The sequence below is a fragment of the Marinobacter arenosus genome (assembly GCF_019264345.1).
Classification (GTDB): domain Bacteria; phylum Pseudomonadota; class Gammaproteobacteria; order Pseudomonadales; family Oleiphilaceae; genus Marinobacter; species Marinobacter arenosus.
The window spans coordinates 57,672-173,014 of the sequence record NZ_JAHVAO010000003.1; the positions used below are offsets into that span (position 1 = coordinate 57,672).

The following is a 115,343-nucleotide window of genomic DNA, read 5'->3' on the forward strand; positions in this document are numbered from 1 at the left end:
GGGCGATCTCTGCTTTGTCCGTTACAGACTTGGCGTTCCTCAGAAGGCCGTCCTTTCCTACCAGAGCAAGCTGGTTCCGTAGTTGTTCCAGGTTACGATCGTAAGGCGTGGCGGAGAGCAGCAAGGCATTGCGTACGCGACGCTGAAAAGGTCTGACCTTAGCGTTTTGGTTTTGATAGAAACCCAAGACCTGAGAAAGTACTCGGTTTCGGTCGCTACTATCCGCGTCATGCTTAAAGTTATGCGCTTCATCGATCACTACGAGGTCAAACGTGGGCAATAGGTAGTTCAATGCTCTTGCGAACTCATCTTTTACCCCTTGATGCGTCGGGGGTCCACCAGGTACTGCAAACGCGGGAACCAATCCTTTAAGCTTTTCACGCTGTTTCTTCCAGCTTTCGATCGCTCTCTGCCCGTCATCTCCATCTGCTTTTTGAAGCCCAAAACTGAAACTCCCATTGCGAACGAAAAAGTCAGCATAGAAGCCCGAGGCTGCTGTGCGGATGAGATCTTCCAGGCTACCGCATTTGGCCACAGGGGCAGCCGGCTTGCCCTCCGGAGTACGCACTCGGTAGCTAGCAGTACATACGTTTCTGTCGATAAAGCTGGCTTGTTCCCGCAGCCATTTGTCCTGAACATTGGCACTTGGGCAGATATAGAGAACCCGCAGAGCCGGGTTGAAATACCGCATCAGCGAAACAACTCCGAGCGCTATGTAGGTTTTTCCCATTCCGACTTCATCGGCGAGATAACCTAACCCGATATTCTCGGTGTTGATCATGTTGTAGAGAGCAACCGCGCCACGGAGCTGGACCTCGCCGAGCGATTTGAGCTCATCCCTACCACCACTGAAATCAAGAATATGGCGTGCAGAGTCCAGGTCGAGGATAGGGTAAGGTTTCATGCGCTGGCCTCCGTTCCTTCGACCCGGTACTGCTCCAGGAATTGCGCCTCAAACCAATCGAAGAACCGGTCTCTATCAGCCTCACGCTCACTGGACAGTTTGATCAATTTGCTCTCGCGTATCTGTTGAAGAAGCGTTTCGATAAACTCCAACTGCTCTGTGACATAGGGGCGACCTGCAAATTCGGCTGATCGATAGATTTCCTTGGCACTGAGTAATAAAAGATACGCACTGACCGGATGGAGCGGCTGATCACTCTCCTCAGCGGGTTCGAGTACAGCCGCAGCTCGGCCTACTAATGTTGGTAGGCTATCCACGCCAGTGCCGGTGAGGTAGTAATCCTGCTTCTTAGTTGTGGATTGCTCATTGCTGAGGTCACGTCGCAACATGCGAAATGCGTGGAACAATTCGGCATACTCGGAGAAGAATTCATTCTCCAGAGGTGCCTCCTCGATCAGGCTGGTTTCCCCTCGCTCGCCGAGTTCAAAAAGCCGTTTGACCCTTGCGTCGGTCAGCAGCAGCTGACGGCGCTCCGGAGACATCCCGGCATAAATCGCCAGGATCTGTTGAGGAGACAGTGTGGCAAGCTCAGGTTGCGGTTTGTGCGACCAGTGCGTTTGCTGAAGTAAAACACGGTGCGGGGCGATTAATTCATCGGAATCACAAACTCGTCCAGACACGAGGATCAGCGAGCCGTTGGCTAGCGCCTTCTCCAAAGCTTGAGTATCGCCAGTGTAGTCGCTCAAACAGTTGCCAAGAGGCCAGCCCTTCACTGCCGTGCCATCTACCCCGTCAGGGCCGATTAAATCAATTTCGATCGGGCTTTCAGAGTCCACTCGTCCGCTCAGGGTTTTGGTCAGCCAATCAAACGTGAGGGAGATCTGAGGCATGCTGCCCCGAGCTTCGTGGTCCAATTCGCCAGGTGCCAAGTCAAGCGATCTTTGGCTAACTTCCGGCAGGTCTTCGGAGATAGTTTTCAACAACGACTCCGGATCTGTAGCTACTAGAAAACCGGCTTCGACATTCTCATTGAGCGCTTTGTACGTGAAATTCACTGACCCAACAAAGGTAAGAGCCCGATTAGCGCCAATGAAATTGAAAATCTTAGCGTGCAGTTCTCGATGAGGCTCTTTTCCTACTCCCAATGGGTCCGATGTTGTTTTCACCCAATCAGCCCAGGAGACGTTCTCCAAACTATCAATGTGAGTTAAATAATCGAGGTTACAGAGCGCTTCTTGCTTATCATCGCGCGGCAACAATAGGCGCATATTACCGACGCCCAGATTCTGAAATGCCTCATGCAGATTACTCTTAGAGTCGTCGGCGAAAAATGGCGAGATAATCTCCAGTTCAACGGGCTTTTTAAGCTGGCTGGTCTCTGCCGATAGAAAATCCAGAAACCGCGTTGTACTGGACAATCCGAAGTAGTGGACTGGTGCTGCTGCAGGATCTGCTACGCACTTACCCAAAAATCTCTGAATTTCAAAAACAGCGCCGTTCTTCGACTGGACTATCCGCTTCTTTTGCAGGTAGTCCAGATCCCGTTTCAGTACCCGCAGAAACTCCCCGTCACCACCGCGTAGGCCAATTTCCTCCCAGTGCTGGCATTCAATGTTATCCCACCAACCAGCCTTCGTGAGGTTATTGGAGCCGGCGGATATCAGTAAGGAGTCACTTTCCCCAACGCCGTTACCTACAAGCAGAAACGATAGCTTCGGGTGGAAAGCACGATTTCCTTCAGAAACACCGTGACAGCCGTATTCCATTCCAGGTGAGCTTTCACCCTGAATACGGAAAATGTTCTGATCGTAAAAGACATCAATCGGCAGTTCGGCTTCCCTAAGGGATTCTCGCACCTGGAACTGCTTCACCCGCTCATCAATCGAGAACGAGCTGTTTTCTGGTAATAGAAGAGGAACAACTTCCAGCTCAAAAAATGCGGGATCGAAGGTGTAGGTGGTAAAGACAGCGGCTTTAACCGGGCGCCCTCCCAGACGTTCTTCAAGGTATTGGGATATCTGCGCATTATCCATTACGCTCCTCCAGATTCGCTTTGGCAATGCGAAAATAGGAGCCCAGAAAGTAATCGTAATCCCAGTCATCCAGGAGAGCTTCCCTGGACCGAAGAACCGCCGTTTCAGACTTTACTTTCACATTTAGCGTGTCGCCGTCACAGGTTACCCATGGAGCACCACCCCTCGCTTTCATCACGTCCGCATTTAACTTGGCGACGGCCTTCACCGCTCCCCAATGGTTGCCAGTTCTAAGATTATCGTTAATTTCGCAAAGCGCATCCCTGCGTGTCATCCCTTGGGGCAGTGTCTCTGGCAGGTGATCATACTGATACGCTTGTCTGTCGAGCTGTTCTACGACTGAAGAAACCGGTCGATGGTCCTGTGTGAGCAGGTAATAGAACACGTTGTTGGCAGCGACCAGTACACGCTCTACTCGCTGGATTTCATCAAGAGCCTTCTGCAGCTCAGGTGACGCAACGCTTTGGACCTCATTTATCTTCCCGGCAAACTCACCGGTTAGCCTGCCAGCCCTCACAAGTTTCTCGGTCGCGGATAAAAGGTCTACTTGAACCGAGGCATTCTGATTCTGGCGACCGCGAAGCAGTATATGAGTGAGCCTTTGTCGGACAACGTCCTTATGAGTGGCCTGCCAAAATTCGGGAGCCAAGCGCTCACATTCATCTCTTGAGAGATGTCCATCGACTTTGAACAGCTGAAAGAATTCATTGGCGTTCAGATCCCTCGCGATTGTTTCAGCAAGCGTCTTCCCTTCAGCTGTAAGCTTCCGATCGCTCCCTTCTGCAAGCCCTGAATCTTTCAAGGCCGAACTGTACAGGCCCCACAATCCATAGCTTGCCTGATTGCTCAGAATCTGCGCTTTCAAGCTAATAGCTAACGACTCCGCCTGAGCAGTCATATTTTTGTGGACGCGGGTAATACCCATGATTTCTTTGCTACCGGCCTGGTGCCGGAGGTAGGCGGCAAGCTGCTCGTAGCGGAGGAACGTCTCCCTAATGAGCCGCTCGCGACTGTCTTTGTCGGCATTCCCATGGATCTGGTGTGCCCAATAAAAGCCGAGCAGCGCAACGGTGAAGTTTTCGACGGAACTGGTGATGGTGGTCAGGTTGCCAACCACCTTTCGGCCGAAATGGGTCCATACCAGCTCGAAACCCAGTGGGTCACGTGAACCTTTGGGTTTGGCCCGGTCATCAAGGAGTGAAAGAAAAGGCATAACGTTTCAGATCCATCTGCTTATTATTCTGGGACCCCGTTTTTCATCAGAGGGTCGCGACTACTTTCTTCTCCACGTCGAAGGGGGCTACGCCCTTTTCGAACGTTTTCTGCAGACCATACGCCATCCCCTCAAGCGGTGCCTGGTCGCCGTAGCCAAACCTTTGTATTTCTTCCATATAGCGCTGAATAAAGTTTCGCGCGCCGAGCGTTCGCCATTGATTGGATGACGTACACAAGTTCATGAAAGTGGATGCCTACATCTCTGGCTGCATCCGGAACAAGGTAGTAAGTGTCTTTGTAGGTGATACCACCGAGCTGGTCCTGAATATCAATAAAGTCACCCAGCCCTGCTTCTCTGAGCTCCGGCATTTTCGGCATGGGGAGAGCCTTTACGATCACGAAATAGGATGAGCGGAGAAGCTCCGGGCTATAGAAACCGTCAAACTGATGCTGCAAAACTGTGCAGGATTGGCGATACGGCTTGTGCGCTTCGTTTACCTCATCAATCCATGATTTCACGAGCTCAATCATGTGCCCTCCTTAAGCGCTGAACCATTCATTTCATTCAGAAACTGCACCAAAATCTGCCGAAAAATAGTTAGCCTGCAAACGCTGGTCGACCCTTCAATACTGCTTGAACTAATGAAGTTTTCCAATAGACCCAGATAATCCCTTTGCCGGTGCGAACCAGGAGAGTCAGGTTTGATGCGTGTTCCTGACGGCCGTGCTTTACTATCTCGTGTTGACTGACAAAAAAGACGGCAGGCACTTTAGTCAGGTGGAAAATTCCGATGACAAACCAGAAGACTGAGATTGAAAATTTGCTTGGCCAAGTGAAATCCGCTGCGCTGGAGCTTTTTGAGGGAGACCAGCAGATGGCTGAGAGTTGGCTTTCGAGTCCACTGCCGATTATCGGTAACGAAACTCCTTACCACTACATGGACTCTCCTGAACGGGCGAGGCAACTACTCGCCATCATCAATCGATTCGAGCACGGTGTTTGGACGTAGAGATTTTCGTTCACCTGCTTCCCTGCATGCACCAAGCTGATCGCTGTCAAACTCTCCCCAGTTGCACCGTAGTGTCCTCCAAGTCGCCCTGCAGTGGACTTAACTGGCAGATGTACTCGCTGCTACACACGGGTAGCGCCCCAAAAGTCCACTTAGAGTCCACTTAGAGGCCATTAACCAATTCAAGAGTCTATCCGCAAACCACTTAATGCCGCGTGGTGGCGAAGATCGTGTTCGTCTTATTGCCAGAATTCCGCGTTTACCCGAGTAGACAAGCCCATTTTCGCTTCTGATAATGAAGGCTCAATCCGGGTGGAGACACTCGGCGAGGTAGCTGGCCTCGTTAAATCTCAAACAGCACACGCCTTACCGTCGATTCTCGACTGGTATCCTTCAATACTCAAAATGCTCAAATGCAGCACCCTAGCGAACTCAGGGTTCGCTCATCCAACAGCCCCTTTTTGGGCCCCTCATCTCTGCAAGCGAATTCCGAACGTTAGAGAGATGCACTGACCTGGAACTGGGAACCGAGTATTTCCAATGCCTCCAAGCCGATCCTCGGACTAGAACTGGTCGAAAACCCTGACTAAAACCAGATTCGTGCGGATTCGCTCCCCCGGTGCGTCACCACCGGTATGCTCGATTCGATCTGTTCAAGCTCAAGCCTAATTCATGTTTAGGCACCCATCTTTTGCAACGTCTCGCTGACTGCCTGACGACTCCGGTACCCCAACGAACGGCATTCGCTGATTCGTCCACCACGGTTCGCAATTGACATAACTGTGCCTGCAGCGGCACGAACAACACCCCACGATCAGAGGAGAATTCCAATGGTTTTGTATCTGACTGCGGCAATGGGGCAGAGGTGTTAGCGAGGTGGCCAGGCTCTGGAAGTCGCAGGGTTGGCCTCGCATTAGCTGCATTCGATTTCAACTCTTCAGCCACAGGGAATTTGCATATGAAACGAAGACAGAGGGCCCAGCGCGGCAAACAGCGCAATTTTGGCTATGGCAAGCAAATGCTATATGCCTTCAGCATGGCTTTAAACGCACTCTTTGGGCAGCGCGATCATTACGGGACCCGCAGAACCCATAAGATTCGAGTCAGGATCTTCTCCGAATTCTGCCGGGAGCATGGTGTTCGGGATGCTCGAAACATCGATCTGGAGCTCATTGAGGCATATGGCAGTTATCTGCGTCACCGCCTGTATGCCCCCTATGAGTGGCCTGACGGCAGACGCGACAACATGATTTCTGTGTCGTATGGGCATAATCTAATTTCCACGGTCAACACCTGCCTTTATGCGATGCGTAGGGACGAGAAGCTGCACCTTTCTGCTCGCAAAGCATTGGGCGTCGCCAGATCCAACGTACGAAAAACCCAGATTAAGGCGGACATAGCGGACACGAAAACCGCTGCAGATCGCATGATCGCATCTGGGAATGAGCGAGGAGCTGCAGTGGTATTTCTAGCGCGGGCCTGGGGCATGCGACCGGAAGAAGCCTATCTGCAGGACCTCGATCGTATGATGCGAGAGGTATCTGCCACAGGATCCGCCGCAATTCTGGAGGGCACGAAAGGCGGCCGGAAGTGCCGGAGCCGGACAATAAGCGCTAGTGAGTTTCAACGCGAGGCACTTAAATTCGCTCTCTGCGTTCGCCCAGCTGGTTCCCGGTGCCTGCTGTCGGAAACAGACAACGCGATCACCTTCTACCGTCGGGAGCTCGGACGCTGCAGGAGAATCCTGAAAAAATGCGGGATTCCGTCCTTCCGCGAATTGCGCAGCGGGTTCGCGCAGGACGTTTATGAGGAAATCGTGCGTGGACCCAGCCCACTCCGCGGCCCTATTGGGGATCGGGTACTGGATCGCGTTGCCCGTCAGACCGTTGCGCGCTTGCTGGGGCATGGCCGTCCCCAGGTGGCCTCGTCTTACATCGGAGGCTACTGATGGATATCCGGGACATCACGCAGCGCATTAGGTGGAGAGACGGGACTCCCGAATCACCTAAGGGCACTTCTGACGCGACCAAAAATCGTACGATAAAGCGCATTCAATCGATGGCAGATGCTATTGAGGCCCAGTTTCCAAACATTCGATACTGCAACCAGATAAAGCTCAAACACATGAAGTACCTCCTGGAAGCTTGGTTCGACAATGAAGGATTCGCCCCCACAACGATGGGCGATTACACCCGTGCTATGCGACTTATGATTAAGGCGCTGGACAAAGATCGGCATTGGTTCGGTCACCTGGGTCTGATCCAGGACCGCACACGCGGGGGCCGTCGAGTGGTTTCAAGGGTGACGAGAACGAAGTCGCGAAATCGTCGATGAACGATCGCCCGACTGCCGGAGTGGCGGGTTTTGGAAAATTTCACATGCCAAGCCCCCTCCCGGCACCAGTTCAGATTCCAGATGATCGCAGTCAGGTGATGAGGGAACTCATTGCCGTAAAGACTCGAATTCACAATCTGAACCGGAGCACCCGATGAAACTGACATTCGATAGCTGCATCAGCAAAAAAACTGGGCAGCCCCTAGCTGCTTACGAATATGAATTTGAGGCCGAAAGCGCTGCAGAGAACGCGAGCTTATTCAGTCAAACACCGCTTACCTATTACGAATGTTCGCGGTGCGACCATTGGCACTTGACCCCCAAGGACCGATATACCCCAAGCCATCCCTGCGATTTTTGTGTCGACAGTTCGGGAGAAACCAAGGAGTCTTACCAGACCAGGACTGGAGCTGAGAAAAGGGCAGCGATCCTTCGACGAGAGATCGGCATACATTTGCGGCTGTATGAATGCCCGCACCAAACAGGCTGGCATCTAACCAAGCGGTAGTGCCTACTGCTCAAAATTCACACGATTCCTCAAGAACTGTAGGAGATTGCAATGTCAAAAGGTAAAGGTAGCTCTCGGCCCGCCAACGGCCATCCTGGTGGCAACTGGCCGAGCACAACTGGCCGGCCATCTGGAGGAGGCCGAGGGAACGCCCCTTCCAAGGGTAAATAACTATGCAAGATCAGGCCGCTGAAATGTCGGCGGCCTGTTTCTGATAACGGTTCCAGTATGTGCTGTAAGACCCGATTGCGTTGAAACGTTGAAGATCTGGATGCGCAGTGAAAATTACGGCAAGAGTCTCTTCCTCCTCATCGATCAATCGCCCCCAAGCCAGCGCAGCCTGGGCTTTCATCCACGCCAGATAATGGTCTGAGTCATGGCCCTGACAGAGTCTGGCAATAAAGATCTCCAAGGCGGATTGATCTGGAATCTGACCCTTGCGCCATTTCTTGAACCGGCGATATTTGTGGTCTCCCGGTGATTCCGAGGAATAGGAGAGGAACTCATCTTCCGTGCAATCTTTTGGCAAAGGCAGGTAACCGGCCATCTTTCGCACGGTCACCTCTTCACCCGCCAGTGCTGACAGTCGACGCCTCCACACCTCGAATAAAAGAACTAACGGCCGGTCTCTCCTAATACGCATAGAAGACGATTTGGGTGCAATATCTCCTACGAATCCCCAATCTACCAACTGCTGTCTGTGTGCCTCACACACTCCATGGGTTGCCAGATAGTCAGCCACATCGAGCGCTAACTCACAGAGCAGCGTGTAGTAGAAATCGATTCTCAGCTGGTGATTAACCACGCGCAGTATGCTCTTTCCCCGAAGCCACTCAATGCTCTCTGGATCTACAGCGGAGTGATCGATTTCGGCGATCAACGAGAGGAGCTCCGAGTCCACCAGCGTGTTGTCCTCCAGGAACTCTCGCGCTTGTCGAATCCAGACCGCAGGCTGCGGCCGTTTATTAGGCTGCCGGCTAGTCTCTTGTTTGATCCAGTCGAGAAAAGACTTCTCTTGGGCAATTCGCTTCTCTACGAAGCTGGCAACTCTGGAATCCTTCAGCGCCGACCCAATTTTCGATCTCTCAGTACCCGCCAGATAAGCTATCCAGGACGAGCCATTGTTTTTTAATTGCAGGTCCTCCCATGGCTGCGTAGCGATTTCGAGATCTTTTAGGAAGTCTTTATTCTGAAGACTTGAGTGCCAGACACGTTGGATTTTCATCGCGGCACCGCGTGTAACAGGTTGATGCTCAGCCTTCTTTAAAGTGGTTCGATGCGGTGCTTTGATCCCTGCAGCTTCTGCCATTCCCTCAATCAATCGGGGAAAAGAGCCCGAATCGCCGAGAGTGATTCTCAGAAAATCAGAGACGTGTGGCAGGAAAAATACATCCAGAGGCGGAAGCGTAACCTTGATTCCCTTCGCCATACGTTCCTCCATGAGACAGCAACATTTAAATCCCTATATTTCTGGACGTTGCCACAATTGATCACATTTCGGAAGGCTCATCGCCACCATTACTTAATAAGCTTTGGAGTGTCGATGGAGCGACGCTACCGATAATGATCAACAAAAAGTTTAGGGGGCAATTTTATGAATACCAGGACTCAAAATGTTGACAGTTCCTCTTATCTTCTTGCGCTTGCAAGAGGGGTGAGGGATGGTAGAGCCGAGTGCGCAAAAATTCTTGCCAAGCGACTACAAAAATCGCAAAACCAAAGAGCGATTATCAAACAGCTGGCCACCAGGCTCTTAAGTGAAGAGGCGCGCCGACAGCGTGAATCTCAGAGGCGCAAAAGCCGCAAAGACCATAAAGAAAGGTTACAATTTTCAGCGAATCATCCACTATTCCGGAAAAGACGGAACCGAACAGGTCGAGAACAGACAGACGCTATGCACCGTGCAATTTTATGCGGCGGCTTTGAGATGAATCGGAGTCGTCACTGAATGGAAGCAGTTGATCGCCTGGAATTTGAGATTAAGAGGCAGATCGATGCCTCCAAGCGTTGCGTTTTTAAGGTCGAGGAATTCCAGCGAGCTCAAGACGATGAACTGTTACTACTGGCTATTCAGAATCTTGTACATCGACAGCAATTGGCTCACATTGGCGAAGGGCTGTACGCGAAGGCTAGAGAGAATCTGATTACTGGAAACGTAATGCTCGATGCCGAAGGTGGTTTTGCCCAAGTCTGTGCGGAAGCTCTGACATTGCTTAATATCAAATGGCAGCCGAGCAAAGCTCAGAGGGATTATGACAGCAACCTTTCGAATCAAATTCCAACCCGGGCTGTCTTCGCAGTCCAGGGCAAAAGATATCCGGCGATAAGATTCGGCAAGCTCCGGATCCAGTATGAAGAATCCTTATAATTATGGATCCTAGGGAATCGATTTCCTTAAGAGCATGTCTTACGAGTAATACAAGGAATCGAGAATCGTGGTGGCATCTAGCGGGTCCCAACCCAACAGAACCCGCTACTAGCCACTTCGTCTGTCAAACCAGATTTCCGGCCTACGACTATCCAAGGCCCTCCTCATAGGCTCGCAAGTCGGCCTCCCGCCACCGAGCAGTTTTAGGCGCAAGCTTGACGGGTTTCGGAAAGCGCCCTTCCCGAATCCAACGCCAAATGCTCTTAGGAGAAACTCCGTAACGTTTGCTGATGTCTTTGATGCTGTAAAACACGTCATGTACCTCTTTCCGATTAATTGGTACTCAATAAGTTAATCGGTAAAAAGGGCCAGTTGGCGCGTGTAATTGCCAGAAAACTGCAGAAACTCAGAATCTATGGTTAATAATCCTTGCGCTGGCTGTTTCGTGGCAGTTTTCCGGTATATGCGTAGTTGGAGTAGGTGCTGAGCAACATTAGGCGGCGATCCAGAATCTGGTCACTGAGATAAGCTGCACGAGTCTCGTCATTGTCCAGGTGGGCCAGACTGAGCTCGGATACCACATCATCATAATCGGTCTTTGATGCTGCAAAATTCTTGAAACAGCTTCTCATCCCATGGGCACACGCTACCTTGTGATACCGAGGGTCCATAAATCCTTTCCCACCAGACTTCAGAGACTCTTTATGGATTGCTTTCACCGTGTTGTTCAATGCATTTTCGCTAATTTGCTCGTTTCCCCTATAGCCGGGAAATACGTAACGGCCTGACTGAGGCATGCCCCGTAGGATTTCTATTGCCCGCGGCACCAAAGGCACAACGTGGGCCTCGTTAGGGTTCCGGTTTTTCATTTTTGAGCCAGGAACGGTCCAGGTTCCTTCCTCCAGGTTTATTTCCGACCACTCAGCAAACTGAACCTCGGTTGGCCGAGCAACGGTCAATACTTGAAACTCTAACGCGCGCGCAGGTGTGGTGTCCCGCAACGTCAAGAGCTTCATAAAATCAGGCAGGTCTTGATGACGCATAGCTGGCTTATGTTTTGCGTGATGGATACGCTTCGCCGGCGGCAGCCAGCCATCCAGGTTTCTATCCCAATCTGCCGGGTTCTTCCCCGAGACTAGTTTCCGAGATTCCGCCAGATCCCAAATTTGGGCAATAGTTTGGCGGACTCTCGTGGCGGTTGGTGTCTGAGTGGTCCATATGGGACTGAGCACGCGCACGACATCTTCAACGGTCAGGTCGCCGATTTGGATATCGCCAATCTCGGCTATGCATCGGTCAATAGATTTCCTTAGTCTGTTTCGCTGCCGCTTCGGATTCTTGCCACGGAAGGTCACTTCTTTAATCTTGTAATATTCTTCGGCAAGCTCACCAAAGGTGATTTTTTTGCGCTGGAGCTCGCGGTCTCGGGCTTTTCGCTCTTGATTCTGCTCCACAGGATCTATGCCATTGCGGATGTCGGCTTTTTTTTGGCGCGCCAGCTCTCGCGCCTCTCCAAGGCTCACATCCGGGTATCCTCCCAGTCCGATTTCACGACGACGGACGCCCACAGTGGTAATCAGCACCCAAGAGCGGGAGCCGATTTCCTGCCCAGCCGTGGGCGGCCGACACTGCAATGCAAGACCATCAATCCCACCTACCCTGTGATAGGCGACACAGGGCTCTCCTGCTTTTCGTTTCTGACCGCCCTCTTTCACTACCCCATGGCGTAAGTTGCGAACTTGGGCGAGCCCCATTTCGGGCATTTTTTTTGGCATCGTATAACTCCATCATTTAATACCCATCATCTTACCCCTCTAAAAACCTGTCGTAAGATGGGTTCATCTGTCGTTAAACGATACCAATACAAATTAGCTTAGCAATACTTTTTCTTTATTTACAAATATTTAGTTACCACTTAAGACATTCTGACACTAAATTAGATATTAGTATGGAACCTGCCGGGGGTACCACATCCCATTCCAGCCGAAGCTGTTACGACCCAGAGTATCTTCAACCCCATTCCCTCAGAGCCCCAATGGCGCCTAACGCCCCCCAAGCTGGGAGATATTTTGGGTTTTGAGCGCAGCGCACACAATATTTCCCACCGCCATGGATTGTTAGATTCATCTATCTGATCTTTCGGTACACAAAGCTATTCAGCTCAGAGACCGAATTAACTATGTACAATGACTTTCTATCTGAAAATTCTTCTAATCTGGCAATGAAATCATCATTCCAGAATTTGGGGCATAGCCGCAAAACTTTATAGCTTTCAAGAGAGCCTTTTAGTACCGAACTGCCATCAGGCCAACCTTCAGGTTTTACGACCAGCCCTTTTAGAAGTCTCTTAGTCACAAACCAGTAGCTTGTTAAGTATGGCAGATCAACGTAAACCAACGTATCAGCTGCTTCCAAACGCTGGTAAAACGAGCTTACTGGTCCAAACCCATCAATTATCCAACGTTCAGACGATAAGATACGCTCATGTTCTTCATCGAATAAACGGCGATCTACCAGCTCCCCATTCTTTTTGTACACTATCGAATCTAGCTGGTGTAACTGTATACCAGTTGCCAACGCTAGCGCTTTGCTTAAAGTAGATTTACCGCTTCCGGGCTTACCGAAAACTGCTATTTTTTTCATACTGCCGCCTTTAAAGGATTTATTCCCATGAGGCAGAAACAGAAAACCCACCTCTCTGGGGTGGGTTTGATAAATTACAGACGCATCAAAACTCCCACCATTCCTAGGGAATGATGATAATTCGAGACATTTTGTGCGTAAGATTTAGGTTCATGCGACTTAGCCTGCTAAAGGAGCACCATCATGTCAACTGAAAGTCGGATGAAGCTTTTCTCGTAAGCATATAACGCGAAGCTTTGCGGCAATTTTGGAGCCGCGAAGCGGTGGAAAAATTGTCCGGCAACAGCCGCTGGTTATCCATTATTCGAAGTGGCTCCAGAGTCTGAGGATTATCACCACTTGCTCGTCCTCTAGACCTTGGTAGACCGGGCGATGCAGAATATCAATGCGGCGTGAATAGGCCCCCGCAAGATCACCAATGAGCTTCTCAAGCGGAGGTGGTTTGCGGTATCGATCTTCCGCTATCAGCACTAACAGTTCCTGAGCTTTTGGTTTGAGGCCGCTGGAGGCCCGTTTCTTTGCATCTTTCTGGGCTTGCTTGGTGTAAACCAACTTCCATGTCACCAGCCCAGCTCCTCATCGCATTCATCCATGGGGGCATCCATCCCCTCACGAATAGACTCCCGCATACCTGGTACGGAGAGCAGGTAAAGTGTTTCCTGAATTACAGACCAGTCTTCCTCGGAAACCTGAACGGCTTTGACTCGATGATTGCACCAATTTGACTGCGTCGTGATTACTTTCCAACGGCCCTGGAAGGACCCGCTGGAAAGTAATCACGCCAAACGAAACTCAGTCCGCCGACAACTCAATCACATCAATCCCGTACAGGGTGGTCGTGCCACTCACTTCATTACCCACCGCCAGCATGGGCATGCTGTTAGGACTGTCTCCGGCAGGAATGAAGGCCAGTCCTTCGGGCCCCAGGTCACCGGCCAGGCCATTTTCCAGGTCGGTCTGTGACACCGAGAAGTCGCGATTATTGAGGTACTGAACAAACTCCGGGTTCTGTGGATTCGTCACGTTGTACACCATGATGCCGCCGGCGCGCTCAAGCCCGATAAAAGCGAACGTCTGGCCGTTAATCTCCCCGACCGTGATGGCCTCCGGCTCAGGGCCTTTGTCGTCCGAGCGGTTGTCGAACGAGTTCTCGTCGTTGTTGCCGTTGAAGTTGTCCGGAATCAGGCGCGCGGTGATGCGCTCAAACTCGCTGCCGCTGTCGAATACCTGCGTTCCATCGGCTGACCAGATCGAGAAGGACCGGGCGCCGTAGGCATAGAGTTCCTCATACACGCAGGTGGTTTCCACATAGGTGGTGTCGTACTCGCCGGCGGTCAGGGTGACATTGGCGGGATCGCTCGGATCGCAGGAGGCACCATAGCCCAGCGTGGAGGTCACGTTCAGGCGTCCAAGGCTCTCGGCTTCCTGAAGCTCGGCCGCATCCGGAAACGCCGCGGCATCCAGAGTCAGGTCAGCAACGCGGAATTCCTCGCTGAAGCCGGGGTAGTCCCGGGAGTCCCCCTCGTTGGCGGTGAGGTAGTAGGTCTTGCCGTTATAGCCGTAGCTGGCGATAGCGTCCGGGTTGTACATGCCCTTTACCGGCCAGTTGCGGAGGTTAATGCCGTTGTCTTCGTTACTGGCATCCAGCTCGTTGCCCAACAGGCTGTGATTCTTGAATCCCAGTGGCAGGATGGCGGTGATTTCGCCTGCGGCAATATCCAGCTCGGCAACCGCGTTGTTTTCCTGCAAGGCAATCCAGGCGGTCTCGTTATCCAGGGAGACGGCGATGTATTCCGGCTCCAGGTCCTGTGCCAGCGTAGCGCCCGGCCCGAACACCCGCACACCCTGTGACACAAGGTCGGTCTGCTGGGCGTTAAACGCCGTAAAGTCCGCCGTGGTGACCGTGGCCGCGCCAACACCATTGGAGAGGTCAATGATGCTGACGGAACCTTCCGGATCGTTAGTGTAATCGTCGCTCGGCTCGCCTTCGTTCGCGACCAGCACAGCCTGGCCATCCCGAGTGAAGGTGACCATGTCGGGCAACGCGCCAACGGTCACTTCCCCGACCTTGTTCAGGTCGGTGGTGTTGTAGAACACCACTTTGCCGTTGTCCTGCTTCACCGGTGCCTCGATGGCGACGGCTACGAGATCCCCGTAAACCGCGACGCTGTTGGCTGAGGCGCCTTCGGTGGTGGCGTCGATGGTACTGAGTTTGGTGGGCGTTTCCGGATCGTTGATGTCCAACACATCAACGGTGGAGTCATTGGCGTTGATCACGAACAGGCGTTGGTTGACCGAGTCGTGAGCGACGATTTCGGCAGCGCCCTCGTCAAACGCCCCGCTGGCGTAGGTGCCCAGCTTGCTCAATTCGATCAGGGTCTGACTGGTGCCAGATGCGCCGTCGGTGCCGTCATCACCGTCGTCTACACAACCTGTAAGTGCGAGAAATGAGCCCGTGATGGCTAGAGTCAGGAGAGATTTGCGAAATTCCATGGTCGCCTCAGTGTGTCCAATGTGTTGGTATTTCGGACACACCCTAAAGAGGCTTTATGACAGTTCCCGGTCAGTTATACGACAGTTTCAGGTCAGGCGGGATCGGGTCCCGCCTGACTCTGGTTTACAGCGGCAGCGCCGCGCCGCAGGTGTTCTGATAGGAAACCTCACTGCCATTGACCAGCACTTCCAGCCCGAAGCCCCGGCCGGTGCTCTGGCCATAGCGCGCTTCAACGGTACCATCCCCTTCCAGAAGAATGTGCCCCCGGATGGGGCAATCTTCCGTCAACATCACCTCTAAGGGGATCGGTGTGGAGTACGAGACATAGCCCGCAAGAGCAGAGCTCACCAGATCGGCTGTCATGGAAAGTGTGATGACGTCACCAGACTGGGAGACCTTGAATTCGGAATCCCGCGTTGCGACGTAGTCACTGCCCAGCCGGTATTCCATCGATGGCGATTTCGTGGTTACAGTGAAATCAGACTCATTGGTGACGCTGATTGTCGACGTCTGGCTGCCAAGGATCGCAAGCGCTTCACCGGTATCCAGTTTCTGTCCCGAAATATTGATCCGATCCACGACGGTTGCCGAGGAACCGCCGCTGGAAGCCGTTAGATCCGATCGGTATTCGCCATTCAGTTGAAGCAAGCCATGGCTGAACGTCTGCACCTGGCACTTACTGAACGTAAACACGTAGCTCTCGCTGGTGGCACCCACGGACTGTTGAACATTCACCACGCCATCCGCATTTGCGCAGCTGTACTCCGGCTCAGCCGCCGCCGCCGTGGCCACCGCCGTGCCGCCAGACGGTGCCAGGAGGGAGGTCTCAACGTCCTCGACAAGCGAAACCACGTCATTGATGTCCGAGTAGGCCGCCGTGGCGTCCTCAAAATCACTCTGAACCCGCAACGAAGCCTTTTTATCGCCAAAACCCTGAGTGTCGAGAGACAGCTGGGTTGGCGAACTCGCCGATCCACCACCTCCACCGCCTCCGCCACAGCCCGTGATCAGAACGGTTGCCACTGCCATTGAGAAGTACTTCACGCCTGCCATGTCCATTTTTTACTGCTCCTTTTCGGGATACACCTTGATCGCATCCGGACCATGCGACCACCCGGCATTACCGCCCCAGAAGAGATTCCCGGGGCGAATGATTTATGTACCTATAAGCTACCGTCTAATCGGACAATTGCCAGTCCAGTCCCTCACTATCTAACGGTGATGGCGTTAAAATTGAGGGCTGTGTCACATCCTGTTTGTGCCTCGGGTAGCGATCATCCGGGTTTCAGCCATCGCGAATTGTCGTAGACTACGTCGCCAACTTGATCTGACAGAGGTAACGCCTGCCATGAAATACCGCATCATCCCGGTAACTCCGTTTCAGCAGAACTGCTCGCTGATCTGGTGTGAAACAACCCGGAAAGCCGCGGTGGTCGATCCTGGCGGCGATCTGGACCGGATTCGCGCTGCCGTGAGCGAGGAAGCCGTTACCGTCGAAAAGATCCTGCTCACCCATGCCCACATTGACCACGCCGGAGGCACGGCGGAGCTGGCGCGGGAGCTGGCTGTTCCGATCGAGGGTCCTCACCGGGAGGACCAGTTCTGGATTACGGGTCTACCCCAGCAGGCTCAGATGTTCGGTTTCCCGACCCCAGAGACGTTCACCCCGGACCGCTGGCTGAACGATGGCGACGAGGTGACCGTCGGCGACCAGACCCTGGCGGTGCTGCATTGCCCGGGCCACACACCGGGGCACGTGGTGTTTTTCAATCAGGCGTCCAGACTGGCCCTGGTTGGCGATGTCATCTTTCACGGTTCCATCGGCCGAACCGATTTCCCGAAAGGCGACCATGCCACGCTGATCCGGTCGATCCGGGAAAAACTGTTTCCGCTGGGGGACGACGTCGCCTTTGTCCCGGGGCACGGCCCCATGTCCACGTTTGGACAGGAGCGGGCCACCAACCCGTTTGTCTCGGACCACCGAGGCTAACCTTGCGATAACCGGAACTGCGCGATGGTCGCCCGGAGGGTCTCCGCCATAGCCAGCAGATCCCCGGCGATGCGAGTGGTTTCCTGGGCATCCTGTGAGGTTTGCTCGGCGGAGCGACTGATCTCAATCACGTTGTGATTGATCGATTCCGACACCGCGCTCTGCTCGTCAGCGGCACTCTCCATTTCCTGGTTAAGATCAGTGATCCGGCGCACCGCCAGGGCAATGGTCTGAAACTCGGACTCGACCCTGAGAATGGCCTGGACCTGATGCTCCGCCATTTCCGAGGCGTGACTCATGGTGGCCACACAATCCACCACCTCATTTTTCAGCCCGGTGATGGTGTTGCGAATCTCCTCGGTGGAATCCTGGGTACGGGATGCCAATGCCCGAACTTCATCCGCCACCACCGAGAAGCCACGCCCCTGCTCGCCCGCCCGCGCGGCCTCAATGGCGGCGTTCAGGGCAAGCAGGTTGGTCTGGTCGGCAATGTTGGAGATCACCTCCAGCATGTCCGACATCTGGCTGGTGCGCTGATCCAGTTGTTCAATTCGCCGGGCCCCTGCCTGAACCTCGTTGTTCAGTGCCTCAATGCCCTCAACCGCATTGCGCGCCAGTTGTTCGCCGGCGCTGGCCGAGGCGGCGGTATCGGCTGATTGGCGGGTGGTGTGAATGGCATTTTCACGGACCTGAACCGCCGATGCAGCCATTTCGGTGGTGGCACTGGCCACCTGATCGGTGTTATCCCGCTGTGCGAGCACTTCCCGTTCCGTGGTTTCGGACTTTTCCGCAATGCCCCGCGCCGCCCGCTCGACCTGTTCGGCATTGTCCATCACCGTGTTCATGCTCTCGCGGATCTTCGCCATCATCCGGTTAAAGGCGCGAGACACCGATCCGATCTCATCGTTCCGGCCAACCTCAAGCTCAATGGTCAGGTCAGAATTGCGGGATATCTCGTCCATCCGGTCATGAAGCCGGCGCAGACGTGCAAACACCAGTCGGGCAAGAACGAGTGCGGTCAACAAGAATACCGCGGTAAAAATCACCGCCTGGATACTGCCGCTGGCCAGGAGCTGTTGATGCAGGCGGGCATCGGTTGCGGCCAGGGAATAGTCCACACGAATGGCCCCAAGCACCTGCCCTTCCTCAGCCTGATGACATCCGAGGCAATTCACGCCCTGGTAGTTTTCACTGGCAATGACGGGTTCAACCAGCGTGTAGACACGACCACGGTCATTGCTGGAATAGGACTCCACGCGCTCACCGGCCAGCGCCTGCCGGTCCAGAGCATCGCGCTTCTGCTCGGCGGCGGTTCCTTTGCCAAACATCCGGTTTAAATGGTCACTGCGAACAACCCGGATATCCAGGACTTCGTCGGGCGCCATCACCTTCTCGCGCAACACATCCCGGTTGGCGATCGTGCCCGTTACCATCATGGTATTGAGGCCATCGAAATAGGATTTGGCCAGGCCATCCACGTACTGGTGGCTGAATGCCTCCATGTGCTCGCGTTGGGCCTGGGCGTTGTAGAGAACCGTCAGCACCAGAACCAGGGAGAAAGCCGCCGCCAGCGCAGCGAGTAACAGGAAATGGATGGAGTGTTGTCTTTTCATGGCAGTCCGGCAGATAGGGCCTACAACAGAGATTGAGAGAACTGTCGTGCTCGACGTCGGTCGACGACAATGAATCGACACCGGACTTTATAGAATCGCGCCATTTTTTTACTGACGCAGATCAGGTCTGAGTCAACTCCCAGAATGGCCCGAAACCTGCATAACCCACCCCAGACGACGATTTTCCGGCAAACGTTTGCGTTGCCAAGAGAGGACACCCGCCATGTCACTACTGACATCCCTGATTCGGGCAAGCACCCAGTTCCAGCAGGCCATGGAAAAACGCCCATCTCCGGATAGCGCGGCGCAGGGCGCGCCCGCCAAGGCCGACAGCCCTTCCCCACAATCAGCCGGAGCACCCGGTGATGACCGTTTCACGCCCTCCGGCGAAGACAGCACAGACCTGGCCAGGCTCAAGTCCCGGAAGCTGGCGATGGCGGATTACAAACAGTCGGTTGGGCAGGATCTTGCCTTCGTACGGGAGACGCTGCGGCACAAGCTTGCCGAGTACAACCTCGCGCCCAACACCGCGTTGAACGTGAACCGGGATGAGAGTGGGAAGATTCAGGTCACCGGCAAGATCACCGAGGAGTCGAGGGCACTCATCGAAAATGACCTGAACATCAACAAGAACTTCAAGGACGCCTTCAGCCGGTTGAGCCTCAATGAGCCGACGCTGCATTTCATGGATAACGCCTTGAAGCTGAACCAGGCCTACGGGGTAAACAACCCGCTGCTGGACACGCTCATCAGCGAGAACCAACAGTTCAACGGCCTTCCGGACCTGGTGCACCGGTACGACACCCTGCGCCGCTCCGCCAGTGCCGAGCACCTGGAAGCGGCAGGCAATAGCCGGGGCTACGCGTTCAACCTCAACGCCCGGGCCTAGACCTCACACCGTGAAGGGTTCGGGGTCGCCCTTGCCGACCCGTGTGACCACGGGGGCTTCGCCGGTGAAATCCACAACTGTCGTTGCCTCCATGCCGCAGAAACCACCGTCAATGATCAGATCCAGCTCATGCTCCAGGGTCTCCCGGATGTCATAGGGATCGGTCATCGGATCGGTTTCACCGGGCAGGATCAGGGTACTGCTCATGATCGGTTCGCCAAGCTCGCCCAGCAATTCCTGAACAATGGCGTTGTCCGGAACCCGAACCCCGACGGAACGCCGCTTGGGGTGGAGCAGCCGGCGTGGCACTTCACTGGTGGCGTCCAGAATGAACGTGTAGGGTCCGGGGGTGAAATTCTTCAGTAACCGGTACTGGGTGTTATCCACCTTTGCGTACACGCCAATGTCGGAGAGATCCCGGCAGACAAGGGTAAAGTTGTGCTTGTCGTCCAGCCGACGAATCCGTTTGATCCGGTCCGCCGCCTGCTTGTCCCCCAGATGGCAGCCAATGGCATACGCCGAATCCGTGGGGTACACGATCACGCCGCCGCGCCGGAGAATATCCACCGCCTGGTTGATCAATCTCTTTTGTGGAGTTTCCGGATGAATCTGGAAGAACTGGCTCATGAGCCTTTTCCCCCACCCACAGACGCTGCCATGGCCGGGTCGTTCTTGGAGCCACCCATGCAATTGGGCGATTCGGGCGACGAATTCCCCGCCGCCTCCCATTCGTCCGGCGAGTAGAGGTGCAGGGCCAGGGCATGGACCTCACCCGCCAGCTCTTCGGACAGGACACTGTAGAGGGTCTGATGGCGCCGGACTTTCATCTGGCCCTCAAAATCCGGGGACACCAGGGTGACCTTGAAGTGCGTCTCCGAATTCGGCGGCACACTGTGTTTGTGGCTCTCGTTCTCGACCTGCAGAAAACGGACGTCAAAAGCCCCGTTGAGCTTCGTCTCGATGGTGTTCTGGATCTTCATTACTCAATCCTTTTGCAACTGCGTTCTTTCCTCCAGTCTACTACACAAACCCCCAGCCGCCCGAACCTTGACAGCAAAGAACCAAACAGCCACATTCCCATCCCGACCCAATCGCGCTCAGAACCATGCACCTCTATATTGCCGAAAAACCAAGCCTCGGCCGCGCCATTGCCGCCGCCCTTCCCGGCCCTTATCAGAAAGGCCAGGGCTGGATCCGTTGCGGCGAAGGCGACGACGCTGCCACCGTCAGTTGGTGTATTGGCCATTTGCTGGAGCCCGCTGAACCGGCTCGTTACAATCCCGCGTGGAAGAAATGGCGCCAGGAACATTTGCCCATGTTCCCGGAGCAATGGCAGGTCATGCCCAAGGACAGCGTACTCCAGCAACTGAAGGTGCTTGAGTCCCTGATCCGTCAGGCCAAAACCATTGTCCACGCGGGGGATCCCGACCGCGAGGGCCAATTGCTGGTGGACGAGGTTCTCAGGTACTTTGGCGCAAAAGCGCCGGTTCAGCGCATACTGATCAACGATCTGACACCTGCCGCAGTGGTGAAGGCCGTTCAGAACCCGAAGGACAACCGTGAATTCCGCCGGCTGTCCCACTCCGCGCTCGCTCGCCAACGCGCCGACTGGCTGTACGGCATTAACCTGACACGCTTCTATACCCTGACCTACCAGCAGCAGGGCGAACAGGGCGTCTATTCCGTCGGCCGGGTGCAGACGCCGGTTCTGGGTCTTGTGGTGGAGCGCGACAACACCATCGAGAACTTTGACCCCAGGCCCTTTTTTCGCATTGAGGCGCGGTTCACAGCGCAGGAAGAGGAAGCGGACCAAACCCCGTTCACCGCACGCTGGCTACCCGACGAACAGTTCCGCGATCACCTGGATGAGGAAAACCGCTTGCTCGACAGGGCAACGGCAGACCAGATCGCCGCCGACACCAACGGACGCCCCGGAACGATCGTCGAGTCCCGGTTTCGCGACCGCCCGGAACCGCCGCCTTTACCTTTGTCACTCTCGGTACTTCAGATTGAGGCCGGGCGGCTATTCCGCATGGGCGCCAAAGAGGTTCTGGATACGGCGCAGAATCTGTACGAACGGCACCAGCTGATCACCTACCCGCGTTCTGACTGCCGGTACCTTCCGGAAGGCCACTACGGCCAGCGGGAACAGGTGGTACGGGCGATTGGCCGGGTTGCGCCAAACCTCGCTGACGCCTGCAGCTCGGCAGATCTTGAGCGCCGAACCGCCGCCTGGAACGACAAACAGGTAGACGCCCACCACGCCATCATTCCAACCAGCCGGCCGACCCCGAATGGCAAGCTGACACCGGCCGAAGAGAAAATCTACGACCTGATCAGCCGTTACTACCTGATGCAGTTCGCGGCCGATGCCGTGCACCGGGAAGGCCGCCTGACGGTGCGAGTGGCGGAACACAAGTTCCGGGCCACCGAGACCGCCATCCTGACGCCTGGCTGGAAGGCCCTGGAACTGAAGCTGCGGGAAGGCCGAAGCGATCCCCAGAAAGCGCCGCTCCCACGACTGGAACGGGGCGAACCGGTACTGTGCGACGACTGCGCTATCACTGAACGGAAAACCCAGCCGCCGCAGCACTTCACCGACGCCACCCTGCTCTCGGCGATGACCAACATTGCCCGCTTTGTCAGCGATCCCGAGCTGCGTAAAACGCTTCGGGAGACCGATGGGCTCGGCACCGAAGCCACCCGCGCCGCGATTATCGACACGCTGTTCAAGCGGGAGTACCTGTACCGGGACAGCCGGCACATCCGGGCCACTGACAAGGGAAAGGCGCTGATCGGCGCCCTGCCCGAATCCGTCAGCAAACCGGACCGTACCGCGGTATGGGAGGCAACACTGGAAAGCATCCGGCGCGGCGAGGGCGACCCCCGCGCCTTCCTCGACACCTTGAAACAGGAAGTCCGGGATTTCATTAACCGCCCGCAGGGCGACCGTGTCGCCGATGAACCGGCGGACGCTGAGCCGGGGCAGGTGCACTGCCCGAAATGCCGGGCGCCCATGACCGAAAGGGACGGCAAGTTCGGGCGCTTCCACGCCTGCACCCGGTACCCGGATTGCACAGGCACGAGACCCATCGAGGATACGGCTCCGGCGGATGGCACCGGCCAGAAGCCGATCCCCTGCCCCCACTGTTTTTCGCCGTTGGTCCGAAGAAAAGGTAAAAAAGGCTGGTTCTGGGGCTGCAGTAATTTCCCAGCCTGCCGACAAACCCTTAATGACGAGGATGGAAAACCTGCCATCCGTTTACGCAAGTCTACATAACGATACTGAATACACTTTCACATTTTGTGATAATCCGGCGGTATGGCTGATCAGTCCGTCTGTCACCAGCCTATCGGCACGATCAAAACAGCGAGCAACCCCGGGAGAGGCTTCATGCGAATCGCTCTGCTTGAAGACGAATATGAACAGGCACAGCATGTACAGTCGATGCTGTCCGAGCGCGGACACCACTGCGACAGCTTCCCGACAGGTCAATCGTTTCTGAGTGCGGTTCTGCATCGCAGCTACGACCTCCTGATCCTGGACTGGCAGATTCCCGACATGACCGGCATCGACGTGCTGGAAAGCGTTCGGGCGCAGCTCAACTGGTCCATTCCGGTCGTCTTCCTTACCCAGCGTGACAGCGAAGCGGATGTTGTCCGGGCCCTGGACGCCGGCGCCGACGACTACCTGGCTAAGCCCGCCCGGGAAGCCGAACTTGTGGCACGCATTAACGCACTCGCTCGCCGGATCAATCCGGACAGCGACAAGGAACTGCTCAAGTACGGTCCGTTTGAAGTGAACACCCAGCGCCGAATCATCACACTGCATGGGGAAGAACTGACCCTTACGGACAAAGACTTCGACCTGACCCTGTTCCTGTTTCAGAATCAGGGCCGACTGCTCACCCGGGAGATGCTCCTTGAGCGGGTTTGGGGCCTGACAAGAGACATCAATACCCGCACGGTGGACACTCACATGAGCCGCCTTCGCCGCCGCCTTGGCCTGAATCCCGAGAACGGCTTCCGGATCAAGACCATTTACCAGCGCGGTTACCGGCTCGAGTCCATGCAGGTGCCCGACGCGGAGACCACTGACATCGTCGAGACTGACCGGGCCGCGAATGAGTAAAACGGGAGTACAGCGCATTCTCCGGGTGCTGTGGGCGCCGGCTATCCTGTTGACGGCTTTCAGCGCCCAGGCTGAACTGTCCATCACCCAGGGTTCGGCATCGTCCGTCGAGGATTCACAGAGCGCGGCGACGCCCGAGTGGATATACACGTTGCGACCCGGCGAGAGTTATCGTCAGGTGGCGAGTGAACTTCTCGCGCCCGGCTACACGGCCGCACGCCTGCTGCAGTACAACAACGTCGAAAAGGGTTCAGCGATTGCCGAAGGCGACAGCATCCGTATTCCGCTGTCCTGGCTGAAACGCCAACCAGATCCGGCCCGCGTTACTACCGTGTCCGGATCGGTTCAACTGATTTCCGGCTCGGACGGCCGAAAGCTCCCATTGACCGCCCAAACCCTGATTCGCGTGGGTGATGAAATCCTGTCCGGCTCCGGCTCGGCCACCATTGCTCTGGCGGACGGCTCGGAAGTGCGGATCTCACCGGACTCTCGCCTGATCTTTAATCGCCTGACCCAATACGGCAAATCCGGAATGGTGGATACCCGCCTTCGCCTGCACACGGGTGAAGTGCATACCCGGGTAAAGCCCGTGATAGAGGGCGGCGCGCGGTTCGAAATTGAAACCCCATCGGCCGTTGCCGCGGTTCGGGGAACTGCGTTTTCCCTGCAAACGTCGGTAAATGGCACCAGCTTACAGGTGACCCACGGCGTGGTGGATTTCGGCGCTCCCGGAAAAACTCGGCGAATCCCGGCAGGATACAGTGCGGCGGTTTCGACCCAGTCCAATACCGGTCTCAGCATCCGCCGCCTGCCGCCCGCGCCTGAGGTGAATCCGCTTCCGGCCACCGTCACCAAACTTCCGACACCGATCAGCTGGGCACCGAGTCCCGCGCCGCGGCACCGTCTCGACATTTTTGAATCCGACAGCGGTCGCTGGGTGGAAAGCCGGAAACTTGAGGGCAACCAGTTCAATCTGAGCATGCTCGATAACGGCGGCTACGAGATTCACCTGGCGGCGTTGGACAGTCGCGGCACCGCGGGTATGCCGGCGGTGATCCCCTTCGAGGTGGACCTGCAGGCCCAGGCCGCGAGCCTCTTGGCGCCTGCTGAAGGTGGCGTCGCCAACGATGACATGCCGGAATTCCGCTGGACCCTGAACGGCCAGAATGAAGTCGCGAGGGTGGAAATTGCCGAGGACGACAGTTTCCGGGAACTGATCACCACCAGCGAATGGGCGCCGGAAACGTCGGCACTGCCCTTGCGCCCGCTCGGACCCGGCCAGTATTACTGGCGCGTCGTCACCGAAGCCGGTGGCAACTCGGTGGCGGTCAGTGAAACCCGGACACTGGTCGTAAATGGCAGCCTCCCGCCGGTTCGAATTATCAGCATCAACTATGTGGATAGTCAGGTCCGGGTGTTCTGGGAGAAGATCAAGACCGCCAAAGAGTATCGCCTCCAGCTTTCCGAAGAGCCTGAGTTCCAGAACATCATCAAGGAAGCGAAGCTGGCAGATACCACGGCAGCCTTGCGCCTGATTCCCGGAAGACGGTATTTTGTGCGGTTGAAAGCTCTTTCTGACGGCCCCTTGACCAGTCGCTGGGGACCCGGGAGGGAACTCTACCTGGAATAATCCATTGATCGACCGAACGACACAGCAGGGCTCATGAACCGGGAATGGCTGCCAATAAGAACGACCCCCTGGACCATGGGCCTGATACTGCTGGCACTCCTCCTCCTGATCCAGTCATCGGAACTGCCCCAACGGCTGGACTTGTGGCTATTCGATAAGGCCACCACCGCCGCACCGGCCCAACCTTCGAGTCAGGTTGTGATCGTCGCCATCGACGAGCTCAGCCTGGAACGGCTTGGCAGGTGGCCATGGCAACGCTCGGTCCATGCCGAGCTCATCGATAAACTGAACGCGGCTGGCGCAGAGGCCATCGTCTTCGACGTTCTATTTCCCGAGCCTTCGGTCGATGACACGGCGCTTGCCGGGGCAATGCTCCGCCATGGCAATGTGGTACTGCCCGTACATCTGTCTCCGCCGACCGCCAACCATCTCCTGAGGGAGGAACTGCCAGCACCTGAGCTCGCAGCCGCAGCGTCCAGTCTCGGACACGCCCACGTTGAACTCGACGAAGACGGCGTTGCCCGCGGGCTTTACCTGTTCAATGGCCTGGGCAACCAGCTTTGGCCCAGCCTCTCCGTGGCAGCCACCAGCCGGTTCGGGGACGCCTCAGCCCCCCATCCCGCGCCGCCATTCATGAATGTCCGGGATGAGTACCGGGCGGTGCCACTGGCGGGTGGGGCCGGCACACTGCCAACCTACTCCTACATCCGGGTACTCAATCAGCCACCGGCGCCTGAGGTTTTCGACGGCAAGACGGTATTTGTCGGTGCAACGGCCGCAGGATTCGGCGACATCCTGCCCACGCCTTTTTCCGGATTGAGTCGACCCATGTCGGGCGTGGAATTCCATGCCAACACGCTCTCGGCGCTCAATCAGAATCTTCTGATTCGCCGGGCTCCGGCGTGGGTTTCGCCGGTCCTTACCCTGGCGATCGTGATTGCGCTGTCTGTCACGCTCCCACGAATGCGGCCAACGCGTACCATAGCGGCCTGCGTGCTGACTGTGGCCGCACTGCTGACATCGTTTCTCTTCGGGCTGTTCGGCACCCAACTCTGGCTTCCTGTTGCGAACGCACTTCTGGTCCCCTTGCTGGCACTGCCTTTGTCCAGCGGCTTCCGCCTCGCCATGACCAACCGGTTTCTGAACCGGCAACTGGACGACCTCGCCCGCAGCCCACACATCTCGGTTCCGGAACCCTCACGCAGACACCCTGCCCAACTGCTCCAGCATTTCCAGGCATTGCTGCAGCCCGAGGGGTGGCTGCTGTGTGAGGGGCAGAATACCCTGTCGCTCCAGGGCCTTACCGTTGCCGATATTCCCGACAGCCTGGAAACCGGGCGATGGATTCACGACAGCAACCGCAGCTGGATAGGGCTGGTGCGCGGCAATACCCTGTATACCCTTGGCCTGATCCTGCCGAACGACCTGAGCCGCGAGGCCATTCAACGCTACCTGCGTCGCCTTCCCCTCGAACCCGGTGATCAGAACCCCCGGACGGAAAAACCCCGGGAAAACATCTCAGCCAGGATCGAGCGCGTGCGCGTTGCCACGGAACGGCTCAACTACATGCAGGAGTTCATCCGGCGCAGTTTCGAGCGTATGCCGGACGGCATCATTGTGACCGACGAACTGGCGGTTATCCGCTTTGCCAACGGCCATATCGAGGAATGGTTCCAGGAACCGATGCCAAGCCTTGCCGGCCTGCCGCTGGCCCGACTGCTCGAAGGCCATGACCCACGGGAAACGCCACCCTGGCATGAAACGGTTTCGGAAACCCTGACGCTGCGGCAAAGCCGCACGGTGGACCTTCGCATTCACCACAAGGACTTTCTGATCCACTTCGCGCCGTTTGCCCTGCCGGACAGCGACCAGCACGGCATCATCGCCAACATCTCCGACATTTCCGAGCTTCGGGAACAGCAGCGCCAGCACCGGGAGGCCATCGACTTCATATCCCACGATGTCCGATCACCTCTGGTGTCCCAGCTGGCGCTGATTGAGCAGTTGAAGCGGGACCCCAGCCACATAGAAAAAGAACAGCTCGACCAGCTGGGACGGCTTGCCCGGAGGAGTTATCACCTGGCGGAAGAGTTTGTGCAGCTTGCGCGCGCCGAACAGCTGACGGAAACCCGCTTCTATGAGTGCGAGTTCCTGGCCATTGTGGAGAACGCCCGTGACAGCGTGAGTGAGCAGGCAGCGGAGAAGCGCATTCAGCTGCAACTGCAGGGAACGGAAGACCTCTGGCTTAAAGGCAATGCCGAGCTGCTGGAGAGAGCCGTCATCAACCTGCTGACCAATGCGGTTCAGTACAGTCCGGAGGGGTCAGCCATTGATATCCAGGTTTTCCGGGCTGGCCACCAGGCCTGCCTGACCATTGGCGACGAAGGCAGTGGTATTGACGCGGATGAGTTACCTCACCTGTTTGATCGCTATCGACGTCAGAAGAGAAGCGAACTGGCCGGCGTGCATGGCACGGGTCTGGGCTTGTCGTTCGTAAAGATCGTGGTGGAGAAACACAGAGGGGAAATCTCGGTGGCTTCGACGCCTGGCGAAGGCTCTACCTTTACCCTGAAGCTCCCGATTGCCGACCCCCTTGCCTGAGACTGCGTTACTTCAGGCTTACAAGGGGCACTACGGATCAAGATTGAATAGACTTGCTGACTACATCGGACGGTGCGCTTATCACGCCACTGGTGTCCTGAACCTGAATTGTAAAGTACCAGGTACCATTCTCCAGGCCGTTAATGGCATACGACATCTCTGCCTCTGACTGAGCGTTGTTGATCACAACCTCTTCGCTCATGTCTTCTACATCCTTCCCATAACGAATCACATACTTCTCGAGCTCGCCCATGCTGATGCTATCGCCGTTTTCACGGGTCATGGGTGCACTCCAGCTCAGTACGGCGGTTTTCTCGTCGATGTAGCCGCCGCCACCTACTGCAGATCCTGTACCTGTACCGGAGCCGGAACCGCCTCCGCCACAGCCTGTGAGAAGAGCTCCGATTGCAAACGCGGCGATCCCTGCAGCTGACACTTTGTTGACGCGTTTCATATCTATATTCACCATTTAATCGTCGTTACAGTGGAGTTGTTCAAATCGTGAGCAAGTATGAACGACCCAAACGTCAATTTCCTAATTACAAATTGGTCAATTTTCCGTCAGCTATTGGTAATAAAATAGTCCATTGCCCTGTTTCCCGGGCAAATTTTGGCCTGAAATGGAATTAAGGTACGGGTTACTACGTATAAGAAAGCCGTAAAACAGGCGGAAAAAAGCGTCACACTTAACCGGAGTTCATAAAAACACAGCCGACCAATAGCCCGGAGGCGACACTTTTTTAACTCAGAAGAAGGGAAAACTCGTCAATTTATTAGCATGACGATCCGGCGTACACGATGAGCACAACAGATCAGCACAAAAAGGAGGGTCGCTCGCGCGGCCGGGGAGGAAGGTCAGAATGGGAGCAGAAGAAAACGATCAGGAGAAAGAGACCAAGAGAGAGAGCCTAGAGTGAGGTTCGGCGCCCCCAGTGGAACATCCCGGATTGCTTGCCCAGGATGGTTGCCGAAAGGTGAGTTTCACAGGCCCGGTCGGCCAGCCCGTAACACACATGCAACGGCAGCAGGTGCTCTTCCCGGGGATGACAGAACCGGGCGTACGGGGCCAGATCCCAGTGGGCGAGGCGCTCGGCACGCTGCGATTCCGGAAGGTCGGGGTCGGTACAAGTTTCGGTCAGCCAGTCCTCGAAGGCCTGGTTGCGGGCCTGAATCTCTGCGGTGCCGGGGGTGAAAAACGCCCGCATATTGTGGAACGAGAACCCGGATCCGATCACCAGCAGGTTGTCGTAGTCCAGGGTCTGCAGGGCCTTACCGATAGCCAGATGCACACGGGCATCCAGACTGTTCACCAGGGACAACTGAACGCAGGGAATATCCGCTGCGGGGTACATCAGCTTCAGCGGCACAAACAGGCCATGGTCAAAACCGCGCTGGCTATCAAGCCGGGCCGGAATCCCCGCTGCCTCCAACGCCCGATAGACCTCACCGGCAAGCGCGGGCTCCCCGGGACAGGGGTATTGGATGTCGTACGCTTCCGGCGGAAAACCATGGTAGTCATAAATCAGTGGCGGGGTGGTCCCGGCGGTGATCGTCGGGACCGACTCCTCCCAGTGGGCGCTGATCACCAGGATGGCCGACGGCTTCGTCAGTTTCTCGCCAAAGTCAGTGAGCTGTTCCACCAGTTCCCGGTGCCCTGGATCCCCCAGCAACGGCATCGGCCCTCCGCCATGGGAAAGAAACAACACGTCGGGTTCTGTGGTCATGGCTACGCCTCCGGCAATCACTTGTAGTATGGCACTGAAAATCCCGGTCAGAGCTCACCCGGGCCCGCCGGTACAATACCCGTCGGGTTCAGGGCCTTGATGGAATAATACCCGGCCTTGATGTGATCAAGGTTCACTGTGCTGGCAATGCCGTCCAGCTTCAGTATCCGATGCATGTAGGCATGCAGACGGGGCATCGCCTGCAACGTGTTGCGGTTGCACTTGAACAGGCCGTGGTAGGCCGCATCGAAACGCACCAGGGTTACGAACAGGCGAATATCCGTTTCCGTCAGGCGACCCCCGAACAAATAGGTGCGCCCGTCTGCCAGTCGCGCCTCCAGTTCGTCGAGCGCTGCGAAAACCCTGGTGTGGGCCTCATCGTAGGCGGCCTGACTGGACGCAAAGCCGGCCTGGTAAACACCGTTATTCAGATCCGTGTACAGATACGCATTCAGACTGTCGATGTCGGACGCCAGGTCTTCCGGATACAGGTCCGGGCCCTGATCCACGATGCCGCTGAACGCACTGTTCAGCATCCGAACCACATCCGCAGACTCGTTGTTTACGATGGTTTCGGTCTGCTTGTCCCAGAGCACAGGCACCGTGGCCCGGCCGGAGATGGTCGGATCGGCGCGGGTATAGAGCTCGTGCATGTAACGGGCACCGTTGAGGCTATCCTCGTCCGCTCCGGGGTAACCACCGAACTGCCAGCCCTGGTCGGTCAAGCGGGGATTGACCACCGTGATTCCGACCAGGTCCTTCAGCCCTTTGAGTTCGCGAACCATCAGCGCCCTTGATGCCCAGGGACAGATGTACGCAACGTAAAGATGGTAGCGCCCCTTTTCCGCCCTGAATCCGCCGGTCCCGGTTGGCCCGGCGGAGCCATCTGGCGTGATCCAGTTTCGGAACGGGGATGTCTGTCGAATAAAACGCCCCTGCTCATCCTTCGCCTGTACCGGTTGCCAGTTCTCTTTCCAAACGCCATTTACCAGCATAATCCCGCTCTCCTGTCAGCACGGCACTCCCCGCAGCGGAGGAGTGCCAGTTCAAACCTGACGTGCTTCTGTGAATTAGACTCAGATTGTTACAGGGCAGCGCGCTCGCCCTGTCTCGCATTGCCGAGTTGCTCGAGCAGCACGTTATCGATGGCGAATCGGCCGCCGCCCTGAATGGCCAGCGCCACGCTCACGACAAACAGGGTCAGCGCGAACTCATAGCCGTTGTTGGACATGAACAGGCCGTTCCCGATGTGCACCGCAAAGATCGCCACCAGCATGGCAACCGCGTTCACCAGAGCCGCCGGCCGGGTCAGCAGACCAACGGCCAGGGCCAGGCCACCAAAGAACTCGGCGCTGCCGGCCAGCAATGCCATCAGGTAACCCGGCTCCAGGCCGATGCTCGCCATCCACTGGCCGGTACCCTCAAGCCCGTAGCCGCCGAACCAGGCAAAGAGTTTCTGTGCCCCATGGGCTGCGAGAATCAGACCAACCGGAACCCGCAGTACCAGGGCAGCGAAGCCGGCATTGGATTGAAGCAGTGTCTGTACGAATTGAGTAGTCATGATGGTCCCCTCGAATCTTGCTGTCGTTAAATTGGCCCGAAGCGCTCGCCTCAGGTGATGTGGCTACTCTACTATCGCCAATTTAAAAAACTAAGACGGCCAATGTTGCTTTATTATCAACCATGCATTGATAATTGCAGACATAGAGTTAACGGGAGAGCCCCATGGACCGAATTGATGCCATGCGAGCCTTTGTCACGGTCGTGAACGAAGGGACCTTCACGCGAGCCGCAGACCGCATGGAAATGTCGCCGCAACTGGTCAGCAAGTACGTATCCCAGCTTGAACAGCACCTTGGCGTGCGCCTGCTGAACCGCACCACTCGCAAGATCCACCTGACGGAAGCGGGAGCGAGCTACCACCAGCGCGCCCAGCAAGTGCTCCACGACATCGACGACATGGAAAACCAGCTTGGCGACCTGCAAACACAGGCCCGGGGCCTTCTGCGGATAAGCGCCCCGGTTTCCTTCGCCATCCGACACATGGCTCCATTATTAGCGGCCTTCCAGAAAGCCCACCCCGCCGTAACCATTGACCTCCAACTCAATGACCGCAAGGTCGACATCGTCGAGGAAGGCTTCGATATCGCGCTGCGGATCGGCCACCTGAAAAGCTCATCACTCATCGCCAAGCGAATTGCACGGGTGCGCCTGGTGATGTGTGCCTCGCCCGACTATCTGACAACACACGGCACGCCCGAGCGGCCCGACATGCTCAGCGACCATCATTATCTGCGCTACAGCTACATGGACTTAGATAGCAATGAGGCCGTGCACCGCTGGCTGAGAAACGCCAAAGGCGACATGGTCAGCAACAATGGGGACGTGCTGGTGGAAGCGGCCATCGCCGGCGCAGGAATCGCGCTCCAGCCCACCTTTATTGCGGGCTCGGCCATTCGAGAGGGAAAACTTCGGATCGTGTTGCCGGAGTGCGAGCCAGAGCCGATGGCGCTCTATGCCGTGTACGCCCACCGGCAGCTGCTGGCCAGCAAGGTGCGCAGCTTTGTGGACTTCATGGACGGGTATTTCGGGGATCCGCCCTACTGGGACCGGTTCTCGTAATCGACCATCAGAAGTAACATGATCGCGAGACGATTTCCGGGACCCCAGACGCAAAAAAGGCAGATCAGCGACGTACTGATCTGCCTTTCTCTAATATGGTAGCGGGGGCTGGATTCGAACCAACGACCTTCGGGTTATGAGCCCGACGAGCTACCAGACTGCTCCACCCCGCATCAAAACTGGTTGTTTACCGGAGTACCCCCGATCAACGTGCGCGTATATTAAGGACTGGAGCCCAACCTGTCAATTGCTATTTTCGAACAAATCGGCTGGGAAATGGAGATCTCCGGGATCAGGGGGTTCCTCTGCCTCTGGCCGCTTCCAGAAACCCGCCTCCTCGATTGCCTCCTGAACCGGACGGAAGGATCGCCGATGCTCCGGCGTCACGCCCAGGCGGAACAGAGCTTCGAGGTGAACCGGTGTCGGGTACCCCTTGTGCTTGGCAAGCCCGTAGCCCGGATAGGTTTGCTCCAGCGCCTCCATCTCCCGGTCACGGGTCACCTTGGCCAGAATGGATGCAGCACTGATCTCCGCCACGCGGCTATCCCCCTTCACCACCGGTTCCGACGCCCAACGCCAGTTTGGACAACGATTGCCATCGACCAACACGTACTCCGGTTCAATCCCAAGCCCGGCGACGGCTCGCTCCATCGCAACCATGGTGGCCTGGTAGATGTTCAACTGATCGATCTCGTGGGCCTCGCAACGACCTACGCACCAGGCGGCGGCTTTCTCGATGATCTCGTCGTAAAGCCCGTTGCGCTTTTTTTCCGTCAGCTTTTTGGAATCTGCCAGACCCGCGATCGGGCGGGCTGGATCCAGAATGACCGCGGCAGTCACAACCGCGCCGATAAGGGGGCCTCGCCCCACTTCATCCACGCCGGCCAACAGACGGCCCTGGTAGGAGCATTCGAAGGGGGGTAGTTCAACCCGCGCCATCAGCCTTGCCTCCGTTCCAGCAAATCCGATATGGCCTGAGCAGCCTTCTCATCGGCACCCTGCTTGAGGGTCTGATGCAAGGTGGTAAAGGCATCGACGAGCCGCTGGCGCTCCTGCTGGTTCTCCAGTCGCTCCAGTACTGCGGACCCAAGCGCTTCGGCCGTGGCATCGTCCTGAAGCAGTTCGGGGACCAGGGCCTCACGGGCTAGCAGATTGGGCAGTGCCACATGGGGCACCTTGACCAGTCGCGACAAAAGCGCGTAGCTGAAATCGCTCAACCGGTACCCCACCACCATCGGCTTTTTCAGTAACATGGCTTCCAGCGTGGCGGTGCCGGAGGCCAGCAGCACGACATCCGAAGCCGCCATAACCTCTCGGGACTTGCCTCGCACGATCGTGACCGGCAGTTTAACGTCGAGGGCGTCAACCAGTTCCCGCACCTGCTTTTCCCGATCCCGATTCACGCAGGGAATAACCAGCTGCAAATCCGGTCGCTTCTCCTGAATCCAACGGGCTGCCTCCAGAAACAGGGTTCCCAGACGCTCCACTTCACCGGCCCGACTTCCCGGCAATACCGCCAGTAATGGCGCTTGGTCGTCCAGCCCCAACTCCTGACGGGCCTTCCCGGTTTCCGGAACCATAGGAATACGATCAGCCAATGGGTGCCCCACAAAGGCGACTGGCACCTGGTGCTCCTCATAAAAGCGGGCCTCGAAGGGGAACAGTGTGAGCATCAGGTTCACGGACTTGGCAATCTTGAAGATCCGCTTTTGCCGCCAGGCCCAGACGGAGGGACTGACATAATGAACCGTCGGGATTCCCGCTTCGCGACACCGACGCTCGATGGTCAGGGTGAAATCGGGGGAATCAATGCCTATGACCACATCGGGCGGAGTGGAAAAAAAGTAGTCCAGCACGCGGGCGCGGATCTGGAACAATTCGCGGATTCGACCCAGGACCTCGACCAGGCCCATCACGGAAAGCCGTTCCATGGGCACCAGGGAGTGAAAACCCTCGGCGATCATGTCGTCACCACCAATTCCGACGAACCGGGCCCTGGGGTAGCGGGCCCGGAGCGAGCGGATCAGGCCGGCACCGAGAATGTCTCCCGATGCCTCCCCGGCAATGATTCCAAAGGTGATTGGGCGGTCGCTGACAACCGCGTGCTTCGAAGGATGGTCCGTCACCAACAGGCTCCCGCCAAATTAGCGGATGATGCCGCGGTGAGCTCCTCGCAGGGAGTCAATGAGGGGACGTATTTCGGGAACGTCCTGAAAGGCGCCGGTCAACTCCTCCACCGCCTGCTCGGTGGTCAGACCCTGACGATAGATCACCTTGTAGGCCCTGCGCAGGCTGAGCAGCACTTCTTTGCTGAAACCGCGACGCTTCAGACCTTCCACGTTCATACCGTGGGGCTGGGCCGACTGGCCGCTTGCCATGACGTACGCCGGTATGTCCTTGAGCACGATACTCCCGCCGGCCGCCATGCTGTGCGGGCCGATGTTGCAGAACTGGTGAACCATGGTACCGCCACCCAGAATGGCAAAATCACCCACATTCACGTGCCCGGCCAGGGTCGCGCAGTTGGCAAGAATGGTGTTATCGCCCACGACGCAATCGTGGGCGACATGCACGTACGCCATCAGGAGGTTGCCACTGCCGATGCGGGTCTCCCCACGATCCTGGACAGTGCCTCGATGAATCGTGCAGTTCTCGCGGATAACGTTGTTGTCGCCGATGATCAATGTCGTCGGTTCACCCGCGTATTTCTTGTCCTGACATTCCTCTCCAACACTGGAGAACTGGAAAATCCGGTTGTTCCGACCGATTACCGTCGGCCCCTTAACAACCACGTGGGACAGGATCTCGGTGCCATCCCCAATCTCAACACCAGGGCCAATATAACTCCAGGGACCAACGGTTACGTTGTCACCGAGTTTGGCTGATGGGTCTACAATCGCTTGAGGATGAATACCCGACCAGTCACTTGTCGCCATCAAACTTCTCTCTCAGCGGTCAGTATCTCTGCCACGCACACGACTTCACCGTCGACCAGTGCCCGACATTCGAATTTCCAGATGCCACGTTTACCGGAAATCAGTTCCGATTCCATGCAAAGCTGATCTCCCGGCAGTACGGGACGCTTGAAGCGTACCTTACTGGAACCAGCGAGGTATTGTACCACGCCGTCTGCCGGTTTCCGTTCCACGGTCACAAAACCGAGAATGCCTGACAGCTGTGCCATGGCTTCGATGATCAGTACACCGGGCATAATCGGATTATTGGGAAAGTGGCCCTGGAAGAAAGACTCGTTGAACGAGATATTCTTGTAGCCTTTAATTGATTTTCCTTTTTCAACCTCCGTTACCCGGTCCACCAGCAGGAATGGATAACGATGCGGTAGGTACTCCAGAATTTCGTCAATTCGCATCATCTTGATCGGCCTCAGCCCTCTAATTTCTTTTCCAGTTCTTTAATGCGTCGTGCCAGGTCATCCAACTGACGGAAACGCACAGCATTCTTTCGCCACTTACGATTGGTATCCGCGCTGGTGCCGGAGGAATACACCCCCGGTTCCCGGATATCCCCTGTCACCAGGGTCATGCCGGTCAGATGTACCTGGTCTGCAATGTTGAGATGGCCCGCTACCCCAGATGCGCCGCCGAAGACGCAATGCCGGCCGATCCGGGTGCTGCCGGCAATACCCACCATGGCGGCCATGGCACTGTGGTCACCAATCTGAACGTTGTGCGCAATCTGTATCAGATTGTCGAGTTTCACGCCCTCACCGATGACCGTATCGTCCAATGCGCCCCGGTCTATGGTGGTGTTGGCCCCGACTTCGACGTCATCACCCAGAACCACCCGTCCCAGCTGGGCAATCCTCTGCCAAACGCCTTTCTCGTTGGCAAAGCCAAAGCCGTCAGAGCCGACAACTGCACCGCTCAGGATATGGCACCGTTGCCCCACGACAACATCGTGAGCAAGTGTCACCCGCGGGCGAATAATGGTTCCGGCGCCCACTCGGGTTCGGGCACCGATGACCGAGCCGGCACCTACCACCACCTTCGCACCAATATCGACATCGGCTTCGATCACGGCGTTCGGACCGATGGACGCGTCAGCCGCGACCCGGGCACTGGCGTCCACAACGGCCGACGGATGAATGCCGGGCGTCGATACGGGCTCAGGATCAAACCAGTGACTCAGGCGAGCATAGCCCAGGTAAGGATTGTCCATTAACAGGACATTGGTCGTGGCATCCCCGGCGGATGCCGGCGACATGATCACGGCCGAGGCCTGAGTGTCTACCAGGTACTTGGCATAGGAGGGGTTGGCGAGGAAACTGATCTCGCCCGGCCTTGCGGCCTGCAAGGTTGCAAGGCCCGTTACCTGAACATCGGGGTCACCCCGGAGATCGGCTCCCAGCGCTTTGGCGATGTCTTCGAGCCGAAAGGACCTCTCTGTCATTACTCGCTCCATAACGTTCCGGGGAATCCCCCACCAGGATTAACGGTTCAGCTTTTCAAGCAACTGTGGGGTGAGGTTCATCTCCGGCTTCACGTAGACAACGGCTTCGCTTGGCAGGATCAGATCAAGATCATTTTCCTTGAGCAGCTCCTCAACCGCCGCGTCCACTTCCGGACGTGCCTGCTCCAGGAATGCCTGCTTGCGCTGGGCAACGGTGCTGTCCAGGCGTTGTTTCAGGAAGTTGAACTCTTTGACCTTTTCCTGGAATTCGCCGGCCAGCTTGTTTCGCTCGCTCTCGTTCATCATGGCGCCGTCTTTTTCCAGACGCTCCTTCAGCTGCCGAGCTTCTTCCTGAACTTCCCGGACCTTGGCTTCGTCACCGGCAAAATCCTTCTGCAGGGTCTCGCTGAAACTCTTGGCATCGTTTGATGAGAACAGCGCCTGGCGCAGATCCACGACACCTATCCGGGTTTCTGCCATGGCCGGGAACGAAAGCGCCATCAGGGCAGCCGCCACCATCATTGCAATTCGAGACATCAGTATTCTCCTCGTTTCATACATTATTTTTTTCGTCATTCGTCAGAACGTCTGGCCCAGGGAGAACTGGAACACCTGGGTTTCGTCACCCGCCTTGTCATTCAGGGGTTGCGCAAGGCTAAAGGCCAGCGGACCAACTGCGGTAATCCACTGGAAACCAACACCGGCGGACAACCGGATTTCATCCAGGGCCGGGTCAAAACCGCGATCGGTATCAAAGACCTGACCGGCATCCACGAAGAACGCTGTACGCATGGAGCGGCTATCGCCGGCAAAGGGCGTCGGGAAAATCAGTTCCAGACTGCCCTCGGTGAGCAGGTTACCACCAAACGGATCCGGTTCAGACAGGTCATTCGGGCTGTTTGTCGCCCTCAAACCCAGCGAGTTCGCCTCGTAACCGCGGACGGAGCCGTACCCTCCGGCATAGAAATGCTCGTAGAACGGCATCTGGGTCCGATCCTTGTAGCCGTCACCATAGCCGATATCCGTGCGAGCCCGTAAGACCCAGCGCTCCGAATCGGTCAGGGGCTGATAGAAATCGGTCTTGTGGCTCAGTTTGTAGAAGGTCAGATCACTGCCTGGAACCGCGAGATCCAGCGACACCGAGTGGCTGTAACCATCGCTCGGCAACACACCCCGGTTCAGGGTGCTGCGCCGCCAGCTACCGAACAGGAAGTAGTTGTCAAAGGAGTCCCCTTCCTCATCGATGAAATCCAGGACTTCCTGGGACGTAAACGCCCCTTCCTTGATGTTGGAACGGGTGTAGCCGAGGCCGAAGTTCAGGCGGGTAATGTTATCCGTCGGATAACCGAAGGTCACCCGACCACCGTATTCGTCGAGCAGGTAGGACGAGATATCCTCTTCCTCGTAATCGGTCTCACGGGCAAACAGACTGAACCCGCGACTAACGCCGTCCACCGTGTAGTAAGGGTCCAGGTACGAGACGTTGGCGCTCTTCACCGAATCACTGACGTTGACCCCGAACGACACCCGCTTACCGGTGCCGAAAAAGTTATTCTCGGACACGTTGGCGCCGAGGATCACCCCGGAGTCCTGTGAGAAGCCGACCGACGCAGACAGACTGCCGGTGGGCTGCTCCTCGACGCTGTAATTCACGTCGACAAGGTCATCGGTGCCGGGCACCGGAACGGTGTCAACGTTCACTGTCTTGAAGAAACCCAGACGCTCGAGCCGGGTCTTGGAAAACTCAATGCGGTCGGAGGACGCAATACCGCCCTCCATCTGGGTCATTTCCTGACGCAGGACATCGTCGCGGGTGGATACGTTGCCATCAAAATTCACTCGGCGAACATAGGCGCGCTTGCCGGGCTCCACGAAGAACGTCACGGCCGCCGTGTTGTTCTCTCCGGGCTCGGGGACCGCATTCACATTGGCAAACGCGTAACCCTCACGCCCCAACCGGAACGCCAGCGCCTCGGAAATCGCGGTCATGCGCGCCCGGGAGAATACATCCCCCTCTTCCACCGGAATCAGTTTTCGCAGCTCCTCTTCACCAACAATCAGGTCACCGCGCAGATTGATTTCGGAGATGGTGTACTGCGGCCCCTCATTCAGGGCAATGGCAATAAAGACCTGCTGTTTGTCCGGAGAAATCGATACCTGGCTGGACTCCACGTTGAAATCCAGATAGCCGCGGTCAAGGTAGAAGGATCGCAGGGATTCAAGATCACCGCTCAGCCGTTCACGGGCGTACTTATCCGCATTGGTGATGGAATTCCACCAGCTGCTGGTCTGGAGTTCGAACAGGTCAAGCAGTTGTTCGTCCTCGAAATCCTCGTTGCCCACAATGTTGATGTGGTGAATGGCCGCAACGGTACCTTCATTGATTTCAAGACGAATCGAGACCCGGTTCCGTGGCAGTTCTTCAGCTGTTGCCTTGACCCGGGCGTTGTAACGACCCTGGGCAATGTAGGAACGAAGAATTTCCAGCTCCAGCCGCTCAAGTGTGGCGCGCCGGAATACCTGCCCTTCCTGAAGACCGGCTCCGGACAGGGCTTCCGTAAGCATTTCGGTCTCGATGTTCTTGTTACCCTCAATCTCGATAGCGCTGATGGACGGGCGCTCCCGGACCGTCAGGATCAGAACGCCGGCATCGCGGCTGGCTTCAATATCGGTAAAGAGACCAGTTCCAAACAGGGATTTGATGGCATCAGCGAGTTCGGCAGGATCAACCTGCTCGCCGATGTTGACGGGAAAGGCAGAAAAAACGGTACCTGCAGAGACCCGTTGCAGGCCTTCAACCTCAATGTCCGCAACCGTGAATTCATCTGCAAGAGCTGGCTTCATGCCGGTCGCGGCAACAGCGAGGCCAATGGCTACACCTAGAAGAGAACGTCTCATTCAAATATTTCGCCTGGTTAATGCGCGTAAGGAGCTCGCAATTCTCACAACCGCATCAGGTCGTTGTAAAGAGCAAACACCATTAATGTGAGAATCAGTGTCATACCAATTCGTAACCCCAGCGCCTGGGCCTCTTCGGAAAGAGGCTTCCCGCGAATGGCTTCGATGGTGTAGTAAACAATATGGCCACCATCGAGAACCGGAACTGGCAACAGGTTAAGGACACCCAGACTGATACTGAGATAGGCCAGGAACCGGACAAAATCCTCGAATCCGGAGCTGACACTGGCCTCGGCAACCCTGGCAATCGTGATGGGACCGCTGAGATTCGTCGGCGACAGCAGCCCTGTGACCATCTTTTTGATCGCAACCAGCGTCAAACGGGTATCGGCCCAGGTTTCGTTGATCGCATTTGGAATGGCGGCCAACGGCCCATAGCTCACATCCCGCAATACTTCATCCGGCCACGGTACCGATTGGACGCCAGCGCCGAGGAAACCGATGGTTTCACCCTTTTCCGCCACTTTTGCTTCGGGCGTCACCTCAATCGTGCGCTCAGCGCCATCCCGCTGGATTGTCAGCGCCAGCGTCTGCTGGGGGGAGCTGCGGATGAATTCTACCAGATCAAACCAGTTACCGATGGGCTCACCATCAACCGCCAGTACCCGATCACCCGGCTGAAGACCCGCCTGCTGCGCCCGTCCTCCGTCGGTGATCTGTCCAAGAACCGGGGGCACATCAGGACGCCAGGGCGTAATGCCAAACTGGCCCAGCGGGTTGGGCGACTCATCACTCAAACGCCAGCCCCCGAGCTCACCGGTAATGGTTCCCCGGGCGCCATTGTCGGTCACCTCGATCGTGATGTCGCCACGCTCACCGGCGCGCTCCAACAGGCGCATGTTGACGTCACGCCAGGAGGTAACCCGGCGCCCGTCGACTGCGTGTAGCTCCATGCCTTCCTGGAGACCCATGCGCTCTGCGACGGAATCCGGTGCGACATCACCAACGATGGGGGCAACCGTCGTAACACCGACCACACTTAGCAGCCAGTAAGCAAAAAGGGCAAAAATAAAATTGGCCACCGGACCTGCCGAGGCAATGGCAATGCGTTGGCCAGGCGATTTGGACGTGAATGCCTGGTCCTTCAATTCCTCGGGAACCGGCCCTTCCCGCGCGTCCAGCATTTTAACGTACCCGCCCAGGGGAATGGCGGCGACTGCAAATTCGGTCCCATGCCGGTCGTACCAGGAAAACAGTGGCTTGCCGAAACCCACCGAGAATCGAAGCACCTTGACGCCACAACGACGGGCAACCCAGAAATGGCCATACTCATGCAGTGTGACGAGGATGCCCAGTGTCAGCGCAAGCGCCAGAATGGTTTCGATAATCTGCATAGCATTCCCGGTTGATGGCTGGAGCAAGACAGAAACTGCGACAAATTTCAGACAGTTAACAAACCGATCTGTTCCCGCGCCCGTTGCCTGGCTTCGGAATCCTTGGCAAAAATGGTCTCAAAACTATCGGCGGGGGCCACCGCAGTTGCGGCCAACGTCCGCTCTATAATAACGGGGATATCGGCAAAACACAGGTTACCAGCAAGAAAGGCCGCAACCGCCTCTTCGTTCGCTGCATTCAGAACCGCAGGCGCGGTGCCGCCGGCATCGAACGCCTCGGCCGCGAGCCTCAGGCACGGAAACCGCACAAGGTCCGGGCGTTCAAAGTGGAACCGGCCGATGGAGAACAGGTCCAGCGGCGCCACCCCGGCGTCAATCCGCTCTGGCCAGGCCAGGCCATTGGCGATGGGCGTCCTCATATCCGGACTGCCCAACTGGGCAAGCACGGAGCCGTCCACGTACTCCACCATGGAATGGATAATACTCTCAGGGTGGACGTGCACTTCGATCCGTTCCGGGGTGGTGTTGAACAGCCAGCAGGCCTCGATCAGCTCCAGCCCCTTGTTCATGAGCGTGGCAGAATCCACGGAGATCTTCTGTCCCATCGACCAGTTGGGATGGGCACAGGCCTGCTCGGGCGAAACCGTTCGCAATGCCTCGGCGCTGTGCTCCCGGAAAGGACCACCCGATGCCGTTAACAGGATCCGGGAAATGCCCGCGCCGCCAGGGTCCCGGATCCGATCCGGAGGAATACACTGGAAGATCGCATTGTGCTCCGAGTCGATCGGCAATAATTCCGCACCGGATTCGGCCACCGCATCCATGAAAAGCTTGCCCGACATCACCAGCGCTTCCTTGTTCGCCAGCAACACCCGTTTGCCGGCGCGTGCAGCGGCCAGCGTGGGAGGCAGACCCGCCGCACCCACAATCGCTGCCATCACGGTGTCGGCTTCGGCCGCCGAAGCAACCTCGCAGAGCCCCTCGGCACCGGATAGCACCTTGATGGACGGAAGATCGGACAGCAGTTCGGCCAACTCGCGAGCCGCGCCAGGATCGGCCATCACGGCAGCCTGAGGCCGAAACTCGCGGCACAGCACAGCAAGCTCATGAGCGCGGGTGCCCGCAGTCAGTGCGTAGACGGAGAAACGGTCGGGATGGCGCCGGATCACGTCGAGCGTGCTCAGGCCAATGGAGCCGGTCGCTCCAAGAATAGTCAGGCGGCGCGCTAACATGGTTACCACTGCCCGGCAGTAAGCCAGCCAAGCTGGGTGATGATCAGGGCAAACACCGGGATCGCCACCGTAAGGCTATCAATGCGGTCCATGATACCTCCATGGCCGGGCAATAACTGGCTGCTGTCCTTGATGCCGCGGAACCGCTTCAGCATGCTCTCTAACAGGTCGCCCAGGACCGAAACCAGACCCGTCGCGAGGCTGGCAAGAACCAGAAATACCGTTTCAGAGCTGCTGGCAGAGGCCACCACACTGATGATGGTGGCAAAGACACCCACAGCAACCAGGCCTCCCCAGACACCGGCCCAGGATTTTCCGGGGCTGACCCGCGGCGCAAGCTTGGCCTTTCCGAAGGCCCGTCCGGCAAAGTAGGCGCCGATATCGGCAACCCAGACAACACAGAAAACGTAGAGAATGGCCCACAGGCTATTGGTTACCACTCCAAAATCGAGACCACCGGTTCTCAGGTGATTGAGGCCCACCCAGGCCGGGACAAGCACCAACAGCCCCATGACCGCCCGCACGGGCACACTCCCCCAGCGCGAGGCGCCTTGGGGGTAACTACGAACCATCAGGAAACAGATCGCCCACCACACCAGCGCCAGCCAGAGTACGGCAACCGCCGGCACATTGAGCAGACCAAACAGAATGACCGCCGTCACGGCAGCGTACGCCACTCGACCCGCCTGCCGTTCAATACCGGACATGTTGGCCCATTCCCAAGCGCCCAGCGTAATGATGGCCCCGGTGAACAGGGCGAAACCCAGTGGTGGCAGGAAAAAGATGCCGCCGACGGCAATTGGAGCCAGGATCAGCGCGGTTATGATTCGGGTTTTTAACACAGTGACAGTCGCTATGGTTTCATTATTGTTGTGATGCCTTGGCAGCGATCTGGTCGTCCGTCTGGCCGAAACGGCGTTGACGCCCAGCGTACGCCTGCAATGCCTTGCGCATCTCATCAGCTTTGAAGTCCGGCCAGAAAACCGGCGAGAAATACAGCTCGGTGTAGGCAAGGTGCCAAAGCATGAAATTGCTGATCCGTTGCTCTCCGGCGGTCCGGATCATCAGGTCCGGCATCGGGAGATCACCGATGCTCATGTGCTGCTGTATCAGGTCATCGGTGATATCCGACGGTTCGATCAGCCCGGCCCGCACTTTGGTCGCAACTTGCCGGGTAGCCTGGGAAATGTCCCAGTGGCCACCGTAATTCGCGGCAATCACCAGCGTCATGCGGGTGTTGTGCTGGGTAAGCTCTTCCGCCTCTTTCATATGTTGCTGCAGGACGGAACTGAACGCTGTCCGGTCACCGATAATCCGGAGCCTGATATTGTTGCGATGCAGCTTTCGGACTTCCCGCTCAAGGGCAAAGAGGAACAACTTCATCAGTGCCGATACTTCGTCCTGGGGGCGACGCCAGTTCTCACTGGAAAACGCAAACAGCGTAAGGATTTCTACACCTTCCCGCCCACAGGTTTCCACCACAGCCTTGACCGCATCCACGCCAGCTTTGTGTCCGGCCACCCCGGTCAGGCGGTGCTGCTTGGCCCACCGGTTGTTACCGTCCATGATAATCGCTACGTGCCGGGGGCGACTGTCAGCCGACACCGGAATCTCTGCGGATACCGTTCCCGTCATGAAATCCTCTGCTTGGCCGGCACCCGTGTCCCGGCCATCATTCGCTTACAGATCAGCTGTGACGGTCATCAGACCGCCATCAGGTCCTCTTCTTTTGCCTTCAGAGCCTTCTCAACTTCTGCGATGTAACGGTCGGTCAGCTTCTGGATTTCGTCCTCACCCTTACGCTCGTCGTCTTCGGTGATTTCCTTTTCCTTCAGCAGTTCCTTGATCATGCTGTTGGCGTCCCGACGGGCATTACGGATGGAAACACGACCATGCTCGGCATCGGCTTTCGCCTGCTTCACCATTTCCTTACGGGTCTCTTCAGTCAGCATCGGCATTGGAACACGGATCAGGTCACCGCTGGTGGCCGGATTCAGCCCCAGGTCTGAACTCATGATCGCTTTCTCAATGGTCGGAACCAGGTTCTTTTCCCACGGTGATACCGCCAGGGTCCGATTGTCTTCAACGTTAATGCTGGCAACCTGTTTCAGCGGCGTTTCCTGGCCGTAGTAATTGACCATCACGCTGTCCAGGATGGACGGATGAGCCCGGCCTGTGCGGATCTTGTTAAACGCCGCGTGGAGAGCGTCCAGGCTCTTTTTCATTTTCTTTTCGGCTTCGGCTTTGATGTCGTTAATCACTTCAGCATCCTCGATTCGTTCGTCAATTCAATCCGTGCCATGGTCTCAGCGCTGCTTCAGCCCTGAAACGCCTGCTTATTCGATCAGTGTACCTTCTTTTTCGCCGGTCACGATGCGGGTGAGCGCACCGGCGCGATTCATATCAAAAACTCGCAGCGGCATGCCGTGATCCCTTGCCAGACAGATGGCCGTCAGGTCCATGACGCCCAGCTTCTTATCCAGGACCTCGTCGTAGGTCAGGTAATCGTACTTTTCAGCGGAGCTGTCCAGATGTGGATCGGCTGAGTAAACGCCATCGACTTTGGTCGCCTTGAGCACCGCATCCGCTTCGATTTCAATACCACGGAGGCAGGCCGCAGAATCGGTCGTGAAAAACGGGTTGCCGGTTCCGGCACAGAAGATCACCACATCACCGTCTTTGAGATCGCGAACCGCCCGGCGCCGGTCATAGTGTTCGACGATACCGCTCATAGGAATGGCCGACATGACTCGGGTGCGGATGTTTGAACGCTCCAGGGCATCACGCATCGCCAGACCGTTCATTACGGTCGCAAGCATGCCCATGTGATCGCCGGTCACCCTGTCCATGCCGGCCGCATTCAGGGCGGCGCCGCGGAACAGGTTTCCACCGCCGATCACCAGGCCGACCTGAACGCCGATGCCGATCAGGGCACCGATTTCGAGGGCCATGCGATCGAGAACTTTGGGATCAATACCGAAATCGTGCTCACCCATCAGGGCCTCGCCACTGAGCTTGAGCAGAACACGCTTGTATCTGGGCTGGGTTTTCGATGATGTCGGCATGGTGATCCCCTTTTCGTCTGTTGGCTGCTGTCCGGCGTTACACGCGTCGCAGGCTTGTATCTGACATACTCCTCACCAAAAAGGGGTATCTCAGATACAAGCCCGCCACGAGAGCCAGGCGATCCCGACTAACGTGGCAGACTCAGGTGGCACTGCGGCCGACGCCACAGTGCCGAAAGTAAGATCAGGCCTTGCCTGTGCCAGCTGCAGCAGCAACTTCGGCGGCAAAGTCTACTTCTTCTTTCTCGATGCCTTCACCCACTTCCAGGCGAACGAAACCAACCAGCTCGCCACCGGCGGACTTGATCAGTTCACCCACGGTCTGGTCAGGGTTCTTGACGAAAGGCTGTTCAACAAGGCTGTTTTCCTTAAGGAACTTCTTGATGCGGCCGCCCATCATCTTCTCGACGATTTCGGCAGGCTTGCCTTCCATGTCCGGCTGGGCCTTGATGACGTCCTTCTCTTTCTCCAGCTCTTCTGCTGGCATGTCTTCCGGCTTGCCAACACGCGGGTTAACGGCAGCGGCGTGCATCGCGATGTCGCGAGCCACTTCTGAATCGCCCGCAGTCAGAGCCACAACGGAAGCGATCTTGTTGTTGCTGTGAACGTAGCCACCCACAACCGGACCTTCAACCTTGACGATACGACGGACAGTGATGTTCTCGCCAATCTTCTGGACCAGCGCCTCACGCTTGGCTTCCAGATCACCTTCCATCAGCTTGGCAACGTCGGTCTCGCCTTTGTCGAACGCAACATCCAGAACGTCGTTGGCGAAGCCAAGGAAGTTGTCGTCGCGAGCAACGAAGTCGGTTTCCGAGTTCACTTCCAGAATGAAAGCAACGGTGTTGTCGTCAGAAATCTTGATCAGAGACACACCTTCAGCGGCGGTACGGCCCGCCTTCTTGGCGGCTTTCAGACCGGAAGACTTGCGCAGCTCTTCAATTGCGGCGTCGACACTGCCTTCAGCCTCAACCAGAGCCTTCTTGCACTCCATCATGCCAAGGCCAGTACGCTCACGCAGCTCTTTGACCATTGCAGCGGTAATTGCAGCCATGTTCAATCCTCTCAACTGTTCCGAATTCGGTAGGACGTGCGCCCGAAGCTCGTTCGGGCGCACCTTACATCTTTAACGTGATATTGACGCGTTACTCGGCGGCCGGAGCGGCGCCTTCAGCGTCTTCACTGACTTCAACAAACTCGTCAGCGCCCGCACCGGCAGACTGGGCTGCTTCGACACAGGTATCGGCAACGGCCTTCACGTAGATCTGGATCGCACGGATGGCGTCATCGTTGCCCGGAATCACGTAATCAACGCCGTCCGGATCACTGTTGGTATCAACAACGCCAATAACAGGAATACCCAGCTTGTTGGCTTCCTTGATGGCGATACGCTCGTGATCAACGTCGATCACGAACAGCGCGTCCGGCAGACCGCCCATGTCCTTGATACCGCCGATGGAACGCTCGAGCTTGTCCATTTCACGGGTGCGCTCAAGAGCTTCTTTCTTGGTCAGCTTGTCAAAGGTGCCGTCCTTGCTCTGGGCTTCCAGATCGCGGTAACGACGGATGGACTGACGGATGGTCTTGTAGTTGGTCAGCATGCCACCGAGCCAGCGATGGTTAACGAACGGCTGGCCAGCGCGCTCTGCTTCTTCCTTGATGATCTTGGCCGCTGCACGCTTGGTGCCTACGAACAGGATCTTGTTCTTGCTCTCTGCCAGCTGCTGAACGAAGTTCAGTGCATCGTTCATGGCAGGAACAGTCTGCTCAAGGTTGATGATATGAATCTTGTTACGGGCGCCGAAGATGAACTTCGACATTTTCGGATTCCAGTAGCGAGTCTGGTGACCGAAGTGAGCACCTGCCTTCAGCAGGTCACGCATATTTACCTGAGCCATGATAGTTACCTTTTAGCTTCGGGTTAGTCCTCCACGCGTCCGATTGACCCAACCCGCCTTCATCTAAGCTGAAGGGAGGCACCCTGGGACAACGTGCCGACACGTGTGCGAATTTGCCGGATTCGTTTCCGGCGGGCGCGTTTATACCATAAATCGCTCCGCAAACGCCATTATTTTTACGCCGCCCCTTCCTTGTACCAAGCCACTCGGCCCCTTAAAATGCCGGTTTGATACAAATCAATGGGAAGCCCGATGCAAGTATCGATCAAGACCCCGGAAGAAATCGAAAAAATGCGCGTTGCCGGCCGCCTGGCCGCTGAAGTGCTCGAGATGATTGGCGAACATATCAAACCCGGCATCAGCACCGAGGAGATCGACCGCATCTGCCACGACTACATCGTGAATGAGCAGAAGGCCATCCCTGCGCCCCTGAACTACAAGGGTTTCCCGAAATCGGTCTGCACCTCCGTCAACCATGTGATTTGCCACGGCATCCCGTCCGAAAAGAAGATCCTGAAGGACGGCGACATCCTGAACATCGACGTGACGGTCATCAAGGATGAATACCACGGTGACACCAGCAAGATGTGGATTGTGGGCAAGCCCAAGCCGGGCACCGAACGATTGATCGACATCACCCAACAATGCCTATATAAAGGCATTGAACTGGTCAAGCCAGGTACCCGTCTCGGGGACATTGGCCACGTCATCCAGCAACATGCTGAAAAGCATCGTTATTCGGTAGTCCGCGACTATTGCGGCCACGGCATCGGTAAGGTATTCCATGAAGAACCTCAGGTCATGCATTACGGCAAGCCCGGTACCGGCATGGAGTTGCAGGAAGGCATGACGTTTACCATCGAGCCCATGATCAACCAGGGCAAGTACCAGACCAAGCTGCTGCCGGACGGCTGGACCGTCGTGACCAAAGACCACAAGCTGTCGGCCCAGTGGGAGCACACGATTCTCGTCACCGCGGACGGCCACGAGGTTCTGACCAAACGAACGGAAGAGTCCTTCTAAGTGGACTTGGGCGAGCTGGAATCCCGGATCAGCCATGATACCTCGCCGGTAATGGCGGCACGGGCGCTTTTGCGGGAGCGGTACAACGCCGACGCAGAGGCCTTTCGTCAGGGCGCCGATGTCCGCGCCCTGGTGCATTCCCGGGCGGACACTGTCGACACGGTCCTGAGGCTTATCTGGAACCGCTATCCCTTTGCCAGTTCGCCCGATATCGCCCTGATTGCCGTGGGAGGTTACGGTCGCGGAGAGCTGCACCCGCACTCAGACATCGACCTGCTGATTCTTACCCGCTCCGGCATCGAGGAAGACTGGCACGAGGACCTGGGTGCCTTCGTCACCTTGCTCTGGGACCTGAAGCTGGACATAGGGCACAGCGTTCGCAGTATCGATGAGAGCCTGGCCGCGGCCCGGGACGATATCACCATACTCACCAACGTCCTGGAAACCCGAACCATCGCCGGCCCGGACGAACTCCGGGAAGAACTCAGCGAGCAGGTATATTCCGATAACGTCAGCAGTGACCGGGATTACTTCATCGCCAAGCGCGAAGAGCAGAAAGAACGGCACAACAAGTACGGTGATACCGAGTACAACCTCGAACCCAACGTCAAAGGCTCACCCGGTGCCTTGCGGGACATTCAGACCATCGGCTGGATCACCAAGCGGCATTTCGGCCTGCAGAACATCGCCGATCTGACCCGGTTCAGCATTCTGACGGAAGAAGAACACCAGATCCTTTTCCAGGGCGAGACCTTTCTCTGGCAACTCCGTTATGGCCTGCAACTGCTGGCCGATCGCAACGAAAACCGCCTGCTCTTTGATCATCAGCGTGCCCTGGCCCAGATGCTGGGTTACAAAGATGAAGGCAAACGCCTTGGCGTTGAGCTGATGATGCAGTCGTACTACCGAACCGTCCTGGCCCTGGCCGAGCTCACCGACGTAATCCTCCAGTACTACGATGAGGCCATTCTGGGATCGGGCACTGAGGACGACATCCAGCCCCTGAACAAACGGTTCCAGATCCGAAACCGTTATATTGAGGCGGTCAACAACCAGGTCTTTGCCTACGCGCCCTACGCCATTATGGAAATCTTCGTGCTGATGGCCCAGCACCCGGACATCAAGGGCATTCGCGCGACCACCATCCGCTCCCTGCGGGCCCACCGACACCTGGTGGACGATGCCTTCCGATCCGATCTGGCGGTAACCACGCTGTTCATGGAACTGCTCCGCACGCCGCATGCGCTCGATCAGACACTGTCCTCAATGAAAAAGTACAACGTGCTGGGTCGTTACCTGCCGGAGTTTGGACAGATCATCGGCCAGATGCAGCACGATCTGTTCCACATCTATACCGTGGACGCTCACACCATGCGGGTAATCCGCAACATGGTCAGCCTCAACAGCGCCGAGGCCCGCACCGAATACCCGCTGGCGTCGCGACTGATCCACCGCCTGCCAAAACTGGAAACCCTGTACATTGCCGGCCTCTACCACGATGTGGCCAAGGGCCGTGGCGGCGATCACTCAGAGCTGGGCGCGATTGACGCCGAGGCCTTCTGCGAACGACACCACTTGAGTGAACGGGACACCCAACTGGTGTCGTGGCTGGTGGAGAACCACCTGCTGATGTCCATGACAGCCCAGCGCAAGGACATCTCGGACCCGGACATCATCCACAATTTCGCCCAGGCTGTGCCCAGTCAGGCGCACCTGGATTACCTGTATGTACTGACGGTCTGCGATATCAGTGCAACCAACCCGAAACTGTGGAACACCTGGCGCGCGTCTCTGCTGCGCCAGCTCTATATTGAGGCGAAACGCGCCCTGCGGCGCGGTACCGAGACGCCGGTAAACCGCAGCGAGTGGGTCAGCGCGACGCAATCGGAAGCCCGGGAAATCCTTCATGCGCAGAACATGACCGACGAACAGATTGATCGCATCTGGGACACGGTGGATGAGGATTACTTCCTGCAGGACTCCACGGTTGATATTGCCTGGCAAACCGCGGCCATTATTCGCCACGGAGACAACCCGGATCCGCTGGTGCTGATTCGCGACACCCGGGGCGGCCCCACTGACGGCTACTCCCAGATTATCATCTACATGAAAGACCGGGTGGCCCTGTTCGCCGCTACCACAGCGGTACTGGAACAACTGAACCTCAACATCGTGGACGCCCGGATCAGTTCGAGTGAAGGCCCCTATTCCATCAGTTCCTACGTCGTACTCGATGAGAAGGGGCAGCCGCTCGGCATCGACCCGGCCCGAAAGGAACGCGTGCGCAAGCGTCTGATCGAAGAGCTGGATGACCCCGATGATTACCCGGACATCATCCACCGCCGGACTCCAAGGCAACTGAAGCATTTTGCTTTTCCGACAGAAGTCACCTTCTCCAATGACACCGTGAATCAACGCACCGTCATGGAGGTCATCACGCCCGACCGACCGGGTCTGCTTGCGAGAATCGGTCAGGTTCTGCTCGATCACCGGGTGCGGCTGACCAATGCCAAGATCGCCACCCTCGGCGAACGGGTCGAAGACGTTTTCTTCGTGACTGACGAACAGGGCGAGCCCCTGCGCGATCCGGCCGTATGCCACGAATTGCAGCTAGACCTCTGTACAATGCTGGACGACATTCAATGAATCCAAACCTGGACCGCCTCCACCCCTACCCGTTTGAAAAACTGACCAGACTGAAAGCCGGCATCAAAACACCGGATCATCTGCGCCCGATTTCACTGGGTATCGGAGAGCCCAAGCACCCTGCCCCGGCATTTGTGAAGCAAGTCATTGCCGACAACCTGGACCGACTCGCCAATTACCCGACCACCAAGGGCACGGACGAGCTGCGAGAGGCCATCAGTGACTGGGCCACCCGGCGTTTCGGGCTTGCGCCAGGCTCCCTCAGCGCCGCCGATCACGTTGTTCCGGTCAACGGCACCCGGGAAGCCATTTTCTCCCTGGTCCAGGCGGTCGTCGCCGGCAGTGAAACCGCGACCGTCGTAAGCCCGAATCCGTTTTATCAAGTGTACGAAGGAGCCGCGTTTCTCGCCGGGGCGACACCCGTTTACCTGCCCTGCGACGGCTCCAACGGATTCATCCCGGACTTTGACGCAGTCCCCGACTCAGTCTGGCGGGACTGTCAAATCCTGTTCCTGTGCTCCCCCGGCAATCCAAGCGGCGCGGTGATTCCGCGGGAGACGCTGATCAAGGTCATCGAATTGGCCGACCGGCACGACTTCATCGTCGCGTCGGACGAGTGCTACTCGGAACTCTACCCCGATGAGGCCAACCCGCCGGAAGGTCTGCTGCAGACCTGTGCCGCGATTGGGCGGGACGATTTTGCGCGATGCATTGTCTTCCACAGTCTGTCCAAGCGCAGCAATTTGCCGGGACTGCGCTCCGGCTTTGTCGCTGGGGATGCGACGGTTCTCCGGGGCTACCTGAAATATCGCACCTATCACGGTTGCGCCATGCCGGTTCACAATCAGCTCGCCAGTATTGCCGCCTGGCAGGACGAGGATCACGTAAAAGAAAACCGGGCCGCTTACCGCGCCAAGTTCGACGCCGTCGTACCACTGCTCCGGGAAGTCATGGACGTCGATTACCCGGATGCCGGCTTCTACCTCTGGCCAGTCACTCCGATGGATGACGAAACGTTTGCCCGCGATCTGTCGGCGCAGCAAAACGTTCACGTGCTGCCGGGCCGCTACCTTTCCCGAACCGTTAATGGCCATAACCCCGGTGAATACCGCGTTCGTATGGCCCTTGTCGCGCCTCTTGAGGAGTGTGTGGAAGCCGCTGAACGCATCGTTGAATTTGTAAAGGCAAATAAAGCATGAAGATCTACGGCATCAAAAACTGCGACACCGTCAAGAAGGCCCGCAAGTGGCTGGACGATCAGGGCATTGCCTACGAATTCCACGACTTCAAGAAAGACGGCCTGGACGAGAGCCAGCTTAGTCGCTGGGAACAGACGGTCGGCTGGGAAACCCTGCTGAACCGCCGCGGCACCACCTGGCGAAAACTTCCCGATGACGTTCGTGATACCATTGGCGCCCAATCCGCCCACGACATCATGCTGGCGAATCCATCGATCATTAAACGTCCGGTGGTCGAGCATGACGGTACTGTCTCGGTTGGCTTCAAGGCCGAGGACTGGGCCAAACAGTTTTCAAACGTTCAAGTCTGACGAATAGAAAGGAGCAACCACCTGATGAGTTTCGCATTCGGTATCGGTATCGGCACCCAGAACAACCAGGGCGAGTGGCTGGAAGTGTTTTACCAGCAGCCGGTGATGACACCCGATAACACCCTGATGGAAGTTGTCCAGAACGCGCTTGACTACAAGGGTGGCAACCAGGCTATCGGCGCAACGGCGGAGCAGCTGAGCCAGCTTTCCAAGGCCCTGCGTCAGGCCGGTCAGACAGAACAGGCCATCCTGGCGGAGAAAGCCTCCACCAGCACCCGTCCGGTTGTGGTGACCATTCTGGATACCGACGACACTGCCTCCAGTACACCCGAGGTCTATCTGAAGCTGCACCTTATTTCCCACCGACTGGCCAGACCCCATGATCTGAAGCTGGACGGCATCTTCGGTCTGCTGCCGAACCTTGCCTGGACCAGTGAGGGCGCCATCGACCTCGGTGAACTCTCCGCCCGGCAGCTTCAGGCCCGGATTGAAGGTCGCACCCTGGAAGTGAAGTCGGTCGACAAGTTCCCGCAGATGACGGACTACGTCGTTCCAAAAGGGGTTCGGATTGCTGATACGGCCCGGGTCCGCCTCGGCGCCTATGTCGGCGAAGGGACCACCGTAATGCACGAAGGCTTTATCAACTTCAATGCCGGTACCGAAGGCACCAGCATGATTGAGGGTCGCATTTCGGCCGGTGTCATGGTCGGCAAAGGGTCTGACCTGGGCGGCGGTTGCTCCACCATGGGCACCCTGTCCGGCGGCGGCAATATCATTATCGCCGTGGGCGAGAACTGCCTGATCGGCGCCAACGCCGGTATCGGCATCCCGCTGGGGGATCGCTGCAAGGTTGAAGCAGGCCTGTACATCACTGCCGGAACCAAGGTTGCCCTGCTCGATGACAACAACGAGCTGGTGGAGGTCATCAAGGCCCGTGATCTCGCCAATAAGCCGGACCTGCTGTTCCGTCGCAACAGCCAGACCGGCGCGGTGGAGTGCAAAACCAACAAGTCTGCCATTGAGCTGAACGAAGAGCTGCATGCAAACAACTGAGTCGAAAACCCTTGAACTCGCTGTCGACCTCATTCGCCGGCAATCCGTAACGCCGGAGGATGCCGGGTGCCAGGAGCTGATGATGTCGCGCCTGGGCCCGCTCGGTTTTCGCGGTGAACACCTGCGCTTCGGTGACACCGACAACCTATGGGCCCGGAAAGGGTCGGAAGGTCCGGTCCTGGCCTTCGCAGGCCACACCGACGTGGTACCGACGGGGCCGGAGAAAAACTGGGCGCACCCCCCGTTCGATCCGGTGATCAAGGACGGCTATCTCTATGGTCGTGGTGCGGCTGACATGAAAGGCAGTCTTGCCGCCTTCGTGACCGCCTGCGAGCGTTTTGTTCAAGCCTATCCGGATCACCGGGGCTCGATTGCCCTGCTGATCACGAGTGATGAGGAAGGCCCGGCACACGACGGCACCGTCAAAGTCGTCGAAACCCTGGAGGCCCGGAACGAAAAGATCGACTGGTGCCTGATTGGCGAACCGTCCAGTACTCACGAGGTCGGGGATGTCATCAAGAACGGACGGCGGGGTTCTCTGCACGGTTATCTGACGGTCCATGGTGTCCAGGGGCATGTGGCCTACCCGCACCTGGCTGAGAACCCGGTTCACACCGTGGCACCAGCCCTGGATGATCTGGCGAAGGAATTCTGGGACAGAGGTAACGACTTTTTCCCGCCCACCACGTTCCAGATCACCAAAGTGGAAGCAGGTACGGGAAGCAACATTATCCCCGGCGAGTGCCTCGTGCACTTCAATTTCCGGTACTGCACCGAAAACACCGCAGAAAGTCTTGAGGAGCGGGTTGTTGCGATTCTGGACCGGCACGGTCTGAAATACGACCTGCAATGGCACCTGAGCGGTCGCCCCTTCCTCACCGACCGGGGCGCGCTGGTTTCCGCCAGTCAGGACGCCATCCGGACCGTCACCGGACGGGAAACAGAGCTCTCAACCTCTGGCGGTACGTCGGACGGGCGTTTCATTGCGCCGACCGGTGCGCAGGTCGTGGAACTTGGCCCCATCAATGCCACCATCCACAAAGTGGATGAGTGCGTGAAGGCCGAGGATCTGGACACACTCTCGGAGATCTACGAACAGATTCTCGTCGAGTTGCTGGCCTGAACCCGACAAGACCCGGCCCACATCAATAGTGGGGAGGCGGGGTTTCGTCTTCCTCACTCTTGATGTTGGATGGTGACACGTCCTTCAGCTGTTTGTGCAGCAGCTGCTTCGCCTCCCACAGCTCCCGAAGCTCCAACTCCTGTTTCGCCACCTGCTCACTCAGGGTGTTAATGATGTCATCCTGAAACGCCAGCCGCGTTTCCAGTTCATCGAGTCGTGCTTCCAGATCTTTCTGGCTCATGTGGCTACTGAAACTCCCATGTGTGGATTCCTGAAGATTGCGACGGTCGACAATTCGCCGCGTCATCTCCTTGGTCAGCGATTGGGGTAATCTGGTATCATGCCGCTTTTGCCCGCCAGCGCTCCCTAAAGCAGGAAGTTTGGCGGTTTTCATCGACCGGGTGTGCGATTTTACCCGATATCCGGTTTTTATCGTTAGCGTTACAAGAATGGAGAAATCTCAGTCAATGCGTAATCCAGCCAAAGCGATCCTTGTTGCTATCCTGATCGCCATTCCCGCACCACTGATCCTGGCCCTTTTGCTCTCTTTTACCCCGGAACCCCTTCGTCTGATCGCCGCCGGAGAGCTTGTCGAAGCGCTTGGCAGCAATCGTGGCATCGCAGCTTACATCATCGCCCTGGTTATCTTCGGCGTTTCGGGCTTCCTGACCATCGCCATTGCTGGCAAGCAGCAAACCAACAAACGCCCCGTCTCTCGTGGCACCCGCTCGCAGCAGAGCCCGGATTATCAGGATGACGATGACAACTACGACGAAAACAGCCCGGAAGGTGACGAAGAAGGCACTGTGAAGTGGTTTAACGTCAAGAAGGGTTTTGGTTTCATCGTTCGCGACAGCGGCGACGAGGTGTTCGTGCATTTCCGCGCCATCCGCGGCCGTGGTCGTCGGGTTCTTCGCCAGGGCCAACTGGTTCGCTTCAGCGTTGTGGAAGCTGACAAGGGTCTGCAGGCAGACAACGTCTCTATCCTGAGCGACTGACCCTGTTGAGTCCTCATGAAAAAGGCAGCCCTCGGGCTGCCTTTTTTAGTTCCAGACGACCTGCTGTTCGCCTCGATGGTCCAGCCGCCACCACTTCTCATCTTCCACCGGCTCACCTTCCTTCCAATCGCCAGGGCTACACCGAATCTCGGTATCCATCGCCCTCCAGGCGCTTCGGGCGCATTCCAGATCGGAATTCCACGGCAGATTGTCGCCCTCCAGTACCAGACAGGTGAAGCGCTTTCCAAATGCGCCCGGGTAGAGCGATATCTTCAACCGCTCTCCCTCATACAGGCCGTCGCCCTTCACCACCGAATTCACCTGACTGTCGTCAAGCTCCAGTTGATCCACCTGACTTTCCAGCCATCGGGAAACCGCGCCTTCCGGAAGGTCACGAATATAAATTTCCAGATCCTGCACCCGCTGAATCTCCATCCTGATAGTCACAATGCAGCACATAGTGAACCGGCCCGCTGCCTGCTGCAACCAAACGTTCAAGTTCATCCCTCAGGTCTGCAACGGAAAGCTGCCTCAACCGGCCAGCAGCGTTGCGCTCGTGCCATAAGACCTCAAGGGCCGCCTTTTGCTCCTGTAGCTCCGCCACTGCCTCCGCCATGCCCTCCTGCGACTCTGACCGCGCAACGGCCACCAGGCTCTGACGATGCAGAGTGTCGGTCTGGCCCACTACCGACACGGCTTCCAATGGACCTCGTCGGGCAAACAGATCCAGCCTGGCGGCTGCGCGCTCAACCCACTGCAACATGCCGCCCGGAGTGCTGGCACACTGACTCCGACGCGTTGCGGCAAAGCGAATAACCGACAACGGCAGTTCAATGTTCCATCGCTTTTCAATAGCCGCCTGGTGGGCCGTGAGAATGGCTTCACGCTGCCTCTCACTGGAGCCGGGCATATCACGGACGTCCAGAGAGCGACCAAGTCGCTGGGCTATGCGGTGGACGCCATTCGCATCCGAATCAGGTCCGAGTAACACGATCGGACCTTTCCAACCGGGGACCAGTTCGGCCGCCAGACTTGTCGGTTGGTCCATGAGGAACGCGAGATCCGATGGCGACGTATTGTCCAGAACCAATGCCGGCCAGGATTCGTTCTCAGGTGCCACGCCACTCGGTAAAACCGGCAGGTCACTTGCCAGCACATCCGCTCCCCGACGTAAGTCGAGTTCCAGGTAGTTCCTTTCCAACGCAGCCAGCATCACCTGAAGCCAGCAGGATTTTCCCGTACCCCGTTCGCCCCTGATCCAGAGCAGCGCGTTTGAATAAGCGGCAATTGAAACTGCGACATCCTCTGCCAACGCCATCCAGTCAGGGTCCGTCACTACGAGCGGGGAACGGGTGTGGCTTGCCAGACCTTGGGGCAAGCCGTCAGAAACGACGCCCGGCCAGTGCGGGACCATTTCCAGAACCGCGACATAGGCTTTGTCGCCCAATCGATCCATACCCGAGGCGAGCACCCTCAACAAAATGCTCCAGGTCAGCCAGGGCGCCTTGCTGATTTCTCTGGAACGCGCAAGCCAGTCAATCAACTGGGACGAGAGCAGATCCTCGCCGCCGACTTCGGTGACAATGGGTTGCTCGCACTGGATCGTCCGGACGAGTTCATCAAGATCCACCCCACAGCTTCGGAGAAACCGGGGAATCTCGGGACAGGCGTCCAGAAGTGCGAGCAGGAAATCCTCGATCGTAATAACCGTGCCGCCGCGTTCACTGATACTGTCCCTCGCTTGCACCAACGCCGCCTGACACTCAGGCGCGAGGCATCCCTGCCAATCGTCCATTACACTCTCCCTGTTTAAAAGCGCATCATCCTGATGCTGGAACCGTCAAAGTTACCGGCTGACTACTTGTTTAAGCCAGCCAATGCCCCACACGTTTACCACGTACCAACATTCTCCATGCTGGCCCAAGGCTCCTTCGGGGGCAGCGGGTCACCTTTTTGCAGCAATTCGATCGAGATATTATCGGGCGTCCCGACGAAGGCCATATGCCCGTCTCTGGGCGGCCTGTTTATAGTGACCCCATTGGACTGCAAACGCTCGCACAGCGCGTAGATATCGTCCACACGGTAAGCCAGATGCCCAAAGTTACGCCCGCCATCGTAGGTTTCAGGATCCCAGTTGTACGTCAGCTCAATCATGGGCGCCTTCTCTGCCCGGGCCCGATCCTCGTCCTCGGGCGTGGCCAGGAAAACCAGTGTAAACCGCCCCTTCTCACTGCTCTTTCGGCTGATTTCTTTCATGCCAAGTAAGTCACAGAAGAAATGCAGCGTCTCGTCAAGATTGCTCACTCGAATCATGGTATGGAGGTATTGCATAACGTTTCCTTATTGAATGCGACGGGTCACGGGCGACGAATCGCCTTACCTTGCGGACAGTTTACGGTATTCTGGATCAATGGATGTACGTACCCCCAACAATACCCTGCTGAAGTTCCAGCACCCGACCGTGCGTCATCTTGCGTGGTTGTGTTCGGCGCCTCAGTTGATTGACGCGCCGTCCGTCTTCGAGCCTGCGCGATACCTTCCAGCCGACTACCTCGAAAAACTCCGGGCATGGGACCAGCAGCCGGGCACCGCCCCCACTTTACTGGGTGAGCCGCCTCAACGACGACTTGGCTTTTATTTCGAACGGCTCTACGAGGTGCTTCTGTCGGATCTTCTGGGCTGGGAAATCCTTCTCAAGAATGCCCAGATTCAATCCAATGGGCACACCCTCGGGGAACTGGATTTTGTCGTTCGCAACACGCTGGATGACCGTATCGAACACCACGAAGTTGCCATCAAGTACTACCTCGGCGTGCCGACTTCCAAAGGCGGCGCTTTGTGGTACGGGCCTAACGCCCGGGATCGCCTGGATATCAAGAGTGATCGATTGATCAACCATCAAAGCCAACGCACCCATCAGCCCGAGACCCTCGAACTGCTCTCAACGCACGGCATCACCGGTCCACTCACGGCCAGAATTTTTATGCCGGGTTACCTATTCTACCCTCTGAGTCAACGCCTGCCCCCGCCCTCCATGACGCCACCGAATCATCTTCGCGGTTGGTGGGCCTACACCGATGAGCTGGAGCAAACCGATACGTCTACCTGGGTGCAACTGCGCAAACCCCACTGGGTCGGCCCCTGGCGCCAAACTGAAGCCCCAGCGACGGAAGAAACCGCCGAATCCCTGGCGAAGATTAACGAGGACGGTATTCCACGCCTGTTTTCCGACCTCGGGTACCATCAAAGCACCAGAACCTGGATCGAACGTAGAAGGGTATTTGTCGTCCCCAGATCCTGGCCAGCGTAGACCAAACCATCAACCGAAGTGCTAGATCGGCCACGCCGCCGAAGGTCGCATCTCCCGGTACTCAGCCATCGACACTTTGCCCAGTTGAGGGGTTAGTCGGCATTGGCGTTGTGCCCAGGGATACTCCCGTTGCTTCTGCAGTAATCTTGCTCCTTCGTCCTGCTCCCACGCCGTCAAATCGAGGTCTCGCCAATAGCGGGGATCACGACCTTCCACCCTGTCATATTCGAGTGTCACTGGATCCAGGTGCCGAAACGGCTCCAAGCGTGGGACATCGGGCAAAGGCTGAGAGGTATCCATGTAACGCTGAAGCATGTCCCACCAGGCCAGAACCTCATTCTTGGTCGCTTCAATACCGCTGAGCCAAGTCTGATTAAAGGTCTTTTGCGTGTAGCGGTGGACAAGTGCCAGCCGGTAGAAAATCCCTCCGCTTTGAACCACTCGCTCGACATAGGCATCAAACTCGACAAAAGGTGCCTCGAAGAACCGCTTTCGCCCGAGAGCAAATCGAACTTGCCCGGTGGTTCGATTGAATTCACTGCAACCGTCTTCAAAAGACTGGTCGAGCTTGCGATTGATGGCCTTTTCGAATGGTTTCATCAAAAACCCCATCCCAGGTCCCATCAGCCAGTTCGTCGCAAATGGCCCCAACCAAATGGCTAACACTATCCATCCAAGCGACAACCCAAGACCAACGATAAGAAGGAGAATTACCAAAGGTTCCGGCATGGAGCTCGTTTCCATGAGATTCCCCAAAAACCAACTGATCGCCAACGGTCCCGACAACCAAAGAAAAAGAATCCAAGAAAAAGGTAAGAGAAGAAGCAGAACTTTGAGGCCCATTTTTTCATTCAGAAACCGAATTCGCTGGTGATCCCACCACCAATCCTTGTCTTTGAACTCAGGGTCTTCCCGCTCGTGATTCTTTACAGCCTCTATGTCTTGAACGATTCGGTAATAGGGATTGATGGTCGCGTAGGAGCCGATCGGCTGAAGTTCATCGTTGAAGACCTCGCGTTTCGAAGGGCTCTCTGGCAGCGGACCGATAGACCTAACGCTAAAGGACGTTACTGCGAACGACGATACGTTGTTACAAATCACGCCTCGACCTCGCTGAACGCCCAAGATGTAAATCGGCTTGAGCCAATGAAAAAAATACCACCGTTTTCATGCAGACGAACACTCCCTATCCAAACCTGCAGAACACCTCCCGATACTAGATCCGCCACGCGGTCGACGGTCGCATCTCCCGATACTCAGCCATCGACACTTTACCCAGTTGGGGGGTTAATTGGCACCGGCGTCGCCCCCAGGGAAACTCCCGTTGTTTCCGGAACATCTCCGCGCCCTCGCTCTGGATCCAGTCTGCCTGGTCCAGGTCCCTCCAGTAGCGGGGATGCCGACCTGTTCGTTTATCGCTTTCCACCGTGACCGGATCAAGGTGCCGGAACGGTTCGAAACGCGGAACATCCGGCAGAGGTTCGCTGACGTCCATGAAGCGTTGCAGCATGTCCCACAATGCCTGCACCTCGGTTTTCTGAGCTTCAATATTGCTCAGGGACGTTTGATTGAAGGTCTTTTGAGTGTACCGGTGCACCAGCATTAGACGGTAAAAAATCCCGCCATGCTGGATTATTCGTTCCGCATAAGCATCGAATTCGACGAACGGAGCCTCAAAAATTCGACCACGCCCGAGAGCAAAACGTACTTGCCCAGTGACCCTGTCAAATTCGCTGTAACCGTCATCCAGAGTGTTGTCCAACCAGTTACTCAGGGCCTTCTCAAACGGTTTAAGAAAGAAGGCAACACCGCGACTCATCAACCAATTGGTCGTGTAGGGAGTCGCCCAGATGGCAAAGGCTATCCATCCAAATGCGAAAACCAACACGAAGGTCGCAACCAGAAATCCCGGAAGCTGGCGGACAGATTCGAGCTCGTAGAGAACCCAAATCATCACGCCCGGGCCACCGAGCCACAACAACAGAATCCAGGCGAACGGTATTACAAGGATCAAAGCCTTCAAACCCTGCTTACCATTCAGAAACCCTATTTTTTGGTGATTCCACCACCAGTCTTCGTCTCTAAATTCAGGGTCCTCCCGCTCATGGCTCTGAACGACCTCAATGTCCTGTACGGTCCGGTAGTAGGGATTTACGTGCGCATACTCACCAAACTGCTGCAACTCGTCTCCTAACCGCGAACGTTTTTTAGAGCTGGCGGGGAGTGCTTGAATGCTGGCCTTACTGAACGCGGTTCCAGTAAATTCTGACGCAACCTCTCCTTTGCTCATACTTCTACCTCTGTGAAAAACCAATAGGGTGACACTGGTTGGGAAAAAGGGGTGAGCACTGATCTTTCTTTTACCGGAGGAGTGCCGTGACGTGACAACTCAAACGGCTCGTACTCCTCGAATACTGGAGCAGGAAATACAACCGGCCCCAGTTCAGTATCAATAACAGCCTGCAGCCCCACTCTCAGACTTATTGAAACTGACTCTTGATATCCCCAGCTGCTGTACTGCGTTTCCTGGAGCTCCCTTTTCACCAGAAAGCGCGCGGCAGACCTGTGCGGAACTGATTGCCGGGCCACAACCTTCCTTAGAGGTGTCGATCGCCGCATACGTGTACCCACCACGGCGCCTGTCGCATTGGAGGTATCAACCGTAGACGATACGTATGCTACCTCCTGAACCACCAGATTAAAGGGTTTCTCTGGCAAATGCGGGCTTCGGTCATGATATAGCTGAAACCGGCTAGTAAGAGCGCTCTCGATGGTCACCACGTAGTCTTCGGGTGCCGGTGGGAAACCAGGATTCATAAGCGCAGGATCCTTTGCGATATCGGCGTACTTCTGAACGCTGACTGAAACCGGCGATAACAAAGTAAGCAGTTGACTGTAGTAGGCTTTCTGCCCTTTTTTTTCCCCCGGATAAGTTCCCCATGGTCCGCGCTTAAGCAACTGCTCGAAAGGATCATCGGTACTACTAGAAGCGTACAGCCCCCCTCCCAGAATCATTCCCATGCCCAATACTGCCCAGCCCCAGCCAGGTATAGCCAAAAGCGACGCCATCAAAGGATGGGCCAGAAAAATCATCCCTCCGGTTAGCGCAATCGCATGCCCGGTTGCCGCATCAAAATCTTTGTTTGCATGGCTTAGTCGCATTTCCCAATAGCTTAGGCCCACTCCCACAGCGCCAGCCACGAAACTTGCCAGACTGACCGTTCGAACCAGGGTTTGAGCCCCGAGATGCTGCAGACGTCGACCGATCAGGAACCAGTTCTTGACGTCGAATAATGGCCTTGCGGCTATTCGATAAGTAGCGGAACGCTCTGGCTCCAATCGCCCCATATCTCCAAGGATCTGGCTGAGTTTAAGCGATGCAGCCGTGAGATCGACGGCGGCACCAGTCAGCTTCGCCGCGACCAAGGGCCACCCCTTATCCCTCTTGTTTAATACGTTCATCAGTGACCGGAATTCCACGAAAACATTAAACGCTGCCAACACGACCAACCCGCGAGAAACTGCAGGTCCATCCACAATGGCCCCCACGCGCTTGGCGAAATCAACCTTCAGCAGGCTCAGCTTGGCGGCCTCTGGGTGGCCTGCCGGCGCGTAGAACACCAGAGCAGGGCCTGCCATTTTCTGTAGGGTGGCCTCCAGTTCGTCCGAGGCTCGCGCGGGACTGGTTGAGCCTTTCAGCTCGCCTTGGCCATTCATCAGGTCGGCATACAGGTAGTCATTTTTGCGGGTGAGCACGCCTTCCGTTCGGTCAAAGTCGGTCAATCCGCGCTGCAAGCCCGCGCCCTGCACCCCCAGGATCGTGCCGCTGGAATCGACTCCCCCGCGCGACACAATATGGATCCCTTCGAGGTCGGGATCGGCGAGCACTAAGTTGGAAACCGCAGCCTGCATGACACGTTGTATCTCAACCTGACGGACTTCGCCTTCCTCAATGAGACGTTTACAGACCGTCAGCACTGCCGTACTCCACTCTTCCAGCGAGCGTGCCACCATCGCCGACACTTTACCGCCATCGGAAATGCCTTTGGCGATACTCTGTTCGCTGTCCTCACGAGCCTTCAGCTGCCGTTCCAGATAGGCCAGAGACTGGAGATTAAGCCGATCCAACTGGTCTTCCGTGATCTCCGTCTGATCTTTAATCAATCTATTAAGCGTCTGAAAGTGTGAGGGCTGGGCTCCGCGTTCGTCGTTGCCGCCTTCGGGTTGTGGTGCCCATGCGGTCAAGAATTCGCTATCCAGAATCCATCGTTTCAGGCTGCTGAGCAGTTCGTCATCAGGCGCAATGCCGTTTGCCCGCATGACGCCGGGAACCTGCTGTAACACAGTCAGTTTGTCTGCGATCAGCAAATACCCCTCGCAGATTGCCAGGTCGGAGCACCTGCGATAATCATCCAGTACCGCCGCCAACAAAGGGCTGTGCATCCAGGTTTTCAACTGCGCCACATGGCGATCAATGATCTTGATCGCAGCCTGTTTCTCCCCCGTCTCCAGAACATGGTCGAGTTTTTCCCGATCGATGACATCCGCGTACTTCTGCAAACGGCTCTCGCCATTCAGCGCCAGAGGATCGAAGACCGCCTGCCGGATCAGCATGGCGGAGTGGACCATTGGGTTTTCCTGAATGGACTCATCCACGGCGTCGAGATAATGCAGTGCAAGATGCAGTTGGGCGAGGGAATGCCGCAGGCTGAACAGTGGGTCCGGTATGGAGACGCACACCAGACCTGCCTGATCACGAATATCTGCCAGGGAATCTGTTTCTGGTTCGACCTTGAGGTCCATGCCCACTGTATCCTGGGCCTCGTCACCGGCGATCTGCACCAGTCGTCGATTCAGGCGAGAACAGAGCTCATCGTCGCCCGGCGCTTCAAACGCCGGTGAGAAGTCGCTTGGATTGGCCAGCATGAGCTCAACCCCCAGATCCCGGGGGCGCAAGTCGTCCACGTGTTTGATGTTCGAGGCGGGGTAGCCTTTATCAAACCTCAATTCGTCGACAGAGGCAGCCGGCCAGGCGTGGTCAATAGCACTCGTTCTGGCGCGTCTGGCTGCCGCATCGCCCTCAAGGTGGCGGACGTATGACCAGTCCCACTGCACCTCGCTGTAGGCGATGCGAATCTCATTGATGACCGCCCGTCCCTGCAACAACACTGGCACCAGGAAGTCTGACAGCCACTCGCCCTCGCTTTTCCTCGGAACGCTGCCCGACTCTTTCGATCCAGTCTGTGCCTTGCGCAGACTGGGTAGGTCGATATCGCTCATCAATCCCTCGGCATCGATCTCCAGCTCCCGCCACAGAGTATCGCCCCGAAACACGTATAAAAATCCCGGTCGCAGCAACGCCACCCCTCGACCGGTATGGAAAGTCAGGCCTCCCGACTGAACAGGCCGGTTACTGGCGATTTCAGCCAGCGGTTTTATCCGAAGCAGCGTGTTTTCCTGGTGTACCTCCTGCTCGATGTTTGACCGCGCACCCAACAGCAGGGGTAGTTTGATGGTTCCGCCCGCTCGCTTGGCAACCGACAGCATTAAGTCTCCCGGTTCGGAGTCGTCATAGGTCGCGCGGCGTCGGACTGAACGTTCAAGGCTTTCGTCGTTGAAACTCAGCGTATCAGTCATGGTTTGCCGCCCTCCGCACCGGCTTTGGTCACGACAATGTCTTCTTTGGCCGGCTTGCCACCGACAACGTCAACGATGAGTTCCCTCGTTGGTTTCTCATGGCCGCCAAATGTGAAGGACTCCGTGTCCGCGTTGGCTCTCTGGTTTGCGGCCGGAAGCGATTGCGGGGCGGCAACCTTACCCTCCTCATTGGAAAAAAATGAAGGCAGATCGGGCGTGCCCGTTTGAATGGCTGCTCCGCTCCCCGGTGAACCACCGGAGTTGATCTTGATACCGGGCCCACTCAGCGTTACACCACTGGCATCCAGTTTGATGAAGCTGCCTCCGCCGGCAATGGTGAGTTCCGTTCCCGCGTCTAGAATGACTTTTGCTCCAGCCCTGTGATGAACTTCCCGTCCTGCCTCGCTGGCGTAGACGCTCCCTGTTTTGGTATGCACTGTGCCGGCTATGGCCTGGTAACAGTCTCCGCCAACGACGTCACGTGATTCGCCCTCGTAGGAACAGTGATCGTTGCCCATGACGCGACTGCGGCTATCGCCTTCTACCGTGAGATGGCTGTCATTGATGATGACGTCAGTCCGGTTGTTCTGGATGAGCAGGTCCAGGTCCCTCTGGGCATGGACGAAGACCTGCTCCTGGCCGGCTTCGTCCTCGAACCGCAGCTCGTTACTACCCTCCCCTTTGTGGGTCTGGGTTTTCAGGGTGGTTCGGGTCTTGTGCGCCGGCAGCGAATACGGCGGTTTGTTGGTGGCGTGATGGGTGCGACCGGTGATGATCGGCTGGTCCGGATCGCCGTCCAGGAAGGAGACGATCACCTCGTGGCCGACCCTCGGCAGCGCCATGAACCCATACTGGCCGCCGGCCCAGCCCTGGCTGACCCGTAGCCAGGCGCTGGCGTGTTCGTCGTTGCGGGCATAGCGGTCCCACGGAAACCGCACCTTGACCCGGCCGTGTTCGTCGCAGTGAATCTCTTCCCCTTCGGGGCCGGTGACCTGTGCCACTTGGGGACCATCCATCAAGGGCCGGTGCTCGCACCGTGGCCGCCAGGTCCGGTCCGCCGGAATGACGCTGAAGGCGTTGTGATAGGTGGTCGGGTCGGTCCCGCCCTCCTCTTCCAGCGCCTGGGGCTGTCTGCCCTGGTGGGTGACGGTGGTCAGCAGCCAGTCCCGGTTCAGCTCGGCATTGTCGTGGTCGCTAAGTGCGACGCGGGCACCGGCGGTAAAGTCCGGCCGGTTGCTTTCGCCCTGGCCGGTGCTGGCGTCGTTGCGAAGTGCTTCCAGTCGGGCCTCGGTGAACGGCCGGCCACTGGCGTCGCCCTTGAACCGGCCCGGGTAGTCAAAGTGCTGGTAGTCGTCCCGGTGGTGGGGCGCAAGGGCCCCCTGCTCGTGCATCAGCGCGTAGGCCGGGTTCCGGAAGGTGTAATCCTTCATCGCCACGGAGGCCGCCCTCACCCGTTCCTCGTACCGGAACCGGAAGACCGCCGGTTGCCGGGCGCTGCCGCCGGCGTTGCTGTTGTAGCCGACGGCCTCCAGCCTGGGGGCATCGCCGTGGTGATCGGCCAGGATCAGGGCGGGTTGCTCCGAGCCGTCCACGCTGCCGTGCTGGTAACGGTAGTGCCAGCCCTCTTCCGCCGCCAGCCGTTCCACAAACGCCAGATCGGTCTCCCGGTGCTGGACGCAGTACTCCCGCTCCGCCGGGGGGCGCTTGAGGTCGAACACGGAATTCACCAGGCCCCGCTCCTCAAGCAGTGTGCGCACAATGGCATCAGGGCCCTGGGTCTGGAAGATGCGGCTGTTCTGCATCAGCCCCAGGCGCCACGGGGGCGGCTGGATGATGACCTCGTAGCGGGTGCGGCGGTGGCCGGTCTCGCCGCGGGTGAATTCACTGATCACGCCGGTAAAGCGACGCAGTGGCTGGCTGTCCTGCCAGACCACCAGATCCACGCTCTGCTCGAGCAGATCCCGGGCGCACAGTGACGGATCGGTGCTGGCCAGCTGCACGTGGCCATGAAACCGTTCGGAGAGGCCTTCGGTCAGCACAAAACCGACCACGGCGAATAAGTCTGGGGGGAGCTCACCAACACGGGCGGTGAACTGCAATCCGCTTGCCTGGGGCATGTCTTCAGTCCTTGAAGAAAATGTGACGTCCTCGCTCCTCCTGAGCGCAGGAGCGATTATAACCACCGTAAAAATGAATGTAACCCCATGGACTTAAGTGACATCCCGGGATGAGAGGTTGACCACAGGACGTTTCTGCTGCACCCTAATCTGGTTTCATTATGCAACCGGAGATGACTGTGAGCGAACACAAGAACCGAGCCGTCGTGCTCAAACAGCGTCCTCAAGGCGAAATCCAGGACGGTGATCTGGTGTTGGAACAACGCCCTGTGAGAGCCCCCGGCGACGGCGAAGTCGTTGCGCAGGTCCTTTGGCTCTCACTGGACCCTTACATGCGCCCTCGCATGAACGACGCAAAGGGCTACATGGACCCCATCGGGATTGACGAGCCCATCGTTGGTGAGAGTGTCGCCCGAATCGTCGAATCGCGCTCGGACAAACTCAAGGAAGGTGACCTAGTGACCTGTTATTCAGGCTGGCAGGAATACGTGACCTTCCCTGCTGACGCGCCGATGGTCTACAAGATTGACCAGAAGGATAATGTTCCCCTGCAGACCTACCTTGGTGTTGCGGGCATGCCCGGACGCACCGGGTACTGTGGCCTGATGTACGTGGGCAAGCCTCAAAAGGGTGAAACCGTGGTTGTCTCTGCGGCGTCCGGCCCGGTGGGTACCGTCGTCGGGCAAACCGCCAAAAGCGAAGGCTGCCGCGTCGTCGGCGTAGCCGGCGGTCCCGAGAAATGCGACTTCGTTGTGAACGAACTGGGGTTCGATGCCTGTGTCGACTACAAGGCCGGCAACCTCGACGCGGACCTCAAGGCCGCCTGCCCGAACGGCATCGATATCTACTTCGAAAACGTGGGGGGCGCCGTCACGCGCGCGGTCGCGCCGCTGTTGAACGATGGCGCCAGGGTCCCCATCTGCGGGTATGTCTCAGCCTACAACGCGACCGACATGGCCAGCGTGGAAACCCCCTTTGACGTGCTCAAAGCGTTGGATCCGGTTCCGGAACACCGCTTTTTCCTCGTGACGGAATGGCAGGACAAACACCAGGAGATCACCAACATCCTGGCTTCCCGGATTGCCTCCGGTGAACTCAAGTACCGGGAGACCGTCGCAGAGGGACTGGAAAACGCCGTTGATGCGTTCAAAGGCATGCTCAAGGGCAGGAATTTCGGCAAGCAATTAATCCATATCGCCGACTGACGGCCCCCAGCACAAGGAACCAGGAGGGTTACTCTGCAACTTGCAGCAAAACCTTCCCGGTATTCCTGTTTTCTGCGACATGGGCCATGGCTTCGTCGACTTTGGTGATCGGCCACTCGCTATCAATCAGCGGCTCAATCTGACCGGCGCCAAGCAACGGCCAGACGTGACGATGCAGCGCCTGCATCACACGGCCCTTGTCTTCCACCGTCCGTGACCTGAGCGTCGAGCCGATCAGGCGATGACGCTTCACCAGCATGACACCAAGATCCACTTCGGCAGAACGCCCGCCCAGAAGGCCGATCAGCACAATGCGCCCATCAACGTTCAGGACTTTCTGGTCTTCGGCAATGTAGCTGCCGCCGACGGGATCAAGCACCATATCGACGCCGCCCCAGGCCTTCACCGCATCGACGAACGAACCATCCTTGCGATTCCACACCCCACTGGCACCCAGTTGCTGACAGATCTCCAGTTTATGGGCATCTCCAGCGGTCGCAAAGACCGGATTGCCAAAGGCGGTCGCCAACTGAATGACCGCGGTGCCCAAGCCGCTGGCCGCAGCGTGCAACAGGACCCTTTCCCCCGGCTTCAGGTCAGCTTCCTGGTAAAGGTTCAGCCAGGCGGTGGCGAAGACTTCCGGAATCGCGGCAGCTTTGCGCAGGGAATACCCCTTCGGGACTGGCAACACTTGTACCGCCGGAACGGCGACCGAGGTGGCGTACCCCCCGCCGGTGAGCAGTGCACATACCTCCTGCCCCACCTCAAAGTCCGTCACCGACTCGCCCAGCGCCGCAATCCGGCCGCTGACTTCCAGCCCCAGAATGTCCGAGGCGCCCGGTGGCGGCGGATACACGCCAGCGCGCTGCATCAGGTCGGCACGGTTGATGGCTGTCCAGACAACGTCGATTTCAACATGGTCCGCCGGCAGCTCATTGTTCTTTTCACACTCTTCCCAGCTCAGGGTGCCACCGGTTACGTTGATTGCTTTCATCATGTCTGATATCTCGGCATTTAAACGATAGGTTCAGGATAACCGATGTCTTTCCAGGGTTGTAATGAGCATATTTTCATAGGCACTGGCCAGACTCCCGAGGCTCCAGCGCACTGGTGAATAGGGCTCTGCGCCCTGGTTCAGCATTGCCAGCAGACACTCTGCGGCACCGTTCGCCTCCTCCAAGGCGTTGTCGATTACACTCGGGTAAAGCTGAATCTGGGGTACATATTCGGGGTATGCGAGGCGGTCGGGAGCCAGGGCAACGCACCCCGATGCCATCGCCTCCAACATCGAGAGTCCCTGGAAGTCGTGTATTGCCGTGGAGACCACAACATCAGCGGTGGCCAGGAGCTTGTCGTACTCGTCCCGGTCGGCCAGGAACCCCCAATAGACGATTCGCTCGCCGTGGCGTTCAAGGATGTCGTCGAACTCAACAGGCTGTTGCCGGAACTGCTCCCCCACCACGCTTACCCGGAAATCCTGCCCGCGATCCACCAACGCATCGAGCAGCAAGAGAAGCCGCTCAGGCCCCTTGTCATACTCCCAGCGGTGATTCCACAACAGGTGCGGGCAACGCCCGTCCAATGGTTTGGCGCGATGAACAAACAACCGGTCCTCGATCGGTACCGGCAGCACCCGGGATTTGTCCGCCAGTTTTTCCAGAGAGCCCTCGGGAACACCATCGGGCAGCCTCTGGTAAAGGCGGTCTACCCCGTCCAGGAAACTCCGCCGGTTCCATGCACTGTTGAACAGCACTGCCGTTGCCGCTGTGGCGCTGAACAGATTCACCATCTGCGGATCGACACTCGCATGCTGCCCCTCGGACTCCGGGTAGGCAAACTGGTTCTCATGCATGTAAAGCAGTGCCGGCGTATTGGCCAGATGAGGGTGAAACCCCTTTATGGACGCCAGGTCCACCATGGAGGTGGCCAATAGCAGATCCCAGCGTTGCTGCAACAGGGGTTCGTTCAACCAGGTGAGCGCGTTACCGCGAATCCGCCAGCGGAAGAAGCGTGGCGGCAGGGCCAGGGTGTGCCATTCGAACTTACCCTGGCTGGCGACGAGCTGCTCCCGCCAGCGACGGTGGCTGCCGGCGTCGTAGGCGGAGAGCAGGAGTATCCGCGGTTTGCGTGCTTCAGTCTTATCAGGCATGAAGGCATTTTGCCTTACTCCCGATTGGACAACCAGACGCTTTGATAGGGTTTCAGCGTAATGCTGCCGGAAAGATCATCAATGGTCATGCCCGAGATCAGGTCCAGCCAGTGATCGGTCCCAATCAGGTTGATGTCGCTCAGTGCAATCTGCTGCACCTCGTCGCTGATGTTGTGAATACAGAAAATCGACTGGTCCCGGCGCATACTCTGGCGCCAGAAACCGAATACCTGCAGGCCAAGGTGCAGGGTGAACTGGGTGGCATTGGGATGGAATGCCGGCTGTTTCCTGCGAATGGCGATCAGTCGCTTCAGCTCATGGTAGGCCTTGCTGTGATGGCTCAACGGATTCTCCAGTTCCTGTTCAAGCTCATCCAGTTGCCATTGGCTGCGGTTGATGGATCGCAGCCGGCCGGTATTTTCCACGCGCTCCAGGTCGTTTTCGGTGGCCAGAAGGCTGTGGATGTAGAACGCCGGAATCCCCTCAAGTGCCAGCATAACCGTATGGGCACAGAGGAATCGCTGTAATTGCCAGTGGTCCGCGCCAGTCTCGGCCGTCCCCTTCAAGGCATCGTACAGCGCAATATTGACCTCGTAGGGCTGATCCCTGCCATCCGGAGTTCGCCGGTAAGAGACCTTGCCACCGAACGAATCCAGGGTGTTGATCAGGCGCTGCTTCTCCTCCTCCGTCAACAGGCCGTCGGTGGGTCGCATGCCGATGCCATCGTGGGACGCAATAAAGTTCAGATAAGTGGTGCCCATCTGCGCCGGCGGCATGCTCATCAGCCAGGTTTTCAGGTGCTTGCAGTCCCCGGTTACCAAGGTGTTGATCAGCAACGGCGGCAACGAGAAATTGTAGATGACGTGCGCCTCATTGGCGTTGCCAAAGTACGTCAGATTTTCGCGGTTCGGGACGTTGGTTTCAGTGATCACCACCGCCTCGGGGCTGTGGTGCTCAATCAGCAATCGCATGATCTTGATGAGTTCGTGGGTTTCCTGCAGATGAATGCAGGGTGTTCCGGGCTCCTTCCATAGGAACGCCACGGCATCCAGGCGGAACAGGATGACGCCACGCTCCAGGTAGTGGCGGATAATCCCGGCAAACTCGATCAACACCTTGGGGTTCGCGAAGTTCAGATCCACCTGGTCCTCGCTGAACGTGCACCAGACATAGCGCTCACCGTCATCCGTCTGCACCGGATTCAACAGCGGAGAGGTGCGGGGACGAACCACGGCACTCAGGTCATCCTTCGGATTGCCCTCGAAAAAATAGTCCTTGCCCGGATCAACCCGCTTGCGGAAGTTTTCGAACCAGCGACTCCGGACGGACATGTGATTGACCACCAGGTCCGCCATCAGTTTGTAGTCTTTGGAAATGGCTTCGATGTCTTCCCAATCGCCGTGGGATTCATTCACGGCCAGATAGTCCATCACCGAAAACCCGTCGTCCGAGCTGTACGGGAAAAATGGCAGAATGTGCACCGCTGAAATCGTGTCCGCCAGGCAATCGTTCAGGAACTGGCGCAAGGTCACCAGGGGTTTCTGGTCCGCCTTCTGCACCGTGTCCGCGTAGGTGATCAGAACGATATCCGATTCATCCCAGTTATTCTGGTGTGCCGGGGGCGGCGCCTGATTCGGCGCCAGCCCCATGGTTTGCATTAACTGTTCGGCCAGAAAATCACAATCCAGCGCCGGATAGACCACTTCCAGCATCGAAACCAGCTTTGCCTTGAGCGGCTGGTTCATGGGCGGAACTCCTCGTTGTCCAGCTCCACGGCTTCAAACAACTGCTCCTTGATGTCCGGAATGGCACTGGTAACCCGGTTCCAGCTGGGAATAAAGGGTGTGTCCATGGGGTTATCGAGGAAGTAAGCGCCTGCTCGCATCACATTCTGGGCGAACAGTTCCACGGCCTTCTCTTCCTTGTGGCGATCAAAGGTGAGGCCATTGATGATGGCGTCGTTCTGGTAAGTTTCCACGAAATCCAGGGCAATCCGGAAATACGAAGCCTTGATGGTCCGGAACTTCTCGCTGGAGAAAATCTCACCGTTGGTGGCCAGTTTCCGGAACAGGGCCTTGGAAATATCCATGCTCATCTTGGACAGGCCGCGGCTGGCATCTTCCGGAGAGAGTTCCTGATGCTTGTGGTCGTAGACATCCGCAATGTCGACCTGGCACAACCGATTGGTGGCGTAGTTCCGCTTCATCTCGGACAGCACCCCGATCTCAAGCCCCCAGTCGCTGGGAATTCTCAGGTCGTTGATCACGTCGGTCCGGAAGGAAAACTCACCGGCAAGGGGATAGCGGTAGCTGTCGAGGTAGTCCAGGAAATCGCTTGGGCCGCACACCTTCTTGAGGGCACGAATAAGGGGGGTCACCAGCAGGCGACTGACCCGGCCATTCATTTTGGCGTCGGCCACGCGGGCGTAGTAGCCCTTGCAGAACATGTAGTTAAAGCCCGGATTGGCAACGGGGTAGATCAGTCGGGCCACCAGATCCCGGGAATAGGTCAGGATGTCGCAATCGTGAAGCGCGACCGATTTGCTGACACCGGAGGCCAACACATAACCAAAGCAATACCAGACATTACGGCCCTTGCCCATTTCCGTGGGCGCCAGGTTCTGTTCGCGCAATTTGAGATCAATGCCGCGCATGCGCGGGCCATCGTTCCAGAGCACTTTGAAGTTTTGCGGCAGACCGGAAAAGTACTCCAGCGCGTGGCGATACTGCGCTTCGTTGGCGCGATCGAGACCGATGACGATCTGATCCAGGTACGGCACTTTGGTGAGTTCGTGCACGATGTTCTTCAGTGCCGGCCCTTCCAACTCGGAATAGAGCGACGGCAGGACCAGGGACATGGGTCGGGCCTTGCGGAACTCCATCAATTCCGCTTCAAGGTCCTCCACTGGCCGGCGAACCAGGTTGTGCAGGGTCGTGATAATGCCATTCTGGTAAAAGTCGCCCATGGCGGCTCTCCTTTTTATTAGTACCCGTACTCAAAAAGGAGGTTGAGTACGCACTCATTCCAGCCCTCCGGGCCGGGTTTGATGGAGCGCATGGCGTGCTTGGCCGAAGGCAACTGCACCTCGTCGCTGTGAATACCGCGAATGACAACCGGGATATCCGCCGACTCCAGCATCTGCTGATCGTTGGGGCTGTCTCCGAGGGCAATGGCAATCACCGGTTGATCGCCATACTGCTCACGGTATTTCTCCAGCAAAAAGCGGGCCCCATCCGCTTTATCGAAGACCCCCATGGCGTGATAAAAGCGCCCGCCCTGCACCAGACGCAAGTTTTCGGCCCTCAACGCGGTCTGAAACTCCGCCAGCTCATCCTCGGAACCTTCCCACAGGAGCGGTTCAGTACCGAGACGGTCTTTGGCCATCTGGGCAGATTCGTCATCCAGGCCAGTCAGGTCAGCCAACTCCTTCGCCGACATGTCCTCGAAGCCCCGAAACCGGGCACCCGCCTGCCTTTGAGCCGCCAGCACTTCCAAAACCTCGGATCTGGATGCCCCAAAATTCACCACCTGCTCGCCCGGATTGCCAAATGTTTGGGCCGGAATCACTACCGCTGCACCGTTTTCGACGATGAAGGGTGCGCTGTTCCCCAGTTCCTGTCGCAACCGCCTGATTTCAGGCGCGGTCTTGCTGGAGTTAAGAACGAGTGGAATGCCGGCGAGTTCGAGTTTTTCCAACGCCGGGCGGGCCGCCTCCCATCGATAGTTATCGTGATTCAGCAGTGTGCCATCCAGATCCGAGATGATAAGAAGCCTTGGCTTGGTCATGGGAATTCTCCGTCAGGTTAATCGGAACCTCGGCAAACCAAGGGAATGGTCCTTAGCCACCTCAATCAACACGTCCGCCCGTTCAGGCATTTCCTGAAGACAGGAACGGGTAACGCGCTCATAGTGCATAATGAATCGACGAACCTCTTCATCACTCATGATGCACAGGCCCTGTGCGACACTTCTGGCAACGCTCTGTTTTGGTGCGCTCTGAATTCTTTCCGCGAGTTTGTGTTCCTGCAGCGTGCGCCACTCCTGAACGCTTTCCATCGACGGCGCTTTCAGCATCACCAGGCTGTCGATCTCTTCAAACAGCTGGCGATAACGTCCTTCAAGGCAATCATTGACGTAGTGGCGCCAAACGCCCCGGGCATCTTCATCCGCTTCCAGCCTGTTGATGGGCCGATCCAGGGCGTCCTCGGGCTCGGGACGTGCGCCGAGACACCACCCCTCAAGCAGGATGACACTCGCCCGTCCCCGAAAAACCGGCCAGTCCTCGCGAGGAACCCGGTCGTCAATCGACTTGTCAAATGCCGGGATTGGAGTCTGATCGTTGGCCCCGGCGGAGCGAAGTTGTTCTATGACCTGGCGACCCAGCTCTACATCGTGCGTCCCCGGTACACCGCGAGTGATAAAAAGGGGATGTACAGTGTCTGCAAGTTCGCGACGCTCAGCTCTGGTAAGGTAGATGTCATCCAGCGATAAATTGGCGGTTGGGCAGAAGCGATGTTTACAGAGTATTTCTCTCAGGAACAGGGTCAGGGTGGACTTGCCGGTGCCCTGGGCACCATGAATGCCCACCACGATTGCATCTTCCGTGCGGCGCCGGAGGGCAACGATGTGGTCGACGAGGGGAAGAATGGTCTGTTCCACTGTTCTGGCGTAAGAGTTTGGAAGCGCTTCCTGTTTAATCAGGGCATCAACAGTTTTTTTCAGCTCACGTTCAGACACGTTTTGATTCCCAACCTTAATGAATCCAATAATGAGAGCAGCAGAATTCGTACCAATGGGAGTATAGGCATTTTATGAACAACAACGGTTTTCGCGTTGAACACCGCTACCTGGAACTCCCGGACAGTTTCTACACACGGGTCCACCCTAGCCCGCTGCAATCGCCCCGGATGGTGTGTTTCAACACAACGCTCGCCGACGACATGGGGTTCCACACGGACAACCCCGACGATTGGACACCGGTAGGTGCCGGCGCAAAACTCCTCGAGGGCATGGACCCGGTCGCCATGAAATACACCGGGCACCAGTTCGGCATGTATAACCCGGATCTGGGTGATGGCCGTGGCCTGCTACTCTGGGAAACCGTTGGCCCGGACGGCCGGCGCTGGGACTGGCACCTCAAAGGGGCCGGCACCACGCCCTACTCACGTTTCGGCGACGGCCGGGCCGTGCTGCGCTCCACCATTCGGGAGTACCTGTGCAGCGAGGCCATGGCCGGGCTAGGGATCCCGACCACCCGAGCGTTGTTCATGATCAGTGCGAAGGATCCGGTCCGTCGGGAAACCATTGAAACCGCCGCGGCACTGGTCCGGGTTGCCCAAAGCCATATCCGCTTCGGGCACTTCGAATTTGCGGCCCACCATGAGGGCCCGGAAACCGTGAAGACCCTGATCGAGCATGTGATTGCTCTGCACTTCCCGCACCTGATTAAGCTGCCACAGGAGGAGCGGCACCGGCGCTGGTTCGAAGAGGTGGTAGAGCGGACCGCGCTACTGATTGCTGACTGGCAGGCCGTGGGCTTCTGCCACGGGGTGATGAACAGCGACAACATGTCCATCATCGGCGACACCTTTGACTACGGTCCCTACGCCTTTCTCGACGATTTCGACGCGGGCCACATCTGCAACCACACCGACCAGGGCGGCCGCTATGCGTACAACCGGCAGCCACAGGTTGGCTTCACCAACTGCCAGTACCTGGCCAATGCACTGTTACCCGTGATGGAGGAAGACGACGTGCGCCGGGGGCTGCGCCGTTACGAGATCACCTACAACGCCCGCTTCCTGCAGAACATGCGCAACAAGCTGGGTTTACTGGCTGAACAGGAATCGGATCTGGGGCTGATTATGGACACCTTCAGCATGCTGCATGAGCACCGGGTGGATTACACAAGGTTCTTCCGCGCACTCTCCAACCTTCACTCCCGGGGCAATGCCCCCATCCGCGACCTGTTCGTGGACCGCAGTGTGGCGGATGAGTGGCTGCGGCGTTATGAGGAGCGACTGGACAATGAGACCCGCCCCAATGACGAGCGTGAAAGCGCGATGCGTTCCGTAAACCCCAAGTACGTTTTGCGCAACTACCTGGCACAGCAGGTTATTCAGGAGGCCCAGAGCGGGGACTACGAACCGATGAAGGCGTTGCTGAAGGTTCTTGAACGCCCCTTCGACGAACAGCCTGAAAACGAGCACTACGCCGCTTTGCCCCCAGACTGGGGCAAACATCTGAATATCAGTTGTTCATCCTGACCGAGCGGGCATAAAAAAAGGGTGAAGCTCAGGCTTCACCCTTTTTTACCTGGCTTAAGAATTACACCGCCTTGGCAGCGATGATCTTCTCATGCCATTCAGCCGGACCAGTCTGGTGCACGGAAGAGCCGCGGGAATCCACCGCCACGGTAACTGGCATGTCCTCTACTTCAAATTCGTAGATGGCTTCCATTCCCAGTTCCGGGAACGCAACCACTTCGGCGTTCTTGATGGCTTTGGATACCAGGTAGGCGGACCCACCCACGGCCATCAGATAAACCGCGCCGAATTCGCGAATCGCATCGATCGCGACCTGACCGCGTTCGGCCTTGCCGATCATGCCCGTCAGACCGGTCTTTTCCAGCATGGTATGGGTGAACTTGTCCATGCGAGTCGCGGTGGTAGGACCGGCGGGGCCGACCACTTCCTCGCGCACCGGATCAACCGGACCCACGTAATAAATGAAGCGACCTTTCAGATCGACCGGCAGTTCCTCGCCCTTCTCGATCATGTCGACCATCTTCTTGTGGGCCGCGTCACGACCCGTCAGCATCTTGCCGGACAGCAGGATAGTTTCGCCGGGCTGCCAGTCCTTCACATCTTCCGGAGTGACCGTGTCCAGGTTTACCCGACGCACGTTTTCACCCACTTCCCAGGTAATTTCCGGCCAGTCTTCCAGGCTCGGCGGCGTCTGCAGGGCCGGCCCGGTGCCATCCAGGGTGAAATGGGCGTGGCGGGTCGCGGCGCAGTTCGGGATGATCGCAACCGGCTTGTTGGCCGCGTGGGTCGGGTAATCTTTGACCTTCACGTCCAGAACGGTGGTCAAGCCGCCCAGGCCCTGGGCACCGATCCCCAGATCATTCACCTTGTCGAACAGCTCCAGGCGCAGTTCCTCGGCCCGGTTCGACGCACCGCGCTCTTTCAGATCGTGGATGTCGATCGGATCCAACAGGGATTCCTTGGCCATTTCCATCGCCTTTTCGGCGGTACCGCCGATGCCGATGCCCAGCATGCCCGGCGGACACCAGCCCGCCCCCATCTGCGGAACCATCTTCAGAACCCAGTCCACTACCGAATCGGACGGGTTCAGCATGGCGAACTTGGACTTGGCTTCCGAACCGCCGCCCTTGGCCGCCACATGCACCTCAACGGTGTCACCCGGAACCATCTTGTAGTGGATGATGGCCGGGGTGTTGTCACCGGTGTTCTTCCGCTTGCCATCCGGATCGTCCAGGATCGAGGCGCGCAGCACGTTATCCGGGTGGGTATAGGCGCGGCGAACGCCTTCGTTGATCACGTCATCCAGTGGCATTTCGCAATCCCACTGGACATTCATGCCGATGTTGACGAATACCGTCACGATGCCGGTGTCCTGACACAGGGGCCGGTGCCCTTCGGCGCACATGCGCGAGTTGATCAGGATCTGGGCCATGGCGTCCTTGGCCGCCTGAGACTCTTCCTTCTGGTAAGCCTCATACACACCCTGAATGAAATCCTTCGGGTGGTAATAGGAAATGAACTGCAGCGCGTCCGCTACGCTTTCAATCAGGTCGTCCTGGCGGATTACGGTGGTCATAGGCGCCTCATCAGCTTGATATCGTTATTTCGTGTCATCGAAAAATGGGGAACAGAGTTTACCAGAAAATCCCGTGAGCGAGGGATTCGACAGACGGCCTAGCCGGTTTGAAAGATTGTAATTGCCGGCCGAAAAAAAGCTATCATGCTAATTAAATCACAACACTGATCTCTGGAGGCGCCGTGACAGACCTCGTACTCACCAAAAAATCCGATCACATTCTCACCGCTCGCATCAACCGCCTCGATCGAAAGAATGCGCTCACCCATGCAATGTACACCGCACTTGGGGACGCCCTGGCAGCGGCGGAAAACGACGCAGACATTCGCTGCGTCCTGTTCACGGGTAACGAGGAATGCTTTACCGCCGGCAACGACCTGGGTGAATTCGCTACCGGCTTGCCTGGCGCGTTCGAGGAAACGCCGGTCGGTCGGTTTCTGCTCTTGCTGGCAACGGCCTCAAAACCCGTGGTCGCCGCCGTTAACGGCCCGGCAGTCGGTATCGGAACCACCATGCTGCTGCATTGCGATCTTGTGTTCGCCGGCACCAACACCCGATTCCAGATGCCTTTTGCAAATCTCGGGCTGTGCCCGGAAGGCGGCTCGAGCCTGCTATTGCCCTCCTGGATTGGCAGGGCACGGGCCGCGGAACTGCTCATGCTGGGCGGAGCCTTTACCGCAGACGAGGCAAGCCGCCTGGGCCTGATCAACCGGGTGTGTGAGCCCGCTGAGACCGAAGCCCGCGCTCTCGAGGTCTGCGCGCAACTGGCCAAACAGGCGCCGGCGGCGATTCGCGCCACCAAAGAGCTGCTGAATCGCCCAACCCTGAACCAGCTGAAGGAAACCATGGCCGCTGAAGGACAACGCTTTGCCGAGCGGCTCAAATCGCCCGAAGCGTCCGAGGCCTTCCGGGCCTTCGTGGAAAAGCGGCAACCGGATTTTTCCTCCTTCGAATGAACCACATGCCCGCCGGATTTCCTTCCGTCGGGCATCGCCCACACTCCTTAAAAATCCTCACAAAACAGACAACGCCCCGGCTCGACAAACCGTTCACTGCCAACTATTTTGCACAGAGACCAATCTCCAACCGTGCGGGGAGGTTTCAAACAGTCAGAATCACACTTTCGGCTGATCAACACTTGCCATACTGTCGCTATAGTCAAAGCTACAGAAATTGGCTCAAAGCGCTGGCTACAATTTCAGACAACAGTTTCAAGCAGAACAGGCCACTGACAACGGGCTTACCGGATCAGACCGGCCCCGTCAGCTGCCGACAATAACGACACAACAACAGGAAAAGGTTCCACCCATGTTCAAGAAAACTCTAATAAGTGTTGCCGTGGCGTCTTCCCTTGGACTTTCAGGCTGCTTCGATAGCGGCGACTCTGGGGCGAATGCTAATCCGGATTACAGGATCAATAACCCGGCGATTGACGGTAAAACCTGGCCCATTTTTAACCCGGTCACCAGCCAATTGCCGATTCCGAATGACCTGATTTTCGATTCTGAACAGGGCGATGGAACCTTCGGAGTAAGCGACACTTCACCACCTGTGACCACCGCACTTAACGAGCTAAGTGGTGCGTCGACCGTGGCTCCGGCCGTTATCCAGTTTAATGGCCAGATCGATGCCAACACCGTTGTTTACGGCCAAACTGTTTTTCTCATCGAACTAGAGTACGCCAGTGGGGATCCAGTTCAGGGCCTGGGTAATCAGGAACCGCCTACGGTTGCTGGCCTAGCAACAGCCCGTGCCGACGTGGAGAGCCTCAGCGGAACGTCCGCAATTCGTATCCTACCGCTTGAGCCTCTTAAACCAAGGAAGCGTTACGTTGCTGTCGTCACAAAAGGCGTTACAGATATTAACGGCGATGCAATTATTTCATCACCAAGCTATGCGAACCTGACTGATGAAGAGCAACCATTGGGCAGCTCAACGCTCGCCCCGGTTAGAGCGCTTATAAACAATCTTTGGGAAGCTACTGCTGCTGGCTTCTTCCAGGCCGCAGGTGCCCCGCTTACCGCTGATGACATTGCAATCAGTTATAGTTTCACCACGTCGAATGACGAGAAGGTTTTGCAGTATATTGCAGAACCAGCTGCATGGTTCTCTGATCAAATTGAAACCTTCGTGAAAGTATCTGCAGCTTCACAAGCAGTCGAAGCCGGCGCATCATCGTACGCTGATGTTAAGACTGCGGTGGATACAGCGTTCAACGCGTTTCCGACTTCTCTTCCAGCTAATCCTGATTCCCCACTAAATGCCCTTTTCGCACCCGGTGGCGCTTGCGAAGTTGGTGGAGCTAACGTGAGCAGTTTGGGTGAACCCGCAGTTAATTGTGTCGGTGTTGCACTGGCTTCCAATTTCGCGACAGAACTGCCTACTCCGCTCCCCGGTGTGAATCGAAATGTTTTCGACGGCAGCGGATTCACCGATACCATTTCAATCGATAACGGGACCATCTCTCCCGTGGGCTTGGTTTCTGCCGTGGCCGGTTCCATCCCCGGATCAGAGAATGTACTTGCTGTGCAGGGAACAGTTTCACTTCCCTACTATTTAGGCAACACCGGTCCTGGCATTGCCGGATCCAGTGCAGTCAACTGGACTGCGGATAATGAATTAGCGGCCTCCTTGAATGAAACCTTCTCGGCTTTGGGCGTATCGCTTCCGCAAGCCGATCCGTCGGTTTCAACCGCCGTTAACTATATCTTCCCATTCCCCAAGGAGTTGAGTACCCAAGAAGTGCCGCTCCTCGCTCTGTACCCGAACAGTGGCGCAATCAATGGCGTTGTTCTGTACCAGCACGGAATCACAACCGACCGTAGTGCTGCTCTGACATTTGGCACTGGGTTGGCTGCCGAAGGCTTCGTGGTTATTGCCATTGACCAGCCCTTGCATGGCGTAACTCCGTTTGCAGCAGAGGACCAGTCACCATTGGCAATCGCTCTCCTGACGGGAGGCGGACTATCTGCTGAACAGGCTGAGGCGCTGGCACCACTGGTTGTGGCTGGCAATGTTTCTGATTTGGCCGACGCTCTGGCGGGCGGGACTGCTACCCCAGGAACAACCGCAACAGCTCAATCCTTGGTAAATACTGTTGCGAACGCAGGCAGCACAATCCCGGGACTCGCACCCGCGGACAACGAGCGGCATTTCGGCCTCTACTCCGATGCTTCCGGCGCTCCCGCAGCTATGGTTTTTGATCCTGCGAGCCCGGCCGGCACTGACGGTTCAGGCAGCTTTTATATAAATCTTCAGAACTTCTTGGCCGCTCGGGATAACAACCGCCAGAGTGCAGTCGATCAAATGAACCTCAGGGCTACGCTGTTTGGCAATCCAACTGCTGGCAAAGCTGGTGTAACACTTGAACGTCCAGCTGCTGCAGGTGGTGACGATACTCCTATCAACGTCACTGCAGCCGATACAGTTTATTTTGCAGGTCATTCATTGGGGACCATTACCGGCATGCCATTTGTGGCATCGGTTAATGAGAACCAGATTGGCTCTACGATTTTCACTGCGGCTGATGGAAGCTCGGACATTCCTTCCACATTCAACGATGTAGCCTCAGCCAGTATGCTTACTCCCGGTGGCGGAATTGTTCGCTTGCTGGAGAACTCGCCGACTTTTGCTCCCAGAATTTTGCTCGGCCTCCAGCAGGCGGCCGGTTTGACGCAGGGCGACGCAAATCTTGAGACCTACTTCAACGTTCTTCAGGCTACAATTGACTCTGCTGATCCGATTAACTTCGTCGATACTCTCGGCGTTTCAACTCCTGTACTGCTTTCCGAGGTGGCAGGCGACACAGTGATTCCCAATGCAGCAGATGAGCAGCAATGGGGCATCCCAGCTCTATCTGGTACGTTCAGCCCTGAACAGACTGAACTTCCAGTGTCGGTAACAGTGAACAGCTTCAACGCACCGTTGGCTGGCACCAAACCACTAACACTGGGACTGGATATGCTCACCACATACAACGAAGGCAACCACGGCACGCCTACCTCTGCAGACAACATTGCTGTCTTTGGCGGCATGCTTTGTGAAACCTACGTGACGTTTGGAGTCGCCTTGGCCGACCTTCCGGCTCTGTGCTCCGCTCCTTAATCAGTTAGTACGAAAAGGCCCCCAACCGGGGGCCTTTTTCGTTGTTCGATAATAGCTTACTCAACTAAACTCGGAATTTTATAGGCATTGCGACCTGCCTTTGCCTCTCACCATCCCCCCGATCAACCTCAACCACCATCCCCCTCGCTTTTAGCTGGGGATGCTCGGCTGCCTCCGAAATAGTCAGTACAGGCTCCACGCACGCATCTTGGTCCGCGAAAATGTCCTGCCACTCCGCCAGCGTCTTCTCCAGAATCTTTTCCTTGAGTGCCGCTTTCAGGGCCTGCTGATGTTCCGGATTCTGGCTCAGGGCAAAACTCTTCATTTCACTCAGGCCCAGCGTCTCGCAGAGGCGTGCAGAGAATTGTGGCTCAAGGCTACCGATGGAAAGCCAGCGGTTGTCCTGGGTCCGGTAGTAATCGTAGAAAGAGCCGCCATTCAGAAGCGCAGTTTCCGGCGCCTGCTCCTGACCACCAGCCAGGCAAGCGGCACCGGACATGGCATTCAGAGCAAAGGCCGCGTCGGTCATGCTGACATCGACAAACTGCCCTTCCCCGGTCTGCTGCCGCTCGATCACGGCGGCCAGAATGCCCATGACCGCGTGGTGTGAGCCTCCGGCGACGTCGGCCACCTGGATGCCGAGAGGTGGCGGTCCGCTGTCCGCGCGCCCACAGTGGCTGCTGACTCCGGCTAAGGAGAGGTAGTTGATGTCATGTCCCGCGCGGTTCCGGTAGGGTCCGGTCTGGCCGTATCCGGTGATGGCGCAGTAAATGAGTTGGGGATTGATCGCCTTGAGCGTTTCATACCCGATACCCAGGCGGTCCATAACACCCGGCCGAAACTGCTCGACCACGATGTCGTAGTCCCGAACCAACGCCTTCACTTTCTCAACGGCGTCAGCCTGCTTGAGATTCAATGGCAGCGTTTTCTTGCCCCGAGTGAGGTACGAGAAGGCGGTGCTGATTTTCCCGTCAAACGGCGGCATCACCTTGGTAAGGTCCACCCTATCCGGGGCCTCTATTCGCAGCACCTCCGCGCCCATGTCGGCCAGCATCATGGTCGCATAGGGGCCAGGCAACAGGGTGCTGAAGTCCAGGACTTTCAGTGAGCTCAAGGGGCCTGCCATGCTGTTCTCCTTACGTGGTCGGTTTCTTTTTGTCAGAGTATTCAGAGTTTCTCATGCTGCACGGTTTTGCCAACCGGGCCAACCGCCGGTTCCGTCATTCCAATTGACCAATTCTTCCAGCTTACTGAGCGTCCCTTGGTTGCATTGTTCTTCGGGGGTTTTATGATGGGTTTCGTTTACATGGAATGGCGAATGAAATGTCCAACCTGACGGTTTCAAAGCACTTTGTTCAGGCCGCGCTGGCGGGGGCCGAACATCTTGGCTTCGATACTCAAGACATGTTGCGGGAAGCCGACATATCCCCGGACCTGCTGCGCATCGAGATGGCTCGGGTGAGCAGCGATCAGTTCAGCCATCTGATGCAGGTATTGTGGCACCGGCTTGACGATGAGTTTATGGGGATGGGGCCACGGCGCGCCCGCAGCGGTACCTTCGCCACCATGTGCGCCCTGGTTATCGACTGCCCCACTCTCGAGGCGGTTTACCGACAGGCCTTCCAGTTCTCCAGGCTGTTTGAACCCATGGTGTCCATGGAACTGGTTACAGAAGGCCAGTCCGCCCAGCTGGTCACCCGGATCGAAGGCCGCATTCACGACCCCGCCTACTTTTTGAGAGAAAGCCTCTTAGTGATCTGGCATCGGCTTGGGAGCTGGCTCATTGGGCAGCCTGTGGAGCTCGACAAGGCAGAATTCGACTACCCCCGCCCGCCGCATGGAGACGAGTACCGCCATATCTTCCATTGCCCTCTGGCGTTCGAATCCGATCGCACGGCGCTGACCTTTGACAAGCGCTTCCTCTCTGCCCCGGTCATCCGGGACAGGTCCGAGATGCGTCAGTTTCTGAAGACCTCGCCGGCGGACCTGCTGTCGAGGCCGGATGAGAGCAACACCTTCACGGGTCGGATTCGCACGCTTATCGGGCGCGACTTTTCAAAACCGTTGCCAGACTTCGAATGGATCGCCGCAGAATTGCACACCAGCCCTCAGACCCTTCGGCGTCGCCTGAAACAGGAAAACACCTCGTTTCAGGAAATCAAGGATCTGCTCCGGCGTGACATGGCCATCTACTATCTCGGGCGGCAGGAATTACCGATCAACGACATTGCTGGCAAGGTCGGATTCACCGAGCCCTCAACCTTCCATCGGGCTTTTAAAAAGTGGACCGGGGTGACGCCTGGCGCATACCGGGAAGGCGAGCGCGGCAATCTACAGGAGTGATGTCCTTCAGGACCCCGATGGGTCCTGAAGGTTGCGAATAAGCCGCCCCATGGTTTGCGCAATCTCCTGAGTCCGCTGGCGATTCATCGCCAGTTGCAGCAGGCGCGAACCGTCCCGCGGATCGTAAACCCAACAGGTTGTGGCGGCCACCTCGCAGGCCCATTCGACCTGAGGGTTGATCCCGTAAACCGACAGGCTCTGATTCTTCCTCACAACGCGACCGTTGGCATCGCGGCGGATCTCCTGGACGTTGATAGAGCTGTCGTCCGCGTTTATCCGGTATTCAATATCGGCCGGCTTATCCACCTGCACAATAGTCTGGTCCTCGCGCCAGCCGGCAACTTCCAGCAAGCTGTTGAGGTGCAGCGTCAGCGCCTCACGATCGGTGTTCACAAGGTACAGTTTCCGAAGAGACGACAACTGCTGATCCCCAGCGGGTTCGATCACGGCAATTTTACCGCCCTCACCGTTCGCTGACTGAGCCGACTGGGCCTTCTCGCTCCGGGCCTTTTCCACTTCGGTGATCAGCTTGAGCGCTTCCTGATAATGACTCCCTTCAGCGCCGGCGGATGTCACGTATTCCTCCAGCGCGGACTGGGCCTCATTAAGATGTTTGGCCTGATACATCACCCGACCGCGGTAGTAGAAATAATCCGCCGGCTTGCTGCCTTCAAGCCGCTGGAGCCGATTCAGGTATTCACCGGCCTCGCTCCAGCTTTCCGCGGCCACGGCTTCCTCTGTCGCCAGCATCAGACGACGCATCTCATGCTCCGGGGCCAATGCCAATGCCTGCCCCGCCAGCAATGTCGACGCCAGAACCAGCCCACGAGCCAGTTGACGACCTTTTTCATACGATACTGCCATGACCCTACTCCTGCTGATTATCTGCGCCAATCGCCGGCTCTTCCGTCTCTGATTCGTCAAATTCGTCCTCGATGTCCGGATCGTCTCCGGCATCCACTTCCGCCTGGTCCATAATGCCCCTGGGAAGCTCTTTTTTAACCCTGACCCCAAGCTCAACAAATCGGTTGGCCTGTGAGATCAGGTTACCCCGCCCTCGGGTAAGTGTATTCATTGCCGAATCGTACGTGCCCTGAGCCGTATGTAATTGGCCCCCGAGACGCTCCATCGCCTCCACAAAAACCCGCAGTTTGTCGTAGACGGCACTGGCCCGTTCAGCAATACGACGGGCATTCTGGCTCTGGCGCTCATATCGCCAGATGTTCTCGATGGTCCTGAGCGTTGCCAGCAATGTGGTTGGTGTGACCACGATAATCTTTCGCTCAAACGCTTCCGCGAAAAGGTTCTCGTCTTGCTGAAAAGCCGCCACGAACGCCGGTTCAATGGGCATGAACAGCAACACGAAATCCGGCGAATGCAATCCGCTAAGTTGACTGTAGTCCTTTTCACTCAGGGTGCGAATGTGATTCCGCACGGCCTCGACATGTTCCTTGAGCGCGTTTTCGCGGGCCGATTCGTCTTCTTCCGTCACCCACTGCTGATACGCCAGCAGTGACACCTTGGAGTCAATGATCAGGTTCCGACTGTCGGGCAGGTAAACAACCACATCGGGACGAAGGAGCTGGTTGTCAGCGTCGCGGTAGCTGCCCTGGGTCTCGTATTCCACGCCCTTGCGAAGGCCTGACTTTTCCAGCACCCGCTCCAGGATCAATTCACCCCAGTTGCCCTGAATCTTCTTGTCGCCTTTCAGCGCCCGCGTCAGGTTCGAAGCCTCCTCCGTGATCTGGCGGTTCAGCTCCTGGAGCGACTTGATCTCACTCCTCAATGCCTGCCGATCTCGAGTTTCGGTGGTGTAGACATCTTCCACCCGCTTGCGGAAATCCTGGAGTTGATCGCGGAACGGGTTCAACAAGGTATCCAGGCTGGTGCGCGTCTGCTGGCTGAAACGCTCGCTTTTCTGCTCGAAGATCTTGTTGGCGAGGTTCTCGAATTCCTGTTTCAGAGCATCCCGGTTCCGCTCCAGCAACTCGAGCTTTTCGGTGGTAGCGCGCCGCTCCTTGTCCAGGGTAACTTCCTGCTCACGCAGCACGACCTGGGCCGCGTGCAGTTCTCTGGATAGCTCCTCTGTTCGTCGCTGCTGACGCGCCCCCTCACTTTCCAACTGGCCAATTCGCGTCCTGCGCCCCTCCAGATCAGACTCAAGGCCCGCGATACGGCTCTCCAGCCCCGTGGCGCGCTGTCGCCAGTGCTCCAGGTCCTGCTCATGTTTGGCCAGCCGGACTGCCCGCTCCTCCAGAGCGTTTTCCAGATGCTCCGCCTGCTGTCGATCCATGGCGTTTTCATGTTGAGCCTCACGGAGCAATCGCTCGGCGCCATCACGGGCCGCTTCCAGAGCATCGAGTTCGGCTGCCAGCCTGCGCCTTTCTGACGTCATGTGCAGCAGCAACCCCGCCAGCACACAGACTGCGATCACCAGAACGCCCATCCAGCCGGCCATGAGATCCGGCCGGGAAACCATCAAATCGGTGACAGCCTCTGGCACTGCACACACTCCTGTATCTGCTTGTGTCTGAAAACGAAGGAGGAATTTTGCCTCAGGCTGACAGTCTACCTTATCAATGGAACCTTTTTCGCACCGAGCCGTGGCAGGCTTTGTGGATCACATTCCAGATCTCGACTGCGTAGCAAATCCACAAACCGGCTGCATCTGTTTGTGGACGCGTCACGTAATATCGTCTAAAAGGGTAAAAGGTTCCTGTGGCTTTCTGGCATTACGCTTTTTTAACGGCTCAGAAAGTCCACTCAGGATCGCAAATGGATTAAAGATCATGCTGAAAGAACTGTGGCGAAAACTGGGAACAGACTTTATGCAACCGGGCTGCTCGGCTAACGACGCCGACGCGGCACTGTTCGGTTCCTGTGGCTCGGGTTCGACATCCAGGCAATTTCGCATCCTTCCGCACATAACCCACACCGGGGAGTTCCACCTCGAACGGCTCACCAGCCTGCTAAAAGCCCGCTACAGCAAGAACTTCGAGCCATCGGGCAGCAAACCCGGCAGTGACGAAGCCATCCGTGACCTGATCAGTTACGCGGCGAGGATCCAGGACCAGGACATCCAGCGTGAGCTCCTGCTGTTTTACCTCAACTGCTCGCCAGTCATCCAGGAATTTTTGCGCTCCGAAACGTCTCTCGGTGACGGGAACTTTCCATTCCGGTAATCACTTACGCGGCAAACGTGAGACGCACTCGAAAAAATTGCCCTCTTAACCAACTGTAAAGCAACTACACAGTTCGGTTGTTGTATACTTCTGCGCCTACTAATCTTCAGAAACATCAGACTGTCCGTCATCACAGCATCGGAAAGGGCGTGATCGGCAGTTGGCACAGAGGTTTTCAATGGGTTCAAAACAGATGCGGGCTGATATTCGTCGCTCCCTAGGTCTGCTTGCTTCCGGCTTCGTTATGTTGCTTGCCGGATGCTCGTCGGATCGTTACCTCATGGTGCCCAAACAAAACCTGACCGAGCTCAACACCTCGGTACAGACTCAGCGAGCCACGCTCGTGACGATGGAAGGCAACGCCAATGCCCGGCAAGAGCAGTTATTGGGGGCTGAGCGTGAATCCACCCAGTCGATACTGGAAGCGATCAAGACCCAGGTTGAAAAACCCAGCTGTCCCCCAGTTCAGCCACAGAACATTTGTCCGAGTGCGGACCCAACGAGCGGCATGGCCGCACGGCTCAAGGGAAAGCTGATTGTCGGCGAAGTGGAAAGAATTTATCTGGCCGATCCGGAGCAGGTCTATACCGCGCGGATAGACAGTGGTGCCGAGACGTCTTCCATCGATGCCCGTAACATTACCCGCTTCGAGCGTGACGGCAACAACTGGGTACGCTTCGACGTTCCCGTGTCGGGCAGTGATGAGCTCATCACCCTGGAGAAGGAGGTTTCCCGGCGCGTGAAAGTGATTCAGGCCAGCGCGGAAGATCCCGAACGGCGCGTGGTCGTGGAGCTTCAGTTCGCAATCGGCGATCACCAGCAAGTTGCCGAGTTCACGCTGACCGACAGGGACGACCTGTCTTACGAAGTTCTGATCGGGCGAAATGTTCTGCGTGACGTCATGCTGATTGATGTCGGCCAGGAATTTGCCACCAAACTTCCCGAATCAATCCTCCATAAGAGGAACGACTCGTGACTCCCCGCTCCCGCCTGCCCTTCTATATTGCCGTTTTTCTGCTCATCGCAGCCGGAATTTCCCTCGCGATCTGGCGCCACATTGAGCTTGGCATTCCCTGGTTTGCCGGCGAACAACGTCCTGTATGGATGATTGAGGCGAGAGTTGATTTCGATGCCGAGAACGGCCCCGTGCTTGCCAGCCTTAATGTGCCGGAGAACCCGCCCGGCTTCCGGATACTCTCGGAACAGGCCGCTTCACCCGGATACGGATTCTCGATCATCGAGAAAAACGGAAGTCGCCGGGCCGAATGGACCAAGCGGGACGTCTCGGGACGCCAGACCCTGTATTTCAAGACGCAGTTCATCCCCGATGAGTCTGCCATCAACCGGCCCCCGAATCCGGAACCCAAGGCCCGCAGGACCTTCTGGGAGGAGCCCCAGGCGACGGCAGTGCGCGAAGTTCTGGCCCAGGCAAAGGAGCGGTCAAGCACCCCCGAGAGCATGACCCGGGAACTGATCCGGCTCATGCAACCCGATGCCCGGACCCAGAACACAACCCTTCTGGTGGCCGAGGAGAATTACCTGGATTTGCTGGTCGACATGCTGAACCACTCAGGGATTCCGGCGCGGACGGCCGACGGGCTCAAACTGGAAGATGCCCGCCGCAGGCAATCCCTGATGCCCTTCCTGCAGATCTTCAACGGCGAGCAGTGGCTGACATTCGATCCGAATACGGCAGATCAGGGGGTTCCTGAGAGCCTGCTACTGTGGCGACAAGGCTCGGCATCCTTGCTTGACGTGGTTGGTGGAGACAACTCGGAAGTCAGCTTCTCGATGCTTCGTCAAACGGTGCCCGCCTTGCAGCTTGCAACCATGGAGTTTGATTCCAACGGCCTTGGCTTCCTGAGCTTCTACGAACTGCCCATTGAGGAACAGAGCATGTTCCGCATGCTACTGCTCCTCCCGCTGGGCGCGCTGATGGTGGCCTTCATGCGGATTGTCATCGGCATTCGCACGTCGGGGACGTTTATGCCGGTCCTGATTGCCGTGGCGTTTGTCCAGACGACTCTGGTGCCAGGCCTGATCGCCTTTTTGTCCGTTGTCTCGATCGGTCTGATGATGCGGGGCTACCTATCCAGCCTGAATCTCTTGCTGGTTTCCAGAATCTCGGCCCTGATCATATTGGTCATATTCATTACCGCAGGCCTCAGTATCATTGGCTACCAGATGGGCTTCAACACGGGCATGACGGTGACCTTCTTCCCCATGGTGATCATTGCCTGGACCATTGAACGGATGTCCATTCTGTGGGAGGAAGAAGGTGCCCACGAAGTCCTGATTCAGGGTGCCGGCAGCATGTTCGTCGCCATCTCCGCCTACCTGCTGATGAGCGCCCCTCTGGCGGGCCACCTGACTTTCAACTTTCCCGAGCTGCATCTTGTGATCCTCGGCCTGATCCTGCTGATGGGCCAGTACACCGGCTACAAACTGAGCGAGCTCAAGCGGTTCACCCCCATGAAGGTCTACGACTGATATGGACTGGATTTCACCGCGGAAACTCAATCGCCTGGGCATGCTCAACATGAACCGGCGCAATGTGGATTATATTGCCCGGTACAACGAGCGCTCTTCCTACCCGCTGGTCGACAACAAGCTCAAAACGAAACTTGCCGTGGCCGAGTATGGGGTCAGGACGCCTCGCCTGCTCCAGGTGGTTCGCCAGCAACATGAGATTTCCGGCTTCCGGCAGATGGCGGAAGATCTGGGCGGCTTTGCCATCAAACCGGCGAAGGGGTCTGGCGGCAAGGGGATCACCGTCATTACTGGCCGCGATAACGACGAGTACGTCAAAGCGTCCGGCACCCGCATCACGGCGGCTTCGCTGGAGCGCCACCTCACGAACATCCTCGCTGGCCTGTACTCTCTGGCTGGCACCCCGGATGTTGCCATTGTCGAGAGCTTGGTGGAGTCGGTTCCCACCCTGGCCCGCTATTCATTCCAGGGCGTACCAGACATTCGCATCGTGGTATTTCGGGGCTATCCGGTGATGGCTATGCTCAGACTGGCCACAAAGGCCTCTGACGGTAAGGCCAACCTTCACCAGGGCGCGGTAGGTGTGGGCCTCGATATCGGCACGGGAAGAAGCCTGAATGCGGTTCAGTTCAATAAACCCATTACACTGCACCCGGACACCGGCCTGGCCCTCGAAAACATCGAAATCGAAGCCTGGGGGGAAATGCTGGAAATGGCGTCCCGCTGCTACGAATCAACCGGCCTTGGTTACATGGGCGTGGATCTGGTCGTCGATGCCCATGAGGGGCCGCTGCTACTGGAACTGAACGCCCGGCCCGGTCTCGCGATCCAGATGGCTAACGGGCGCGGACTGCTGCCGCGCCTGCGGACCATTGAACGCCTGAAGCGCCCGCATTTCACACCGCAAGAGCGCGCCAGTTACGCCATGGAGGTCTTCGCCGCACTTTAAGCGAGGAACTGGCCAAAAAAAACCGGGGCAGAAGCCCCGGTTTTTTTCATGCCTGCAATGACCTCATCACAGCTCGCCTCTGGCGATCAGAAGCATGCGTTCGTGAGCCAGGCCTTTCAACAGACCCCACGTCATTATCAGCAGTATTGCAGTGAACGGCAGACCGGCGCTGATTGCCGCAGCCTGAATCGCGCCGAGGGCATCTTCACCGCCACCAAAAATCAGCGCAGCAGCGATCGCGCCTTCCATAACCACCCAGAAAACCCGTTGAGCGGTCGGCGCGTCAGTCTTGCCACCAGCCGTGATGCTATCGATCACCAGTGAGCCGGAATCCGAGGAGGTCACGAAGAAGACCAGAACCAGGATGATACCAACGAAGGAAATAATGCCGGTCAGTGGCAAATTCGCGAACATCTGGAACATCGCCAGAGACACGTCGGTCAGACCGTTTTCGGCCAAGGCACCGATGCCATCCTTAATCTGCTCAAGCGCGGTACCACCGAAAGCACTCATCCACACGACGGTGATAACTGTCGGCACGATCAACACCGCAGTAATAAACTCTCGAACGGTACGCCCCCGGGATACGCGGGCAATGAACATGCCGACGAACGGTGACCAGGAAATCCACCACGCCCAGTAGAATACAGTCCAACCTTGGAACCAGGCCTCGTCTTCACGGCCAAACGGGTTACTCAGGGGAACCACGTTGGCAACGTAGCTTGAGGTGGTCACCCAAAGGGTTTCCAGCACCGTCATGGTTGGCCCTGCGAAAATAATAAAGAACAGCAGTAGACCAGCCAGCCCCATATTGATGTTACTGAGTACTTTAACCCCGCCATCGAGGCCACGAAGCACTGAGATCAAGGCAAGCGCCGTGACACCGACGATGATGGCCATCTGAACGTTGATGCCGCTGGAAACGTCAAACAGGTAGCTCAAACCGGACGCTGCCTGTTGCGCGCCAAAACCAAGGGATGTCGCCAGACCGAAGATGGTTGCGACCACGGCCAGAATATCAATGATGTGTCCCGGCCAGCCCCAGACCTTGTCACGCAGCAGCGGGAAGAAAGCCGAACGAATGGTAAGCGGCATGTTCTTGTTGAACGAGAAGAACGCCAGGGACAGGGCAACGATAGAGTACACCGCCCAGGGATGCAGGCCCCAGTGGTACATGGTCGCCCCCATGGCAAGATTAGCTGCCTCAGGGGTGTTGGCCTCTACATTGAACGGCGTTTCATACCAGCCCGTGTAGTACGCGGTGGGCTCTGCCACCGCCCAGAACATCAGGCCAATACCCATGCCCGCTGCGAACAGCATCGCAAACCAGGACATCGTGGAGAATTCTGGCTTCGCGTCCGTTCCGCCCAGCCGGATCTTGCCCACCGGCATGAAAATCAGGGCCAGGCACACCACCACGAAGATGTTGGCGCTGAGCAGGAAGAACCAGTCAAATGTCGCGATGATATCCCATTTCGCCCCATCCAGAAGCTCTTTGGCGCCTGTCGGAAAAATCAGGGTTCCTACCACGAAAAGCACGACCAGTATCGCCGTAATCGGGAACACCGGTGCGTGGAGATCCAGGCCAAAAGGATTGATATTATCCTGGCCTGCGACGTAATCCGTCTGATATTCGTCTTTAACTACCTCGCCCACGTTGGGAGCCTCCTGAATTGGAAAGTCTTATTTGGGAATCGGTATTCAAACGTTACAAGCGCGTCATACTAATATTTTGAGTTCAAAACATCAAAACCTCCAGACACAGTTTCCCAGTTCACCACATCTCAGCATAGACCATGTTCCGGGGCGCAATGATCCAACACCCGGCAATCGGCTATCGATTCGGCGGCGTATCGATATACTCTGGTACAAATACGCACTATTCCCGACATATTGGCCCCACTTGAGGTATCCATGGAGAAAACCACGACTTTTCCGGTTCGTTACACCGTCTATGCATTGAGCATTGCCGGTTTTCTTGTATCCGGCGTCGCAAGTTTCTACGCCGAAGGCGCCATTCTCTTCGCCATCGCCTTCGGCACCCTGGCAGCGCTTGGCACCTATGACCTGCTTCAGAGGAGGCACACGGTCAGTCGCAACTACCCTATTCTTGCGAATTTCCGGTACCTGCTTGAGTCCATCGGCCCCGAGATACGTCAGTACTTTATTCAGTCCGACACTGAGGAACGCCCGTTTTCCCGGGAACAGAGAACCATCGTTTACCAGCGCGCCAAGAACGTGCTGGATAAACGGCCCTTTGGCTCTCAGTTAGGTATGTACGAAGAGGGTTTCGAATGGATGAACCACTCCCTGAAACCCACGAAAATCCGTGACAGTGATTTCAGGATTCTGATCGGCAAGCATTGCGAAAAGCCCTATAGCGCCAGCGTTTTCAACATATCGGCCATGAGTTTTGGTTCGCTCTCGGCAAACGCCATTCTGAGCCTGAATACCGGCGCAAAGCTTGGCGGCTTTTACCACGATACGGGCGAGGGCTCGATTTCCCGGTACCATCGTCAACCCGGGGGCGATCTGGTCTGGGAAATCGGTTCCGGCTATTTTGGCTGCCGCCACAAAGACGGCTCTTTCAACCCGGAGATGTTTCAAAAAAACGCGACCATTGACCAGGTCAAAATGATAGAGATCAAACTGTCTCAGGGGGCAAAGCCGGGGCACGGTGGTATCTTGCCCGGGGCCAAGGTCACCCCTGAAATCGCCGAAGCCCGTGGTGTGTCGGTTGGCGAAGACTGCGTTTCACCGGCCAGCCATTCGGCCTTCTCCACCCCCCTTGAGCTCCTCGCGTTCATTGATCAGCTCCGGGAACTCTCAGGCGGCAAGCCGGTGGGGCTTAAGCTGGCCATCGGGCACCCCTGGGAATGGTTTGCCATTGTGAAGGCCATGCTGAAAACCGGCCAGAAACCCGATTTCATCGTGGTAGACGGCGGCGAAGGCGGCACCGGAGCCGCGCCCCTGGAATTCATCAACCGGCTTGGCATGCCCATGACCGAGGCACTTTTGCTCGTTCACAACACCCTGGTAGGCACCCACCTCAGGGATGACATTGCCATTGGTGCAGCGGGTAAGATTACGTCGGCATTCAACATCGCCCGTACGCTCTCCCTGGGGGCCGACTGGTGCAATTCCGCCCGGGGGTACATGTTTTCCCTCGGCTGCATTCAGGCCCTGAACTGCCATACCGGACGATGCCCAAGCGGGGTCGCCACCCAGGACCCCCGACGCGGCAGTAAGCTGGACGTGGAACTGAAAAGCCAGCGGGTCTACAACTTCCACAAGAACACCCTGGATGCGCTCCAAAACCTGCTCGAAGCCTCCGGCCTTCGGCACCCTTCCGAACTCGGGCCCGAGCACATCGTGCGCCGGGTGTCCAAGACCGAAGTCCACTCCTACCTGGACCTGTTTCCCTACCTTGAACCGGGCGCGCTTCTCGAAGGCGAAACGGGCCACACTGTGTTCGACAAATACTGGCCACATGCCACCTCGGAGACCTTTGATCCACCGGATTTCATTCTCAAGCTGAGAGAAACCAAGCTTCGCTGAAAATCCCGGCTGAAATCGCCAAAGCCTGTTTATTTTTCCAATGGGCTGGTGTAGACTTCGCTCCCGCTAAGCCACTGAGATAGCTCTCAAGTTTCTCAGGGGCCTACAGCGAATCGGGGCGTAGCGCAGCTTGGTAGCGCACCTGCATGGGGTGCAGGGGGTCGTAGGTTCAAATCCTACCGTCCCGACCAGATTCAGGAGAAAGGCAGGGGCTTTGGCCCCTGCCTTTTTTGTTTCCGCTTTAGACAGCATCGACAGACACGCACTCTGCGAATCCGTTCGTCACCGCCGAATCGCAGGCATAAAAAAAGCCGAGGAGGCTTCCACCCCTTCGGCTTTTTTTAATTGGCGTTCCGGTTATTTCACCGGCGCATTCAGCACGTCCAGCACTTCTTCCAGTTCCGATATCATCTGACGGATAAGCTGCTTGTACTGAGAGGTATCGTCCTTCACCTCGTGGCTGCTGAGCTTTTGCTTCGCGCCACCTATGGTATAGCCCTGATCGTACAACAGGCTGCGTATCTGACGAATGGTGATAACGTCAGCGCGCTGGTAGTACCGGCGGTTTCCGCGGCGCTTTACCGGCGATAGCTGCGGGAATTCCTGCTCCCAATAGCGCAGTACGTGTGCCTTGACCGCGCAAAGGTCCGCTACTTCACCAATGGTGAAATAACGCTTCCCGGGAATCGCGGGAAGTTCGTTATTATGACTGGGTTCCAGCATACGCTTCTACTTTCTGCTTTAGTTTTTGTCCCGGGCGAAACGTAACAACACGCCGTGCACTGATTGGAATTTCCTCACCCGTTTTCGGGTTCCGTCCCGGTCGCTGTTTCTTGTCTCGCAGATCAAAGTTACCGAAGCCCGATAACTTCACCTGTTCGTTGTGACTCAGAGCGCCTCTGATCTCGTCGAAAAAAGCTTCCACCATTTCCTTGGCTTCGCGTTTGTTCAGGCCCAATTCCTCATACAACCGCTCTGCCATTTCCGCTTTCGTCAAAGCCGCCATGTCTCAACTCCTCAGTGTTGCCCCCAGCTCTTCTTTCAACGCATCGATCACGCCATTGAAGAGCGAATGAACCTCGTCCTCGGTCAACGTGCGCTCCGGGTGCTGCCAGAAAAGGCTGAGTGCCAGGCTCCGGTTGCCCTCGCCCAGGCTCTCACCCTCGTACACATCGAACGCACGCAACGCTGTCAGTCGTTCACCGGCATGCTTTCTGGCCACACGCTCGACGTCGGCAAACGCCACATCGCTCCCGATAATAATAGCCAAATCACGACGAACTTCCGGGAATTTTGAAATTTCTTTGAAATTAGGCACATAACCAGTAACGATCGAATCCAAGAATAGCTCAAACATCAGGATCGTGCCATTAAGTTCAAGATTTTTCTGAACTTGTGGGTGCAACGTGCCCAACCAGCCGACATGTTCACCATCCCGGAGCAACTCTGCGGTCTGGCCCGGATGCAGCGCCGGATGCTGACTGCCGACAAACTGGATCTCAATTCCAAGCAGCCTGAACAGACTCTCAAGATCTCCTTTTACATCAAAGAAATCGGCAGTTCTGCGACCGTTTACCCAGTTTTCAGGATACTGGGAACCCACCACGACACCGGCCAGCATCGGTTGCTGGTTGATCCGCTCGCCTTCCTGCTCGAAACGCAAACCGGTTTCGAACAGGCGAATACGCGGTTGTTGCCGGTTCTGGTTGTAGGCAACGGTCTTGAGAAGGCCACTCCAGAGACTGGTACGCATGACCGAAAGGTCTGAAGAGATCGGGTTGGCAAGGGCAATCCCCTCACGCTCCGGATCAATCAACTGCTGAACCTTCGGGTCCACGAAACTGTACGTGACGGCCTCCTGATAGCCGTTATCGACGAAGAACTTCCGGATCGCCGATACCGGACGCGTTGCCTCATCCTGCTGACGCAGGCCCAGAGAGCCAATGGGTTCGGTCACAGGCAGGTTGTTGTACCCAAAGATGCGGCCAACTTCCTCGATCAGATCTTCCTCGATGGAAATGTCGGGGCGGAAGCTAGGCACACTGATCCGCCATCCCGCCTTCAGGAGTTTGTCGATATGCAGACCGAGACGGCTCAGGATTTCCTCAACCGTTGTCCGATCGATCTCCAGGCCCAGAACGTCATAGAGGCGGTCAGACCGCAAATCCACGACGCGGTCCTTGGGCAGATGCTCGTCACTCGCCACTTCGACGATTTCACCGGGTTCACCGCCCACGATTTCCATAAGCAGCTCAGTCGCGCGTTCCATGGCGTCACGGGCCAGCTTGTAATCCACGCCCCGCTCGAAACGATGGGAAGCATCGGTGTGCAAACCGTAGTGACGGGCTTTACCCGCCAGGGCGATGGGATCGAAGTAAGCCGACTCGAGAATCAGGTCGTTGGTTTTTTCACTGACCCCGGAATGTTCGCCACCCATGACGCCGGCAATGGCGATCGGCTTCTCATGGTCGGCAATCACCAGGGTCTCGTCAGTCAGCTCAACGTCCTGACCGTCGAGCAATACCAGCTTTTCCCCAGCCTTGGCCATCCGTACCACGATGCCGCCCTGAATTTCGTCGCGGTCAAACGCATGCATCGGCTGCCCCAGCTCCAGCATCACGTAGTTGGTGACGTCCACGGCAGCGTCAATGGAACGAATACCGGAACGACGCAGCTTCTCCTGCATCCACAAGGGGGACTCGGCCTTGAGATTTACGTTGCGCAGGACACGGCCCAGGTAACGCGGGCAACCGGCAGCCGCCTCAACCCGAATGTCGGCCACTTCCGAATGCACGGCCTCAATCGGCGTAATCTCAGGTCCCTCAACCAGCATGCTGTTCAGCACGCCAACCTCGCGGGCAATTCCCTTGATCGACAGGCAATCCGCGCGATTGGGTGTCAGGTCCACATCAATCGTCACGTCATTGAGCTTGAGGTACTCGGCAACATCCTGCCCAACCGGCGCATCCGCTGGCAGCTCCATCAAACCATCATGATTCTCTGAAAGTCCCAGTTCGGATTCGGAACACAGCATGCCTTCAGAAGGCTGACCACGCAGTTTGGCTTTCTTTATCTTGAAATCGCCGGGCAGCACGGCACCAACAACGGCGAACGGAACCTTGAGCCCGTCCCGAACGTTAGGCGCACCACACACCACCTGAACGGTCTGGTTGCCATCGCTCACCTGGCACACCCGCAGCTTGTCCGCGTCCGGATGCGGCTCAACCGATTGCACCTCACCGACAATAACGCCGCTGAACTGACCTGCAACCGGTTCGAAACCATCCACTTCCAGACCGGCCATGGTGATCTGGTCCATCAATTCCTGGGTTCCGATCGCCGGATTCACCCACTCGCGCAGCCACTGTTCACTGAATTTCATGGTTTATGCCTTGTTGTCCTGATGCGGTTTCGCCTGTTGATTTGAATGCCGTAGAACGCCGGATTAACGGAACTGGCGCAGGAAGCGCAGGTCGTTCTCGAAAAACATCCGGAGGTCATTTACGCCATAGCGAAGCATGGCCAGACGCTCAACGCCGAGGCCAAACGCAAAGCCACGGTACTCCTCGGCATCAATACCGCAATGTTCAAATACTTTGGGATGAACCATGCCGCAGCCCATGACTTCCAGCCACTTGATGCTGCCATCGGCCTCCCGGCCCCACTCGATATCCACCTCAGCGGACGGCTCGGTGAACGGGAAATACGACGGACGGAACCGCACCTTGAGATCGCGCTCGAAGAACACGCGCAAAAACTCTTCCACGGTGCTCTTGAGATCCGCAAAACTCACGTCTTTCTCGACCAGCAACCCCTCAACCTGATGGAACATTGGGGTATGGGTCATATCGGAGTCACAGCGGTACACCCGACCCGGACAAATCATTCGGAACGGCGGCTTTCCAGCCTCCATCGTGCGAATCTGGACCGGGGAGGTATGGGTACGGAGAAGCGTGCCAGGATTGAAATAGAAGGTGTCATGCATGGCACGCGCCGGGTGATGCCCCGGAATGTTCAGCGCCTCGAAGTTGTGGTAATCGTCTTCGATCTCGGGGCCCTGTTCGACGGTGTAGCCGGCCCGGGCGAAAAACTGCTCGATGCGTTCGAGAGTACGGGTAACCGGGTGCAAACCGCCAAGGTCCTGACCTCGGCCAGGCAGGGTCACATCGATGGATTCGCTGGCAAGCTTCTGCTCGATGGCCGCCCGCTCAAGGTCGGCGCGCCGGGCGTTGATGGCCTGCTCAACCTGCCCCTTGGCTTCATTGATTTTCTGGCCTGCAACGGGACGCTCTTCGGCGGAAAGTTTCCCCAGGGTCTTTGCCTGCTGGGTGATCACACCCTTTTTGCCCAGGTACTCAACACGAATTTGATCAAGCGCCTGCAGACTGTCGGCGTTGTCCACCGCAGCCAAACCGTCCTGAACCAGTTGCTCCAGGTTTTCCATTGACCCTGCTCCAAACCAGAAATGGGAGTACTAATACGAATTCTTAAAACAAAAATAGGGGAAGAGCGTGCCCTTCCCCTATCAGAAGGCGCCTTCATGATGACATGAGACGCCCGGATCGATCAGCAATCGATGAAGAGCTTAAGCGATCACAGGGACGCTTTGGCTTTCTCGACCACAGCGGCAAACGCCTGCTGCTCGTTCATGGCCAGATCGGCCAGAACCTTACGATCGATCTCAACGTTAGCCTTCTTCAGACCAGCGATCAGACGGCTGTACGACAGACCGTTAGCGCGGGCACCAGCGTTGATACGAGCAATCCACAGAGCGCGGAAAGCGCGCTTGCGGTTACGACGGTCACGGTAAGCGTACTGACCGGCCTTGATAACCGCTTGCTTGGCTACACGGAATACACGGCTACGAGCGCCGTAGTAACCTTTGGCCTGATTGAGAATCTTTTTGTGACGACGGCGTGCGACGACACCACGTTTTACACGAGCCATATCCTAATCCTTCTACCTTGATAAACCTTTACAGGAATAATTAGCGTGCTATCAGCACGCCGTCATACGCTTGATGGATGCCACATCAGACTTGGCAATCAGCTTGGTACCACGAAGCTGACGCTTACGCTTGGGGCTCTTCTTGGTCAAGATATGACTGGTGAAGGACTGCTTGTGCTTGAAGCCAGTGGCGGTTTTCTTGAACCGTTTCGTGGCTCCGCTTTTGGTTTTCATCTTAGGCATTTTTAAAACTCCGCATTCTATTTTTAAGAACAACAAATGTGCCCCTGAACGACAAATCCCCCGCATGCGCGGGGGATCATCACCCGATCAGGTTCACTTCTTTTTTCGGGGCGCCACAATCATGGTCATCTGACGGCCTTCCATTTTCGGCCGCATCTCCACCGTTGCCAGCTCCTCAATATCCGTCTCGATGCGGGCCATGAGTTTCATACCAATTTCCTGGTGTGCCATCTCACGCCCACGGAAGCGAATAGTGATTTTGCCGCGGTCCCCGTTTTCAAGGAAACGTACCAGGTTGCGTAGTTTGACCTGATAATCCCCTTCTTCAGTTCCTGGTCGGAACTTAAGCTCTTTGACCTGCGTCTGCTTCTGCTTTTTCTTGGCAGCCGCCTTGGCCTTCTTCTCGTCGAAGATTTTCTTGCCGTAGTCCATTATCTTACAGACGATCGGATCGGAATCCGTAACCTGGACCAGGTCAAGCGATGCCTCTTCTGCTTGTTTCAAGGCATCCTCAATTGGTACTACACCGACCTGATTGCCTTCTGCATCAATCAGTCGGACTTCGGTTGCGTCAATATTCTCATTGATCGGCGCCTTTGGTGTACGCCCACCCCGATTCGCTCGCTGTTTAATAATTAGATCTCCGTCTTTGTTTTGCCCTTGCGCTCAACATCTTTCTGTAAAAGCTGTTCAAACGCTTCAAGCGATAGTGTTCCCAAATCTTCACCTTTGCGGGTTCTCACCGCAACAGCGTTGTTCTCGATTTCTTTGTCACCGACAACGACAAGATAGGGAACCTTGTTAAGAGTATGCTCGCGGATTTTAAAGCCGATCTTCTCGTTTCTCAAGTCAGCATTAACCCTATAGCCCAAAGAATCCAACTTTTTCGCCAGATTCTGACAATATTCGCGCTGATTGTCGGTGATATTGAGTATGGCAACCTGAGTCGGCGCCAACCAGGTCGGGAATGCGCCCTCATACTCTTCTATCAGAATACCAATGAAACGCTCAAACGAGCCAAGCACCGCACGGTGCAGCATCACCGGCGTTTTCCGCTCGGAATTATCGGCAACGTACTGCGCGCCCAGACGACCCGGCATGGAGAAATCCACCTGAATGGTGCCACACTGCCAGACCCGGCCGATACAGTCCTTCAGCGAGAATTCGATTTTCGGACCGTAGAACGCGCCTTCACCGGGCAACAGTTCCCAGTCAACGCCCTCGCGGTTCAGGGCTTCTTCCAGTGCGGCCTCGGATTTGTCCCACACTTCGTCGGAACCGACGCGCTTCTCCGGACGCGTGGACAGTTTGTAGAGGATCTGGTCGAAGCCGAAATCCTTGTACACCTCGTGCAGAAGGTCGATAAACCGGGAGACCTCCTCCTGAATCGCGTCTTCCTCACAGAAAATATGCGCATCGTCCTGGGTAAAGCCGCGCACGCGCATCAGGCCGTGCAGCGCCCCGGACGCTTCATTCCGGTGACACGACCCAAACTCGGCCAGCCGCAGGGGAAGGTCCTTGTAACTCTTCAGGCCCTGATTGAAGACCTGAATGTGACACGGGCAGTTCATCGGCTTGATGGCGTAGTCGTGCTTTTCCGATTCGGTCGTGAACATGTCATCGTGGAACTTGTCCCAATGGCCAGACCTCTCCCACAGCGCGCGGGAAACCACTTGCGGCGTCTTGATCTCTTTGTAGCCGTGGTTGTGCAGCATGTCGCGCATATACTGTTCAATTTCCTGGTACAGCGACCAGCCATCCGGATGCCAGAACACCATGCCCGGTGCTTCTTCCTGCATGTGGAACAGATTCAGCTTCTTGCCGATCTTGCGGTGGTCCCGCTTCTCGGCTTCCTCCAGGCGGTGCAGATAGGCCTTGAGGTCTTTCTTGTTGCCCCAGGCGGTGCCGTAGACACGCTGGAGTTGCTCGTTGCTGGTGTCGCCGCGCCAGTAGGCGCCGGCCACCTTGGTCAGCTTGAACGCCTTGAGCTTACCGGTGCTGGGCACATGCGGGCCGCGGCACAGGTCGATGAAATCGCCCTGACGGTAGAATGACAGGTCTTCGTTGCCCGGAATGTCCTCGATGATCCGGACCTTGTATTCCTCACCCATGTCGTCAAACAGCTTCACCGCCTCGTCGCGGGACAGCACGGAACGGGAAACGGGAATATCCTGCTTGGACAGCTCTTCCATCCGGTTTTCGATGCGCGCCAGGTCTTCGTTGGTAAACGGGCGGTCGAACTTGAAGTCGTAGTAGAAGCCGTTGTCGATGACCGGGCCAATGGTGACCTGTGCCGACGGGAACAGTTCTTTTACCGCCATGGCCAGAAGGTGGGCCGTTGAGTGGCGGATAATATCGACACCGTCGTCATCGCGATCTGTGATGATCGCCAGATCGGCATCGTCTTCAATGCGGTAGCTGGTGTCTACCAGCTTGCCATTCACGCGGCCAGCCAGTGCGGCCTTCGCCAGACCAGCGCCGATGTCGGCGGCGACGTCATGAACGGATACGGGTTCTGCAAAACTGCGATGGCTGCCATCCGGCAAAGTTACGACGGGCATGAAAACACTCCAGTTGGTTACTCAGCGGTGATCTATACCAGAGATCACATGATGACGGCGTTCCACGATACAAACCGCGGGCCGATTCGACCGGGAGTCTAACAGAAAAAAACCCGGCAGGTTAATGCCGGGTTTTCACGGAGCCATCGGGGCCAAAAGGTCAGGCAGTCTGAGGTTCTCCGCCCTCTCGTGCGCGTCGTCGAAGCTGGCCGAAGGCGAGTATTGCCAGCAGGATCAGGGCCGGAATGAACATCAGCTCTTTCGGAGGACGTTCTTTCTGCACCTGCACCGCATCAATGCTCCAACCGAAGCTGATACCCGCCTGCTCCGCAATGCTGCCAAAGCTTACAAAATCCACGACCATCTGCTCACCCTGCGGCGACACCTCAAGCCCCGCAGCGGCCAGTCGCTGGGCCGGTGTTTCCGCCTCGGGCAGCGGCAGCCTCAGGTATTTCGACACTTCTTCACCATCAATCGACATACCAGAGGCCTGAATGATAATGGGTTCACCGGCAGGCACCTCATCCACGTATTCAAGCACTTCGGCCCCGGGCCGGTTCTCCGTCGGCGGATAGACCATGTCCCACCAGAAACCCGGGCGGAACAGCGTGAAGGTGATGAGCAGCAACAACACCGTTTCCCACCAGCGGGTCTTGGTAAACCAGAACCCCTGGGTTGCTGCCGAGAAAACCAGCATGGCGGTCACCGCACTGAAAATCGTCACCAGCAGGTCCACCCAGCCCGTCAGTCCGATCAGCAATAACTGGGTATTGAAGATGAACATGAACGGCAGAATGGCGGTGCGGATGTCGTAGGTGAAACCCTGGACACCCGTTCGTATCGGATCGGCTCCGGATATGGCCGCGGCGGCATACGCCGCCAGCCCGACGGGCGGCGTGTCGTCCGCCAGGATCCCGAAATAGAACACAAACAGGTGGACCGCGATCAGCGGAACCAACAGGCCGTTGGCCGCACCCAAGGTGACAATGACTGGCGCCATCAGGGTCGATACAACGATGTAGTTCGCGGTGGTCGGCAGCCCCATCCCAAGGATCAGACTTATGATGGCGGTAAAGATCAGCATCAGCAGCAGATTACCGCCGGAGATAAACTCCACGAACTGGGTCATCACCAGGCCGATGCCGGTCAATGTCACGGTTCCAACGACAATGCCGGCGGTAGCGGTCGCCACACCAATGCCCACCATGTTTCGGGCACCCGTCACCAGCGAGTGGGCCAGGTCAATGCCGCCCTGTTTGAGCTGATGACCATAGTGTCCCTGCTTGTGGAAGAACGCCTTCAACGGGCCCTGGGTGATGACAATGAAAATCATGAACACCGTGGCCCAGAACGCGGACAGTTGGGGCGAGAAGCGTTCGACCGTCAGGCACCAGACCAGGACCACGACCGGCAACAGAAAGTAGAGGCCAGTCTTGACCGTGGGCCCGACTGGCGGCAACTCGTCCATGGCTTTATCCGGATCGTCTTCCTCAAGCGCAGGAAAACGGGTCGCGTAGCCAACCAGCCCAACGTAAATCAAGACCAGTAGCGGCGTGAGAACCCACACGGCTGCAGCGCCCAGCCAGTCCTTCATCCAGCCGATGCCGTAATAAACCACCAGTGTCAGGATGCTGAGCCCCAGCAGGATTACCACCCAGTTGAGCATGCGCTGAGCGAGCGTGGGACGGTCCAGACGCTCGATCCCCTTCATATTCAGCTTGCAGGCTTCAAGATGAACGATGTAGATGAGCGCCACATAGGAAATCATCGCAGGCAGAATCGCGTGCTTGATGACCTCCAGGTAGGAGATACCCACATACTCCACCATCAAAAAGGCTGCCGCCCCCATGATCGGCGGCGTCAGTTGACCGTTGGTCGAGGCAGCAACCTCAACGGCGCCGGCCTTGGTGGCCGGAAAGCCCACCCGCTTCATCAGCGGAATGGTAAACGTTCCGGTGGTAACGACATTGGCAATGGAAGAACCGGAAATGACGCCACTCAGGCCACTGGACACAACGGCAGCTTTTGCAGGGCCGCCGCGCATGTGGCCAAGCAACGCATAGGCAACCTGAATGAAATAGTTCCCCGCACCGGCCCGTTCAAGCAGCGCGCCGAAGAGAACAAACAGGAATACGAAGCTGGTTGAAACACCCAGCGCGACACCAAACACCCCTTCGGTACCAAGCCACTGGTGCGACGCCAGCTTACTCAGGCTCGCGCCCTTGTGAGAAATAACGTCCGGCATGTAGGGACCGGCAAGGGAATAGACGATGAAGACCCCGGCGACGATGGTCAGCGGCAGGCCAAGCGAGCGCCGGGTGGCCTCAAGAAGCAGAACCAGCCCGCCCAGAGCGACAACCATGTCCTGGGTATTCGGAGCACCCGGCCGCGTTGCGAGCTGATCGTAGAAAATATAGAGATAAGACGCAGCGAAGGCCGCTGCCAGTGCAAGGACCCAGTCATAAACCGGGACATGGTTGGCATGCTTTCCGCGGATCATCGGGAACGCGGCGAACGCGAGAAACGCGGCAAAGGCCAGGTGAATCGATCGCGACTCCGTGGAATTAAAGACGCCGATCTCGAAAATGTACGGTAGCGGTGACGCTATCCATAGCTGAAAAAGAGACCAGAGCAGAGGGATGACAAACAGAATGACAGCGGCTGCGCCAGTCGTTGCTCTCCCACCGGATTCGGTCTGAAGAAACTCTTCGACTTTCTGTCGGTCGATGTCATTCCCGGCTCTCGGGTCGCTATTGCTCATAGCTGAATCCTGTCGGAGGAAAACGGGAGGGTCAGTCGTAGCCGCCGGCAGGAAGCGCCGGCGGCCAAAGTGAAGCAGCGACTGATCAGTCGATCAGGCCGGCTTCCTTGTAGTACTTCGCCGCACCTGGGTGCAGGGGCGCACTCAGAGCGTCGGTTACCATTTCCTCTTTCTTCAGGTTGGAAAAGGCCGGGTGCAGACGCTTGAAGCTGTCGAAGTTCTCGAACACCGCCTTGACGACCTCGTAAACCACCTCGTCCGGAACGTCGGTGGATGACACGAAGGTTGCAGCCACACCAAAGGTGGTTACATCCTCGTCGCTACCACGGTACATGCCGCCCGGAATGGTGGCTTCGCGGTAATACGGGTTTTCGGAAATGAGCTTGGCGGTCGCGTCGTTTTCGACGTTGACCAGGACGCTGTCACAGGAGGTCGTTGCCTCTTTGATGGAACCGGACGGATGGCCAACGGTGTAGAAGAACGCATCGATGTTGCCATCGCAGAGCGCCTGGGACTGCTCCGCCGCCTTGAGCTCGGCCGCGAGGGAGAATTTGTCCAGGGTCCAGCCCATTTCCTCCATCAGCACTTCGGCCGTGGCACGCTGACCGGAACCTGGGTTACCCACGGAAACCCGCTTGCCTTCGAGATCTTCAAAGGTAGTGATTCCGGAACCCTTGCTGGCAACCACGGTGAACGGCTCCGGGTGCAGGGAGAAGACCGCACGCAGGTCCTTGTTGGCGCCATCGTCCTTGAACTGGCTGGTGCCATTGTAGGCGTGGTACTGCCAGTCGGATTGGGCAACGGCAAGATCGAGCTCACCCTGGCGAATCGCGTTCAGGTTGTATACCGAACCACCGGTGCTCTCAACCGAACAACGGATACCGTGCTCTTTACGGTCCATGTTCACCAGACGGCAGATTGCACCACCCGCCGGGTAATAAACGCCGGTCACACCACCAGTGCCAATCGTCACAAAACGCTGCTCTTGCGCGGAAACCGAAGTTGAGGCCACACCGAAGCTGACGGCGGCTGCAGCAGCGAGCGCTGATACCTTATGTTTCAGGGTCATGTGAGTTCTTCCTTCTTCTGATAGTTGTAATAAAAAGCCCGTCATTTCCTGAGGACAAGCTTGGGTTCGTCTTAGAACATAGACCAGTTCAGACTATAAATAAAGTACGCGTTTCCCGGCTAACCTTTTGACCAGACAACAAAAAAGCCCGCAGAGCGGGCTTTTTTGCGGGTCCTTGCCGGGACTACTTCGCGGCGCGGGCCTTGGCCAGCATGCGGTCCGGACGCAGCAGGAAGCGCGCCAGAGCCGGTAGCAGCCAGATGGCTCCCACCATGTTCCAGAGGAACATGAAGAACAAGAGGAAGCCCATGTCGGCCTGGAACTTGATCGGAGAGAAGATCCAGGTCACCACGCCCAGACCAAGCGTTACGCCGGTAAACATAACCGCCTTACCGGTCGAACGCAGGGTCTCGAAGTACGCATCCTGAAGCGTCTTACCTTCCAGCAAGAACTTCTCAAGCTTGCTGTAGATGTAGATACCGTAGTCCACACCGATACCGACACCCAGCGCAATTACCGGCAAGGTCGCCACCTTGATACCGATACCGGAGACCGCCATGATCGCCTCACACAGGATCGACGTCAGACCCAGCGGGATAACGATACACAGCACGGCGCGAATGGACCGGAACGTGAGCAGACACAGCAGGCTCACCACACCGTAGACCATCATCAGCATCAGGTCCTTGGCGTTGGAGATAACTTCGTTGGTGGCGGCTTCGACACCCGCATTACCCGCTGCCAGAAGGAACGTGTGGTTTTCGTTGCTGTTGTTGGACGCAAATTCCTCGACCCGCTCAACCGCCGTCTGCAGGGTCTCGGCTTTGTGATCCTCCAGGAACACCAGTACCGGTGTCAGGCTGCAATCCGTGTTGATGAGACCGGACGGTGCATTCCGGATGGATGCGTTGATGATGGTCTGGTTGCGGGAAATCTCGAACCACTTCCAGTTACCCTCGTTCAGCGCCTTGGTCACAATCTTGGAGACATCCGCCAGGGACGCAGTGGACTGAACGCCCGGTGTGTTCTGCAATTCCCACTGGAGACTATCCATGGCACGCAGCACGTCGTACTGGGTGCACTGCTCGACCGGGGTCTTCACCATGACCACGAGCACGTCGGCACTGGTGGAATAGTTATCGATGATGAAGGCATTATCCTGGTTGTAGCGCGAATCCGCGCGCAGTTCCGGCGCACCGCGATCGAGGTCGCCCACCTTCAGGTCCTGTTTGTAATAGAGACCAAGCCCCAGGCCAATGACCGCGATCAGCAGCGAAATCGGCGCCACACCCGGATGGGAGAAGTACGACAATACGCGCCACTTGCGATCCTGCTTTTCTCCGTGATTCTGAACATGACGAACACCGCCCTTGGAAATCCCCACGTAGGACATGATCAGCACGTGCAGAACCAGGTTGGTGACGATGACGAAGGCGACACCAATACCAGCAGCCACCGCCAGATCGCGGATAACATCGATCTCGATGAAGAACAGGGTCAGGAAGCCGAAAGCATCGGAGATCAATGCCAACATGCCGGGGATGTAGAGGGCACGGAACGCCAGACGCGCCGCCGTAATTGCATCAAAGCCTTTGGCCGATTCCACCGCCATGGCGTTCACAATCTGAACCCCGTGACTGATACCGATCGCGAACACCAGGAAAGGCACCAGGACCGAATAGGGATCCAGACCATAGCCAAGCAGGCGCAACGCACCCAACTGCCAGAATACGGCGATAATCGAGGTGAAAACCGGAACCAGCGTGCCCGCGATGCACCGGGAATACCAGAACAGCAGCAGAGTCGTCAGCAAAATGGTGATACCAGCGAACCAGGCGATTGAGCCGATCCCCTCGATCAGGTCGCCCACTTTCTTGGCGAAGCCCACGATGTGGATGTCGATATTGGGATTCTGGGCTTCGTACTTCTGACGGATCTTCTCTTCGAGTTGACGGGAGAACTCGCCGTAATCGAGCGGCTGACCGGTCTCAGGGTTCTTCTCGTAAAGTGGCGCGTAGACGATCGTGGATTTGAAATTGTCCGCGATCAGACGCCCGACTTCGTTCGAACGCAGCGCATTCTGACGAAGCTGCTCCAGGCTTGTGTCAGAGCCATCGTAGTTGTCGGGAATAACAGTACCGCCCTGGAAGCCCTGTTCGGTCACTTCAACCCAGCGGACGTTGGAGGTCCACATGGACTTGAGTCCGGAACGGTCCACGCCGTCCAGGTAAAAAACCTCGTCGGTAATCTGCTTCAGCGTCTCCATATACTCGGCGCTGAAGATGTCACCCTCCTTGACTTCAACCGCGATGCGGACAAAGTTACCGAGATTCTGGAGATCGTCCCGGTGATCCAGCATGTTGATGATGTATGGATGCTGGAGCGGAATCATCCGCTCAAAGCTGGCGTCAGGCTGAATTTTCGCCGCGTTGTACCCCAGGAACAGGGTAACGAATAAAAAGCCAATCAGGATGGCCGCGCGGTTATTGAAAATCACGCGTTCCAGAAACGGCTCCGCCTTTGGCGTCGTCAGGTAATGTTCGCCCTTGTCATGCTTAGGGTTGGACATTCAAAAGCCCCTCTATTTTCTGTTCGGTTGTTGCCACATCAGGGCGTTATTGAAGGTTTTTGCCTTTGGCATCGGTCACTTTCACGCCACCTTCACCAACCAGCAGCAGGTTGGTACCCGAAACCGGCACTACACTCATGACGCCCTGGCGGTCGTCACGCAGGTACTCACGGAAGGTATCACCACCGTTACCGCTGGTGAGAACGGCACCACTGTTGCCGACCAGCACAATTCGGGAATCCTCGGCAAAGCCGTCATTCAGTGTTGCGGTGGAACCGGTACTGACCATGGACCAGGACTTGCCAAGGTCCGTCGAGAACATCAGCGTCCCGCGAAGACCAAACGCCAGGATTTCGTTCACCCGACCGGTACCGATCACGCCAAACAGCGAGCCGGGATACGGGCCTTCACGCTGCTCCCAGGTCTGCCCCTCATCTACCGAGACGTGGATCTGACCCGCTTCGCCCACGATCACCATCGCGCCGCCACCGATTGACGAGATGGCGTTCAGGTGGAAGTTCTGGGGATTTTGAAGCTTTGGCGACCAGTCCTGCCACGTCTCGCCACCATCGTCGGTGTGGAAGAGCATGCCGTAGGCACCGATCACAAACCCTGAGTTCTTATCGGCAAACCACACATCCAGGAACGGGTTGACCGGACCAATGTCGAGGTCCGCCTGCATGTTCTCAAGCGCAAAGTAGAGGTCGTCCAGCGCCCACTCCAGATCGGATTTTTCATCCTCTGGCGCAGCTTCAACCCGCTCTTCCATGGCCGCGATGGCCTCCTCCTGGCTTTCAATTGCCAATTCAGCTGCCCGTGTTCCGGTCAACTGGAGGTTCCAGGTTTCGCCGGCATCATCCGAATGAAGCACCACACCGCTGTGACCAACCGCCCACCCGTGTGTCTCACTACCGAAATCGACGCCAGTGAGGGTGACAGAGACCGGAACCTCTGCCTGGGTCCAGCTGTCGCCCTCATCATCTGAGTAAATGATGTGCCCACGCTCGCCAATCGCCACGATACGATCGCCGGCACGTTCCACGTCATTCAGCAGACTTACGGGAGCCAGCTCAGTTGGTCGCGCTGGTGTTTCGATAACGTCCGCCAGCGCAAATGCGACCGGGGACGCACAGGCCATGGAAAGCCCAAGGCACGCTGCACCCAGGGTTTTACACATAAAGCTTGTAGCCATTCGGATTGCCTATAGGTTGTTTTTACGTGTGTCTCTGACCGGGTCATCCCGGCTCTAACTGCAAAGATACCGGCAACCTTTCGGATGCCGGTATATCTAGCGCCTACTCCTTAGGGGCGCGGGAAACTCCTGATGATCTGAACCTTAGCGGACGCTCCGGCGGCGCAGGGAAGCCGGAGAGAAATACCGCTTGTTCGGGACGTCATCGGTGAAGACCCGGGTGTTCGGTTCTTCCGTGTCCAGTCCCTGAACGTGATAGCGTCGGGCCTGGAGATCGTGGAATGCCTCAAGGGTAGTCCATACACCCGGCAATTCGTAATAGTTCTTGAGTACACCCATGCTGACACGCCACAACTCGCCGCGACCGTCGTACTGGTCCAGCAGGGCGGTATTCCAGCTGTCCTCGTCAACGTAGAAGCGACGCTTGGCGTAGATGTGTCGCTCTCCGTCCTTCAGGGTGGCCGTCACAACGTGAACCCTGTGCAGCTCCCAACGCATCAGATCAGGGTTGAGATGCGCCATGCCGAGAATTTCGGAGTACGGAAGCCCCTTCTGAGCAATCTCGTAGTTGTTGTACGGGATGTAAATTTCCCGTTTACCCTCGTAGGTCCAGTTGTAGCGGTCCATGGCACCGTTGAAGATATCGGTGTCATCCGCGGTACGAAGGTTATCGGCTGCCGCGATCGGGGAATCGTAACCCAGGTTCGGTGCCCGGCGAACCCGACGCTGCCCAGCGTTGTAGCCCCAGCCGTTACGCGGGTTGATGATCTGGTTCATAGTCTCGTGTACAAGAATCGCACCACCGGCCAGGCGGGGCGGAGACTGGGTAAACGAGAGGTAGTAGAAGATCACGTTTTCGAGGGTATTTTCGCCGCCCTCAGGATTGTAGAAGTTGAAGAAAGCTTCCTGCTGGGACGTCACCAACGTGTAATCGCCGTTCTGCTGAACCGCCACTTCACTGGCACGTCGGGTCAGTGAGACACCACGCCAGCGGGTCAGATGGTTCCAGATGACCTGCCACGCTTTTTGCTCATCATTGCCGCTCAGAATCGGGAACGGATAGCCACCGAAGGCGCCATCAATACCGGCGCTTTCACCAACGATTTCGGCACTGGTGGCATTCTCACGGGTATTGGCTTCAACCCAGTCCGGCACGGAATGGGTCCTGCGGGTCTTGTAGACCGGAATCCGGAACGTGGTCGGATAGGTTTCCAGCATCGCCTTCAGACCATCCGTGAGGTGCTCGGAATACTGGTCAGCATTGCTGGCATTGATGGTGAACAGCACCTCATCGTCCGGGAACGGATTGGGGTGGTGCTGGCCGCTCCCCTCGTAGCTTGCCGGTGGCTTGGTGATGCCGCCATCCCAGGCGGGAATGGTTCCAGCCTCGTTCCCCGCCTTGGGAGAACCGAAAGGCGTCAGATCTTTGCCGAGGCGCGCAGCCTCACTTGAGGAAACCGCGGCGTACGTTGGCGCTGCGGCGACAGAGAGGGCCATAAGGCCGCCGAGAATAGCGTTCTTATTGTATCTCATTATGTAACCTTAATCCGTCTGGAAGCCTCTTGAGGGCTTTTTATTATCGTCTGCCGGGAGACGCGCAGACTTTCACACAGATTAGCCGATCGGCCATTATTGTCTATCGACCGAAAGTGCGATTTTGTATCCGGCTGTGACCACAACTTACAATCCCAGCCGGACGCTCGCAGCCTCCCCGTTAACCGGCCAGGCTCTTGTGGACGACCTCGTAAACGTCACGGGACAGGCCCGACTTATCACGAATACGCTCCAGCGCGGATTTCATCTGTCCGCTGTAGGCCGGGGCAAATTTCTTCCACCGTGTCAGAGGGGTTACGAGACGCGCGGCAATCTGGGGGTTGCTGTCATCCAGACGACAGACCTGGTCGGCCAGGAAGTCGTACCCCGAACCATCAGGGTGATGGAAGGCGGCCAGGTTCTGGCCGGCAAAGGCACCCACCACGGAACGAATCTTGTTCGGATTTTTCCAGTCGAAGGCCCGGTGCTCCAGCAAAGCCCGGATCTGAGGCAACTGCCCGGCACGATCGCTTGAAGCCTGCACCGAGAACCACTGCTCGACCACCTGCGGATCATCCTGGAAGCGCTCGTAAAACGCCTCCAACACCTGCTCGCGGTCCTCCTCGTAGTCGGAGTTGACCAGCGCCCGAAGCGCACCCATCCGGTCGGTCATATTGTCGGCATTGCGGAATTGCCGCAGCGCCAGTTCGCGACCCTCTTCATCGTTAATCTGGAGCAGCCAGGCCAATGCCGTGTTACGCAGACTCCTGCGGGCAATCTGTTCTGGCGTGACCTGGTAGTCGCCTTCTTCGATATTGCGTCGATAGCAGGCGACCAACTCATCACGAAGGGCAATGGCCAGGTGCTTGAGCACCCGCTCTCGAGCTTCGTGAATAGCCGGCGCATCGGCGCTGTCCGTCAGCTCGATCAGGTACGCCGCCGACGGCAGCTGCATCATCTTCGCTACCAGCGCCTGATCAAGGGAGGAATCGGAGATCAGGTGACGGTAAGCGGTCACCAACCGGGCATCAATGGCCGCATCCCTGGGCGCGCCGATCAGTGACTGAATAACATCCACCGCCAGGCGTTGTCCCGCGTCCCAGCGATTGAATCCATCGGGATCGTGGCTCATCAGAAACAGCATCTGCTCACGGGTCCACGGATAATGCACACGGACCGGGGCCGAGAACTGACGCAACAGTGACGGGACCGGGCGCTCCTCCAGGCCATGGAATTCAAACACATGGGTGTCATCAGTCAGTTCCAGCACACGGTCCACAGGGGCATCCTGGGAATCCGGCTCCAGCCGGAGTGGGAGCGACTCGCCCCGGCTCCCCAGCAGGCCGAGGGCAAACGGGATATGCTGTGGTTTCTTACCCGTCTGTCCCGGTGTGTCCGGAATGCTCTGCCGGATCGTCAGCCGGTAGATCCCCTGATCGGCATCGAAATCGTCCGAGACATTGAGTACCGGGGTTCCAGCCTGTTCATACCAGAGCTGGAACTGGGAGAGGTCACGACCGGACGCATCCTCCATCGCCTTGACGAAATCCTCGGTGGTCACAGCCTGGCCATCGTGGCGCTCGAAATACAGGTCACTGCCGTTGCGGAACATGTCCGGCCCCAGGAGGGTGTGGATCATTCGCACCACTTCCGCACCCTTTTCGTAGACCGTCAGGGTGTAGAAGTTGGAAATTTCCATGTAGGACGCTGGGCGAATCGGGTGTGCCATCGGGCCACCGTCTTCGGCAAACTGGGCGGTGCGCAGCAAGGTGACGTCTTCGATACGCTTAACCGTCGGGGAACCTACATCCGCCGAGAACTGGGAATCACGGAACACCGTGAAGCCTTCCTTGAGACTCAACTGGAACCAGTCCCGACAGGTGACCCGGTTACCGGACCAGTTATGGAAATACTCGTGGGCCACGATGGCCTCGATGCGCTGGAACGCCATATCCGTCGCCGTGTCCTGGCTGGCCAGCACGCACGACGAATTGAAGATGTTCAGCCCCTTGTTTTCCATGGCCCCCATGTTGAAATCATCGACGGCCACGATCATGAAAATGTCGAGATCGTATTCACGCCCGTAGGTCTCTTCGTCCCAGCGCATGGAACGCTTGAGGGAATCCATGGCGTGATCGCACTTTTCCGCGTTGCGCGGCTCAACGTACATGCGCAGATCGATGTCGCGCCCCGAACCGGTCGTGAAGGTATCGCGTTTTTCCACCAGGTCCCCGGCGACCAGGGCAAACAGGTAACAGGGTTTGGGGAACGGGTCTTCCCAGGTGACAAAGTGACGCCCATCGGCCAGGTCACCCCGCTCCACATCGTTGCCGTTCGACAAGAGGACCGGGTACGCCGCCTTGTCGGCCTCAACCCGGGTGCGGAACCGGGACATCACATCCGGACGATCCGGGAAGAAAGTAATGCAACGAAATCCTTCCGCCTCACACTGGGTGCAGAACATGCCGGAGGACTTGTACAAACCCTCGAGCCGGGTGTTGTTCTGAGGTTCAATCCAGGTCACCACTGACAACTGGAACTGCTCGGGCACCGATTCAACAATCAACTTGTCTCCACGATCCTCAAATTCGCCCTCACCAAGCGCCTTGCCATCCAGGGCCACGGATTCGAGAACGAGACTGTCGCCGTCAAGTTCGAGGGGAACCGAACCTGCATCCGACTCCGGGTTGCGACGGACAGCCAGGGTGCTGTGGACTCGGGCGCCGTCTTCGAACAGTTCAAAACGCAGGTCGACGGTATCAACCAGGTAAGCCGGCACTCGGTATTCACTCAGGTAAATGGTCTGGGGCTGGTTGGTACGCATGGTCTATCTCCAGATTACTCAGCCGCTGCCAACCGGCAAACCGGCAGGCAGGTGTTGTCAGTCACGCGGGAATGGGCCGTTCAGTCGCCCATCACCCGAAAACGCACTTCGTACCCGGTGAACTTCCGGATATTGATGACCCCGGTATCCAGAATGAGGTACTGGCCCTTGATGCCCTCCAGCACACCCTCCACTTCCGGGGTCTTGTCCAGATTGTGAGTCTTTATTTTTTCCGGCCAGACATCAACCGGGTAGCTCAGTCCGAGGCCGTCCTCATCGACTTCCTGGATCGCGTTCTGGCCATGAGTCTCCCGCAATGCCGCCAGATCGCCTGCAATCAGGCCCAGCATGCGCTGGCGCTCGTCGGCAAGGTTCAGCTCAGGGACGTCCCCTTTCAGCATGGCGCGCCAATTGGTCCGGTCCGCCACGTGACTCTTGCAGGCCACCTCCACCAACCCCGCGATGTAGCGGGTTGCGACACGAACCATGGGAATCGCCTCTACCGCACCCTGGTCAATCCAGCGGGTGGGAACCTGAGAGCCCCGGGTGATTCCGACTTTCAAGCCGGACGAATTGGCCAGGTACACCACGTGCTCGACCATGCAATGGGTTTCGCCCCACTCCGGCTCACGGCAGGTGCCCAGGTGATAATGGCACTTTTCCGGGCTCATGATGCAAGTGTCGCAGGCCGCCAGCTTCCGGAAACAGGGGTAACAGTACCCCTGATTGAAGCTTTTCTTGGTGGTGCGGTCACAGTGG

95 protein-coding genes, 2 tRNA genes and 1 pseudogene (2 of these 98 cut by a window edge) are annotated in these 115,343 nt (G+C 57.1%); 29 read left to right on the top strand and 69 right to left on the bottom strand.

Annotated elements, in window-relative coordinates:
- From KXD86_RS16285 to KXD86_RS16300, 4 genes are all read right to left on the bottom strand, one after another.
- On the bottom strand, positions 1–904 hold the 5' end (the start) of the coding sequence (locus KXD86_RS16285; RefSeq protein WP_218637222.1) for a DEAD/DEAH box helicase. It extends 2,990 nt beyond the left edge of the window; only the first 904 of its 3,894 coding nucleotides appear in the window; the start codon lies at positions 902–904; its stop codon lies off the left edge, out of view.
- The gene (locus KXD86_RS16290; protein WP_218637223.1) at positions 901–2,937 is read right to left on the bottom strand and encodes a phospholipase D-like domain-containing protein; all 2,037 of its coding nucleotides are present in this window, start codon (positions 2,935–2,937) and stop codon (positions 901–903) included. Before KXD86_RS16290 ends, KXD86_RS16285 begins: the two co-directional genes overlap by 4 nt.
- Positions 2,930–4,150 (bottom strand): hypothetical protein, encoded by a 1,221-nt coding sequence (locus tag KXD86_RS16295; protein ID WP_218637224.1) that lies wholly within the window; start codon positions 4,148–4,150, stop codon positions 2,930–2,932. Before KXD86_RS16295 ends, KXD86_RS16290 begins: the two co-directional genes overlap by 8 nt.
- 131 nt (positions 4,151–4,281) lie before the next feature.
- Positions 4,282–4,683, bottom strand: coding sequence for a hypothetical protein (locus KXD86_RS16300; protein ID WP_228739647.1), 402 nt, complete (start codon positions 4,681–4,683; stop codon positions 4,282–4,284).
- A gap of 260 nt (positions 4,684–4,943) precedes the next feature.
- Between KXD86_RS16300 and KXD86_RS16305 the strand changes: the two genes are divergently transcribed.
- Both KXD86_RS16305 and KXD86_RS16310 read left to right on the top strand, forming a co-directional pair.
- Positions 4,944–5,162, top strand: a complete 219-nt coding sequence (locus KXD86_RS16305; RefSeq protein WP_218637225.1) for an MbcA/ParS/Xre antitoxin family protein — start codon at positions 4,944–4,946, stop codon at positions 5,160–5,162.
- A gap of 958 nt (positions 5,163–6,120) precedes the next feature.
- Entirely contained in the window at positions 6,121–7,110 is a 990-nt protein-coding gene (locus tag KXD86_RS16310; RefSeq protein WP_218637226.1) for an integrase domain-containing protein, read from the top strand.
- 1,075 nt (positions 7,111–8,185) lie between these two features.
- On the opposite strand, the gene KXD86_RS16315 is transcribed toward KXD86_RS16310, so the two are convergent.
- A complete protein-coding gene (locus KXD86_RS16315) occupies positions 8,186–9,433 on the bottom strand; it encodes a hypothetical protein (RefSeq protein ID WP_218637227.1) in 1,248 nt (415 codons plus the stop codon).
- Between the two features lie 519 nt (positions 9,434–9,952).
- Between KXD86_RS16315 and KXD86_RS16320 the strand changes: the two genes are divergently transcribed.
- Positions 9,953–10,372 (top strand): hypothetical protein, encoded by a 420-nt coding sequence (locus tag KXD86_RS16320; RefSeq protein WP_218637228.1) that lies wholly within the window; start codon positions 9,953–9,955, stop codon positions 10,370–10,372.
- Positions 10,373–10,520: 148 nt separating this feature from the next.
- Here the strand turns inward: KXD86_RS16320 and KXD86_RS19095 are convergent, their stop codons facing one another.
- The 7 genes and pseudogenes from KXD86_RS19095 to KXD86_RS16355 all read right to left on the bottom strand — a co-directional run bounded on the left by KXD86_RS19095 (position 10,521) and on the right by KXD86_RS16355 (position 16,568).
- Positions 10,521–10,685 carry a helix-turn-helix transcriptional regulator gene (locus tag KXD86_RS19095; protein WP_218637229.1) on the bottom strand — a complete coding sequence of 55 codons (165 nt, stop codon included), beginning with the start codon at positions 10,683–10,685 and terminating at the stop codon, positions 10,521–10,523.
- Positions 10,686–10,791: 106 nt separating this feature from the next.
- Positions 10,792–12,147 (bottom strand): tyrosine-type recombinase/integrase, encoded by a 1,356-nt coding sequence (locus KXD86_RS16330; RefSeq protein ID WP_218637230.1) that lies wholly within the window; start codon positions 12,145–12,147, stop codon positions 10,792–10,794.
- 352 nt (positions 12,148–12,499) lie between these two features.
- Positions 12,500–13,015, bottom strand: a complete 516-nt coding sequence (locus KXD86_RS16335) for a P-loop NTPase family protein (RefSeq protein ID WP_218637231.1) — start codon at positions 13,013–13,015, stop codon at positions 12,500–12,502.
- A 300-nt stretch (positions 13,016–13,315) separates the two neighbouring features.
- Positions 13,316–13,579, bottom strand: a complete 264-nt coding sequence (locus KXD86_RS16340) for a Txe/YoeB family addiction module toxin (protein ID WP_218637232.1) — start codon at positions 13,577–13,579, stop codon at positions 13,316–13,318.
- Positions 13,576–13,722: pseudogene (locus KXD86_RS16345) on the bottom strand (type II toxin-antitoxin system Phd/YefM family antitoxin); the annotation flags it as partial. The pseudogene KXD86_RS16345 and the gene KXD86_RS16340, both read right to left, overlap by 4 nt.
- 85 nt (positions 13,723–13,807) lie before the next feature.
- A complete protein-coding gene (locus KXD86_RS16350; protein ID WP_218637233.1) occupies positions 13,808–15,508 on the bottom strand; it encodes a choice-of-anchor I family protein in 1,701 nt (566 codons plus the stop codon).
- Positions 15,509–15,632: 124 nt separating this feature from the next.
- Positions 15,633–16,568: a hypothetical protein gene (locus KXD86_RS16355; RefSeq protein WP_218637234.1), complete on the bottom strand. Its 936-nt coding sequence runs from the start codon at positions 16,566–16,568 to the stop codon at positions 15,633–15,635.
- Positions 16,569–16,857: 289 nt separating this feature from the next.
- On the opposite strand from KXD86_RS16355, the gene KXD86_RS16360 reads away from it, so the two are divergent.
- On the top strand, positions 16,858–17,499 hold the full coding sequence (locus tag KXD86_RS16360; protein ID WP_218637235.1) for an MBL fold metallo-hydrolase: 642 nt from the start codon (positions 16,858–16,860) through the stop codon (positions 17,497–17,499).
- Here the strand turns inward: KXD86_RS16360 and KXD86_RS16365 are convergent.
- Positions 17,496–19,112: a methyl-accepting chemotaxis protein gene (locus KXD86_RS16365; protein ID WP_218637236.1), complete on the bottom strand. Its 1,617-nt coding sequence runs from the start codon at positions 19,110–19,112 to the stop codon at positions 17,496–17,498. The two genes, KXD86_RS16360 and KXD86_RS16365, sit on opposite strands and share 4 nt — an antisense overlap.
- Before the next feature lie 223 nt (positions 19,113–19,335).
- On the opposite strand from KXD86_RS16365, the gene KXD86_RS16370 reads away from it, so the two are divergent.
- A complete protein-coding gene (locus tag KXD86_RS16370) occupies positions 19,336–20,001 on the top strand; it encodes a hypothetical protein (RefSeq protein WP_218637237.1) in 666 nt (221 codons plus the stop codon).
- Positions 20,002–20,004: 3 nt separating this feature from the next.
- Here KXD86_RS16370 and KXD86_RS16375 read toward each other — a convergent pair whose 3' ends face one another.
- Positions 20,005–20,628, bottom strand: a complete 624-nt coding sequence (locus KXD86_RS16375) for an L-threonylcarbamoyladenylate synthase (protein WP_218637238.1) — start codon at positions 20,626–20,628, stop codon at positions 20,005–20,007.
- Positions 20,625–20,981 (bottom strand): BolA family protein, encoded by a 357-nt coding sequence (locus KXD86_RS16380; RefSeq protein WP_218637239.1) that lies wholly within the window; start codon positions 20,979–20,981, stop codon positions 20,625–20,627. Before KXD86_RS16380 ends, KXD86_RS16375 begins: the two co-directional genes overlap by 4 nt.
- Before the next feature lie 125 nt (positions 20,982–21,106).
- Between KXD86_RS16380 and KXD86_RS16385 the strand changes: the two genes are divergently transcribed.
- The 4 genes from KXD86_RS16385 (at position 21,107) to KXD86_RS16400 (ending at position 28,364) form a co-directional block, all read left to right on the top strand.
- Positions 21,107–23,281, top strand: a complete 2,175-nt coding sequence (locus tag KXD86_RS16385) for a DNA topoisomerase III (protein WP_218637240.1) — start codon at positions 21,107–21,109, stop codon at positions 23,279–23,281.
- Positions 23,282–23,395: 114 nt separating this feature from the next.
- Entirely contained in the window at positions 23,396–24,133 is a 738-nt protein-coding gene (locus tag KXD86_RS16390; protein ID WP_218637241.1) for a response regulator transcription factor, read from the top strand.
- A complete protein-coding gene (locus KXD86_RS16395) occupies positions 24,126–25,763 on the top strand; it encodes a FecR family protein (protein WP_218637242.1) in 1,638 nt (545 codons plus the stop codon). The genes KXD86_RS16390 and KXD86_RS16395 overlap by 8 nt, the downstream gene beginning before the upstream one ends.
- A gap of 33 nt (positions 25,764–25,796) precedes the next feature.
- On the top strand, positions 25,797–28,364 hold the full coding sequence (locus KXD86_RS16400) for a CHASE2 domain-containing protein (RefSeq protein WP_218637243.1): 2,568 nt from the start codon (positions 25,797–25,799) through the stop codon (positions 28,362–28,364).
- Positions 28,365–28,401: 37 nt separating this feature from the next.
- Here the strand turns inward: KXD86_RS16400 and KXD86_RS18920 are convergent, their stop codons facing one another.
- The 4 genes from KXD86_RS18920 to KXD86_RS16420 all read right to left on the bottom strand — a co-directional run bounded on the left by KXD86_RS18920 (position 28,402) and on the right by KXD86_RS16420 (position 31,649).
- The gene (locus KXD86_RS18920; protein ID WP_228739648.1) at positions 28,402–28,818 is read right to left on the bottom strand and encodes a fibronectin type III domain-containing protein; all 417 of its coding nucleotides are present in this window, start codon (positions 28,816–28,818) and stop codon (positions 28,402–28,404) included.
- 454 nt (positions 28,819–29,272) lie between these two features.
- Positions 29,273–30,088: a DODA-type extradiol aromatic ring-opening family dioxygenase gene (locus KXD86_RS16410; RefSeq protein ID WP_218637244.1), complete on the bottom strand. Its 816-nt coding sequence runs from the start codon at positions 30,086–30,088 to the stop codon at positions 29,273–29,275.
- Between the two features lie 47 nt (positions 30,089–30,135).
- On the bottom strand, positions 30,136–31,083 hold the full coding sequence (locus KXD86_RS16415) for a glutathione S-transferase family protein (protein WP_218637245.1): 948 nt from the start codon (positions 31,081–31,083) through the stop codon (positions 30,136–30,138).
- Between the two features lie 89 nt (positions 31,084–31,172).
- Positions 31,173–31,649, bottom strand: coding sequence for a DoxX family protein (locus KXD86_RS16420; protein WP_218637246.1), 477 nt, complete (start codon positions 31,647–31,649; stop codon positions 31,173–31,175).
- Between the two features lie 164 nt (positions 31,650–31,813).
- Here KXD86_RS16420 and KXD86_RS16425 point away from each other — a divergent pair, with 164 nt between their 5' ends.
- On the top strand, positions 31,814–32,710 hold the full coding sequence (locus tag KXD86_RS16425; RefSeq protein ID WP_218637247.1) for a LysR family transcriptional regulator: 897 nt from the start codon (positions 31,814–31,816) through the stop codon (positions 32,708–32,710).
- A 96-nt stretch (positions 32,711–32,806) separates the two neighbouring features.
- Here the strand turns inward: KXD86_RS16425 and KXD86_RS16430 are convergent.
- From KXD86_RS16430 to rpsB, 16 genes are all read right to left on the bottom strand, one after another.
- A tRNA-Met gene (locus KXD86_RS16430) sits at positions 32,807–32,883 on the bottom strand.
- A 70-nt stretch (positions 32,884–32,953) separates the two neighbouring features.
- The gene (gene rnhB, locus KXD86_RS16435) at positions 32,954–33,649 is read right to left on the bottom strand and encodes a ribonuclease HII (protein WP_218637248.1); all 696 of its coding nucleotides are present in this window, start codon (positions 33,647–33,649) and stop codon (positions 32,954–32,956) included.
- A complete protein-coding gene (gene lpxB / locus KXD86_RS16440) occupies positions 33,649–34,836 on the bottom strand; it encodes a lipid-A-disaccharide synthase (protein ID WP_218637249.1) in 1,188 nt (395 codons plus the stop codon). Before lpxB ends, rnhB begins: the two co-directional genes overlap by 1 nt.
- Positions 34,837–34,854: 18 nt before the next feature.
- Complete coding sequence (gene lpxA, locus KXD86_RS16445; protein WP_218637250.1) at positions 34,855–35,646, bottom strand: acyl-ACP--UDP-N-acetylglucosamine O-acyltransferase; 792 nt, start codon at positions 35,644–35,646, stop codon at positions 34,855–34,857.
- Positions 35,646–36,083, bottom strand: coding sequence for a 3-hydroxyacyl-ACP dehydratase FabZ (gene fabZ / locus KXD86_RS16450; protein WP_218637251.1), 438 nt, complete (start codon positions 36,081–36,083; stop codon positions 35,646–35,648). Before fabZ ends, lpxA begins: the two co-directional genes overlap by 1 nt.
- Positions 36,084–36,094: 11 nt before the next feature.
- The gene (gene lpxD / locus KXD86_RS16455) at positions 36,095–37,120 is read right to left on the bottom strand and encodes a UDP-3-O-(3-hydroxymyristoyl)glucosamine N-acyltransferase (protein WP_218637252.1); all 1,026 of its coding nucleotides are present in this window, start codon (positions 37,118–37,120) and stop codon (positions 36,095–36,097) included.
- A gap of 39 nt (positions 37,121–37,159) precedes the next feature.
- Complete coding sequence (locus KXD86_RS16460) at positions 37,160–37,657, bottom strand: OmpH/Skp family outer membrane protein (protein WP_218637253.1); 498 nt, start codon at positions 37,655–37,657, stop codon at positions 37,160–37,162.
- Between the two features lie 42 nt (positions 37,658–37,699).
- A complete protein-coding gene (bamA, locus tag KXD86_RS16465) occupies positions 37,700–40,018 on the bottom strand; it encodes an outer membrane protein assembly factor BamA (protein WP_218637254.1) in 2,319 nt (772 codons plus the stop codon).
- A 44-nt stretch (positions 40,019–40,062) separates the two neighbouring features.
- Entirely contained in the window at positions 40,063–41,412 is a 1,350-nt protein-coding gene (rseP, locus tag KXD86_RS16470; protein ID WP_218637255.1) for an RIP metalloprotease RseP, read from the bottom strand.
- Positions 41,413–41,459: 47 nt separating this feature from the next.
- Positions 41,460–42,644, bottom strand: coding sequence for a 1-deoxy-D-xylulose-5-phosphate reductoisomerase (gene ispC / locus KXD86_RS16475; RefSeq protein ID WP_218637256.1), 1,185 nt, complete (start codon positions 42,642–42,644; stop codon positions 41,460–41,462).
- 2 nt (positions 42,645–42,646) lie between these two features.
- The gene (locus KXD86_RS16480) at positions 42,647–43,486 is read right to left on the bottom strand and encodes a phosphatidate cytidylyltransferase (protein ID WP_218637257.1); all 840 of its coding nucleotides are present in this window, start codon (positions 43,484–43,486) and stop codon (positions 42,647–42,649) included.
- Between the two features lie 22 nt (positions 43,487–43,508).
- Positions 43,509–44,279 (bottom strand): polyprenyl diphosphate synthase, encoded by a 771-nt coding sequence (gene uppS / locus KXD86_RS16485; protein ID WP_218637258.1) that lies wholly within the window; start codon positions 44,277–44,279, stop codon positions 43,509–43,511.
- Positions 44,280–44,347: 68 nt separating this feature from the next.
- Positions 44,348–44,905 (bottom strand): ribosome recycling factor, encoded by a 558-nt coding sequence (gene frr, locus KXD86_RS16490; RefSeq protein WP_218637259.1) that lies wholly within the window; start codon positions 44,903–44,905, stop codon positions 44,348–44,350.
- A gap of 75 nt (positions 44,906–44,980) precedes the next feature.
- Positions 44,981–45,709, bottom strand: a complete 729-nt coding sequence (pyrH, locus tag KXD86_RS16495; RefSeq protein ID WP_008170379.1) for a UMP kinase — start codon at positions 45,707–45,709, stop codon at positions 44,981–44,983.
- Between the two features lie 184 nt (positions 45,710–45,893).
- Complete coding sequence (gene tsf / locus KXD86_RS16500) at positions 45,894–46,763, bottom strand: translation elongation factor Ts (RefSeq protein WP_218637260.1); 870 nt, start codon at positions 46,761–46,763, stop codon at positions 45,894–45,896.
- Between the two features lie 91 nt (positions 46,764–46,854).
- The gene (gene rpsB, locus KXD86_RS16505) at positions 46,855–47,607 is read right to left on the bottom strand and encodes a 30S ribosomal protein S2 (RefSeq protein ID WP_218637261.1); all 753 of its coding nucleotides are present in this window, start codon (positions 47,605–47,607) and stop codon (positions 46,855–46,857) included.
- A gap of 252 nt (positions 47,608–47,859) precedes the next feature.
- Here rpsB and map point away from each other — a divergent pair, with 252 nt between their 5' ends.
- The 6 genes from map to dapE are packed head-to-tail and all read left to right on the top strand — an operon-like array spanning position 47,860 to position 55,001.
- Entirely contained in the window at positions 47,860–48,630 is a 771-nt protein-coding gene (gene map / locus KXD86_RS16510) for a type I methionyl aminopeptidase (RefSeq protein WP_218637262.1), read from the top strand.
- Positions 48,631–51,276, top strand: a complete 2,646-nt coding sequence (locus tag KXD86_RS16515) for a [protein-PII] uridylyltransferase (RefSeq protein ID WP_218637263.1) — start codon at positions 48,631–48,633, stop codon at positions 51,274–51,276.
- Positions 51,273–52,475, top strand: coding sequence for a succinyldiaminopimelate transaminase (gene dapC, locus KXD86_RS16520; RefSeq protein WP_218637264.1), 1,203 nt, complete (start codon positions 51,273–51,275; stop codon positions 52,473–52,475). Before KXD86_RS16515 ends, dapC begins: the two co-directional genes overlap by 4 nt.
- Positions 52,472–52,825, top strand: coding sequence for an ArsC family reductase (locus tag KXD86_RS16525; RefSeq protein WP_218637265.1), 354 nt, complete (start codon positions 52,472–52,474; stop codon positions 52,823–52,825). The genes dapC and KXD86_RS16525 overlap by 4 nt, the downstream gene beginning before the upstream one ends.
- 24 nt (positions 52,826–52,849) lie before the next feature.
- Positions 52,850–53,878 carry a 2,3,4,5-tetrahydropyridine-2,6-dicarboxylate N-succinyltransferase gene (dapD, locus tag KXD86_RS16530; protein WP_218637266.1) on the top strand — a complete coding sequence of 343 codons (1,029 nt, stop codon included), beginning with the start codon at positions 52,850–52,852 and terminating at the stop codon, positions 53,876–53,878.
- Positions 53,865–55,001: a succinyl-diaminopimelate desuccinylase gene (gene dapE / locus KXD86_RS16535; protein ID WP_218637267.1), complete on the top strand. Its 1,137-nt coding sequence runs from the start codon at positions 53,865–53,867 to the stop codon at positions 54,999–55,001. The genes dapD and dapE overlap by 14 nt, the downstream gene beginning before the upstream one ends.
- 22 nt (positions 55,002–55,023) lie before the next feature.
- Here the strand turns inward: dapE and KXD86_RS16540 are convergent, their stop codons facing one another.
- The gene (locus KXD86_RS16540; RefSeq protein ID WP_218637268.1) at positions 55,024–55,242 is read right to left on the bottom strand and encodes a SlyX family protein; all 219 of its coding nucleotides are present in this window, start codon (positions 55,240–55,242) and stop codon (positions 55,024–55,026) included.
- Positions 55,243–55,468: 226 nt separating this feature from the next.
- Here KXD86_RS16540 and KXD86_RS19030 point away from each other — a divergent pair, with 226 nt between their 5' ends.
- Positions 55,469–55,999: a cold-shock protein gene (locus KXD86_RS19030; protein WP_312846318.1), complete on the top strand. Its 531-nt coding sequence runs from the start codon at positions 55,469–55,471 to the stop codon at positions 55,997–55,999.
- A 45-nt stretch (positions 56,000–56,044) separates the two neighbouring features.
- Here KXD86_RS19030 and KXD86_RS16550 read toward each other — a convergent pair whose 3' ends face one another.
- The 3 genes from KXD86_RS16550 to KXD86_RS16560 all read right to left on the bottom strand — a co-directional run bounded on the left by KXD86_RS16550 (position 56,045) and on the right by KXD86_RS16560 (position 58,330).
- Positions 56,045–56,419 carry a hypothetical protein gene (locus KXD86_RS16550; protein ID WP_218637269.1) on the bottom strand — a complete coding sequence of 125 codons (375 nt, stop codon included), beginning with the start codon at positions 56,417–56,419 and terminating at the stop codon, positions 56,045–56,047.
- On the bottom strand, positions 56,391–57,794 hold the full coding sequence (locus KXD86_RS16555; RefSeq protein WP_218637270.1) for a hypothetical protein: 1,404 nt from the start codon (positions 57,792–57,794) through the stop codon (positions 56,391–56,393). The genes KXD86_RS16550 and KXD86_RS16555 overlap by 29 nt, the downstream gene beginning before the upstream one ends.
- A 95-nt stretch (positions 57,795–57,889) precedes the next feature.
- Positions 57,890–58,330 (bottom strand): VOC family protein, encoded by a 441-nt coding sequence (locus KXD86_RS16560; protein WP_218637271.1) that lies wholly within the window; start codon positions 58,328–58,330, stop codon positions 57,890–57,892.
- Positions 58,331–58,409: 79 nt separating this feature from the next.
- Between KXD86_RS16560 and KXD86_RS16565 the strand changes: the two genes are divergently transcribed.
- A complete protein-coding gene (locus KXD86_RS16565; protein WP_218637272.1) occupies positions 58,410–59,309 on the top strand; it encodes a DUF1853 family protein in 900 nt (299 codons plus the stop codon).
- 21 nt (positions 59,310–59,330) lie between these two features.
- Here the strand turns inward: KXD86_RS16565 and KXD86_RS16570 are convergent, their stop codons facing one another.
- The 4 genes from KXD86_RS16570 to KXD86_RS16585 all read right to left on the bottom strand — a co-directional run bounded on the left by KXD86_RS16570 (position 59,331) and on the right by KXD86_RS16585 (position 67,063).
- Positions 59,331–60,410 (bottom strand): hypothetical protein, encoded by a 1,080-nt coding sequence (locus KXD86_RS16570; RefSeq protein WP_218637273.1) that lies wholly within the window; start codon positions 60,408–60,410, stop codon positions 59,331–59,333.
- A gap of 115 nt (positions 60,411–60,525) precedes the next feature.
- Complete coding sequence (locus KXD86_RS16575) at positions 60,526–61,599, bottom strand: hypothetical protein (RefSeq protein WP_218637274.1); 1,074 nt, start codon at positions 61,597–61,599, stop codon at positions 60,526–60,528.
- A complete protein-coding gene (locus tag KXD86_RS16580; protein ID WP_218637275.1) occupies positions 61,596–64,946 on the bottom strand; it encodes a toxin VasX in 3,351 nt (1,116 codons plus the stop codon). The genes KXD86_RS16575 and KXD86_RS16580 overlap by 4 nt, the downstream gene beginning before the upstream one ends.
- Positions 64,943–67,063: a type VI secretion system Vgr family protein gene (locus tag KXD86_RS16585; RefSeq protein WP_218637276.1), complete on the bottom strand. Its 2,121-nt coding sequence runs from the start codon at positions 67,061–67,063 to the stop codon at positions 64,943–64,945. The genes KXD86_RS16580 and KXD86_RS16585 overlap by 4 nt, the downstream gene beginning before the upstream one ends.
- A 173-nt stretch (positions 67,064–67,236) precedes the next feature.
- Between KXD86_RS16585 and KXD86_RS16590 the strand changes: the two genes are divergently transcribed.
- Positions 67,237–68,268 carry an NADP-dependent oxidoreductase gene (locus tag KXD86_RS16590; RefSeq protein ID WP_228739649.1) on the top strand — a complete coding sequence of 344 codons (1,032 nt, stop codon included), beginning with the start codon at positions 67,237–67,239 and terminating at the stop codon, positions 68,266–68,268.
- A 28-nt stretch (positions 68,269–68,296) separates the two neighbouring features.
- Here KXD86_RS16590 and KXD86_RS16595 read toward each other — a convergent pair whose 3' ends face one another.
- Genes KXD86_RS16595 through KXD86_RS16620 form a run of 6 tightly spaced genes read right to left on the bottom strand, consistent with a single transcriptional unit; the run spans position 68,297 to position 75,154 of the window.
- A complete protein-coding gene (locus KXD86_RS16595; protein ID WP_376770988.1) occupies positions 68,297–69,262 on the bottom strand; it encodes an NAD(P)H-quinone oxidoreductase in 966 nt (321 codons plus the stop codon).
- Positions 69,263–69,295: 33 nt separating this feature from the next.
- Positions 69,296–70,417 (bottom strand): tRNA-queuosine alpha-mannosyltransferase domain-containing protein, encoded by a 1,122-nt coding sequence (locus KXD86_RS16600; protein ID WP_218637279.1) that lies wholly within the window; start codon positions 70,415–70,417, stop codon positions 69,296–69,298.
- 14 nt (positions 70,418–70,431) lie between these two features.
- Positions 70,432–72,162, bottom strand: a complete 1,731-nt coding sequence (locus tag KXD86_RS16605; RefSeq protein ID WP_218637280.1) for a sugar phosphorylase — start codon at positions 72,160–72,162, stop codon at positions 70,432–70,434.
- Positions 72,159–73,382, bottom strand: coding sequence for a glycosyltransferase family protein (locus KXD86_RS16610; protein WP_218637281.1), 1,224 nt, complete (start codon positions 73,380–73,382; stop codon positions 72,159–72,161). The genes KXD86_RS16605 and KXD86_RS16610 overlap by 4 nt, the downstream gene beginning before the upstream one ends.
- Positions 73,383–73,399: 17 nt before the next feature.
- Positions 73,400–74,203, bottom strand: coding sequence for an HAD-IIB family hydrolase (locus KXD86_RS16615; RefSeq protein ID WP_218637282.1), 804 nt, complete (start codon positions 74,201–74,203; stop codon positions 73,400–73,402).
- Between the two features lie 12 nt (positions 74,204–74,215).
- A complete protein-coding gene (locus tag KXD86_RS16620) occupies positions 74,216–75,154 on the bottom strand; it encodes a hypothetical protein (protein WP_218637283.1) in 939 nt (312 codons plus the stop codon).
- A 74-nt stretch (positions 75,155–75,228) separates the two neighbouring features.
- Between KXD86_RS16620 and KXD86_RS16625 the strand changes: the two genes are divergently transcribed.
- Positions 75,229–76,683 carry a protein adenylyltransferase SelO gene (locus tag KXD86_RS16625; protein WP_218637284.1) on the top strand — a complete coding sequence of 485 codons (1,455 nt, stop codon included), beginning with the start codon at positions 75,229–75,231 and terminating at the stop codon, positions 76,681–76,683.
- A gap of 61 nt (positions 76,684–76,744) precedes the next feature.
- On the opposite strand, the gene KXD86_RS16630 is transcribed toward KXD86_RS16625, so the two are convergent.
- On the bottom strand, positions 76,745–78,259 hold the full coding sequence (locus KXD86_RS16630) for a fumarate hydratase (protein ID WP_218637285.1): 1,515 nt from the start codon (positions 78,257–78,259) through the stop codon (positions 76,745–76,747).
- A gap of 182 nt (positions 78,260–78,441) precedes the next feature.
- Between KXD86_RS16630 and KXD86_RS16635 the strand changes: the two genes are divergently transcribed.
- A complete protein-coding gene (locus tag KXD86_RS16635; protein WP_218637286.1) occupies positions 78,442–79,215 on the top strand; it encodes an enoyl-CoA hydratase in 774 nt (257 codons plus the stop codon).
- Between the two features lie 352 nt (positions 79,216–79,567).
- Positions 79,568–82,363, top strand: a complete 2,796-nt coding sequence (locus KXD86_RS16640) for a hypothetical protein (RefSeq protein ID WP_218637287.1) — start codon at positions 79,568–79,570, stop codon at positions 82,361–82,363.
- 64 nt (positions 82,364–82,427) lie between these two features.
- Here the strand turns inward: KXD86_RS16640 and KXD86_RS16645 are convergent, their stop codons facing one another.
- Positions 82,428–83,489 carry a CaiB/BaiF CoA transferase family protein gene (locus KXD86_RS16645; protein ID WP_218637288.1) on the bottom strand — a complete coding sequence of 354 codons (1,062 nt, stop codon included), beginning with the start codon at positions 83,487–83,489 and terminating at the stop codon, positions 82,428–82,430.
- A gap of 197 nt (positions 83,490–83,686) precedes the next feature.
- Here KXD86_RS16645 and KXD86_RS16650 point away from each other — a divergent pair, with 197 nt between their 5' ends.
- Positions 83,687–84,706, top strand: a complete 1,020-nt coding sequence (locus KXD86_RS16650) for an AraC family transcriptional regulator (protein ID WP_218637289.1) — start codon at positions 83,687–83,689, stop codon at positions 84,704–84,706.
- A gap of 6 nt (positions 84,707–84,712) precedes the next feature.
- Here the strand turns inward: KXD86_RS16650 and KXD86_RS16655 are convergent, their stop codons facing one another.
- Both KXD86_RS16655 and KXD86_RS16660 read right to left on the bottom strand, forming a co-directional pair.
- Complete coding sequence (locus KXD86_RS16655) at positions 84,713–85,570, bottom strand: hypothetical protein (RefSeq protein WP_218637290.1); 858 nt, start codon at positions 85,568–85,570, stop codon at positions 84,713–84,715.
- Positions 85,571–85,574: 4 nt separating this feature from the next.
- Positions 85,575–87,185 (bottom strand): DNA recombination protein RmuC, encoded by a 1,611-nt coding sequence (locus tag KXD86_RS16660; protein ID WP_228739662.1) that lies wholly within the window; start codon positions 87,183–87,185, stop codon positions 85,575–85,577.
- Between the two features lie 310 nt (positions 87,186–87,495).
- Between KXD86_RS16660 and KXD86_RS16665 the strand changes: the two genes are divergently transcribed.
- The 4 genes from KXD86_RS16665 (at position 87,496) to KXD86_RS16680 (ending at position 91,327) form a co-directional block, all read left to right on the top strand.
- Positions 87,496–87,888, top strand: a complete 393-nt coding sequence (locus KXD86_RS16665; protein ID WP_218637291.1) for a hypothetical protein — start codon at positions 87,496–87,498, stop codon at positions 87,886–87,888.
- Between the two features lie 178 nt (positions 87,889–88,066).
- Positions 88,067–88,864: an ATP-dependent zinc protease family protein gene (locus KXD86_RS16670; RefSeq protein WP_218637292.1), complete on the top strand. Its 798-nt coding sequence runs from the start codon at positions 88,067–88,069 to the stop codon at positions 88,862–88,864.
- The gene (locus KXD86_RS16675) at positions 88,861–90,378 is read left to right on the top strand and encodes an inactive transglutaminase family protein (RefSeq protein WP_218637293.1); all 1,518 of its coding nucleotides are present in this window, start codon (positions 88,861–88,863) and stop codon (positions 90,376–90,378) included. Before KXD86_RS16670 ends, KXD86_RS16675 begins: the two co-directional genes overlap by 4 nt.
- 1 nt (position 90,379) lies before the next feature.
- Entirely contained in the window at positions 90,380–91,327 is a 948-nt protein-coding gene (locus KXD86_RS16680) for an alpha-L-glutamate ligase-like protein (RefSeq protein WP_218637294.1), read from the top strand.
- 66 nt (positions 91,328–91,393) lie between these two features.
- On the opposite strand, the gene KXD86_RS16685 is transcribed toward KXD86_RS16680, so the two are convergent.
- Positions 91,394–92,983 (bottom strand): BCCT family transporter, encoded by a 1,590-nt coding sequence (locus KXD86_RS16685; protein ID WP_218637295.1) that lies wholly within the window; start codon positions 92,981–92,983, stop codon positions 91,394–91,396.
- A 258-nt stretch (positions 92,984–93,241) separates the two neighbouring features.
- On the opposite strand from KXD86_RS16685, the gene KXD86_RS16690 reads away from it, so the two are divergent.
- Positions 93,242–94,885, top strand: a complete 1,644-nt coding sequence (locus tag KXD86_RS16690; RefSeq protein WP_218637296.1) for an FMN-binding glutamate synthase family protein — start codon at positions 93,242–93,244, stop codon at positions 94,883–94,885.
- 114 nt (positions 94,886–94,999) lie between these two features.
- A tRNA-Pro gene (locus KXD86_RS16695) sits at positions 95,000–95,076 on the top strand.
- Positions 95,077–95,242: 166 nt separating this feature from the next.
- Here the strand turns inward: KXD86_RS16695 and KXD86_RS16700 are convergent.
- The 15 genes from KXD86_RS16700 to KXD86_RS16770 form a co-directional block, all read right to left on the bottom strand.
- Positions 95,243–95,608, bottom strand: a complete 366-nt coding sequence (locus tag KXD86_RS16700) for a MerR family transcriptional regulator (RefSeq protein ID WP_099619017.1) — start codon at positions 95,606–95,608, stop codon at positions 95,243–95,245.
- Positions 95,589–95,891, bottom strand: coding sequence for an integration host factor subunit alpha (gene ihfA / locus KXD86_RS16705; RefSeq protein ID WP_007151838.1), 303 nt, complete (start codon positions 95,889–95,891; stop codon positions 95,589–95,591). Before ihfA ends, KXD86_RS16700 begins: the two co-directional genes overlap by 20 nt.
- 3 nt (positions 95,892–95,894) lie before the next feature.
- On the bottom strand, positions 95,895–98,267 hold the full coding sequence (pheT, locus tag KXD86_RS16710; RefSeq protein ID WP_218637297.1) for a phenylalanine--tRNA ligase subunit beta: 2,373 nt from the start codon (positions 98,265–98,267) through the stop codon (positions 95,895–95,897).
- Positions 98,268–98,330: 63 nt separating this feature from the next.
- On the bottom strand, positions 98,331–99,329 hold the full coding sequence (gene pheS / locus KXD86_RS16715) for a phenylalanine--tRNA ligase subunit alpha (RefSeq protein ID WP_218637298.1): 999 nt from the start codon (positions 99,327–99,329) through the stop codon (positions 98,331–98,333).
- A gap of 149 nt (positions 99,330–99,478) precedes the next feature.
- Entirely contained in the window at positions 99,479–99,832 is a 354-nt protein-coding gene (rplT, locus tag KXD86_RS16720) for a 50S ribosomal protein L20 (protein ID WP_008170485.1), read from the bottom strand.
- A 51-nt stretch (positions 99,833–99,883) separates the two neighbouring features.
- Entirely contained in the window at positions 99,884–100,075 is a 192-nt protein-coding gene (rpmI, locus tag KXD86_RS16725) for a 50S ribosomal protein L35 (protein WP_007151842.1), read from the bottom strand.
- A gap of 93 nt (positions 100,076–100,168) precedes the next feature.
- Positions 100,169–100,708: a translation initiation factor IF-3 gene (gene infC / locus KXD86_RS16730; protein WP_218637411.1), complete on the bottom strand. Its 540-nt coding sequence runs from the start codon at positions 100,706–100,708 to the stop codon at positions 100,169–100,171.
- Positions 100,709–100,710: 2 nt separating this feature from the next.
- Complete coding sequence (gene thrS, locus KXD86_RS16735) at positions 100,711–102,636, bottom strand: threonine--tRNA ligase (RefSeq protein WP_218637299.1); 1,926 nt, start codon at positions 102,634–102,636, stop codon at positions 100,711–100,713.
- A 160-nt stretch (positions 102,637–102,796) separates the two neighbouring features.
- Positions 102,797–105,397: a TRAP transporter permease gene (locus tag KXD86_RS16740; protein ID WP_218637300.1), complete on the bottom strand. Its 2,601-nt coding sequence runs from the start codon at positions 105,395–105,397 to the stop codon at positions 102,797–102,799.
- Positions 105,398–105,482: 85 nt separating this feature from the next.
- Positions 105,483–106,466, bottom strand: coding sequence for a TAXI family TRAP transporter solute-binding subunit (locus KXD86_RS16745; protein WP_218637301.1), 984 nt, complete (start codon positions 106,464–106,466; stop codon positions 105,483–105,485).
- Between the two features lie 184 nt (positions 106,467–106,650).
- The gene (locus KXD86_RS16750; protein WP_218637302.1) at positions 106,651–109,035 is read right to left on the bottom strand and encodes an efflux RND transporter permease subunit; all 2,385 of its coding nucleotides are present in this window, start codon (positions 109,033–109,035) and stop codon (positions 106,651–106,653) included.
- 46 nt (positions 109,036–109,081) lie between these two features.
- Entirely contained in the window at positions 109,082–110,227 is a 1,146-nt protein-coding gene (locus tag KXD86_RS16755) for a WD40/YVTN/BNR-like repeat-containing protein (RefSeq protein ID WP_228739650.1), read from the bottom strand.
- Between the two features lie 144 nt (positions 110,228–110,371).
- The gene (locus tag KXD86_RS16760; protein WP_218637303.1) at positions 110,372–111,760 is read right to left on the bottom strand and encodes a DUF1329 domain-containing protein; all 1,389 of its coding nucleotides are present in this window, start codon (positions 111,758–111,760) and stop codon (positions 110,372–110,374) included.
- A 181-nt stretch (positions 111,761–111,941) separates the two neighbouring features.
- A complete protein-coding gene (pepN, locus tag KXD86_RS16765; RefSeq protein WP_218637304.1) occupies positions 111,942–114,584 on the bottom strand; it encodes an aminopeptidase N in 2,643 nt (880 codons plus the stop codon).
- Positions 114,585–114,664: 80 nt separating this feature from the next.
- Positions 114,665–115,343 carry the 3' portion of a DUF2797 domain-containing protein gene (locus tag KXD86_RS16770; protein ID WP_218637305.1) on the bottom strand. 161 nt of this gene lie beyond the right edge of the window, so the window shows 679 of its 840 coding nt (coding positions 162–840); the start codon falls outside the window, past its right edge; it ends in the stop codon at positions 114,665–114,667.

Coding starts and splice junctions, on each gene's coding strand:
- KXD86_RS16290 (WP_218637223.1), bottom strand. CDS start 2,937: ATGGATAATGCGCAGATATCCCAATACCTTGAAGAACGTCTGGGAGGG.
- KXD86_RS16295 (WP_218637224.1), bottom strand. CDS start 4,150: ATGCCTTTTCTTTCACTCCTTGATGACCGGGCCAAACCCAAAGGTTCA.
- KXD86_RS16300 (WP_228739647.1), bottom strand. CDS start 4,683: ATGATTGAGCTCGTGAAATCATGGATTGATGAGGTAAACGAAGCGCAC.
- KXD86_RS16305 (WP_218637225.1), top strand. CDS start 4,944: ATGACAAACCAGAAGACTGAGATTGAAAATTTGCTTGGCCAAGTGAAA.
- KXD86_RS16310 (WP_218637226.1), top strand. CDS start 6,121: ATGAAACGAAGACAGAGGGCCCAGCGCGGCAAACAGCGCAATTTTGGC.
- KXD86_RS16315 (WP_218637227.1), bottom strand. CDS start 9,433: ATGGCGAAGGGAATCAAGGTTACGCTTCCGCCTCTGGATGTATTTTTC.
- KXD86_RS16320 (WP_218637228.1), top strand. CDS start 9,953: ATGGAAGCAGTTGATCGCCTGGAATTTGAGATTAAGAGGCAGATCGAT.
- KXD86_RS16330 (WP_218637230.1), bottom strand. CDS start 12,147: ATGCCAAAAAAAATGCCCGAAATGGGGCTCGCCCAAGTTCGCAACTTA.
- KXD86_RS16335 (WP_218637231.1), bottom strand. CDS start 13,015: ATGAAAAAAATAGCAGTTTTCGGTAAGCCCGGAAGCGGTAAATCTACT.
- KXD86_RS16350 (WP_218637233.1), bottom strand. CDS start 15,508: ATGGAATTTCGCAAATCTCTCCTGACTCTAGCCATCACGGGCTCATTT.
- KXD86_RS16355 (WP_218637234.1), bottom strand. CDS start 16,568: ATGGACATGGCAGGCGTGAAGTACTTCTCAATGGCAGTGGCAACCGTT.
- KXD86_RS16360 (WP_218637235.1), top strand. CDS start 16,858: ATGAAATACCGCATCATCCCGGTAACTCCGTTTCAGCAGAACTGCTCG.
- KXD86_RS16365 (WP_218637236.1), bottom strand. CDS start 19,112: ATGAAAAGACAACACTCCATCCATTTCCTGTTACTCGCTGCGCTGGCG.
- KXD86_RS16370 (WP_218637237.1), top strand. CDS start 19,336: ATGTCACTACTGACATCCCTGATTCGGGCAAGCACCCAGTTCCAGCAG.
- KXD86_RS16375 (WP_218637238.1), bottom strand. CDS start 20,628: ATGAGCCAGTTCTTCCAGATTCATCCGGAAACTCCACAAAAGAGATTG.
- KXD86_RS16380 (WP_218637239.1), bottom strand. CDS start 20,981: ATGAAGATCCAGAACACCATCGAGACGAAGCTCAACGGGGCTTTTGAC.
- KXD86_RS16385 (WP_218637240.1), top strand. CDS start 21,107: ATGCACCTCTATATTGCCGAAAAACCAAGCCTCGGCCGCGCCATTGCC.
- KXD86_RS16390 (WP_218637241.1), top strand. CDS start 23,396: ATGCGAATCGCTCTGCTTGAAGACGAATATGAACAGGCACAGCATGTA.
- KXD86_RS16395 (WP_218637242.1), top strand. CDS start 24,126: ATGAGTAAAACGGGAGTACAGCGCATTCTCCGGGTGCTGTGGGCGCCG.
- KXD86_RS16400 (WP_218637243.1), top strand. CDS start 25,797: ATGAACCGGGAATGGCTGCCAATAAGAACGACCCCCTGGACCATGGGC.
- KXD86_RS18920 (WP_228739648.1), bottom strand. CDS start 28,818: ATGAAACGCGTCAACAAAGTGTCAGCTGCAGGGATCGCCGCGTTTGCA.
- KXD86_RS16410 (WP_218637244.1), bottom strand. CDS start 30,088: ATGACCACAGAACCCGACGTGTTGTTTCTTTCCCATGGCGGAGGGCCG.
- KXD86_RS16415 (WP_218637245.1), bottom strand. CDS start 31,083: ATGCTGGTAAATGGCGTTTGGAAAGAGAACTGGCAACCGGTACAGGCG.
- KXD86_RS16420 (WP_218637246.1), bottom strand. CDS start 31,649: ATGACTACTCAATTCGTACAGACACTGCTTCAATCCAATGCCGGCTTC.
- KXD86_RS16425 (WP_218637247.1), top strand. CDS start 31,814: ATGGACCGAATTGATGCCATGCGAGCCTTTGTCACGGTCGTGAACGAA.
- rnhB (WP_218637248.1), bottom strand. CDS start 33,649: ATGGCGCGGGTTGAACTACCCCCCTTCGAATGCTCCTACCAGGGCCGT.
- lpxA (WP_218637250.1), bottom strand. CDS start 35,646: ATGGCGACAAGTGACTGGTCGGGTATTCATCCTCAAGCGATTGTAGAC.
- fabZ (WP_218637251.1), bottom strand. CDS start 36,083: ATGATGCGAATTGACGAAATTCTGGAGTACCTACCGCATCGTTATCCA.
- lpxD (WP_218637252.1), bottom strand. CDS start 37,120: ATGACAGAGAGGTCCTTTCGGCTCGAAGACATCGCCAAAGCGCTGGGA.
- KXD86_RS16460 (WP_218637253.1), bottom strand. CDS start 37,657: ATGTCTCGAATTGCAATGATGGTGGCGGCTGCCCTGATGGCGCTTTCG.
- bamA (WP_218637254.1), bottom strand. CDS start 40,018: ATGAGACGTTCTCTTCTAGGTGTAGCCATTGGCCTCGCTGTTGCCGCG.
- rseP (WP_218637255.1), bottom strand. CDS start 41,412: ATGCAGATTATCGAAACCATTCTGGCGCTTGCGCTGACACTGGGCATC.
- ispC (WP_218637256.1), bottom strand. CDS start 42,644: ATGTTAGCGCGCCGCCTGACTATTCTTGGAGCGACCGGCTCCATTGGC.
- uppS (WP_218637258.1), bottom strand. CDS start 44,279: ATGACGGGAACGGTATCCGCAGAGATTCCGGTGTCGGCTGACAGTCGC.
- pyrH (WP_008170379.1), bottom strand. CDS start 45,709: ATGCCGACATCATCGAAAACCCAGCCCAGATACAAGCGTGTTCTGCTC.
- tsf (WP_218637260.1), bottom strand. CDS start 46,763: ATGGCTGCAATTACCGCTGCAATGGTCAAAGAGCTGCGTGAGCGTACT.
- rpsB (WP_218637261.1), bottom strand. CDS start 47,607: ATGGCTCAGGTAAATATGCGTGACCTGCTGAAGGCAGGTGCTCACTTC.
- map (WP_218637262.1), top strand. CDS start 47,860: ATGCAAGTATCGATCAAGACCCCGGAAGAAATCGAAAAAATGCGCGTT.
- dapC (WP_218637264.1), top strand. CDS start 51,273: ATGAATCCAAACCTGGACCGCCTCCACCCCTACCCGTTTGAAAAACTG.
- KXD86_RS16525 (WP_218637265.1), top strand. CDS start 52,472: ATGAAGATCTACGGCATCAAAAACTGCGACACCGTCAAGAAGGCCCGC.
- dapD (WP_218637266.1), top strand. CDS start 52,850: ATGAGTTTCGCATTCGGTATCGGTATCGGCACCCAGAACAACCAGGGC.
- dapE (WP_218637267.1), top strand. CDS start 53,865: ATGCAAACAACTGAGTCGAAAACCCTTGAACTCGCTGTCGACCTCATT.
- KXD86_RS16540 (WP_218637268.1), bottom strand. CDS start 55,242: ATGAGCCAGAAAGATCTGGAAGCACGACTCGATGAACTGGAAACGCGG.
- KXD86_RS19030 (WP_312846318.1), top strand. CDS start 55,469: ATGCGTAATCCAGCCAAAGCGATCCTTGTTGCTATCCTGATCGCCATT.
- KXD86_RS16555 (WP_218637270.1), bottom strand. CDS start 57,794: ATGGACGATTGGCAGGGATGCCTCGCGCCTGAGTGTCAGGCGGCGTTG.
- KXD86_RS16560 (WP_218637271.1), bottom strand. CDS start 58,330: ATGCAATACCTCCATACCATGATTCGAGTGAGCAATCTTGACGAGACG.
- KXD86_RS16565 (WP_218637272.1), top strand. CDS start 58,410: ATGGATGTACGTACCCCCAACAATACCCTGCTGAAGTTCCAGCACCCG.
- KXD86_RS16575 (WP_218637274.1), bottom strand. CDS start 61,599: ATGAGCAAAGGAGAGGTTGCGTCAGAATTTACTGGAACCGCGTTCAGT.
- KXD86_RS16580 (WP_218637275.1), bottom strand. CDS start 64,946: ATGACTGATACGCTGAGTTTCAACGACGAAAGCCTTGAACGTTCAGTC.
- KXD86_RS16585 (WP_218637276.1), bottom strand. CDS start 67,063: ATGCCCCAGGCAAGCGGATTGCAGTTCACCGCCCGTGTTGGTGAGCTC.
- KXD86_RS16590 (WP_228739649.1), top strand. CDS start 67,237: ATGACTGTGAGCGAACACAAGAACCGAGCCGTCGTGCTCAAACAGCGT.
- KXD86_RS16595 (WP_376770988.1), bottom strand. CDS start 69,262: ATGAAAGCAATCAACGTAACCGGTGGCACCCTGAGCTGGGAAGAGTGT.
- KXD86_RS16600 (WP_218637279.1), bottom strand. CDS start 70,417: ATGCCTGATAAGACTGAAGCACGCAAACCGCGGATACTCCTGCTCTCC.
- KXD86_RS16605 (WP_218637280.1), bottom strand. CDS start 72,162: ATGAACCAGCCGCTCAAGGCAAAGCTGGTTTCGATGCTGGAAGTGGTC.
- KXD86_RS16610 (WP_218637281.1), bottom strand. CDS start 73,382: ATGGGCGACTTTTACCAGAATGGCATTATCACGACCCTGCACAACCTG.
- KXD86_RS16615 (WP_218637282.1), bottom strand. CDS start 74,203: ATGACCAAGCCAAGGCTTCTTATCATCTCGGATCTGGATGGCACACTG.
- KXD86_RS16625 (WP_218637284.1), top strand. CDS start 75,229: ATGAACAACAACGGTTTTCGCGTTGAACACCGCTACCTGGAACTCCCG.
- KXD86_RS16630 (WP_218637285.1), bottom strand. CDS start 78,259: ATGACCACCGTAATCCGCCAGGACGACCTGATTGAAAGCGTAGCGGAC.
- KXD86_RS16640 (WP_218637287.1), top strand. CDS start 79,568: ATGTTCAAGAAAACTCTAATAAGTGTTGCCGTGGCGTCTTCCCTTGGA.
- KXD86_RS16645 (WP_218637288.1), bottom strand. CDS start 83,489: ATGGCAGGCCCCTTGAGCTCACTGAAAGTCCTGGACTTCAGCACCCTG.
- KXD86_RS16650 (WP_218637289.1), top strand. CDS start 83,687: ATGTCCAACCTGACGGTTTCAAAGCACTTTGTTCAGGCCGCGCTGGCG.
- KXD86_RS16655 (WP_218637290.1), bottom strand. CDS start 85,570: ATGGCAGTATCGTATGAAAAAGGTCGTCAACTGGCTCGTGGGCTGGTT.
- KXD86_RS16660 (WP_228739662.1), bottom strand. CDS start 87,185: ATGGTTTCCCGGCCGGATCTCATGGCCGGCTGGATGGGCGTTCTGGTG.
- KXD86_RS16665 (WP_218637291.1), top strand. CDS start 87,496: ATGCTGAAAGAACTGTGGCGAAAACTGGGAACAGACTTTATGCAACCG.
- KXD86_RS16670 (WP_218637292.1), top strand. CDS start 88,067: ATGGGTTCAAAACAGATGCGGGCTGATATTCGTCGCTCCCTAGGTCTG.
- KXD86_RS16680 (WP_218637294.1), top strand. CDS start 90,380: ATGGACTGGATTTCACCGCGGAAACTCAATCGCCTGGGCATGCTCAAC.
- KXD86_RS16690 (WP_218637296.1), top strand. CDS start 93,242: ATGGAGAAAACCACGACTTTTCCGGTTCGTTACACCGTCTATGCATTG.
- KXD86_RS16700 (WP_099619017.1), bottom strand. CDS start 95,608: ATGCTGGAACCCAGTCATAATAACGAACTTCCCGCGATTCCCGGGAAG.
- ihfA (WP_007151838.1), bottom strand. CDS start 95,891: ATGGCGGCTTTGACGAAAGCGGAAATGGCAGAGCGGTTGTATGAGGAA.
- pheT (WP_218637297.1), bottom strand. CDS start 98,267: ATGAAATTCAGTGAACAGTGGCTGCGCGAGTGGGTGAATCCGGCGATC.
- pheS (WP_218637298.1), bottom strand. CDS start 99,329: ATGGAAAACCTGGAGCAACTGGTTCAGGACGGTTTGGCTGCGGTGGAC.
- rplT (WP_008170485.1), bottom strand. CDS start 99,832: ATGGCTCGTGTAAAACGTGGTGTCGTCGCACGCCGTCGTCACAAAAAG.
- rpmI (WP_007151842.1), bottom strand. CDS start 100,075: ATGCCTAAGATGAAAACCAAAAGCGGAGCCACGAAACGGTTCAAGAAA.
- thrS (WP_218637299.1), bottom strand. CDS start 102,636: ATGCCCGTCGTAACTTTGCCGGATGGCAGCCATCGCAGTTTTGCAGAA.
- KXD86_RS16740 (WP_218637300.1), bottom strand. CDS start 105,397: ATGAGCAATAGCGACCCGAGAGCCGGGAATGACATCGACCGACAGAAA.
- KXD86_RS16745 (WP_218637301.1), bottom strand. CDS start 106,466: ATGACCCTGAAACATAAGGTATCAGCGCTCGCTGCTGCAGCCGCCGTC.
- KXD86_RS16750 (WP_218637302.1), bottom strand. CDS start 109,035: ATGTCCAACCCTAAGCATGACAAGGGCGAACATTACCTGACGACGCCA.
- KXD86_RS16755 (WP_228739650.1), bottom strand. CDS start 110,227: ATGGCTACAAGCTTTATGTGTAAAACCCTGGGTGCAGCGTGCCTTGGG.
- KXD86_RS16760 (WP_218637303.1), bottom strand. CDS start 111,760: ATGAGATACAATAAGAACGCTATTCTCGGCGGCCTTATGGCCCTCTCT.
- pepN (WP_218637304.1), bottom strand. CDS start 114,584: ATGCGTACCAACCAGCCCCAGACCATTTACCTGAGTGAATACCGAGTG.